General features: G+C 40.5%; 101 protein-coding genes, 2 tRNA genes, 1 pseudogene and 1 riboswitch. Of the genes and pseudogenes, 89 read left to right on the forward strand and 15 right to left on the reverse strand.

Annotation, left to right across the window (positions count from 1 at the left end):
- Positions 1-11: 11 nt before the first annotated feature.
- From CDZ94_RS00840 to CDZ94_RS00880, 9 genes are all read left to right on the forward strand, one after another.
- Positions 12-641: a hypothetical protein gene (locus CDZ94_RS00840; RefSeq protein ID WP_096434658.1), complete on the forward strand. Its 630-nt coding sequence runs from the start codon at positions 12-14 to the stop codon at positions 639-641.
- A gap of 85 nt (positions 642-726) precedes the next feature.
- Positions 727-876 (forward strand): 50S ribosomal protein L33, encoded by a 150-nt coding sequence (gene rpmG, locus CDZ94_RS00845; protein WP_096434659.1) that lies wholly within the window; start codon positions 727-729, stop codon positions 874-876.
- A gap of 245 nt (positions 877-1,121) precedes the next feature.
- On the forward strand, positions 1,122-1,697 hold the full coding sequence (locus CDZ94_RS00850) for a 5-formyltetrahydrofolate cyclo-ligase (protein ID WP_096434660.1): 576 nt from the start codon (positions 1,122-1,124) through the stop codon (positions 1,695-1,697).
- On the forward strand, positions 1,694-2,485 hold the full coding sequence (locus CDZ94_RS00855) for a DUF92 domain-containing protein (RefSeq protein WP_096434661.1): 792 nt from the start codon (positions 1,694-1,696) through the stop codon (positions 2,483-2,485). The genes CDZ94_RS00850 and CDZ94_RS00855 overlap by 4 nt, the downstream gene beginning before the upstream one ends.
- Before the next feature lie 22 nt (positions 2,486-2,507).
- Positions 2,508-3,530 (forward strand): ThiF family adenylyltransferase, encoded by a 1,023-nt coding sequence (locus CDZ94_RS00860; protein ID WP_096434662.1) that lies wholly within the window; start codon positions 2,508-2,510, stop codon positions 3,528-3,530.
- A 196-nt stretch (positions 3,531-3,726) separates the two neighbouring features.
- Positions 3,727-3,906, forward strand: a complete 180-nt coding sequence (locus CDZ94_RS00865) for a hypothetical protein (RefSeq protein ID WP_096434663.1) — start codon at positions 3,727-3,729, stop codon at positions 3,904-3,906.
- A gap of 564 nt (positions 3,907-4,470) precedes the next feature.
- Positions 4,471-5,220 carry an HAD family hydrolase gene (locus CDZ94_RS00870; protein WP_096434664.1) on the forward strand — a complete coding sequence of 250 codons (750 nt, stop codon included), beginning with the start codon at positions 4,471-4,473 and terminating at the stop codon, positions 5,218-5,220.
- On the forward strand, positions 5,221-6,774 hold the full coding sequence (locus CDZ94_RS00875) for a rhomboid family intramembrane serine protease (RefSeq protein WP_096434665.1): 1,554 nt from the start codon (positions 5,221-5,223) through the stop codon (positions 6,772-6,774).
- Positions 6,775-6,965: 191 nt separating this feature from the next.
- Positions 6,966-8,423, forward strand: coding sequence for a spore germination protein (locus CDZ94_RS00880; RefSeq protein ID WP_096434666.1), 1,458 nt, complete (start codon positions 6,966-6,968; stop codon positions 8,421-8,423).
- Positions 8,424-8,491: 68 nt separating this feature from the next.
- Here the strand turns inward: CDZ94_RS00880 and CDZ94_RS00885 are convergent, their stop codons facing one another.
- Positions 8,492-8,884: a YueI family protein gene (locus CDZ94_RS00885; protein WP_157812010.1), complete on the reverse strand. Its 393-nt coding sequence runs from the start codon at positions 8,882-8,884 to the stop codon at positions 8,492-8,494.
- Between the two features lie 326 nt (positions 8,885-9,210).
- Here CDZ94_RS00885 and CDZ94_RS00890 point away from each other — a divergent pair, with 326 nt between their 5' ends.
- The 8 genes from CDZ94_RS00890 (at position 9,211) to CDZ94_RS00925 (ending at position 15,834) form a co-directional block, all read left to right on the forward strand.
- Positions 9,211-9,723 (forward strand): hypothetical protein, encoded by a 513-nt coding sequence (locus tag CDZ94_RS00890; RefSeq protein ID WP_096434668.1) that lies wholly within the window; start codon positions 9,211-9,213, stop codon positions 9,721-9,723.
- 33 nt (positions 9,724-9,756) lie between these two features.
- Positions 9,757-9,954: a YqgQ family protein gene (locus CDZ94_RS00895; protein WP_096434669.1), complete on the forward strand. Its 198-nt coding sequence runs from the start codon at positions 9,757-9,759 to the stop codon at positions 9,952-9,954.
- A gap of 138 nt (positions 9,955-10,092) precedes the next feature.
- Entirely contained in the window at positions 10,093-11,067 is a 975-nt protein-coding gene (locus CDZ94_RS00900; protein ID WP_096434670.1) for an ROK family glucokinase, read from the forward strand.
- Positions 11,068-11,343: 276 nt separating this feature from the next.
- Positions 11,344-12,432: a YqgU-like beta propeller domain-containing protein gene (locus CDZ94_RS00905; protein ID WP_157911685.1), complete on the forward strand. Its 1,089-nt coding sequence runs from the start codon at positions 11,344-11,346 to the stop codon at positions 12,430-12,432.
- A gap of 149 nt (positions 12,433-12,581) precedes the next feature.
- On the forward strand, positions 12,582-13,277 hold the full coding sequence (locus CDZ94_RS00910; protein ID WP_096434672.1) for an ABC transporter ATP-binding protein: 696 nt from the start codon (positions 12,582-12,584) through the stop codon (positions 13,275-13,277).
- A 4-nt stretch (positions 13,278-13,281) separates the two neighbouring features.
- Positions 13,282-14,055, forward strand: coding sequence for an ABC transporter permease (locus CDZ94_RS00915; protein WP_096434673.1), 774 nt, complete (start codon positions 13,282-13,284; stop codon positions 14,053-14,055).
- A gap of 105 nt (positions 14,056-14,160) precedes the next feature.
- Positions 14,161-14,754, forward strand: coding sequence for a hypothetical protein (locus CDZ94_RS00920; protein ID WP_096434674.1), 594 nt, complete (start codon positions 14,161-14,163; stop codon positions 14,752-14,754).
- A gap of 3 nt (positions 14,755-14,757) precedes the next feature.
- Positions 14,758-15,834, forward strand: a complete 1,077-nt coding sequence (locus CDZ94_RS00925; protein ID WP_096434675.1) for an MTH1187 family thiamine-binding protein — start codon at positions 14,758-14,760, stop codon at positions 15,832-15,834.
- Between the two features lie 188 nt (positions 15,835-16,022).
- On the opposite strand, the gene CDZ94_RS00930 is transcribed toward CDZ94_RS00925, so the two are convergent.
- Positions 16,023-16,208: a DUF2759 domain-containing protein gene (locus tag CDZ94_RS00930; protein ID WP_096434676.1), complete on the reverse strand. Its 186-nt coding sequence runs from the start codon at positions 16,206-16,208 to the stop codon at positions 16,023-16,025.
- A 274-nt stretch (positions 16,209-16,482) separates the two neighbouring features.
- On the opposite strand from CDZ94_RS00930, the gene CDZ94_RS00935 reads away from it, so the two are divergent.
- Together CDZ94_RS00935 and CDZ94_RS00940 are read left to right on the forward strand one after the other, a co-directional pair.
- Entirely contained in the window at positions 16,483-17,115 is a 633-nt protein-coding gene (locus tag CDZ94_RS00935; RefSeq protein WP_096434677.1) for an MBL fold metallo-hydrolase, read from the forward strand.
- Between the two features lie 252 nt (positions 17,116-17,367).
- Positions 17,368-18,519, forward strand: coding sequence for a class I SAM-dependent methyltransferase (locus CDZ94_RS00940; protein ID WP_096434678.1), 1,152 nt, complete (start codon positions 17,368-17,370; stop codon positions 18,517-18,519).
- A gap of 59 nt (positions 18,520-18,578) precedes the next feature.
- On the opposite strand, the gene CDZ94_RS00945 is transcribed toward CDZ94_RS00940, so the two are convergent.
- Complete coding sequence (locus tag CDZ94_RS00945) at positions 18,579-18,824, reverse strand: DUF2626 domain-containing protein (RefSeq protein WP_096434679.1); 246 nt, start codon at positions 18,822-18,824, stop codon at positions 18,579-18,581.
- 488 nt (positions 18,825-19,312) lie between these two features.
- Here CDZ94_RS00945 and CDZ94_RS00950 point away from each other — a divergent pair, with 488 nt between their 5' ends.
- The gene (locus CDZ94_RS00950) at positions 19,313-19,756 is read left to right on the forward strand and encodes a YtxH domain-containing protein (RefSeq protein ID WP_096434680.1); all 444 of its coding nucleotides are present in this window, start codon (positions 19,313-19,315) and stop codon (positions 19,754-19,756) included.
- A gap of 156 nt (positions 19,757-19,912) precedes the next feature.
- On the opposite strand, the gene CDZ94_RS00955 is transcribed toward CDZ94_RS00950, so the two are convergent.
- Positions 19,913-19,987 (reverse strand) — tRNA-Gln (locus tag CDZ94_RS00955).
- Positions 19,988-20,200: 213 nt separating this feature from the next.
- Between CDZ94_RS00955 and comGA the strand changes: the two genes are divergently transcribed.
- The 9 genes from comGA (at position 20,201) to CDZ94_RS01000 (ending at position 25,310) form a co-directional block, all read left to right on the forward strand.
- Positions 20,201-21,244, forward strand: a complete 1,044-nt coding sequence (comGA, locus tag CDZ94_RS00960; protein WP_096434681.1) for a competence type IV pilus ATPase ComGA — start codon at positions 20,201-20,203, stop codon at positions 21,242-21,244.
- The gene (gene comGB / locus CDZ94_RS00965; protein WP_096434682.1) at positions 21,237-22,274 is read left to right on the forward strand and encodes a competence type IV pilus assembly protein ComGB; all 1,038 of its coding nucleotides are present in this window, start codon (positions 21,237-21,239) and stop codon (positions 22,272-22,274) included. Before comGA ends, comGB begins: the two co-directional genes overlap by 8 nt.
- A 373-nt stretch (positions 22,275-22,647) precedes the next feature.
- Positions 22,648-22,956, forward strand: coding sequence for a competence type IV pilus major pilin ComGC (gene comGC / locus CDZ94_RS00970; protein WP_198520849.1), 309 nt, complete (start codon positions 22,648-22,650; stop codon positions 22,954-22,956).
- Positions 22,946-23,401, forward strand: coding sequence for a competence type IV pilus minor pilin ComGD (gene comGD / locus CDZ94_RS00975; protein ID WP_096434683.1), 456 nt, complete (start codon positions 22,946-22,948; stop codon positions 23,399-23,401). Before comGC ends, comGD begins: the two co-directional genes overlap by 11 nt.
- 13 nt (positions 23,402-23,414) lie before the next feature.
- Entirely contained in the window at positions 23,415-23,714 is a 300-nt protein-coding gene (locus tag CDZ94_RS00980; protein ID WP_096434684.1) for a hypothetical protein, read from the forward strand.
- A complete protein-coding gene (locus tag CDZ94_RS00985; RefSeq protein WP_096440487.1) occupies positions 23,683-24,168 on the forward strand; it encodes a ComGF family competence protein in 486 nt (161 codons plus the stop codon). Before CDZ94_RS00980 ends, CDZ94_RS00985 begins: the two co-directional genes overlap by 32 nt.
- Entirely contained in the window at positions 24,158-24,550 is a 393-nt protein-coding gene (gene comGG, locus CDZ94_RS00990; RefSeq protein ID WP_096434685.1) for a competence type IV pilus minor pilin ComGG, read from the forward strand. Before CDZ94_RS00985 ends, comGG begins: the two co-directional genes overlap by 11 nt.
- The gene (locus CDZ94_RS00995; RefSeq protein WP_096434686.1) at positions 24,547-25,059 is read left to right on the forward strand and encodes a shikimate kinase; all 513 of its coding nucleotides are present in this window, start codon (positions 24,547-24,549) and stop codon (positions 25,057-25,059) included. The genes comGG and CDZ94_RS00995 overlap by 4 nt, the downstream gene beginning before the upstream one ends.
- Before the next feature lie 53 nt (positions 25,060-25,112).
- Complete coding sequence (locus tag CDZ94_RS01000; protein ID WP_096434687.1) at positions 25,113-25,310, forward strand: YqzE family protein; 198 nt, start codon at positions 25,113-25,115, stop codon at positions 25,308-25,310.
- A gap of 182 nt (positions 25,311-25,492) precedes the next feature.
- Here the strand turns inward: CDZ94_RS01000 and CDZ94_RS01005 are convergent, their stop codons facing one another.
- The gene (locus tag CDZ94_RS01005) at positions 25,493-26,305 is read right to left on the reverse strand and encodes a YqhG family protein (RefSeq protein ID WP_096434688.1); all 813 of its coding nucleotides are present in this window, start codon (positions 26,303-26,305) and stop codon (positions 25,493-25,495) included.
- Positions 26,292-27,959 (reverse strand): DEAD/DEAH box helicase, encoded by a 1,668-nt coding sequence (locus tag CDZ94_RS01010; RefSeq protein ID WP_096434689.1) that lies wholly within the window; start codon positions 27,957-27,959, stop codon positions 26,292-26,294. Before CDZ94_RS01010 ends, CDZ94_RS01005 begins: the two co-directional genes overlap by 14 nt.
- A 314-nt stretch (positions 27,960-28,273) precedes the next feature.
- A riboswitch (glycine riboswitch) is annotated at positions 28,274-28,372 on the forward strand.
- Positions 28,373-28,614: 242 nt separating this feature from the next.
- Here CDZ94_RS01010 and gcvT point away from each other — a divergent pair.
- The 3 genes from gcvT to gcvPB are packed head-to-tail and all read left to right on the forward strand — an operon-like array spanning position 28,615 to position 32,550.
- Positions 28,615-29,712, forward strand: coding sequence for a glycine cleavage system aminomethyltransferase GcvT (gene gcvT, locus CDZ94_RS01015; protein ID WP_157812008.1), 1,098 nt, complete (start codon positions 28,615-28,617; stop codon positions 29,710-29,712).
- A 31-nt stretch (positions 29,713-29,743) separates the two neighbouring features.
- The gene (gene gcvPA / locus CDZ94_RS01020) at positions 29,744-31,093 is read left to right on the forward strand and encodes an aminomethyl-transferring glycine dehydrogenase subunit GcvPA (protein ID WP_096434691.1); all 1,350 of its coding nucleotides are present in this window, start codon (positions 29,744-29,746) and stop codon (positions 31,091-31,093) included.
- On the forward strand, positions 31,090-32,550 hold the full coding sequence (gene gcvPB / locus CDZ94_RS01025; protein WP_096434692.1) for an aminomethyl-transferring glycine dehydrogenase subunit GcvPB: 1,461 nt from the start codon (positions 31,090-31,092) through the stop codon (positions 32,548-32,550). The genes gcvPA and gcvPB overlap by 4 nt, the downstream gene beginning before the upstream one ends.
- Positions 32,551-32,698: 148 nt before the next feature.
- Here gcvPB and CDZ94_RS21620 read toward each other — a convergent pair.
- The 3 genes and pseudogenes from CDZ94_RS21620 to CDZ94_RS01035 form a co-directional block, all read right to left on the reverse strand.
- Positions 32,699-33,340, reverse strand: a pseudogene (locus CDZ94_RS21620) (ISL3 family transposase).
- Positions 33,337-33,837 carry a helix-turn-helix domain-containing protein gene (locus tag CDZ94_RS21625; RefSeq protein WP_245415693.1) on the reverse strand — a complete coding sequence of 167 codons (501 nt, stop codon included), beginning with the start codon at positions 33,835-33,837 and terminating at the stop codon, positions 33,337-33,339. The pseudogene CDZ94_RS21620 and the gene CDZ94_RS21625 overlap by 4 nt, the downstream one beginning before the upstream one ends.
- 228 nt (positions 33,838-34,065) lie before the next feature.
- A complete protein-coding gene (locus CDZ94_RS01035; RefSeq protein ID WP_096434693.1) occupies positions 34,066-34,440 on the reverse strand; it encodes a rhodanese-like domain-containing protein in 375 nt (124 codons plus the stop codon).
- 182 nt (positions 34,441-34,622) lie between these two features.
- Here CDZ94_RS01035 and CDZ94_RS01040 point away from each other — a divergent pair, with 182 nt between their 5' ends.
- The 4 genes from CDZ94_RS01040 to CDZ94_RS01055 all read left to right on the forward strand — a co-directional run bounded on the left by CDZ94_RS01040 (position 34,623) and on the right by CDZ94_RS01055 (position 40,559).
- Positions 34,623-35,456 carry a lipoate--protein ligase family protein gene (locus CDZ94_RS01040; RefSeq protein ID WP_096434694.1) on the forward strand — a complete coding sequence of 278 codons (834 nt, stop codon included), beginning with the start codon at positions 34,623-34,625 and terminating at the stop codon, positions 35,454-35,456.
- 880 nt (positions 35,457-36,336) lie between these two features.
- Positions 36,337-38,901, forward strand: coding sequence for a vitamin B12-dependent ribonucleotide reductase (locus CDZ94_RS01045; protein WP_198520848.1), 2,565 nt, complete (start codon positions 36,337-36,339; stop codon positions 38,899-38,901).
- A 213-nt stretch (positions 38,902-39,114) separates the two neighbouring features.
- Positions 39,115-39,546, forward strand: a complete 432-nt coding sequence (gene mntR, locus CDZ94_RS01050) for a transcriptional regulator MntR (RefSeq protein WP_096434695.1) — start codon at positions 39,115-39,117, stop codon at positions 39,544-39,546.
- 122 nt (positions 39,547-39,668) lie between these two features.
- Positions 39,669-40,559, forward strand: a complete 891-nt coding sequence (locus CDZ94_RS01055) for a patatin-like phospholipase family protein (protein WP_096434696.1) — start codon at positions 39,669-39,671, stop codon at positions 40,557-40,559.
- A 1-nt stretch (position 40,560) separates the two neighbouring features.
- Here the strand turns inward: CDZ94_RS01055 and CDZ94_RS01060 are convergent, their stop codons facing one another.
- From CDZ94_RS01060 to CDZ94_RS01070, 3 genes are all read right to left on the reverse strand, one after another.
- Complete coding sequence (locus CDZ94_RS01060; RefSeq protein WP_096434697.1) at positions 40,561-41,355, reverse strand: hypothetical protein; 795 nt, start codon at positions 41,353-41,355, stop codon at positions 40,561-40,563.
- 135 nt (positions 41,356-41,490) lie between these two features.
- Complete coding sequence (locus CDZ94_RS01065; protein WP_157911686.1) at positions 41,491-41,889, reverse strand: SA1362 family protein; 399 nt, start codon at positions 41,887-41,889, stop codon at positions 41,491-41,493.
- 148 nt (positions 41,890-42,037) lie between these two features.
- A complete protein-coding gene (locus CDZ94_RS01070) occupies positions 42,038-42,988 on the reverse strand; it encodes a DUF1385 domain-containing protein (RefSeq protein ID WP_096434699.1) in 951 nt (316 codons plus the stop codon).
- A gap of 344 nt (positions 42,989-43,332) precedes the next feature.
- Between CDZ94_RS01070 and CDZ94_RS01075 the strand changes: the two genes are divergently transcribed.
- The 32 genes from CDZ94_RS01075 (at position 43,333) to CDZ94_RS01230 (ending at position 71,208) form a co-directional block, all read left to right on the forward strand.
- Positions 43,333-43,842, forward strand: coding sequence for a YqhR family membrane protein (locus tag CDZ94_RS01075; protein ID WP_096434700.1), 510 nt, complete (start codon positions 43,333-43,335; stop codon positions 43,840-43,842).
- Between the two features lie 97 nt (positions 43,843-43,939).
- Positions 43,940-44,377, forward strand: coding sequence for a type II 3-dehydroquinate dehydratase (gene aroQ, locus CDZ94_RS01080; RefSeq protein ID WP_096434701.1), 438 nt, complete (start codon positions 43,940-43,942; stop codon positions 44,375-44,377).
- Positions 44,370-45,437, forward strand: coding sequence for a M24 family metallopeptidase (locus CDZ94_RS01085; protein WP_096434702.1), 1,068 nt, complete (start codon positions 44,370-44,372; stop codon positions 45,435-45,437). The genes aroQ and CDZ94_RS01085 overlap by 8 nt, the downstream gene beginning before the upstream one ends.
- A gap of 29 nt (positions 45,438-45,466) precedes the next feature.
- Positions 45,467-46,024 (forward strand): elongation factor P, encoded by a 558-nt coding sequence (gene efp, locus CDZ94_RS01090; protein WP_096434703.1) that lies wholly within the window; start codon positions 45,467-45,469, stop codon positions 46,022-46,024.
- A gap of 218 nt (positions 46,025-46,242) precedes the next feature.
- Positions 46,243-46,524 carry a YqhV family protein gene (locus tag CDZ94_RS01095; protein ID WP_096434704.1) on the forward strand — a complete coding sequence of 94 codons (282 nt, stop codon included), beginning with the start codon at positions 46,243-46,245 and terminating at the stop codon, positions 46,522-46,524.
- Positions 46,525-46,620: 96 nt separating this feature from the next.
- Positions 46,621-47,568, forward strand: coding sequence for a stage III sporulation protein AA (gene spoIIIAA, locus CDZ94_RS01100; RefSeq protein WP_096434705.1), 948 nt, complete (start codon positions 46,621-46,623; stop codon positions 47,566-47,568).
- Positions 47,565-48,077, forward strand: a complete 513-nt coding sequence (spoIIIAB, locus tag CDZ94_RS01105) for a stage III sporulation protein SpoIIIAB (protein WP_096434706.1) — start codon at positions 47,565-47,567, stop codon at positions 48,075-48,077. The genes spoIIIAA and spoIIIAB overlap by 4 nt, the downstream gene beginning before the upstream one ends.
- A 26-nt stretch (positions 48,078-48,103) precedes the next feature.
- Entirely contained in the window at positions 48,104-48,310 is a 207-nt protein-coding gene (spoIIIAC, locus tag CDZ94_RS01110; protein WP_096434707.1) for a stage III sporulation protein AC, read from the forward strand.
- Positions 48,311-48,322: 12 nt separating this feature from the next.
- Positions 48,323-48,715: a stage III sporulation protein AD gene (spoIIIAD, locus tag CDZ94_RS01115; RefSeq protein WP_096440492.1), complete on the forward strand. Its 393-nt coding sequence runs from the start codon at positions 48,323-48,325 to the stop codon at positions 48,713-48,715.
- 15 nt (positions 48,716-48,730) lie between these two features.
- Positions 48,731-49,948: a stage III sporulation protein AE gene (gene spoIIIAE, locus CDZ94_RS01120; protein ID WP_096434708.1), complete on the forward strand. Its 1,218-nt coding sequence runs from the start codon at positions 48,731-48,733 to the stop codon at positions 49,946-49,948.
- A 19-nt stretch (positions 49,949-49,967) separates the two neighbouring features.
- Positions 49,968-50,627 carry a stage III sporulation protein AF gene (gene spoIIIAF / locus CDZ94_RS01125; protein ID WP_096434709.1) on the forward strand — a complete coding sequence of 220 codons (660 nt, stop codon included), beginning with the start codon at positions 49,968-49,970 and terminating at the stop codon, positions 50,625-50,627.
- Positions 50,624-51,292 carry a stage III sporulation protein AG gene (gene spoIIIAG, locus CDZ94_RS01130; protein WP_096434710.1) on the forward strand — a complete coding sequence of 223 codons (669 nt, stop codon included), beginning with the start codon at positions 50,624-50,626 and terminating at the stop codon, positions 51,290-51,292. The genes spoIIIAF and spoIIIAG overlap by 4 nt, the downstream gene beginning before the upstream one ends.
- Positions 51,293-51,910 (forward strand): SpoIIIAH-like family protein, encoded by a 618-nt coding sequence (locus tag CDZ94_RS01135; protein WP_096434711.1) that lies wholly within the window; start codon positions 51,293-51,295, stop codon positions 51,908-51,910.
- Between the two features lie 179 nt (positions 51,911-52,089).
- Positions 52,090-52,410: a hypothetical protein gene (locus tag CDZ94_RS01140; protein WP_096434712.1), complete on the forward strand. Its 321-nt coding sequence runs from the start codon at positions 52,090-52,092 to the stop codon at positions 52,408-52,410.
- 276 nt (positions 52,411-52,686) lie between these two features.
- The gene (gene accB, locus CDZ94_RS01145; RefSeq protein ID WP_096434713.1) at positions 52,687-53,208 is read left to right on the forward strand and encodes an acetyl-CoA carboxylase biotin carboxyl carrier protein; all 522 of its coding nucleotides are present in this window, start codon (positions 52,687-52,689) and stop codon (positions 53,206-53,208) included.
- 12 nt (positions 53,209-53,220) lie between these two features.
- Positions 53,221-54,585 carry an acetyl-CoA carboxylase biotin carboxylase subunit gene (gene accC, locus CDZ94_RS01150; RefSeq protein WP_096434714.1) on the forward strand — a complete coding sequence of 455 codons (1,365 nt, stop codon included), beginning with the start codon at positions 53,221-53,223 and terminating at the stop codon, positions 54,583-54,585.
- A 20-nt stretch (positions 54,586-54,605) separates the two neighbouring features.
- Positions 54,606-55,016 (forward strand): Asp23/Gls24 family envelope stress response protein, encoded by a 411-nt coding sequence (locus CDZ94_RS01155; protein ID WP_157812006.1) that lies wholly within the window; start codon positions 54,606-54,608, stop codon positions 55,014-55,016.
- Between the two features lie 286 nt (positions 55,017-55,302).
- On the forward strand, positions 55,303-55,698 hold the full coding sequence (nusB, locus tag CDZ94_RS01160) for a transcription antitermination factor NusB (protein ID WP_096434716.1): 396 nt from the start codon (positions 55,303-55,305) through the stop codon (positions 55,696-55,698).
- Between the two features lie 152 nt (positions 55,699-55,850).
- On the forward strand, positions 55,851-56,702 hold the full coding sequence (gene folD / locus CDZ94_RS01165) for a bifunctional methylenetetrahydrofolate dehydrogenase/methenyltetrahydrofolate cyclohydrolase FolD (protein WP_096434717.1): 852 nt from the start codon (positions 55,851-55,853) through the stop codon (positions 56,700-56,702).
- A gap of 12 nt (positions 56,703-56,714) precedes the next feature.
- Positions 56,715-58,091 (forward strand): exodeoxyribonuclease VII large subunit, encoded by a 1,377-nt coding sequence (gene xseA, locus CDZ94_RS01170; RefSeq protein ID WP_096434718.1) that lies wholly within the window; start codon positions 56,715-56,717, stop codon positions 58,089-58,091.
- Positions 58,084-58,326 (forward strand): exodeoxyribonuclease VII small subunit, encoded by a 243-nt coding sequence (xseB, locus tag CDZ94_RS01175; protein ID WP_096434719.1) that lies wholly within the window; start codon positions 58,084-58,086, stop codon positions 58,324-58,326. The genes xseA and xseB overlap by 8 nt, the downstream gene beginning before the upstream one ends.
- On the forward strand, positions 58,323-59,210 hold the full coding sequence (locus tag CDZ94_RS01180; RefSeq protein WP_096434720.1) for a polyprenyl synthetase family protein: 888 nt from the start codon (positions 58,323-58,325) through the stop codon (positions 59,208-59,210). Before xseB ends, CDZ94_RS01180 begins: the two co-directional genes overlap by 4 nt.
- A 755-nt stretch (positions 59,211-59,965) precedes the next feature.
- The gene (locus tag CDZ94_RS01185) at positions 59,966-60,577 is read left to right on the forward strand and encodes a hypothetical protein (RefSeq protein WP_096434721.1); all 612 of its coding nucleotides are present in this window, start codon (positions 59,966-59,968) and stop codon (positions 60,575-60,577) included.
- Between the two features lie 9 nt (positions 60,578-60,586).
- On the forward strand, positions 60,587-62,476 hold the full coding sequence (gene dxs, locus CDZ94_RS01190) for a 1-deoxy-D-xylulose-5-phosphate synthase (RefSeq protein WP_096434722.1): 1,890 nt from the start codon (positions 60,587-60,589) through the stop codon (positions 62,474-62,476).
- 15 nt (positions 62,477-62,491) lie between these two features.
- On the forward strand, positions 62,492-63,322 hold the full coding sequence (locus CDZ94_RS01195; RefSeq protein ID WP_096434723.1) for a TlyA family RNA methyltransferase: 831 nt from the start codon (positions 62,492-62,494) through the stop codon (positions 63,320-63,322).
- Between the two features lie 168 nt (positions 63,323-63,490).
- On the forward strand, positions 63,491-63,940 hold the full coding sequence (gene ahrC / locus CDZ94_RS01200) for a transcriptional regulator AhrC/ArgR (RefSeq protein WP_096434724.1): 450 nt from the start codon (positions 63,491-63,493) through the stop codon (positions 63,938-63,940).
- A 58-nt stretch (positions 63,941-63,998) separates the two neighbouring features.
- Positions 63,999-65,699, forward strand: coding sequence for a DNA repair protein RecN (gene recN, locus CDZ94_RS01205; protein ID WP_096434725.1), 1,701 nt, complete (start codon positions 63,999-64,001; stop codon positions 65,697-65,699).
- Positions 65,700-66,043: 344 nt separating this feature from the next.
- Positions 66,044-67,333, forward strand: a complete 1,290-nt coding sequence (spoIVB, locus tag CDZ94_RS01210; RefSeq protein WP_096434726.1) for a SpoIVB peptidase — start codon at positions 66,044-66,046, stop codon at positions 67,331-67,333.
- Between the two features lie 352 nt (positions 67,334-67,685).
- Positions 67,686-68,480, forward strand: a complete 795-nt coding sequence (spo0A, locus tag CDZ94_RS01215; RefSeq protein WP_096434727.1) for a sporulation transcription factor Spo0A — start codon at positions 67,686-67,688, stop codon at positions 68,478-68,480.
- A 177-nt stretch (positions 68,481-68,657) separates the two neighbouring features.
- Complete coding sequence (steA, locus tag CDZ94_RS01220; RefSeq protein ID WP_096434728.1) at positions 68,658-69,752, forward strand: putative cytokinetic ring protein SteA; 1,095 nt, start codon at positions 68,658-68,660, stop codon at positions 69,750-69,752.
- Complete coding sequence (locus tag CDZ94_RS01225; RefSeq protein ID WP_096434729.1) at positions 69,749-70,432, forward strand: glycosyltransferase family 2 protein; 684 nt, start codon at positions 69,749-69,751, stop codon at positions 70,430-70,432. Before steA ends, CDZ94_RS01225 begins: the two co-directional genes overlap by 4 nt.
- Positions 70,433-70,485: 53 nt before the next feature.
- Positions 70,486-71,208, forward strand: coding sequence for a hypothetical protein (locus CDZ94_RS01230; RefSeq protein WP_157812005.1), 723 nt, complete (start codon positions 70,486-70,488; stop codon positions 71,206-71,208).
- A 121-nt stretch (positions 71,209-71,329) separates the two neighbouring features.
- On the opposite strand, the gene CDZ94_RS01235 is transcribed toward CDZ94_RS01230, so the two are convergent.
- Positions 71,330-71,587 carry a DUF2627 domain-containing protein gene (locus tag CDZ94_RS01235; protein WP_096434731.1) on the reverse strand — a complete coding sequence of 86 codons (258 nt, stop codon included), beginning with the start codon at positions 71,585-71,587 and terminating at the stop codon, positions 71,330-71,332.
- Positions 71,588-71,833: 246 nt separating this feature from the next.
- On the opposite strand from CDZ94_RS01235, the gene CDZ94_RS01240 reads away from it, so the two are divergent.
- From CDZ94_RS01240 to CDZ94_RS01310, 15 genes are all read left to right on the forward strand, one after another.
- Positions 71,834-73,918 (forward strand): sigma-54 interaction domain-containing protein, encoded by a 2,085-nt coding sequence (locus CDZ94_RS01240; RefSeq protein ID WP_096440494.1) that lies wholly within the window; start codon positions 71,834-71,836, stop codon positions 73,916-73,918.
- Between the two features lie 168 nt (positions 73,919-74,086).
- Positions 74,087-74,989, forward strand: a complete 903-nt coding sequence (locus CDZ94_RS01245) for a bifunctional enoyl-CoA hydratase/phosphate acetyltransferase (protein WP_096434732.1) — start codon at positions 74,087-74,089, stop codon at positions 74,987-74,989.
- Positions 74,990-75,067: 78 nt separating this feature from the next.
- A complete protein-coding gene (bcd, locus tag CDZ94_RS01250) occupies positions 75,068-76,168 on the forward strand; it encodes a branched-chain amino acid dehydrogenase (RefSeq protein ID WP_096434733.1) in 1,101 nt (366 codons plus the stop codon).
- Positions 76,169-76,203: 35 nt separating this feature from the next.
- Complete coding sequence (buk, locus tag CDZ94_RS01255) at positions 76,204-77,334, forward strand: butyrate kinase (RefSeq protein WP_425352553.1); 1,131 nt, start codon at positions 76,204-76,206, stop codon at positions 77,332-77,334.
- A 12-nt stretch (positions 77,335-77,346) separates the two neighbouring features.
- Positions 77,347-78,774, forward strand: a complete 1,428-nt coding sequence (gene lpdA / locus CDZ94_RS01260; protein WP_096434735.1) for a dihydrolipoyl dehydrogenase — start codon at positions 77,347-77,349, stop codon at positions 78,772-78,774.
- 40 nt (positions 78,775-78,814) lie between these two features.
- On the forward strand, positions 78,815-79,810 hold the full coding sequence (locus tag CDZ94_RS01265; RefSeq protein WP_096434736.1) for a thiamine pyrophosphate-dependent dehydrogenase E1 component subunit alpha: 996 nt from the start codon (positions 78,815-78,817) through the stop codon (positions 79,808-79,810).
- Positions 79,811-79,814: 4 nt separating this feature from the next.
- The gene (locus CDZ94_RS01270; RefSeq protein WP_096434737.1) at positions 79,815-80,798 is read left to right on the forward strand and encodes an alpha-ketoacid dehydrogenase subunit beta; all 984 of its coding nucleotides are present in this window, start codon (positions 79,815-79,817) and stop codon (positions 80,796-80,798) included.
- 23 nt (positions 80,799-80,821) lie between these two features.
- On the forward strand, positions 80,822-82,147 hold the full coding sequence (locus CDZ94_RS01275; protein WP_280951812.1) for a dihydrolipoamide acetyltransferase family protein: 1,326 nt from the start codon (positions 80,822-80,824) through the stop codon (positions 82,145-82,147).
- 304 nt (positions 82,148-82,451) lie between these two features.
- The gene (locus CDZ94_RS01280) at positions 82,452-82,919 is read left to right on the forward strand and encodes a hypothetical protein (protein ID WP_096434738.1); all 468 of its coding nucleotides are present in this window, start codon (positions 82,452-82,454) and stop codon (positions 82,917-82,919) included.
- 341 nt (positions 82,920-83,260) lie between these two features.
- Positions 83,261-84,334: a metal ABC transporter solute-binding protein, Zn/Mn family gene (locus CDZ94_RS01285; protein ID WP_232735772.1), complete on the forward strand. Its 1,074-nt coding sequence runs from the start codon at positions 83,261-83,263 to the stop codon at positions 84,332-84,334.
- A 99-nt stretch (positions 84,335-84,433) separates the two neighbouring features.
- Positions 84,434-84,862 (forward strand): BrxA/BrxB family bacilliredoxin, encoded by a 429-nt coding sequence (locus tag CDZ94_RS01290; RefSeq protein ID WP_096434739.1) that lies wholly within the window; start codon positions 84,434-84,436, stop codon positions 84,860-84,862.
- An 88-nt stretch (positions 84,863-84,950) separates the two neighbouring features.
- On the forward strand, positions 84,951-85,298 hold the full coding sequence (locus CDZ94_RS01295; protein WP_096434740.1) for a hypothetical protein: 348 nt from the start codon (positions 84,951-84,953) through the stop codon (positions 85,296-85,298).
- 129 nt (positions 85,299-85,427) lie between these two features.
- Positions 85,428-85,502: transfer RNA gene (locus CDZ94_RS01300), tRNA-Arg, on the forward strand.
- A 181-nt stretch (positions 85,503-85,683) separates the two neighbouring features.
- Positions 85,684-86,652, forward strand: a complete 969-nt coding sequence (locus CDZ94_RS01305; protein ID WP_096434741.1) for an aromatic acid exporter family protein — start codon at positions 85,684-85,686, stop codon at positions 86,650-86,652.
- A gap of 52 nt (positions 86,653-86,704) precedes the next feature.
- On the forward strand, positions 86,705-87,214 hold the full coding sequence (locus CDZ94_RS01310) for a L,D-transpeptidase (protein WP_232735771.1): 510 nt from the start codon (positions 86,705-86,707) through the stop codon (positions 87,212-87,214).
- A 107-nt stretch (positions 87,215-87,321) separates the two neighbouring features.
- Here CDZ94_RS01310 and prli42 read toward each other — a convergent pair whose 3' ends face one another.
- The gene (prli42, locus tag CDZ94_RS21105; RefSeq protein WP_157812004.1) at positions 87,322-87,411 is read right to left on the reverse strand and encodes a stressosome-associated protein Prli42; all 90 of its coding nucleotides are present in this window, start codon (positions 87,409-87,411) and stop codon (positions 87,322-87,324) included.
- Positions 87,412-87,958: 547 nt separating this feature from the next.
- Between prli42 and CDZ94_RS01315 the strand changes: the two genes are divergently transcribed.
- From CDZ94_RS01315 to CDZ94_RS01335, 5 genes are all read left to right on the forward strand, one after another.
- Positions 87,959-89,605 carry an acyl-CoA mutase large subunit family protein gene (locus tag CDZ94_RS01315; RefSeq protein ID WP_096434742.1) on the forward strand — a complete coding sequence of 549 codons (1,647 nt, stop codon included), beginning with the start codon at positions 87,959-87,961 and terminating at the stop codon, positions 89,603-89,605.
- Positions 89,606-89,623: 18 nt separating this feature from the next.
- Positions 89,624-90,472, forward strand: coding sequence for a methylmalonyl-CoA epimerase (gene mce, locus CDZ94_RS01320; protein WP_096434743.1), 849 nt, complete (start codon positions 89,624-89,626; stop codon positions 90,470-90,472).
- A complete protein-coding gene (locus tag CDZ94_RS01325; RefSeq protein WP_096434744.1) occupies positions 90,472-92,022 on the forward strand; it encodes an acyl-CoA carboxylase subunit beta in 1,551 nt (516 codons plus the stop codon). The genes mce and CDZ94_RS01325 overlap by 1 nt, the downstream gene beginning before the upstream one ends.
- Before the next feature lie 107 nt (positions 92,023-92,129).
- Positions 92,130-93,245 (forward strand): M20/M25/M40 family metallo-hydrolase, encoded by a 1,116-nt coding sequence (locus CDZ94_RS01330; RefSeq protein ID WP_096434745.1) that lies wholly within the window; start codon positions 92,130-92,132, stop codon positions 93,243-93,245.
- Between the two features lie 199 nt (positions 93,246-93,444).
- A complete protein-coding gene (locus tag CDZ94_RS01335) occupies positions 93,445-93,918 on the forward strand; it encodes a MarR family transcriptional regulator (RefSeq protein ID WP_096434746.1) in 474 nt (157 codons plus the stop codon).
- A 303-nt stretch (positions 93,919-94,221) separates the two neighbouring features.
- Here the strand turns inward: CDZ94_RS01335 and CDZ94_RS01340 are convergent, their stop codons facing one another.
- The gene (locus CDZ94_RS01340; RefSeq protein ID WP_096434747.1) at positions 94,222-94,422 is read right to left on the reverse strand and encodes a hypothetical protein; all 201 of its coding nucleotides are present in this window, start codon (positions 94,420-94,422) and stop codon (positions 94,222-94,224) included.
- A gap of 195 nt (positions 94,423-94,617) precedes the next feature.
- Between CDZ94_RS01340 and CDZ94_RS01345 the strand changes: the two genes are divergently transcribed.
- Positions 94,618-95,898, forward strand: a complete 1,281-nt coding sequence (locus tag CDZ94_RS01345; RefSeq protein WP_096434748.1) for a DNA polymerase IV — start codon at positions 94,618-94,620, stop codon at positions 95,896-95,898.
- Positions 95,899-96,129: the final 231 nt, after the last annotated feature.

The raw sequence follows: 96,129 nt of genomic DNA on the forward strand, positions 1-96,129 counted from the left end.
AGGGAGAAGCAGTGACTCTAAAACAAACAGCGGAACGAATTTCATCTTGGAAAAAGCGAAGTGGTCTATCAGTGGGAGAACAAAATCAAGCCATTATTTACGACGATTCTTCCCATACACCGCTCCGATATAAAGAAGGTCAAACTGCAAATGTTCAATGGAAATGGGTTCATTTACCAATGAAAAGTCAGGATCGAACCATTAATAAATTACTGATCTACAATGATTCAACTGAGGAGCTGAAGGTAAATTTTAAAATCCAATATGAAATGATTGAGAGGGGAGTTGAAATTGTTTATTATTCACCAAGTCAGGAATCCCTTATTGTGCATGATAAAAACTGCTATTCATTATTTGGCGGGCTTACAAGTCAAGGTTCCTCATGTTCCTATTCAACGACACTTGCTGCTGAAAGAAATGGTGGTGAAGATATAGAGCTCCATCATATGCAACCAATTGTCCAATTTAGCCACGGATGGAGCCTTAAGTACCAGATCAGTCTTACACCAGGTCAATCAGGATATTTTTATGAATGGGAAATGAAAAATGGAGATTTGCTTTGGTTAGAAGATGCTCATGCTCAATATCACTCTTTACTAGGGTCCTATCAAGCATCAGATCCACATATTGTACGCGATTGAAAGTACTTTAACACTTGATTGTCTCTCTCGTTTTTGCTATATTTTAAAAGTATGAGTAAAGATTAGAGGTTTGGAGGGAGATATCATGCGCGTACAAGTAACTTTAGCTTGCACTGAAACTGGTGACAGAAACTACATTACGACTAAAAATAAACGTAATAATCCAGATCGTATCGAAATGAAGAAATACAGCCCACGCCTTAAGCGTCACACTTTGCACAAAGAGACGAAGTAATGTGGGAAAAAGCGACTTATTTAAAGGTCGCTTTTTTTAATAAGGTAAGAGACTATAAAATGACAGCTTTTTGAAGTCAAACGCTAGTGGAGGACAAATTCATTTTTCCGTAACACCATTTGACTTGAAAAAATGCTCAAAAAGCAACAAACATTAAACAGCCTTAATAAAAGACTGCTATGCGGTTTTTCTTATACATATTTCACTAGGGGACTGACCCCATCTTTACCTTAGGAGGCGATGGTATGGGACAGAAGGAGCGAAAAGGGGAATTGCGAGCGAATGTAAAGGAACGCTTGAATGCAGTCGAGCAAGAGGTTCTTACATTAAATGTAGGGAAAATCCATGAGCACTTTTTTGCCTTGAAGGAATGGCAAAAAGCTAAAACGATTGGCGTGACCATTTCTGTTGGTCGAGAAGTCGATACGTACGCGATTTTAAAGAAAGGATTTGAAATGGGGAAAGTGATGGCTGCACCAAAATGTGATCCACAAACACGTACACTTTCTTTTTATGAAATTGCTTCTCTTAGTGACCTTGAAGACAGCTTTTATGGTTTAAAGGAGCCTGACCCAAATAAATGTCGGCTACTTAAAGATGACGAACTTGACTTCCTTCTCGTACCGGGACTCCTTTTTAACGCAAAAGGGTACAGGATCGGTTATGGCGGAGGATATTATGATCGTTTTCTTAACAAAAACCGCACGATAGATACGTGCTCTCTCTGTCACCCTTTACAATTATCGCAAGAACTCCCGATCGAATCTCATGATTATCCGGTCGATATCATTATTACATCTGAAGGGATCTTTCGGACGTGAGTGTGTTCTCCATCCTAGGGATATTGTTCTTAGCTGCAGGTGCCTATAAAAAACGAGCATTAACGCTACCGGGCGCTTTTGCAGCGATAGGAGTAGCACTCGTGATCGTTTTAGGTACAGGAATGTTTGGTCTGTTAATTCTTGCTGTTTTCTTTTTATCTTCGTCCATTCTCGGTAAGCTATTCGATAAGCGATTTCCCGATAATGAAGTCGAGGAAAAAGGAAACCACCGTGACCATAAACAGGTGCTTGCAAATGGAGGCTGGCCAGCACTAGCAGCCTTTATTTATACATTGACAGGAAACCCAATATGGCTCGTTGCTTTTTTGAGTGGGTTTGCTGCGGCAACGAGTGATACATGGGCCTCCGAGTTTGGAAGACTAAGTAAAGGAGTTCCTGTTGACATCCTTCGTTTTCAGCGTGTTACGAGAGGACAGTCAGGTGCTGTCACACCTGTTGGTACATTGGGTGCAATATTAGGGAGTTTGACTATTATTTTGGCGGCAATGCTTTTTATACCTTTCTCTCCAGAGGTTTTCTCGTACGAGCTGCTAGTCGCTGTTGGTGTCCTAGGTTTTACGGGACAGCTTATTGATACGATAGCCGGAGGGACCGTTCAGCCCCTCTATGAATGTCCTCTTTGCGGGAGGAAAACGGAGAAAAGACGTCATTGTTCAACTCCGACTGTTTGTGTAAGAGGAATTTCCTGGCTGGATAATGATGCTGTAAATCATTTGTGTACCGGTTCAGCGGTAGTCCTAACATGGATGTTATTGACGTTTATATAACTTGGCTTTGGAAGGTGATATTATGAGAGATGATTGGAATCGATACTCAAGACAGGTGTTATTTGAACCTGTCGGTGAAAAAGGTCAAGAGCTCCTTTCAGAAAAGAAAGTGTTTATCGTTGGCATGGGGGCGTTAGGCACTGTGCTAGCAAACCATTTCGTTCGAGCGGGTGTTGGTCATGTAGCTTTTGCAGATCGGGATTATGTAGAAAAAAGTAACCTGCAACGACAAATGTTGTTTGATGAAGCCGATGTAGAATCGATGCTGCCTAAAGCTGCCGCGGCGGAAACGAAGCTTAAAAGGTTTAATTCTTCTATTGTGATTACAGGTCATGTGACCGATGTCACCGCGGAAAATGCAGAGGAACTCGTAATGGGGGCAGATGTCGTCGTTGATGGTACCGACAATTTTGAAACCCGCTTTCTCATAAATGATGTCTGTTTTAAACACGGGATCCCATTCGTGTATGGCGGTGCCGTCAGTTCCAGAGGTATGCAAGCTACGTTTTTACCTGAAAAAGATTCCCCTTGTCTTCGCTGTGTTGTTTCTCCTGGGGCGAGTACTGGACAAACGTGTGATACCGTTGGGGTTCTTTCTCCGGTTGTAGATTTAGTGGCGAGTTATCAAGCGATGGAAGCAATCAAAATATTAACCGGGAACATAGATGAAATTAGAGAAACGCTCGCGTCGTTTGATTTATGGAAAAACGAACAGTTTAATATGAAACTCCGAAAAAAATCGGAATGCCCTACCTGTGGTGAAAAAGTATTTCCGAGCTTGTCTGCTCAAGCGTCGAAAGAACGAATTTCTACTCTTTGTGGAAGAGATACGGTGCAAATTCAATCGGATCAGTCATTTGATTTACATAACTGGGCGAAACGGCTTGAACCAGTGGGTGAAGTAAAGAAGACTCCTTTTCTTGTTCGGGTTACGATTGAGGATGGAGAGCGCCTTGTATTATTCCCGGACGGCCGAACCCTTATTCAAGGTACTGAAGATGTGACACGAGCGAAAAGCTTGTTTGCCAAGTATATTGGTATGTGATTGTGTATAATTTTTCTTCCCTTGAGGCGAGCTGCGTGATGCACTGAAAAATATTTGATAAAATTGTAGAAAGCTAAAATTTATCTCTTGCTTAAAAACCTTAGTGTAGCAGTGTGTGGGAATTTCTCCCTCTCTCACTTTTTAAGGATAAGTTATTGGAACAAACCCATCCTAATAAGCAGAAGGGGGGATGGGCGTGGATAACCGACCGTGGGTCATGATCGCCGCTATTGTTGGCGCATTTTTTCTTTTTCGTACACGCTACAGACTGCTGAACGCATTCTTAAAACGGCCATGGTTACGCCGATTGGCTGTCACATCAGTTTTGAGAATTCCTGCTGTGCGTGACCGGATGATGTCTCAAGTTTTGAGATGAACACAGTATTAAGAGCACAACCTTAGAGGAGCCGATTGAAAAAATAATGGGTCTTCTATAAAGCTTGTTTTTGTATAGTTTGTTGTTTATTGAGCATGCTTGCCAAACGCTCAATAAACAAATAGCAACACCTTTTATTAAAGAGCCTCTATAGTAGAAAATGGAAAAGATCCTACTCGCCCGCTATGAAACCCATAGCGGGTTTCTAAATGATACAGTATATGGAGGCTACTGAATAAGTAGCATAGGCCTGGGTGGCAAGAGGGTATATTCTTTCTCATGGAGAGAATCTGCAAGGAAATAACTCTGCTTTTTCCAAAAACCTTGCGCCTGATTTTGAGATGCACATGGGAATAGCTACGGGAGGCTGAAGCGTTGCCTGCGGAAAGCGAAGCCATGGAAGCGGCACCCTTTGTATTTGAGTTCTTAGAGTTATTCAGCAATCCCAATATGCACCTGCTTCGATGGTGTTCAAGGACCCTCTGTTAAAAGTATCTCCTTCAAGTCTGATCTATCGTCAGCAGCGAGTATCCTTTGCTATAATAACGTAAGGGGGAACAATAAATGAAATGGAATAGTATTTGTTTTGACTTAGATAATACCTTGTTCAGTCACGAACAAGCTTTCAAACGAGCGATAAGCGAGTGCTATAACTCTTTATTGGCTACGATTAATAAAGGGACAAATGTTTCGGGTAGTTCCTTTGAGACATTTTTTCCGATTTTTAAAAGGAATAGTGACCGTTATTGGGCGCTTTATGAAAATAAGAATGTTACTGCTCAACATTATCGGCGACTTCGATTTATGGAGACGATAAAAGAAATGGATCTCCCTTTTACTGAAAAAGAAGCGGATTGGTTTCATGAAAAGTACTATAATATCGTTGATGAATACAGCGTTCCATATGACGGTTTGCACGAGCTATTGCAGTATCTTTCTAAGATAGGCGTAACTCTTGGGATTATTACAAACGGAACAATTGATACTCAATATAATAAGCTTCGAAAACTCGGTATTACTCAATGGATACCTGAATCAAACATGATTGTAAGTGAAGAAGCAGGAATTGCAAAACCTGATCCGGAAATATTTATTTTAGCAGAAAAAACATTCTCACTGACTTCTCCAAAATTATTTGTAGGGGATTCATGGAAACATGACGTAGCAGGTGCCAGTGGAGCTGGTTGGGATAGTCTGTTTTTAAATACGAGAGGAGAAAATAGAGGAGCTGAACATCAACCGGTGGCAGTGTGCGAAACATTTTCAGAAGCATCCCAAACGATACGGGAACAGTTAAAAGAGGGGGGAATGTGAATGAATGCTGGCACCCAAGAGTTGAGGTTTTGGGAAGTTCTTTACCACCTCGTAACTAAAGAAGGGATGCGGGTTGTCCATTTGCCTAAAAGTGGGCGAGAGGCCTGGCTCGAAGATGACCGTAAGGAACCGTACCAGATCATTCGTTTTGTAAATAAAGATCTCGATTGGAGTAATGAACTTAGAAAAGAGATCAGAGATACCGAACAGCGTGCTAAACAAGTACGTAAGCGACTAGGATTACGTCAGGCGAACGTTGTCAATTTAATACTTACCATGTATCCGCCAGTTGACTCATGGGAATCGTTAGTCGACCAGCCTTTGCCTCTAACAGCCGGTGGAAAACAGCAAATGAGAACGATTTTATTAACAGAAGAAAATTTGTCAAGGGTGATGTTTCCATTAGCGACTGAATGGGGTCTTAATGAGAGTCCCCGTTTTCTTCCATTAGAAACTGTCGGTGATGAAGGTGAGTGGATCAGGACGCTCAAAGGACAAGTAATGAAAGCTTCAGATAAGCGCACAGAGCGAGAGCGGAATGTGTTTTTATACGGAAAGCCTATCTTTACTTTTATTTTGCTGACAGCTATTTTAGGTTTGTTTGCCCTTATTGAAGTCGCAGGATCTTCAACTGATGTGAGAACACTTATTGAATTTGGAGCAAAATTTAATCCCCTCATTCATGAAGGTGAATGGTGGCGCTTCTTTTCTGCGATGTTTCTTCATATTGGTTTTTTGCACTTGTTTATGAATTCATTAGCACTGTTTTATCTTGGAGGTGCTGTTGAGCGAATTTATGGCACAAGTCGATTTATATTGATCTATTTTATTGCCGGACTTGTCGGATCGGTTGCTAGTTTTGCGTTTAATGAGCAAGTATCAGCAGGAGCCAGTGGCGCTATTTTCGGCTGTTTTGGTGCCTTGCTTTATTTTGGTGTCAAGCATAAGCGGCTTTTCTTCCGGACGATGGGAATGAATGTCATTGTAATTCTTATTATCAATTTAGGTTTAGGATTTCTTGTACCAATGATCGATAACGGTGCCCATATTGGTGGTCTTGTCGGTGGTTTTTTTGCCTCAGCGATTGTGAGCTTACCTAATACGCCATTTCGGTCGCTGAGGCGTTTGCTTGCATTTATGATAACTACAGTAGGTATTGCTGCACTTCTCATATATGGATATGGTAAACCGCAAGATGGAAGTGGTTATTTAGCTTACGTTCAAATCGGTCAAGAATATTTTCAAGAAGAGGAATATGATGAAGCACAACGTTATTTAACGATGGCTGTTGAAGGTGGAGCAGAAATGAAAGAAGCATATTTTTTACTTGGAAATACCCATGCATTAATGGAAGAGTATGACGTAGCAGAAAAGAATTTTCTCTCTGCAATTGAACTTGATTCACAATTTGCTCCAGCTTACTATAATCTTGCACTTGTTTATTTACGTACGGATCGGCTCAGTCTAGCAGAAGAATCGATCGATCAAGCAATTGAACTTGAGCCTAATGATGATCAATATTTGGAATTGAAAAATGAGATTGTTAATCGTTAATTGAAAGTGCAGGGCACCTGGTTGGGATCAGGTGCCTTTTGTATAGGCTATTTTTCATAAGTTTGTGCTTTTTGAGCCGTATGTTTTTTCCTCTTTTTGTGTAAGAAACAATAATCGAAGACTTTCTCCTAAGTTTTTGCATTGAATGGTGTTCAATAGCTAAAAATGTAAGTATTAGAGGAGTGGGTCTGATGAACAATCCAAGAAAACAACCGATTTCTACAAACTTAAAAAAGAATGTTGAGTATCTGAAAAAGGAATTGGATATAGATAAAAGTTTTGACCTCATATACTTAGAACTTGAGTATGATGGGATTGACATGGCTTTATTTACGGTGGACGCCTTTGCTAAAGATGATGCGATTACTCAAATTCAGCGAGAGTTGAATCATATAGATGGTGCAGATCATAGCAACATTATGAAGCACTTGATGAAATCCAGGATCCCATATATTGAATTAGAAACGGTCGATGATTTGGAAGAAGCGCTCATTCAAATTTTATCGGGACCTTCGATTTTGCTTGTGGATGGTCAGTCTGAAGCAATTGTGGTAGATACACGTGAATATGAAATTCGTGGACCTGAAGAACCAGATACAGAGCAGGTGATCCGCGGTTCAAAAGACGGATTTGTTGAGACTCTTGTATTTAACGCCGGACTTATACGACGGAGAGTCCGTGATCGCAATCTACGAAATGAATATATGCGCATCGGCAGAAGGTCGATCACGGACGTCTGTATCACTTATGTGGCTGATATTGCAGACAAAAAACTCATCAAGTACATTAAAGATTCGTTAGAACAAATCGATACTGACGGTCTACCGATGGGAGATAAATCAATTGAAGAGTTTTTATTCGGTCAGCATCGTAATCCGTACCCTGTTGTCAGGTATACAGAACGACCGGATGTGGCTGCTTCTCACATACTCGAGGGTCACGTATTGATCATGGTTGATAGTTCACCAAGTGTCATCATTTCTCCAACGACGTTTTGGCATCACTTGCAGCATGCAGAAGAGTACCGTCAAAAACCTATGGTTGGAAGTGCCTTACGATTAGTCCGCTTTGCAGCAGTTTGGATAAGTGTATTTTTATTACCTTTATGGTTTTTGTTTGCACAAAACCCTGACTTGCTTCCGGAAAACCTCTCATACATCGGTATGGATGAACCGGGAGAAGTACCGCTTATCGCCCAGTTTATCCTTGCAGAAGTTGGGATTGAAATGCTGAGGATGGCTGCGATTCATACACCCGCTGCCTTAGCTACAGCTCTTGGGCTTGTTGCTGCGATCTTAATCGGGGAAGTGGCGATTGAAGTAGGATTATTTTCAAATGAAGTCGTTCTTTATCTCGCAATAGCTGCTGTTGGCTCGTTTGCAACTCCGAGCTATGAGTTAAGTTTAGCCAATCGGCTGATGAGAATTGGCTTACTCATCTTGGCTGCTCTTTTTTACGTCCCCGGTTATATGATAGGAACTGTGTTGCTTATTTTACTGATCACTTCAATGAAGGCTTTTGATACGCCATATTTTTGGCCATTTATGCCGTTTAATGGTCGAGGGTTGCGTGATGTATTTATCAGAGCTCCTATGCCCCTTAAAAACCGCCGTCCAAGAGCAATCCATCCGATTGACCCGGACAGGTAAGATATTAATAAAGCTGACAGCAGAGAATGAGCTCTCTTCTGTCAGCTTTTTTATGTTTTCTATGATCATTATGTTTTCATATCGCGATCGTACAGGTCATCTACAATAAAAATATCCTCTTGGTCGACTGCTCGTTCTGAGGCAAGGACGAGACCTAGGGGTGACTCTTTACCATCGTTTATGATCGTAAACGGAACGCCATGTTTATTCGCCTCTTGTACATAGTTTGAATATGCAGGGTAGTTTAAAGCGCCGTTTATGTACATTCGAACATCGCTATTCTTCTTTATCATCGACGTGGCTTGATCATACATACCATGCTCCCGAACTTGCCGGTTCGTTATTGCAAGATAAACACGTTCTCGTAAAGTGGACAAAAATAGCTTACGTTCTTCTGGTCGGATTTCAGGTGAACCATAAATCCCTTGTTTAAGAACTTCTTTTAATTTTTCCTCTGACATATGATTTCCCCATTTCATTTCAGGAGTTTGTTCAGTGTTTCTCAATTTCTTACACTTTAGTATAGCAAGTGATCTCCTTTACATACAAGAAAGGTCATGAATGATCTATTATTTACTGTGAAAAAGCCAGGGTATAATGGTTGTCGCGGCGCACTGCATACTACATTTCTAACAATGATAGAAACTAAATATACGACACGTTTGCTATTCCAATTATGGGAGTGCCCCGTTGTAAATATTTCGGTCGCCTCACACGCACTTTATATAAAATTCTTGTCCTGAACCTCTTATGACATTCATAGGAATGGGAGTGAGGGGGTTGTGCAATGTTTGATTTATTAATGGTTATGTTTTTCATTTTAATAGCTGGTATAGCGGTTGGCGCGTTAATTACGACAAAGCTTGTTTTTGCTTGGAATGTTATTTTTACGATTACTGGATTGCTATTTTTCTTTTTTGTCTGGGTAGGAATGCTCCTCGGAGGGTGGGTGTTTGGCTGGTTCCCAGCGCCGGTTTTAAAAGGAACAATTTCTTTTCTTGCAATCATTTTAGCTGTATTATTTTTTCGTATCTATCACCCTTCGTACGGATTTATCCCGACTCAAGGTGTGACTCATTGGGGAGCATTGGCGGTATTCTTTTTCTTTATTGGACTTGAAATGGGGACAATGGAAATTTCAGCTTGGTCCATCCTATTGTTTGTACCTGCATTTGCAGCAGGAATAATGGTTAGCGCCTGGGTGACATGGAAACTAAAGAGTACGATGGCATTCCGTTTCCTTGTACAATATGTCCCAATCCTTCTCTTTGTCTTTATTGCCGTGTTAAAACTGGTATAATAAAACGGTGATGATGAAAGATGGGTGACCAGTATGAAAACTTATTTCGAGATTCAGCAATTAGTTAAACGGTTCGGGACTGTTATCTATACAGGTGATCGTTTTCAAGATGTTGAGATGATGGAAGAAGAAGTAAAAGAGCTTTATCAAATGGGAATGATTGAAAAGGGTGTCTACCTTCAGGCTAAAACAGTTTTATTAAATGAAAAGAATAAAGCTAAAACGAACTAATTTTTTAACACGCATTTATAGATAAGAATGATTGAAAAAATGTTACAATTGTATCAGATAGGTGTTCGAAAAGAGAAAATCAAATCTTTGATACCACCCCAATGTAAAAAAGAAGTTAAAGTAAATGAGGTCGATAACATGGCGAAAGCAACATGGCTAGCAGGAGTAGATGTCGGGGGAACGACGATCAAGCTTGCTATTTTTACCGAAGAAGGTGATTTCGTAAAAAAATGGGAAGTGCCTACTGACACACGAGATTCCGGACATAATATTCCAAAGGATATTGCTCAAACCCTTCATGAAACACTCCAGTTGATGGATGCTGATTTTTCCTTTTTGAAAGGGATTGGCGTAGGAGCTCCAGGCTTTATTGAAGTGGAAACGGGGTTTATTTATCATGCCGTCAACATCGGTTGGAAAAACTATCCGCTAAAAGAACGATTAGAAAAAGAAACCAGTGTTCCAGTCTTTGCAGATAATGACGCGAACTTGGCTGCAGCCGGCGAAATGTGGAAAGGCGCTGGGAACGGGGCTCAAAACATGCTTTGTGTAACCTTAGGTACAGGAGTTGGCGGTGGCATTATTTCCGAAGGGCTCGTCGTTCACGGTGCGTATGGCATGGCAGGGGAAATTGGTCACATTACTTCAGTGCCTGAAGGTGGCACCCCTTGTAACTGCGGTAAGACAGGGTGTTTAGAAACGGTAAGCTCTGCTACGGGAATTGTGAGATTGGCAATGGAAAAAATTCAAACACAAAAGGAAGGCGCGCTCTATTCGCTTTTCAATGAAAAAGGAACACTCACCTCTAAAGATGTTTTTGATGCTGCTCAACAACATGACACGATTGCATTAGATGTTGTCCATGAGGCGATGTACCAATTAGGACTAGCGATCGGGAATTTGGCGAACAGCTTAAATCCAAATGTGATTGTCATCGGTGGAGGCGTATCAAGAGCTGGAGAATATCTCTTAAAGGCACTCCATCCACATTTTAATCGTTTTGCATTACCGAAGATCGCTGAGGAAACGACACTTCGCATTGCTAATTTAGGAAATGACGCTGGTGTGATTGGAGCGGCTTGGCTCGTAAAACAAAATAGCATGAGGAGATAGACGAGTTGATTAAGAAACAGTGTTAGCTTCAGTGGCATGTTTTAAGTCTCAAGGATGGTATTCCTTGAGACGAGGTTGTGAAGGTAGCTTTGCTTATAGTTTATCTTTTTAAAAAAGGATTGAAGTGAAAAACGCTTCAATCTTTTTCTAATGCTAGTTAACGAGGATGAAATTTCTACTCATCTCGGTGCGAAAAGATAAAGAATATCATTGGTTACGAGGGAGGAGGAATGCGACCTGATCTTAAAAACGAAAGTTACCTTACTATGTGTGTTCATGCTTTTATTATTGGTAACGGCGTGTTCTAATCATGACTCTTTATTACAAATGTCTGCACCTGAACGGCAAACCGCATTAAAAAAGCTTCCTCCGATAGAACAGGCACATGCTATTTACACTTTGGATGTAGACGAATACCGCTTTGTAGAGGTAAATGGTTGGTTTGATGACGAGGAGATCCTTTATTTAACGGATGAAAATGGCCGATCCAATTTATATCGTCATCACTTGTTTAGTGGAGAACAAACCTTATTTTACTCAACAGAGGAGCCGATCCTTGATGTTGTACCGAGTACGAATAATAAATACTTTGCTCTCAAAATATCACCAATCTATTCAGAAGCAAATCTTCTAATTTTGGATCAAAATGGTGATGTATTAATGGAGTGGATAGATGACGGGGTGGGTTTTGAACTATTCTGGAACCCTTACGAGGAATCTGATTTTTTAATTGGAGCTATAGATCAGGAGTACTCAAGTACTGTTCATCACTTAAATGTAGAGTCAGATTCACGTCAAGAATACGACTTGCTTCCTTCCTATCTACAATGGTTATCAGCAGATCGTATTGCTTATTTATATTGGGAAGACTACTCATTTGGGATTGATGCCCCAGTCTATGTTCAACACCTAGACGATGATGTTGAAGTTGCTGATGTATTAGAACAAGAGGTATTAACGTTTTTCGGCTTAGCAGAGGGGAAGTACATAACATTAAGAGAGAAAAGTTCGGACCCTGATTATACCGAGTATAAAATAAATGACATAGATCGTTCAGGTCATGAATTCAGTTGGGATGTCCCAGTTTTACAAACATACTCACAAGACTGGTGGGTCCCGTATTTTGATCACCAGGAAGATCAGTTCGTTTACTTCCATCCCCAATCACCGGGGGATGTTTATGACTATGACGACTACTTTATGTTACGAAGTGTAAATGTAGATTCGGGGGAACAAACTGAGCTTGAGGAATTTGAAAGGCAAAAGCCGGTTCAGCTTTCTCCAGGGGGGGATTGGATCCTCGTAGGTGATCGTATGGAAATGCTTATCCATGCAAAAAGAGGCTCACGAATTCCGTTGATGTAACCTAGCTGTTAATAGAAGGTGAGTAAAGGTGATTTAGCTTCATCGCCATGCGCTTTTCTTGGAAGAAGAACTTTGATCTTTCTCTCATTGGCTCAACAATCTTGAACAAGGTATACTATAGACGAATCATAAAAGTTGGGTGATCATTTATGAAAAACCTTATCGAAATGACAAGTGTAACCACGAACATTTTAAAAAACATATCGCTTCAGGTAGAAAAGGGGGAAGTTATTACCCTCATCGGAGCTTCGGGTGCAGGAAAAAGTAGTTTACTCATGTTGTTAAACCGCTTGAACGATCCCTCAGAAGGGACGATTCACTATCGGGGAAAAGACGTAAAGGCCTATAATATTACTGCTCTAAGGAAGTCGATTGGGATGGTATTTCAATCATCGTCCCTTTTTGACGGTACAGTAAAAGATAATTTAAAATATGGGCCCCATTTGTTTGGTGAATGGGAAGAAGGCATGGGTGAAAGGCTGCTTGAAAATGTCCAGCTGCCAGTTTCTTATTTAACAAAGGATGTAGAAGAACTATCTGGTGGTGAAAAGCAGAGAGTAGCTTTCGCTCGTACATTAGCCAACCGGCCGGACATCCTCCTGCTAGATGAAGTTACAAGTGCTCTTGACTTAAAAAATGTGGAATTAATTGAGGAATTTTTATTAAATTTGGTTCCTTCGCGTGTTCACGCTGTGTTAATGGTTACTCATGATGTAAGTCAGGCAAAGAGATTAGGTGATCGTACAATCTTTATGGACGAGGGAAGAATAGTGGAGCAGGGGAAAACCTCAGACATGTTTGAAAACCCTCAAACAGAAATGCTGAAGTACTTTTTAAAGGAGTGACAATATGGCGCCGGAAATTTCAAACACATCGATGTTACTTCTCATCTTTTTTGTGCTCATTCCTGTTTCATTATCTTACATATATGCTTTAGGGTTAAGTAAATCTATTGCCTGGTCTTCGTTCCGGGGAGTCGTCCAGTTATTTTTAATTGGCTATGTATTAACTTACTTATTCTCGCTGCCACCTATGATCGGAATCAGTTTTATGCTCATCGTAATGATAACAGTCGCTACTTTCCATGCGAGTAAAAAAGGGGTGGGAATTCCATTTGCTCGTCCTGTGATTTTTGGGGTTATCATCGGCATTGAATTCCTTGTCCTTGCAATGTGGTTAGGGTTTGATATGATTAGTTTCCAACCTGATCAGGTCATTCCAATGAGCGGTATGGTAATAGGAAATAGTATGGTTGCGATTGGACTTGCTTTAGAAAGGATGAAAAGCGAGTTTAAGGAAGCGAAAGGAAAGCTTGTTGCTGCTCTTGCTTTAGGTGCTAGACCAAGGCAGGCGTCGACGATTCTTATACGGAAAATCGTAAAGGCCGCGATGATTCCAAACGTAGATGGATTAAAGACTGTCGGACTCGTTCAGCTTCCGGGAATGATGACCGGACTTATTTTGGGCGGAGTCGCTCCAGTCGAAGCAATACGTTATCAGATTGTCATTTCCTTAAGTATTTTTGCTTCTGTTTCGCTTGCAGCGATGTTTGTGACCGTTATTTTTTATCGCTTTTTCTTTAATAAAGAAATGCAGCTCGTTGCCATCGATAATGAGAATTAAATAAGGTTGTTCGTAATAGTAAAATAGCAACATCCTTTTATAAAAGAGCCTAATATAAGAAAAATTTCGCGAAATGTAGAGATCTTGAAAAAAAGGAGAGGGATTATGGGACATAATAAATTAGTCATCGGGTTGCCATTAGTAGTGATGATTGGATTATTTGCTTTTGGTTATTTTTCAATTTTGCAAGCAGATGAAGTACCTAATGAACAGCTCGATGAACGTACAGATTTATATTTGACATTAAACGAAGAAGAAAACCACGGTACAGTAGGCTGGGATTGGGAAACGATGCCTAGTGATGGTTTAGTGGGAGACGACTACATTGAAGTGATTTTGTACGATGACGATGGTGAAGTAATAAAGGCAGATGTCCAACAGATTGAACTTCAACTGTTACAAGGAGCTGACTCGATATACACTAGTGAGGAGTATGCAGAAAGTGAAGATGGGATACTGCTTTCTTTTCCTAATGCGAGTGAAGACAATCTAACGTATGGAAACCGCGGAATGATTCAGTTTTCCTACTCCACAGATGATCACCCAGTGACTCATGGAGAAGTCCGGTATTTGCATACATGGACTGAACACGGAGGAATAGACAATTTATCTCTATCGCAAGATCGCATTTCCTTTTCTTCAACAGATCCTGATTATTGGGTGATTCTTCGTTCGGCTGTAATGGAAGGAAGAGAATAACAGATGGTCCGGGGCCTTTCTTTCCAAAAAGGCATCATTTTTATGGGGAAAAAATATGTGTCCTGTTCTTATGAGCAAGGAGGGAAAATAAGAACCTGGGTAAAGCCAATAACGCCGGGGTCTATGCTTCAGATCGGAAAAATTGTGTATTCGTCTATGCCTGTTTGGTTCCACACTGTTCTAGTAGCTGTGATACTCTTAACAGTGTTTCCAGATCTGTATGAGTGGTGGACTGGGACGATACTGCTTTGGGGTGGATTGCCGATTACATCTGTACTAGTTTTTGCAGCAGGAACACATTTCTGGTTCCCGCGGGAGTTGAAGAAATATCATGGAGCTGAGCATAAAGTCTTTAGTTATCGTGGAAAAGTAAGTACCATCAACCAACGTCATATTGGCGATGCAAAAATTACGAACCGACATTGCTCCACCAACGCAATCGTTCTTTATTTTTTTACTTTTTTTATGATGCTAGTCGTTATGCTAGTAATAGGTTCAACCTTCGATGTAGCTTTTGATACTGCGGCATTGACAGCTATTTTTACGATGCCGCTAACAACGTACATGTTAAATCGAACAAAAGAAACATCTATCCATCGATTTTTCATCCGAATATCCTACGCATTACAGCTTTATGTGACGACAGCTAAACCAAACGACAAACATTTGAAGACCGCAATTCGATCCTACCGCAGACTGGCGTTTAAAGAGTTCCCGCACAAGGTAAAGGGAAAACAAAAGCATAAAACAAAGTCAAAGGAGCGATCGAACATGGTAATTGCTGACGTATCTATTATCCCTGTGGGGAAAGCTACGACAAGTGAGTCTGAACAAATTGCAAAAATTCAGGACACCCTTCAACAATATGAAGGAAAAATTTCATTTGAAGTTCATGCGATGAGTACGGTAATTGAGGCAGAGCTTTCGGTCTTATTTGAAGTCTTGCAAAAGATTCATGAAGCCCCTTTTGAAGACGGAATCCAACGCGTAGCAACAAATATTCGAATTGATGATAGACGTGATAAGTCCGATTCAATGAAAGAAAAAGAGGATCGAGTCAAGGGAGAAACAAATCACTAAGAAAAACGATACAAAAGCAACAAGCTTTATGGAAATAGCGTTAGCCTTCTTCGCATGTTTTAAAGTCTCAAGGATGCTTTTACCTGAGACGAGCGCTGTGAAGTTAGCTGTCCGCTGATATTTTCTGAGCTTATAAAAAAGAGAGTGCCTTTATGTTATGAAAGGCACTCTCTTTTTGAATGAAGCGACTACATCATCGCTCCACCGCCGCCGCGTACGATGTACGCGAAGATTGTCATCACTGAAAACCAACCGAAAACTGCTACAGTAACGGCTGCAAAACCGACAGCGAAGAAATTTTTGTTTTTCAACTCACGGAATAGACCGATGGCGGATAAAATGGTGACCAACAAGAAGATGATACCAAGTGCCATGCTTTCGCCTCCTTACGTATGTAAAATCATGCTTCTTCTCAAACGTAGAAACTTATATAAGTTCATGTTCAAAAGAAGGATAACAAAGCTAACAAAAAGGTTCGACAGCTATTATTCCAAACTTTTGAACAACCTCTATAAGTATAGCATAACCTAATTGCATATTTATTTTACTCGTTTTTCAACTTTTTGTCGAGTCCTGCTCTTCATAATTGGAAAAACGTTTTCATCGTAGTACAATAAAAATACATAAAAAACGAGGAGGGAGTATGAATTGAAATTTATACGAATGCCATTAGGTCCCTTACAAACAAATGGGTACCTGGTACATAACGAAAAAGATGCTGTTTTTATTGACCCAGGTGCTGAAGGTGAGAAAGTTATCACGGCCATTGAAGAAGCAGGGGTAACACTGCAAGCCGTCATCCTCACTCACGCTCACTTTGATCACATTGGTGGCGTTGAGAGGTTAGTACAGCATTTTGATGTTCCGTTGTATGTTCACAAGGAGGAAGCAGAGTGGTTGAAAGAGCCTGCGAAAAATGGTTCCAGTTTATTTCCTGGCATCGAACCAATTAGTGTAACATGGACTCCGAAGCTACTTTCAGGAGAAGGGGAATGGAAAGTGGGACCGTTTTCGTTTCAAATGTTTGAAACACCAGGGCACTCGCCAGGTAGTATTTCCTTTTATATGTCTGATGAAAATATTATTTTTTCAGGAGACATTCTTTTTCAAGGAGGGATAGGAAGGACTGACCTTCCGGGTGGCAGTATGGACACACTTCTCAGTACTATTCATTCAAAACTCCTAACCCTTCCTGATGAAACCACTGTAGCCAATGGACATGGCCCAACGACGACAATCGGGGAAGAAAAAGAAATGAACCCGTTTTTAAATGGGTTTTAATTAGGTGAAATCACTCGCTTCAGGGCGGGTGTTTTTTTGAGTTGGAGTTTGTTGCTTTTTGAGCGTTTTTTCAAAGCTGTCACGCTATGCGTGACAGGGCAAGCATGCGCTTGCCTAACGCTCAAAAACAAAAAGCAACAATCGTTTAGAAACGAGCCCTTGAGTTAAAAATTCGCTGTACTAAAGAGAAAAGTGTCGAAAGAGGGGATTCGTTTCTAATCCTAGAATGTGTTGGATAAAAGGAGGGATCTTTTGAAAAAGTTTTGGGTAGATCTCATAAAATCTCAGCCTGACGAGGCTTTAGCCTATCATGATTTTATCGAACACGCTTTATATCACCCAAAAGTGGGTTATTATATGAACCCGAACATTAAACTAGGAATCAAAGGGGATTTTTATACGAGTAATCACGTTCACCCGGTTTTTGCCTGGACATTTGCCCGTTTTTTTTCTGATGTTATCGAAAAGGAGGAATTGCAGCCAACAATTTTAGAGTGGGGAGCAGGAGAAGGGCGTTTTTGTTTGAATGTGTTAAATTATTTTCGCGAAAAAATGCCGGATGTATATGAGAAACTGTCTTACTTAATTGTAGAAGCGAGCGAGTATCATCGAAAGCAACTGTATAAAATTGTGGAAGAACATCAGGATAAAGTAGCCGTGTATGCAAGTTTTGATGAATTGAAAAAAGCAGACTATTATGGTGAAGGAGTTGTTTTTTCAAATGAACTTGTGGATGCTTTTCCAGTCCATGTTGTGGAAAAGAACGCAGATGGAAATCTTGATGAAGTATTTGTGACATTAAAAGAAGGTCACCTCGCAGAAACGAAGATGACTTGTGAGAACAAAGAGCTTTTGGGTTGGGCCGAACAATACGGTCCGAGAGTACCAATTGGGCACCGTACCGAAATTTGTTTACAAATGAAGAAATGGATTTCTGACATTTCTGAGTGGTTAAAGCGTGGGGTAGTCGTTACGGTTGATTATGGTTATTCAAATGAGGAAAAAAGCAGTCCTGCATTAAAAGATGGTTCCCTTCGAGGGTATAAGGAGCACAAAATGATAAAGAACCCTCTATTATACCCAGGAGAGATGGACCTCACTGCTCATGTTCAATGGGATGCGTTTAGGAAGTTGGCCGAAGAAAATGGTTTGGAGATCCTTATTCATGATACACAAACGCAATTCTTATTAAAGTCTGGTCTCTTTTCATTTTTACAAACCTCTATAGAATATTCAAATCCTTTTTCAACTCAGATGAAGCAAAACCGAGCAATCCAGTCTCTTGTTTATCCGGGTGGAATAAGCCAAGCGTTTCAAGTGAACGTTTGTACAAAGAAGTTAACAAAAAGGGAGCGGTATCGTTATTACACGGAAGATCCTTATGCAGTAAAAGAAAACCCATAATTACGGAAAAAGACCTCGAGCTAAGAAGCCCGGGTCTTTGTGGGTTAGCGTAGTATGGATTAATGTCCGCCAACTCCTGGTACCATGATGAAAGTGGTGTAGTAAGTAAACCCAACGAAAAATAACGTTAAGTATGCGCCGAAGATGTAAATGTATGTACGCTCAGTCAGTTTCAGGTAGCTTAACGCTAAGAAAACGCCTGTTTGACCAAAGAACAACATCGCCATCTCGTGCATCTCACCAACCAAAAAGAGAACGGCCATTATTCCGGTCCAAAAACTAATTACTCGGAACATGCGATCCATGATGCATCCCTCCTTTTATGTAGGTAAGCAATTTTGATAGTGATAGTATGCATAATTCAATACACTTTATTATAGAACGTATTTGTCCTTTTGTAAATTAAAACTCTGTCGAATCATTTTAGGTTTATGAAAAGGGCACCTGAAAATGAAAGCTTTATTATACGTTTCCCAATTGGGCTTCTATTTATAAGGCTGTTTTCGTAAAACTGTTGCTTTTTGAGCATTTTTTATAACTATATCGCTTTGAATAACAGGGCAAGCACCTGCTTGATATAAGGCTCTTTTTCTGTTACTTTAGGTATCTTAAACGGTCAAAAAACGACCTTTTGATACACTTTAGTGGCGAATAAAGGAGAATATCTTTTATAAAAGATAAATAAAGAAGGGAGGATTTTTGTTTACAAAAGAAGAAATTAAGGTAAAGAAATAATATATAAATTTTTTGAGCTATGTAATACAATTACAAATAGTCTTGGGAGGGTAATAATATGAGTAAAATGGATACGAAAGATTTTATTATTGGAGCCGTAGTAGGTGGAATTGTTGGAGCTTCAGCAGCGATGCTAGTCGCACCAAAGTCAGGTAAAGAGTTGCGTGCAGACATTAATGACAAAGCAACGACTGCAAAGGACAAAACAGTAGAGTTCACAAACGTTGCTAAAGAAAAAGGAAACGAGTATTCTCAAATCGCAAAAGAAAAGTCCGGTGAATGGAGTGAAGTGGCCAAAGAACAATGGAATCGGGTCGCTGACAAAACGTCTCGCTTAACTGATAAAGCAAATTCATTGAGTGATGAAATGACATCAGATGTAAAAAACATGATGGAGGAAGAAAAAGAAGAAGGACAAAAGCTTGCTAACCAAGTCATAAAAGAAATTGAAGAAACACGAGATAAACTAAAAGATGACGTTACGGAACTTAATAGTAAATAAACCCTCTAAATAGGAGGTATAAGCGAAGTTATCGTTCACGTCTCTTTTTTTCGCATTATATTCTAAAAAGAGTTCATGAAATTACCCTTAACTAGAAGAGAGTGTCCTAAAAGGATTGTTTTCACCTTTGGGGACACTCTCTTCATCATTTATGTATGGTTGGGATGGCAGGATTTGAACCTGCGAATCACGGAGTCAAAGTCCGTTGCCTTACCCCTTGGCTACACCCCAAAGTGAGCACAATAATAGGGTGGCTATAAACAAAAAAAATATACAAAATAATTCACGAAAAAAGAAGGAATTTCTGATTTTATGTTGAATTAACTTACAAAAGTGGCTTGTTTGATAAGCAGGCGAAAGCAAGCCAAGATACGACAACTATGTCTAGAGGACTTTTTGAACAACCTCTAAAGTTATTTAATTTCATAAAGGTGGGTGATGCCCATGGATGTTGAACAACATGCAAAACGAGTGTTGAATGATGCTGCTCAAAACCGGGCTTCTGATATTCACATTTTACCCCAGCGCTCGAAAGGCGTTATTCGTTATCGCATTGACGGGGAGCTGGTAGATGCCAAAGTGACATCTACAGCGATGCTGCAAAAACTGATTGCGCATTTGAAGTTTTTATCCGGAATGGATATTGGTGAACGTAGAAGACCCCAAAACAGTTCACTAGAAATTATGATCCAAAATCAACCCTACGCCCTTCGTCTTTCCACATTTCCGATGACTTACTCCGAAACTCTTGTTATCCGCCTGCTTCATCAAGGAAAAATCCCTTCGATATTTGAACTTGCCTTATTTAAATCACAAGCTCGAAAAATGGTCCAACTCTCTTATGCTTCTTATGGGCTTATTCTAATTTGCGGCCCAACTGGCTCCGGTAAGACAACCACATTATATTCTCTTATGAACGAAAGCCTCCAAACAGAAAAACGAAACATAATCTCTCTTGAAGATCCTGTTGAACAACAACACGATGAATTTCTGCAAATGGAAGTGAATGAAAAGGCAGGTGTGACCTATGCAAATGGCTTGAAGAATGTTCTTCGTCACGATCCTGATGTGATCATGATTGGGGAAATTCGTGATGAAGAAACGGCTCAAATGGCTGTTCGAGCTGCTATGACAGGTCACCTTGTGTTATCCACGTTGCATTCATCAACACCGACAATGGCGATTAGAAGGCTGGCTGAGTTCGGGCTTTCATCGTCAGACATTCAGGAGACGCTTTTAGCTGTGAGTTCACAATCATTATTAAAGCTGGCTTGTCCGTTGTGTGGAAAGGAGTGTAATTACCTTTGTTATCGTCAACGGAGAAGAGCCGCCATTTTTGATATCCTAACCGGGCCTGCGTTAACAACGTATATGACAGAGAAAAAATCACCAAATTCGATGCAATCTCAGCTAATGAAAAAAGCATTTGCCTTAGGTTATTTATCTGATTGTGAAAAGGAGAGGTGGGTGAGACGTACGTATGTTTAGTATCAAAGGAAATAAGCCTTTTAAAAGTCATTATGACAAGGGGGATTGGTTACAGCAATTGGAGGCTCTCGTGAATGAAGGGTACCCATTAAAAGAATCGCTCCATATTTTAGCTCAGTACTATAAAGGGAAATCCCGAGAGATGATTCTTGACCTTAATGAAGCCTTACTCCAGGGAGAAGGCTTCGCTGAGCAATTAGGACGGTATGGGTTCTCGAAGGAAGTTACCAATTATTTATCAATTATGGAAAAACACGGTGACTTGCAAAAGGGCTTGCAGACGACGGCTGCATTGTGTTTTACGAAGCACGACCTTATAGAAAAAGGAAGAAAATTATTGCAATACCCATTAATCATGCTGAGTTCTCTTATCCTCCTCGTTACAATTGTCTTACGCTCGATTGTTCCTCAATTTGAAGATTTTTTCTTCCAACTAGATCAAGAGCTTCCTGTGATGACAAAAGTATTGTTCGCCTCTCTTTCAATTATTGACTTGCCTTTCTTAGTTGTAATAGCAATTGTAGTGAGCATCGTGTTTTGGAAAATGAAATCTTTGCCTTCGTATAAGCGGATAAAAATCATGATGAAAGTTCCAATTCTCAATAGCTATGGACGAAGGATTCTTACCTATTTGTTTGTATCGCAGCTTGCACCAATGCTGGAGAATGGTATGTCTTTAAACAAGGCACTAAAGATGATGGCAGCTGATAGTCAGTTTCCCTTTTATCAATACGAAGCAGAAACAATCAGGAGTGATATCCAACGAGGTCTTCCTTTTTCGGAAGTAGTAGGAGAACGGTCTTGGTATGAGCCACAGCTAGTAACGGTTATAGCATTGGCAGAAGCAAAAGGAAAAGTGGGGGAGGAACTAATGAGGTATGGTATGTTTTTATTTCATCGTCTTACGCATCAGCTTCAGCAACTCGTTCAACGACTTCAGCCAGTCTTGTATATCGTTGTTGGAGGATTTGTTTTACTTTTGTTTATGTCTCTTATGCTTCCTGTATTTCAAATGACTGACACTTGGTAAAGTTCAAAACCGCCCTGTAGTGAAAGAGACCAACAGTTTTTCCGTGACTTAGTTGTATACTTTATGACCTCTTTTTAAGGAGGTGCATCAAATTGATATTGAATCCACCGTAAAAAATTGATCTTTTCTTCAGTTAATTCCCTTTGAAGTTAAGAACGAAAATCTTCAACAAGCCTTTCATAGAATTCGTGTTCGTGTGAACCTCTCAAGATCAGCCCCCCCCCCTTAAATTCCCATTATAAAACATTGTGATCTACTAATGAGAAAGCAAGAAACAAACATATTTCAAAAACACCAATATTTATAGGAGGTGATTACTAAACATCTTGCTTTTAGGTATTGGGTTAAATCGAGGTAAAAAAAGGAGGAAAAAATGAAAGGATTTTTGAAGGAAGAGAAGGGGTTTACCTTAATTGAAATGGTTATTGTGTTAATGATTATCAGTGTTCTTCTCTTGATAGCTGTTCCTAGTTTGACTAAAAACACAGAGGTCGCAAACAAAAAAGGCTGCGAAGCAACGGTAGAAATGGTTCAAGCTCAGGTGGCGTCTTATGAAGTAAGCACCTCAGAAAAGCTCACTGATTTAGCAACGCTAGAATCTGAAGGGTATGTAGATCGGATTAAGTGTCCTGATAATCGGAGCTTAACATTAACCGACGGGGTAGTCGGAGTTGAAGATTGACCTGTTTCATGCATATACAGAAAAAGGCTATACACTTATAGAAATACTCGTAGTAGTAAGTCTTTTGTCAATTCTATTACTTATCGCTGTTCCCCAACTAAAGCAGGAAAATGTTTTTGAGGAAGTAGAAGGTTTTTTTACCACTTTAGAAAAAGATCTATACAATGCGCAAATGAAAGCTATTACAGACGGAGCAGCAGTGTTTTTTATTTTTGATCCCATAGACCACTCCTATACGATCCGCCAAGGGTTGACGACGATAGAGAAACGTCAATTTCCAATAGGTCTAGAGCTTAGAGGGACATCGCTGGGGTATAGCAATCTTCGCTTCTTAGCTTCAGGAAATATTAGGCAGTCTGGCACTTTCACATTTCTTTATGAAGAGCATTTATTCAGGCTTGTGTTTGTGTTTATGAGGGGACGTTTTTATATTGAGGGATTGTAGAGGGTTTACTTTGATGGAAGTACTCATTAGTCTTGTCACATTGTCGGTCCTAGGAGCAACGATGTTACCTGCTTATTCCTACTTAAAACATGAACGAATGGCATTAGTTCAAGAACAGTATGTAAACGAAAAGCTGTATGACCTCATTCAGCAACATCGCTATGACAAAGATGCTTCTAAAATATCTTCTTTAGAACGTGAAGGTAGGGAGTATATTGTTGATTGGATTCAAAATGAAGACAATATTTGGGAGGTGTGTATCACATGGACGGTATTAAAAAATGAACAGCGAACACGATGTTTACACGAATAAACGTAAAGAACAAGGTTTTACCCTTCTTGAAGTTCTCACTACTCTCGTACTCCTGTTTTTGATTTCCTCGCTTCTCCTATCAATCTTCCCATTGCTGCATCAGAACGAAAATAACCGTTCATACCATGAAGAAACAGCTCTATTTTTCATCCAGTTACAATTAAAAATACGTAATAGTGATATGTTTTGGATTGATAGCGGAGGAAGACGACTTGTTCTTCTGGTAAAAGAAGGTAGTGACGAGCAAATGGAGTCATTTATCCTTCATAACCAGCGTGTTGTAAGACAAGTCGAAGGAGCCGGATATGATGTGTATTTAGAAGGAGTCAACGATATTTATTTTACTGAAGTTAACCGAGGGGTTGAAGTGGTTATAGAAAATACACAAAATAAACAGTATACTAAAAGGCTTAACCACATGAATTCTAAGGCTGGTGAAGAACATGAACAATGAACATGGATTTGTTTTGTTGATGACAGTCTTAATTATGTTTTTGTTGAGTGGCTTGATTCTTCATCAAAGTAAGTTGCTCGTTACCGAGCGGGAATTCACGAATAATTACCGAGAATGGGTGATAATGGACACACTTCTTCAAAGAGGGAGAGAGGAAGTTGCCACATTGATTCTTCAGGATCATGATGGTACGTTGTTGATAAGTGAAAATGTCACAGAAAATGGCACAATTCAATATGACATTGTCCCATTGGAGAACGACCAAGCACATGTTACTTTAAAAGTAAAAACTAGCGGAGGAAATGATCGCATGGGGACATTTACGATTGATTTAAAAACAGGCGTTGTGTCTGATTGGAGAGAGGGAAAGGTGGTTTCGTGACAACAATTAACACAAATTATAATGTTTATTTAGTAGGGTTTATGGGAGCGGGTAAAACGACGATTGGCCAGTCTCTTGCTCATAAACTAGGTCTTGATTTTATTGACTTAGACTCACGTATCGAAGAAAATTTAAACCTTACGATTCCTGGCATTTTTGAAACATACGGGGAAAAGGGATTTCGGGATTTAGAAACGGAAGCCTTGCGCTATTCCAGTGAGCGTAAGGCAGTTATTTCTACAGGCGGGGGTATTGTTGAGAAGGAAATAAATATGGGCATCATGAAAGGAAATGGCAGGATTATTTTTTTAGACGCTCCATTTAAAGTGTTGTACGAGCGAATTAAAATGGATCCGAACCGCCCCCTTGTCAAAGGAAAAAGGGAAGAACTTGAGGAAAGGTTTTTAAAAAGGCGTAAGCGATATGAACAAGCTAATTACATCATAGATACGGATGAATGTTCACCAAAAGAAGTGGTAGATGAAATTGTATTTTTCCTCAATGAATAACGAACGTGTATAACGGATAGACTGTTGAGGATCAAGTGAAGCAGGTGATTCCAATGAAAACAAATGACTACGTAAAGTTTGTAACGCAACAATTTGTCGAATATGTTGATCAGCCTAAAGGTGAACGACAAAAAATGCGCCAAAAAAAAAAGGAAGCAAGACCGCCCATGTTGCATCGTTGGTTCGGGCTCATTCCTTTTTCATGCTTCCTAATTTACAAAAATAATAAACAAAAGTTCGTGAAACGGTAACTTGTTCACATGAAGGTATCTCATAAAGTTAAACATTGAGATACCTTCTTTTTGTCGTTTAGTAAGCAAATAAAAGGGAGGAAAAGACCTTTTATGGATAAAAGATCAACAGCTACCTTCATGCCACTCGTCTCAAGGGAAAAGAATCATCGAAAAACATGCGGCGGAAGCTAACGCTGTTTTTACTTTGATAAAGTTAGTGGGTGGTGGTGCAGGTAAAATAGCCCCCCGTTTATTACTGATATTCGGATTTTAGGTTCATATTGTCTTTGAATCGCTGATTTTTCTATTGCATAGCTTTCAGGTTTTTCGTCATTTCCGCCATAAAATGTTTCCAACAAAGCGATGTCTTTCTCCATTTTTGTTTTTGCCTCTTCAGCCCAGCCATGTTCTTCTAGCATGACTTCACTTTTAATATGGTCTTGTATACGAGCGATTCCTCGTTCGGGCTTTATTAACGGAGAAACGGTAAAACAATAGTCTGGAATTTTCAATTCCAAAGGAAATTTGGTTACACATTCAGTAAAGGATTGAATCATTTCCCCGTTAATTAAGCTAAGACCTATTGATAAAAATCGATCTTTTTTCTTCTCTGCCTCGTACGATATTTTTAAATTCATATTTAGCCAAGGGCGAAGGGGAAGAGACTGAGTGTGGTTTGTCTTCTGATCGATCTTTTCATACATTTTTACGTGAGATCCAAGCTCTTTAGCAAAGTTGAAAACTTGATGAAGGCGGGGAGAGCCAAAATGGACACGTTCCCCTTTCAGGTCAGCGGGTGCTTTTGATTCATCGGTAATTAAGGTTAACTTCATTGGGTTAGGGACACCGCCGATTTTTTCTAAGTACTGCCAGTAAAAAGGGCGGTTCATTAACCCTTTATCCATGTCAACAGAGAGCTGGATATGAAGGTGACCGGCGCTTTCTTCCAAGATAGGGCTGTCATTTTCGGTAAAAAACTTCTTAAGATAATGATGAACGTCAGTCTGCAACACGGGCCTCATCCTCTCGCTTGGAATCAATGTAAGCAGTCAAGTTATCGAGCTTTACTTTGACTTCACCTTCTGTTTCTGAGTGACTCAAGATATTGGTGATGTGTGATTCTAACTCCTCTTCTTTCATCTTTTCCAAGATGTCGTCAAGCTTCCCGATCACTTCTTCAAACAAACCAATTTTTTGATAGAGTGTTCTCATAATATGGTCTTCAACTGTATTTTGGACAGCAAAGTTGTAAATGTGGACGTCTTGTTCCTGACCAAGACGGTGGATACGACCAATTCGCTGTTCAATACGCATAGGATTCCAAGGAAGGTCATAATTGATCATGTGGTGGCAAAATTGCAAGTTGATCCCTTCACCGCCAGCCTCTGTGGCAATTAAAACTTGTGCGTGATCTTTAAACAGTTGTTTCATCCAATCTTTTTTACTTCGTTTAAATCCTCCCCGAAAAGGGACAGCTTTAATTCCGTGTTGAGCAAAATACCATTGTAAATAGAGTTGAGTCGCCCTATATTCAGTGAAGATGATAACCTTATCATCAATGGATTGTACAAGTTTTAAAGCCTTCTCTGCCTTGGCGTGACGAGTTACTCCTTCAACCATTTTCATGACACTTTGGAGTTCTTCTTTTAAAGCAGGGGCTAACTCTTCTTGTTCGAGAAGTCCTTTTAGAGTCATGAAAACTGCTTCCCGGCTAGAACAGCACTCCCGTTGCAGGGTGAGGACAGTAAATGGAAATAAACTCCATTCGTGTTGACTGCTCCATTGATTTTTTAAGCGTGTCACCGCTTCGTAAAGTTGTTTTTCTTCTTCGGAAAAATCAACCTCGACAGTGTTCACCAATCGTTTTGGCCAGTCCATCTCTGAATCTGTTCTTCGGTTTCTAATCATTACCTTTTGAACAAGGTGCCTAAGTTCCTCATGCTCATCCGCATTTTTGAATTCTTTTGAAAATCTGTCTTCGTTGCCAAGATGACCTGGCTTTAAAATAGAAATTAAATGAAATACTTCGCTTAAGCGATTTTGTACGGGAGTTGCTGTTAAGAGCAGACAAAACTTCTTCTTTAAATTTCGGACAAACTGATAGTTTTTTGTGTTTTTGTTCTTTAGTTTATGGGCTTCATCGATAATGATCATGTCATAGTCTTGTTCATAAATCGTTTTTCGGTGTGGTTCTCGTTTTGCTGTATCGATCGAGCTTACGATCACATCACACCGATCCCACACATAATGTTTACGTTGTTCAACAGCAGGAATAAAAAATTTTTCGTTTAATTCTTGGCACCATTGGGATACAAGAGATGCAGGTACGAGAATCAAAACTTTTTTTACTAAACCTCGAATCATATATTCTTTTAAAATAAGACCTGCTTCGATTGTTTTTCCAAGTCCAACTTCATCGGCTAAAATAGCTTTCCCGTTCATGTCTTTCAGCACTCGTTCGGCAGCTTCCATTTGGTGAGGAAATATGGTTAAGTGCGGTAAATGCCGCGGGGACTGGAGGCCGTCAAAGTCATCGATAATTAGTTCTTTTTCAGCTTCTAATGTCATCGCAAACATATCCCATTTTGACCAGGGACCATTCTCCTTAACGCGTTCAACAAAAGAATTTGTCCACGTAGAATCAAAAACAATTTGAGGTGTATGCATTCGTTTAGCTCCTTTCACTGCTTGATAAATGAAAAAATGGTTCTTTTATTTGAAATTATCAAACGATGTTATTGCCATTTAAAATAAGAAAATGGTACGATAGAATTGCATGAGCACGTGATTTGTTTCTTTTATAGGTGCTTGTTCAAAACGGAGCATAAAAAGAGACGAATAGGCCGAGCGATACTTAGTAGAAGCTCCTTTAGTACGATGACAGCTATTTTTAGTGGATTTTTTGAACATCCTCTTATACTATGTCCTAAATTTAGCTATAGTATGAACCGAAGCCCTTTATTGTTAACTACATAACGCGAATGAAAGCAAGGGGAGAGATCGTTTTAGAAAAACGACGCCGAAGGAGCAAGCAGCCTTACCTCTGTGAATCTCTCAGGCAAACAGACTCTTGCTAGACGCAACTCTGGAAAGTGCTTGCACATGCTTTGTGCGGGTCACCCATGGGGACACTTTCGTTACGAAAGGAAACTCTCAGGTACATCAGACAGGGACCTCAGGATAAAGGGGGTTTTCTGTCTTTTTTTGTAGAAAGAAAATGGGTCTAATAAGTCAAATACTCTTTTTATGAAAAAGAGGCAGGAAAGAAAGCGGTTTTTTTAACCACTGCAAGCGTTTACAAAAAAATCGGAGGTGCATAGCATTGGGTAGTAAAACACCATTGTATGACGTGTACAAGGATCAGGCAAAGACGATTGATTTTGGCGGGTGGGATTTACCTGTTCAATTTTCAAGCATCAAAGAAGAACATGAAACGGTAAGAAAGAAAGCTGGTTTGTTTGATGTATCCCACATGGGTGAAATTGAAGTTAAGGGAAATGGCGCACTAAAGTATCTTCAAAGTGTTCTTACGAATAACGTGGAAAAAATAAAAGTTAACGGCTGCCAATATACAGCGATGTGCTATGAAAACGGTGGTACAATTGATGACCTCGTTTACTACAAGCGTGGTGAAGGTGACTACTTGCTCGTTGTCAATGCATCGAATGTGGAAAAGGACTACGATTGGTTAGCTTCTCATGCGGAAAAATATGATGAAGTAGAGATTGTGAATGTTTCTAACGACTTTGCTCAAATTGCGATTCAAGGACCTTTAGCTGAAAAAATTCTTCAAAAAGAAACAGCTACGGATCTATCGGAAATTACCTTTTTCAAATTCCGCGATGGCGTTGATATTGGTGGGATGAAAGCTCTCGTGTCAAGAACCGGTTACACTGGAGAAGACGGTTTCGAAATTTACTGCAGTCCGGAAGATGCAGCTAAACTTTGGAATTTGTTACTGAAAGTAGGCGAGGAAGAAGGCATTCAACCATGTGGACTTGGTTCTCGTGATACTCTTCGCTTTGAAGCACGTCTTGCTCTTTACGGACAAGAATTAACAAAAGACATTACTCCACTTGAAGCAGGGATTGGTTTTGCGGTAAAAACAGACAAGGAAGCTGATTTTATTGGCAAGAAAGTTCTTAAACAGCAAAAAGAAGAAGGCGTTTCTCGTAAACTCATAGGGATAGAGATGATTGACAAAGGGATCCCTCGTACTGATTATGAAGTATTTAAAGATGGGGAGAAAATTGGCTTTGTAACAACGGGTACTCAGTCACCGACGCTCAAAAAAAATGTTGGCCTTGCAATTATTGATAAAGAATATACCGGTTTAGATACAGAAGTAGAAGTACAGGTAAGAAAGCGCCGCCTTAAAGCAAAAGTGGTTGCAACACCATTTTACAAGCGGTCCAACTAGAAGAAAATCAATGGGAAGGGGAGAATAACCAATGAGTGAGACTTTTCGTTATTTACCAATGACTGAAAAAGATCAGCAGGAAATGATGGAAGCTGTAGGAATTAATTCGGTTGAAGAACTGTTTAGTGATATTCCTAAAGAGGTTCGTTATAAAGGAAATTTGAAAATAGAAGAGGCTCTTGATGAGACGTCTCTTGTAAAAGAAATGCAACGTTTGGCTAATCGTAATATCAACATGAAGGATTACACGTCTTTTTTAGGCGCAGGTGTTTATGAACATTACATTCCTTCCATTGTGAACCATGTAATTTCTCGGTCTGAATTTTACACTGCTTACACACCTTATCAGCCGGAGATTTCACAAGGAGAGCTGCAAGCCATCTTTGAATTCCAAACGATGATTGCCGAACTTACAGGCATGGACTTGGCAAATTCTTCAATGTATGACGGTCCGACTGCTCTTGCTGAAGCAGGAATGATGAGTGCTGGACATACAAAAAAGAAGACTATCCTCGTTTCTGAAACAGTCCACCCAGAGGCCCGCGAAGTCCTCGTATCTAATGCTAAGGGACAAGGAATCGACGTAGTTGAAGTGCGTGAAAAGAATGGTGTTACTGATATTGGCCACTTAAAAGAACTTTATAATATAGAAGTCGCTTCTGTGATCGTTCAGTACCCTAACTTTTTAGGGAACGTGGAAGACCTTAAAGCGATTGAAGAAATCGCTCACCAGGAAAAAGCATTGTTTGTCGTTTCTTCAAATCCAGTAAGCCTAGGCGTTCTTGAATCACCAGGAGCATTTGGAGCTGACGTCGTTATCGGAGATGCTCAACCATTTGGTATTCCAACTCAGTTGGGCGGACCTCACTGCGGTTATTTTGCTACTACGAAAAAATTAATGCGTAAAGTGCCAGGACGTTTAGTTGGTCAAACAACAGATGATAAAGGGCAGCGTGGATTTGTATTAACACTGCAGGCTAGAGAACAGCACATCCGGCGAGATAAAGCAACGAGTAACATTTGCTCTAATCAGGCATTAAACGCTTTGGGTGCTTCTGTTGCGATGACGGCACTAGGTAAAAGCGGCGTGAAGGAAATGGCGCGTCAAAACATCCAAAAAGCACACTATGCAAAAGAAAAGCTTGTGGAGGCTGGTGTAGAAGTTATTAACGGTACACCGTTCTTTAACGAATTTGCGGTGAAGCTTCCTAAGCCCGTAAGTGAAGTGAACGATGAACTATTAAATGAAGGGGTGATTGGCGGCTTTGACCTTGCCCGTCATTATCCTCAAAAAGAGAACCAAATGCTTCTTGCATTCACAGAACTTCGAACAAAAGAAGAAATTGATCATTTAGCAACGGTATTGGGGGGAGTAAAATGAGCAGTGAGAACCAAGCGTTAATTTTTGAACTAAGTCAAGAAGGCAGAGTCGGTTACAGCTTACCGGAACTAGATGTACCGGAAAAAGATCTTGATGACATGCTCCCAGCATCCTTTCAAAGGAGAAAAGATGCTGAGCTTCCTGAAGTATCTGAGCTGCAAATTATGCGGCACTATACAGCATTATCAAAGCGTAATCACGGGGTAGACTCCGGTTTTTACCCGCTCGGTTCGTGTACGATGAAATACAACCCGAAAATTAATGAAGATGTAGCACGTTTTCCTGGCTTTGCTCACATTCACCCATACCAGGAGCCTAGTACGATCCAAGGTGCACTTGAGTTAATGTACAAGCTCCAAACGACATTAGAAGAGATCACAGGTATGGATCAAGTAACGCTTCAACCGGCAGCAGGTGCTCACGGTGAGTGGACAGGTCTTATGATGATCCGTGCCTACCATGAAGCAAATGGTGATTATCAGCGAACGAAAGTAATTGTTCCTGACTCCGCCCATGGGACAAACCCGGCTTCTGCAACTGTAGCAGGTTTTGATGCTGTGACAGTTCGTTCGAATGAGCGAGGTATTGTCGACCTCGATCACCTGCGTGAAGTCGTTGGAGAAGATACTGCAGCATTAATGCTTACTAACCCGAACACTCTTGGACTATTTGAAGAGGAAATTGTCGAGATGGCTTCGATCATCCATGAAGCTGGAGGGAAATTGTATTACGATGGGGCCAACTCCAATGCGATTTTAGGCATTACGCGTCCAGGAGATATGGGCTTTGATGTTGTTCACTTGAACTTGCATAAAACATTTACAACACCTCACGGGGGTGGCGGACCTGGTTCAGGACCTGTAGGAGTGAAAAAAGATCTTGTACCATATTTACCGTCGCCACTCGTAGTAAAAGACGGAGAAGAATACCGCTTAGAATATGACGTTCCTGCATCGATCGGAAGGGTAAAACCATATTACGGAAACTTCGGTATCAATGTTCGAGCCTATACGTATATCCGTACAATGGGGCCTGTTGGATTACGGAAAGTATCTGAGTTTGCTGTGTTAAACGCAAACTACATGTTCAGAAAGCTTGAACCATATTTCGATGCTCCTTATCAGCAGCACTGCAAGCATGAGTTTGTGTTATCCGGTCGCCGTCAGAAGAAGCTTGGCGTACGTACACTTGACATGGCAAAGCGTCTGCTTGACTTTGGCTACCACCCACCAACGATTTACTTCCCAATTAATGTGGAGGAGTGCTTGATGGTTGAGCCAACGGAAACAGAGTCGAAAGAAACGTTAGACGAATTTATTGACGCGATGATTCAAATAGCGAAGGAAGCAGAGGAAAACCCTGAAGTTGTTCAAGAAGCACCGCACACTACAGTGATCGGTCGAATGGACGAAACAACTGCAGCAAGAAAACCCGTACTTCGTTATACAAAAGAGTAGATATTGATTTGGAAATGGCCTTGCCCTAGTTGGGCGAGGTCTTCCTTTGGTTTCAGAGAGATTTTTCCGGTCTTTCTCTGTTATCCAGGCGGGTTAACCCGCCTGGATTTTTAGCGCTTGTCGCCACATGATCTTCTTTCGTAAGCGTTCAAAGCTTTTTTATTCCATAAGACATTCGCTTAATGACTTTTGTCGTATTATTGACGCCTTCGATGTAGCCATTATTAAAGGGATACATAAAGGACTGAAGGAGTTCTTGCTTCCATCAGGTAAAGGTCTTTGTTACTTTCTGAAATAGCGATATTTGCGCGTCGTTCACAAGGGAGATCCACGCCTCTAGTCCTTCTCTAGCGGTATCAGAATCAGCGTTCTTAAACCAATCATCTAAAGCATTCTTAAGCTCATATGCTTTTCTCAATTCGTCGTGATCTTCCAATACTTCCTCCACTCGCTTTTTCCCTTTATCATTCAGCTTCTTCGGTGATTTCCAAAGCAATTCTTTACTTCGCTTCATCTGAATTCGCTTATCTTTCCACAGATCGTGCTGGACTTGACGTCGAACCTCATCAAAGGCCCAATAGGCTTGTCTCATAAAGTGAAAACGATCCGCTATGATGAGGGGATTACCCAACGCACGCCGTATCGCCTCTTTAAATGCTTTGGATAAATCCATGACGACAATCTCAACGTTCCCATAATCACACCCACGGAAGTACTTCTCAATGGTTTCCTCGCGGCGATCGGGTAAGACATCAATGATTTCACGGTTCTCCACGTCCACAATCTTCATTTGAAATTCTCACCACCGGCATCACCTTTGAATTCATCCAACGCAATCGCTCGAGGAAGAACCTTTCTTACGCTGATTTCTTGCTGTTCAAACAAACGAAGACAGCGATTTGAACTGATCCCTTTGATTCTAGCGACACTTTGGAAGCTCATCTCTGTACACAAGCCTAGGATTTCCTGTTCTAACATCGTCGTTTGTCGTTGATACCGATCTAAAAACGATAGCTTCTCAAAAAACGTATGACGACACGCTAAACAACGATAACGTCGCTTCTTCACACACAAGTCCACATGCTTTCCAGCTATACAATCTCCTTGAACTTTCTGTTCTCTATAACCATGAATCCGTTTCGTTTTCGTCTGACAAGCTGGACAAGTTTGTTTACGTACCGCTGTGTGGAGCTCAAACCAAAAGCCATTCCCATCCTCTCCACTATCGAAAACATGGATATGGCGGTCTTTAATCCCTAATAAGTTTGTGATAAAATGAGACTGCATCTGTATTCTCTCCTTTGAGCTTTTGTCTGGTAGCTAAAGCGTAACAAAGAAAGAGGATCAGGTGCTTTTTTTGTGCTCAATCCTCACGTCCCGACCCGATAGGGAACACCACAACATTCAGTATAGAGCCGTTTTTTACCTGTCATCAAAAAAAGGTGGAACCGCGTTTCGGTTCCACCTTTTTAACGATTTAAGAAATTATAAAAAATCTACGTTTCGAAAGCAATCTTATTTTTTTATCTTTCCTGTCCATTTGCGAAATCCGCCTTTAAGCTGAGCAATGTCTTCAACGCCGCGCTTCTTACGGAGAACTTTTGCCGCTTGGGCACAGCGGGCTCCTGATTGACAGTAAAGATAAACAGGTTTGTCCGTGCGAATTTCTGCTTGACGCTGTCGAAGTTGCGATAATGGAATGTTTCTTGCGCCTAATATATGTCCGGTTTTAAATTCTTTTTCTTCACGGATATCCACAAGTTGTGCTTTTCGATAATCTTTTTTAAACTCTTCTGTTTCAAGTGTTTTAAGATACTTCGGTTTTACTAGTCTTGATACAACGAAAAAGGCAAGAATAACCGTTACAATAGCTAAAATCCATGGTGCCATGGTGCAATGTCCACTCCTTTTTTACTGCAATGTTTTCTCCATCAATAATGATATATGGAAATCGCGCAAACTGCAATGTTTAACATCACATAAAAGTAAGATGTTTTGTCTTCACTAGAGAAATTCGATATGATAGTAAAGGAAAATAAATCGAATTTGAGCTAAAGTGAGGGACAGCAAGTATGACAGAAACTTGGGGTTATATTGATTCGGGGAAGAGCAATCCCTATTATAATATGGCATTAGATGAAAAGTTAATGGAATGGCACCGCGAAGGGAAAACTCCACCCATCGTCCGCTTTTATGGATGGGAACCTGCTACTCTATCAGTTGGTTATTTTCAAAAAGTTGAAAAAGATATTGATTTAGAAGCCGTAAAGCGTCACGGTTTAGGTTTTGTGCGTAGACCAACAGGAGGTAGAGCAGTTCTTCATGAAGATGAACTTACATATAGCGTGATCGTAAGTGAAGATCATCCGCAAATGCCTGATAGTGTAACTGAAGCGTATCGGGTCATCTCCCAAGGTTTACTCGAAGGATTCATTGATCTTGGTCTTGATGCTAGTTTTTCCGTGCCGCGGTCAGAAGAAGAACGTAATAACTTGAAAAATCCCCGGTCAGCGGTTTGTTTTGATGCATCGTCTTGGTATGAGCTTGTCGTTGAAGGAAGAAAGATAGCAGGAAGCGCACAAACTCGCCAAAAAGGTGTAGTTTTACAACATGGTTCAATTATTTTGTCCCTGGATGAAGATAAATTATTCGACGTCTTTAACTATCCAAGTGAGCGAGTGCGCGAGAGAATGCAGCGAAGCTTTAAGAATAAAGCAGTAGCTATAGAAGAATTACTAGGAGAAAAAATTGATGTAGAGCAGGCAAAAGAAGCGTTTCGAACTGGATTTGAAAAAGGGTTGGGGATTGATTTAATACCTTATATCCTATCTGAAGAAGAAGGAAAAGAAATCGAAAAACTAATGGAAGAAAAATATAGTACCGACGCTTGGAACTTTAAAAGTTAGCGAGACCTCATTTGGAAGTAAATCTCTATTGGTGAGATGAAAAAGGCATGTTACTTTTTGTGACATGATCTTTTTTTCTGTACAACATTTATAAAAGAGTTTTCTATCATGACAGATGTATTTCTTTAAAATAAAAACTATGGTAAGATTTTTTTCTATTCATTGAATGAATATCATAATTCTAAGCTTATGCAGCTCAAGGGTTCTAAGACATGAAAAAAGGAGTACCTCCTAAAATGTTAAATTTTGTAAGTGACCAAACAAACTAAATGAAATGGGAGGAAGCCGTCTGTTAAGCCGCCTACGTAGTTAAACGGAATCTACGAAACTCCTGCGGAAAAATGGACCAGACAAAGACCCCGCAGGGCGCTTTTCCCGAGGAGACTTGACGGTTCGTCCACGGAAAGCGAGCAGATGCAGTCCAATGGAGCTGCAAAAAGATACGCTTTTTACAATAATTAATAATCAAAATGGTGTGCTTGTTTAAACAAATGAATTATAAAAGTGATTCCATTGAAAAAAGTTTTGTCGAAAGTTCGCTGTAGTCCTGAAAAACGGCGATGGGTTGAAGAACAGTTAAGAATGCAATCTATGAAAAATGTCAAAATAGCTGATTATTATTTAAAAACGCCTAGTTATCTTTATCATTCTGGATAATCTGCTTGTTTTCAAAGTTGACAAATCAATATTCTTTCGCCACCGACCCAATATATAGTACTATTTACTTTAAGTTTAACACTATATGTTGTTGGGTAAAGAAAACTATGGTAAGCTAAAACAAACATAGAAACACCAGAGATTACCATTCTTTGCTTGTCGAAGTCATAGCAAAGATAATGATCTTTGACAACAAGATATTTAATAGTAAGCAAAGGAGAGAATGCATGTGACAACGTTTATGTCTGCGAAGTCTATTGATGTGGAGGAACTTAACCGCGATATTGCAGAGTTCCCGCAGGTGTTTCCAATTACTCCGGAAATGAATAAAAAACAAAGCGGAGTATCGAGATTGGTAATGCTAGACCGCTATACGTTTAAAGACACTGAAAAGAAAACGCTAAAAGAAGGCGACTTTGTCGTTCTTACCGTCAAAGCCGACCCGAAATTTCCAGCAAGAGGTTACGGTTTCATAATTAAAATTGACTGGGACCAAGGACAAGCTAAAATTGCCGTAGACGAAGAATTTCACGGAGTTCTTGACGATTCCGAGGAAAAAGAAACCGGAGTAGTAACGCGTTCTCTCGATACGATTGATAAGCCACTGGAAATCTATTACGAGCAAATCGCCAAACGAAATGCTAGAGGATTAGCCGAAGTTGAAGCTACCCCTGAAAAACAAGCAGAGAGCTTTGAAAAATTCTATCATGAACTCGTGAACATGAACTTTGTTCCTGCAGGTCGTGTATTATACGGTGCAGGAGCAGAAACCGATGTCACGTATTTTAATTGTTATGTAATGCCATTTGTAGCAGACTCTCGTGAAGGGATCTCTGAACACCGTAAGCAGGTGATGGAAATTATGAGCCGCGGCGGTGGTGTTGGAACGAACGGCTCGACGCTTCGTCCGCGAAATACATTGGCCAGAGGCGTTAACGGAAAATCATCCGGTTCTGTTTCTTGGCTTGATGATATTGCAAAATTAACGCATTTAGTTGAGCAGGGCGGTTCCCGCAGAGGTGCTCAAATGATCATGCTCGCCGATTGGCATCCTGATATTTTAGAATTTATTATTTCAAAAATGCAGAACCCGAGAATTCTTCGTTATTTACTTGAAAATACTAAAGACGATCAGATTCGCTCGCTTGTTAAAGACAAGTTGAATTTTACGCCGCTCACTGAACTTGAAGAAGCGATGTATCAAAGTATCGTCAATTATAAAGCAATTGAAGGTCATGGCGGATTTGAACCAAAGGTCATTGCTGAAGCGGAAGAAAAACTTCGCACTGGCGGGACGTATACTGTTAACAACCCTGAGTTTTTAACAGGCGCAAATATTTCTGTTTGCTTAACGAATGAGTTTATGGCTGCAGTTGAAAATGATGAAGAGTATGCGCTTCGTTTCCCAGATGTGGAGAACTATTCTTCAGATGAGATGGAAGCCTATAACCGTGAATGGCACGAATACGGTGATGTTCGTGACTGGGAGTCGCTCGGATTTGGAATCCGAACGTACCGTGGTATTAAAGCGAGGGAGCTTTGGAATTTAATTAATGTTTGTGCAACGTACTCTGCTGAGCCGGGGATTTTCTTTATCGACAATGCGAATGAGAAAACAAATGCTGGTGCCTACGGCCAGAAAGTCGTTGCAACGAATCCGTGTGGTGAACAACCTCTCGCACCTTACTCTGTCTGTAATTTAGCAGCTGTCAACTTAGCGGAGATGGCTGACAAGGAGACGAGGACGGTAAACTTTGAAAAACTTAAACAAACGGTAGCCACGGGTGTTCGGATGCAAGACAACGTCATTGACGCAACACCTTACTTTTTAGAAGAAAACACTAAGCAAGCGAAAGGTGAACGACGCGTTGGACTTGGTGTGATGGGTCTTCATGACTTGCTTATTCATACTGAAACAGTTTACGGATCAGAAGAAGGGAATAAGCTCGTAGATGAGATCTTTGAAGTGATCGCGACGACAGCATATCGAACGAGCATTGACTTGGCAAAAGAAAAAGGAAGTTTTCCTTTCTTAGTCGGTGGATCTGAAGCTGAAGCGAATCACCTTCGAGAAAAGTTTACACAGACTGGTTATATGCAAGGGATGCCAGAAGATATTCGTAAAGGTGTACGGAAGTATGGAATTCGTAACTCACACCTATTGACTGTTGCACCTACGGGTAGCACAGGGACAATGGTAGGAGTTTCAACTGGACTTGAACCATATTTTTCTTTTTCCTATTTCCGCAGCGGTCGACTTGGTAAATTTATTGAGGTGAAAGCAGAAATCTTACAAGAATACTTAAATGCAAATCCAGATATTGATACAGACTTACCGAAATGGTTTGTCTCCAGCATGGAGCTATCACCTGAAGCTCATGCCGATGTTCAGTGTATCATCCAGCGTTGGGTTGACAGTTCACTCAGTAAAACAGTAAATGCACCGAGGGGCTATACAGTCGAGCAAGTTAAAGGTGTGTATGAACGCTTGTACAATGGTGGAGCAAAAGGTGGTACTGTATACGTTGACGGTAGCCGCGATTCTCAAGTACTCACATTAAAAGCAGAAGAAAATGATATGAACGACACAATTGGTGATACTAAAACAACAGAACCAAAAAGCAAGGTCGTTCTTGTAGATACAATAAGTGAAATTCGTTCTACCTCTGTTAACTATGGAAATGAGGTGGGCGACAAATGTCCAGTGTGCCGAAAGGGGACAGTTGAAGACATCGGAGGCTGTAATACGTGTACGAATTGTAATGCCCAACTAAAATGCGGGTTGTAGCACCATAGGGAATGGTCAAAACGAGGCCATTCTCTTTTTCTTGGTTTATCAAGGATGTCCAAATAGGTTCGTTTGCTGGATAACCCTCTTCCTTGTAAGGTAGTGTGATGTTATGATTTATAGTATACTTATTATTAGAAAATGATTGTTTTTCCAAGTAAAGGATCGCAGACACAGCGATTTTTTCAAGCGGGGAAGTTTGGAGGGGACATTATGCCAACACCGAGTATGGAAGACTACTTGGAACGAATTTACATACTAATTGAAGATAAAGGATACGCCAGAGTCTCGGATATCGCTGAATCGTTAGAGGTACACCCTTCCTCTGTCACAAAGATGGTCCAAAAACTCGATAAAAAAGAGTATTTAGTTTATGAGAAGTATCGTGGGCTCGTTTTAACACCGAAAGGGAAAAAGATTGGAAAGCGTCTCGTATACCGCCATGACCTGCTGGAAGAGTTCATGAGAATTATTGGTGTTGATGGAGAAACGATTTATCAAGATGTAGAAGGGATTGAACATCATCTTAGCTGGGATGCGATTGACCGCATCGGTGACTTGGTCCAGTTTTTTGAAGAAGATCCTAAGCGTGTAAATGAGTTACGGCTAGTACAAAAAAAGAGTGATGAAATGGAGCAATCATGACAAGTCTGTTATGGTTGCTTTTTGCTTTTTTCCGATAGACTCACAGGAAATGGACCATCAATCAAAAATCGAGCATTTTTTTGCAAGTTGACCGTTACAATGAAATAAAGGAGGAGAGGCCTGTGAAAGTGGATGGTGTGTTTGCTGGAGGCGGGGTAAAGGCACTGGCGTTCGTAGGAGCACTCAATATTACGGAAAAACGGGGTATCAAGTTTGAGCGTGTCGCTGGAACGAGTGCGGGGGCTATTGCCGCTGCCTTCATAAAAGCAGGTTATACAAGCGAGGAAATTTTTGAGTTGTTTGAGGAGATGGATTTGAGGCAACTACTGGACCCTCGGCGCTCGATTTTTCCATTTCCATTTTTGCGCTGGTTAACGATGTACCGGAAAATAGGGTTGTTTAAAGGGAATGAATTTGAACAGTGGTTAGTGAGTGTCTTAAAACGTAAAGGGGTCTCTACTTTTCAAGATTTACCGGAAGGATCATTAAAAATGGTGGCCTCTGATATTACAAATGGCAGGTTTTTAGTTCTTCCTGACGACCTCCCACGTTATGGGCGGATTCCAGAGAAATTTTCGGTTGCTAAAGCAATACGAATGAGCTGTAGTATTCCATTCTTTTTTGAGCCTGTAAAAATCTATGACGGTACCGGGAAACCATCCTACATTGTTGATGGAGGTGTACTTAGTAATTTTCCGATGTGGATTTTTAAAAAGCGAAACCAAAAACGACTTAAAAGACCGGTTCTTGGGTTCCGTCTGAGCCCTTCCCTAGAAAATCTTCAGCCCAGGAAAATAAAAAATGCGATGCAATTTACGTATGCCATGGTAGAAACGATGCGGACAGCACACGATCAACGCTACATCGCAAAAGACATTGCAAAAGATATTGTGTTTATTCCTGTTCATGATGTCAAAACAACTGACTTTGCTTTAAGTGACGAACAAAAAGAAGCACTCATTACCTTGGGAGAGGAGAGTACTTCCGAGTTTATGAAAACATGGTCCAATTAATTTAGTTGGAATCGATTAATGTACCTTTACCTTCTTGCGAGTATATGTTGAACATTACAAGGAGCAGAGGAACAATGAGTGTGATCCATAATCCAATAGCAATTCCATTCCCAAAGAGAGGAAGGGGAGCAAAAACTTTAAGAAGGGCTATGCCTGAAAGGCCGATTAATGCAGCGATCAAGCGTCTGGAGAGTGATGATGGAATGTTCATTCGAACTTTGATAAATTCGCATGAAACACCGGTACCTGCTCCCAAGAGATAACCAGCATGAAGTAAATAAGAGGTGTTTGGATATATGATGGCAGCCAAAAAGATTGGAAGTACGATTGAAAAAAGCATTAAATATCGATCTGGCATAGACTCTATCCAATCGAAGCTTCGGTAAAAACCGTATACAATGAACCCTCCAATGACAATGGCACTAACAATAGAGAAAACAGGCGTATTAGTAAACAGTAAGAAGGTAAGTGAAAAAGCAAATATAGGCGCTAATGTGGCAATGAGTTCCAATCGGCTGCGGGCTAATGGAATGAAAAAAGCAAAAAATGTCATTACAGCCTGAATAGGTGGGTGTGTCAGAGGTACCAAGTTGTCTCCGATATAAACGACAGGTAAAAATAAGCGAATAATGTGGGCGATAATAACGGAGAACGAGAGAAGAAAAAGCAATTGGAAGCCAATAGTCTTATTTATCGCCCAAAAAGTCAGACCAATTAAGACGAGGAAAACCATATTTAATTGTGTTAATGGTATCGAGTCAACCGTAAAGCTATACACTGATTCACTTAGGATCATATTGTTCCTCTCCTCAAAAAAAGGTGTAAAAAAGCTTCATAAAAGTCAGTTTCTCAAAAAGGAGGGCCAAAAGAGCCGAGAAGATCGAGGACCGCAAGCTGCGAAGAGATTATCTTAAGAAAAAGAACCAAGCCATCAAAATAATGCTCGGTTCTTTTTCTTACTCTTATTCTTCTTTCCCTCAATTACTCGAAGTTGAACGTCCGAATGTCGTTTAATTAGAGGACGGCTGTTCTTTCTTTTAGCTTGCTTCGCTTTTTTCTGATTTTTTGTTGAGAAAACATTTTTTTTCTGTCCTGCACTCGCCTTACGTGCGCTCGCTCCCTGACGTTGATATTGTTGGCCATAGCCAGAATTCATCATCCTAGGCATGATAAAGTTTTTAAAAAGTAGATAAAGTAAAGTGGCGACCCCTACCATCACTAGGATTCGTACAAAAAAGCCGCCAGGATCAGAAAATAAATTTACTCCAATACCAAGGAAAGCCAATGCGAATATAACGAGTAATAATGGATGAAAGGATTGGCGAAGCATAAATCCACCTCCACATGTTAATTGATTTTCTAAAAGAGTGGGAAATTTAGCGGTAAGAAAGATTCGTTTTTTCTTACCATCAAAGAATTCGAACAAAAATATCCTCTATTTAAATGGCTATTATCTTAAACTTTGTTGATTGTTATTATCATACGATGCGATCTGCTAATTTATCCTCTGTAAAAGCTTCGTCACGTCTTCTCATTTCTTCAAAAGAAGCAATAGCGACTTCAACTTGGCCATTTTTAGGCTCTTTTGTCGTTAAAAGCTGGAGCCATAAACCAGGGTAGCCGAGCCATTTTAATGATGGTTTGTTTCGTACTTTGTTTGTTAATTGTAATACTTCATATGAAGCACCCAAAACTACAGGGATTAAAGCTATTCGGTACGTAAGTCTTTCCCACAATGGTTCTGATGGGACTGCTAAATAGATAAAAACACCAACGATCACTGTAAATAAAATAAAGCTACTACCACATCGGTAATGTAGACGGGACTGTGCTTGGACATTTTCCACTGTGAGTGACTTATTGTTTTCGTATGCATTGATGACCTTGTGTTCTGCCCCGTGGTACTGAAAGACCCGTTTTATCATAGGTGTCAAGCTAATCAAATAAATGTAGGTTAACAAGAAAACAAGTTTGATAAAGCCTTCAATTAAGTTCTGAGCTAAGTGTCCTGGAAAAAGAGGGCGGAATAACTCAGCTAGTGTAGCAGGTAGGGCGGTAAATACTAACTTACCGAAAATAAACGATAAGACTCCGACAGCTGCGACTCCCAAGACCATTGTCATTTTTGAAGATTGTTCAACTGTTTCAATTTGATCGTCATCACTGGGGTCAACATCATATCGCTCAGTAGAAAAGTTAAGGTGTTTTGTTCCGTTCGCACTAGCTTCAATGATCGCAACAACCCCCCGAAGAAATGGGATCTTTTTAAGCTTTTCCAATGTGGGCCGCTTTTTTTTCTCAACTTCAAAAAAATCAAGATTATCATCTTTTCGGCGAATGGCTGTTACAGTAGTATGCTTTCCGCCGAACATAACTCCTTCCATGACGGCTTGTCCGCCATATGCAGGTTGACTTGTTTGTTTATTCATTGGTGTTCACCAGCCTATCTATTTCTTTTTCAATTTTAGGGTGTTTAAAAGTCCGGGAACCATAGCCAGCCGCAAAGACCTTCTTCTAAGATCCGCCACGTCCTGTGGTGAACGCAGAAGTCACCTCTTCCTGAGGAAGCTCGTTGCATCGCTACTCCAGTCCTCACAGAACCGCTATACATTCTATTCTACATGATAACCTAAAATACCTCCAACAAGTACATGATAAATCCTTTATACTATTCCCTCTTGGAATCAAATTAACACGGCTCGAATTATTGAAAAGACTAATAATATTTAAATACGTAAAACATAAAGAAGTGGACATAACTAAAAAAGAGGTGATGACGTTGAAAGAAGCAGAAAAGGAACAATCAAAATCGGAGCAATCAATGTCTTTTAGCAGTTCTGTAGCTGCAACTGGATTTTTTGGTGGCCTCTTTTGGAGTTTTATTGGGTATTTGACGTTTGTTTTTAATTTTTCCCGCATTGGTCCTGCCCTCGTGTTAATGCCCTGGGCTCTTCCGGATTGGAAAAATGGTTGGTTAGGCCAGGTTGTTGGTATTCTGGCGATCGGTGTTTTATCAATCGGGATAGCATTTCTTTACCGCTTGATTTTTGTGAAGATAAATAAGCTTTGGCCAGGAGTTGTTTTTGGTTTTTTATTATGGACATTAGTGTTTGGATTGTTTAATCCGATGTTTCCAGGGTTAAAGCCTTTACAACAAATGGATATTAATACAAAGGTGACGACGCTTTGTTTATACATACTATATGGAGCGTTTATTGGTTATTCTGTTTCTTATGAATACCATGAGCGGACCACACACGAAGGTGAATCTATTCAAAGATGAAAACGTATGGTAGAATGTTCCGTGGAGCATTCTATTTTTCTTGTCTCCAAGAAGAATCCTGTGAGTCACCTGGATGTAAGAGGATGTGAGAAAATCCATGAAGATTCTCGTTTTAAATGGACCTAATTTAAATCAACTCGGCAAGCGAGAGCCAACGGTTTATGGTTCCGGCATACTTAAACAGTTAGAAAACGAGCTTATTGAATACGGAAATGAATATCAAATTTCCATTACAACAGAGCAGTCTAACTATGAAGGCCAGCTAATTGATTGGTTGCACGAATCAGAAACGAAGTTTGACGCTATTGTCATGAATCCCGGGGCATTTACACATTACAGCATTGCAATTCGGGACGCAATTGCTTCGATATCATTGCCGGTTATAGAAGTCCATATTTCAAATGTTCATGCTAGAGAAAACTTTCGACAAGTTTCAGTTACAGCGCCCGTATGTGTAGGGCAAGTTAGTGGCTTTCATTTTGAAGGGTACAAAATGGCAATTGATTATTTTCGAAGGGGGAAACATCATGTCTAGAATTGAAAAACTTAGAGCAAAACTTTCAGAAGAGCAGGTAGATGGATTGTTGATTACAAGTGCAAGCAATCGTCGTTATATGACGAATTTTAGTGGTACAGCCGGGGTTGCACTTATTTCTGAGAAGGAAGCTAAGTTCATTACCGACTTTCGTTATGTGGAGCAGGCAAATGAGCAAGCCCATGGGTACCAAGTGGTCCAGCATACAGCTCCTATTCATGAGGAAGTAGCAAAACAGGCGAAAGCTATGGGCATTGAGAAACTAGGCTTTGAAAAAGATCATGTTACATATGGTACATATGATACATTTAAGAACACGATTGATGGAGAACTCGTTCCGGTGAGTGGATTAATAGAACAATTACGGATGATAAAAGATGAAGGTGAACTACAAACGATTCGTGAAGCCGTAGATAATGCAGATGCCGCTTTTTCTCACATACAAAGCTTTATCCGACCAGGTGTTAAAGAGATTGACGTTTCTAATGAACTGGAGTTCTTTATGCGAAAGCGCGGGGCTGTTTCATCTTCATTTGATATTATTGTGGCATCAGGCGTTCGTTCAGCGCTTCCTCATGGAGTGGCAAGTGACAAGGTTATTGAACGTGGGGAACTAGTTACGCTGGATTTTGGTGCATATTATAAGGGGTATTGTTCAGATATTACACGTACAGTGGCTGTTGGAGAGCCGTCAGAAGAGCTAAAGAAAATTTACAGCACTGTCCTTGAAGCACAGAAAAAAGGAATGGACGGGATCAAAGCTGGTATTACTGGAAAACAAGCTGATGCTTTAACTCGAGATTATATTAAAGAACAAGGCTACGGTGAGTATTTTGGCCATTCAACAGGGCATGGAATGGGGTTAGAAGTTCATGAAGGCCCGGGACTTTCCTTTAAATCTGACACGGTGCTAGAGCCTGGCATGGTAGTAACGGTAGAGCCTGGTATTTATATTGCAGGTGTCGGCGGTACACGTATTGAAGATGATACGATTGTAACAGCTGATGGCAACGAGTGTTTATCAAAGTCCACGAAAGAACTGATTATTTTAGGGGAATAAATTCCCTAAACATACAGGAGGGTTATACGATGATTTCAGTAAACGATTTTAAAACCGGATTAACAATCGAAGTAGATGGTGGGATCTGGCAAGTTATGGATTTCCAACATGTAAAGCCAGGTAAAGGAGCAGCTTTTGTTCGCTCCAAACTTCGTAACCTTCGAAATGGTAATGTACAAGAGAGAACTTTCCGTGCAGGGGAAAAGGTAAGCAAAGCTCATATGGAAAACCGCAAAATGCAGTATTTGTATGCGAGCGGAGATACCCATACATTTATGGACAACCAGTCCTACGAGCAATTGGAACTTCCAACTGAGCAAATTAAAGATCAATTAAATTACTTAAAAGAGAACATGGAAGTTCAAGTGTTAACTTACCATAGTGAAACAATCGGTGTTGATGTGCCGTTAAGCGTGGAGCTAGAGGTAACGGAAACAGAGCCAGGAATTAAAGGAGATACGGCTTCAGGCGGAACGAAACCAGCCACACTTGAAACTGGTTTGACAGTTCAAGTGCCATTTTTCATCAACCAGGGTGATGTGTTAATCATCGACACGCGTAAAGGTGAATACGTTTCAAGAGCATAGTTTGCCAAATACCATATTAACCGTTCATTTATTAAATGAGCGGTTTTTTTGCGTAAAAAATCATCGTATGAGGACGGATCAGCATTTTTAAATCCTTATTAACCTCTCCCTGCTACACGCGACCATTCCACATGTATTTAAGTTCTTCAACACCTTAAGTTCTCAATTGAAGACAAGCTACATACCCATTAACAAGGATATTGCAATGGGGTGTAGTGATGAAAAATTGGATTGCAGGATTGGAAACAGCTGTCATAATCATGGTTTGTTTACGAATATTCTCAGGCTTGGCTGAGCTTACTATTGCTGGGCTCATATTGAAATTTAATAGTGTTGAAAAAGCACTGATTCTTAACGCGTTTCTCGCTATTATTGGACCCACTATACTCATACTTTCGATTGCTATTGGTGTATATGCTTTAGCTGATGAGTTATCACTACGGAAAATTATCCTCATTTTTGCAGGTGTGTTTCTTATTTTATACGGTGTGAAAAGTTAAGTTGAATCGTCATATTCATGCTCTTATTGCATAAATTTTTTATAGAACAAGCATTTATAGTACAACCTCTATTCCAATGAATCGTGAGGTGAAGTCGTGGAACAAATTTTTAAAGTATTGCCGACGTCAATCCGCCAGCATCTGGCCGCCGTTCCAGAAAACATACGGTCAAAAATTGAAGAAGTCAGGGTTCGGATTGGACGTCCGTTAGAGGTCATTACTACTGATCAATCATATCTACTTCCATATCATGAGAAGCGACCTTATCTCGTGACAGAGGAAGATGGAGCGTTTGTTCTTAGTTATTTAAGTCAGCATTCCGTATATCGGCTTGAAGAGGAGCTGAAGCGTGGATATATTACGATTTCCGGGGGCCATCGAGTTGGACTTGCTGGTCGAGTGGTAACGGAGCGAGGTTATGTAAAAGGCATTCGTGATATTGGCTCGTTTAATATTCGAGTTGCTAGACAGTCAAAAGGTGCAGGCATTCCTTATTTATCTGATATCACCCGTAATCAACAGTGGATGCACACACTCATAGTCGGACCACCGAAAACCGGAAAAACAACATTGTTAAGAGATTTAGCGCGTATTGCTAGTGAAGGTGATGTCTCATTCGGAATAAAACCAAAAACCGTTGGCATTGTTGATGAACGCTCTGAACTTGCTGGTTGTGTTATGGGAGTACCACAACACGATTTTGGTACCAAAGTAGATATTCTTGACAGGTGTCCGAAAGCAGAAGGGATGATGATGCTCATACGATCAATGAGTCCTGAGATTATTATTGTAGATGAAATTGGCCGTGCTGAAGATACAGAGGCAATTATGGAGGCTATTCACGCAGGTGTTACTGTGATTGCTACAGTTCATGGCGCGGATTTACAAGACGTGAGGAGCCGGCCGACCCTACGTACACTATTCGAACAAAAAGCCTTTCAAAAAATCATTGAATTAAATCGAAACTCCAGAAAGCAACTCACACCTATAAACGTTAAGAATACAAATCAAACTCAACGTGAACTGAAGGTGAGGGTTAAATGAAGATCTTTGGCATTTTAGTCATCATTATCGCGACTACAGCTATAGGTTGGGAATGGGCAAGAAGGTTGCGCTTGAGAACGAAGCAACTTAAGGATGTCCGAGTAGGACTTGAAGCACTCGAAACTGAAATGGTCTACGGATTAACTCCTCTTTCTGAAGCGTGTGAGCGAGTATCACGACAAGTAAGGAACCCAGTAGGACAGTTGTTTCATCGTTTTGCTCAAGATCTTCAACAAGAGGAAATGCTTGCGTCAGAAGTTTGGCAGCAGACGCTCATCAAAATGAAGAATACGATCGAATTTAAGCAAGGAGAGTGGGATGTTTTACACCAGTTCGGGCAAACGTTAGGACAGCAGGATTTGGAGAATCAGAGGAAGCACCTTCGTCTGGCACTTACTTATCTCGAGCAACAGGAAGCTGACGCCCGTGAACATCAGCGTAAACATGAATCGATGTATAAAAGCTTAGGGTTTTTATGTGGGATCTTAATCGCACTCATCATGCTCTAATCGTGCGAAGAGAGAGGGGATTAACGATGAGTTATGATATTAGCTTAATTTTTCAGATTGCCGGTGTCGGTATTGTTGTAGCCATGATGCACACGGTCTTAAAACAAATGGGCAAAGAGGAAATTGCCCAATGGGTGACATTGATCGCTTTTGTGGTGGTTTTATATATGGTCGCTTCTGTGATTGATGATCTCTTCCAGACGATCCGCAGTGTGTTCCTCTTCCAAGGTTAGGGGGTGGTTGCCATTGAAATTATTCAAATCGTTGGACTCGGTTTAATAGCTACGTTTTTAGCTCTCGTTGTTAAAGAGCAAAAGCCGATGTTCGCATTCCTGCTTACTGTTTTTGTTGGTGTACTCATTTTTATATTCTTAGTAGATAAAATTGCAGAGATCATTGGAATGCTTGAAGAGTTAGCAGGAAATGCAAACATTAATATGGTTTATGTTCAAACGATTTTAAAAATAATCGGGATCGCCTATATTGCAGAATTCGGTGCCCAAATTGCAAAAGACGCAGGTCAGGGCGCCATGGCTTCAAAAATTGAACTCGCCGGCAAGGTGTTGATCATGGTGATGGCAATTCCCATTATATCGGTAATTATCGAGACAGTGCTTGGGTTATTGCCCCAAGCATAAAGGAGGTGGAAATGGGTGAGGGTAAAATGCAACGTTTTCATCAAAATAATCTTAGTATCCATCTTTACCCTCACCTTTCTGCCTGATTTGGTTGCTGCAGAAGAGGGGCAGATAGAAGAAGAACAAATAGAAGAAGTGGTCGACCAGGAACAGTTTGTGGAAAATCAGCTCGAACAGCTTGGAATTGATGATATACGAGAGTTTTGGGACGGGATTAATGAAGACTACGGAGGATTTTTACCCGAAAGTCATAAAGGCTCCCTACTCGAATTTTTACAATCAGACAAGCCCTTTTCTCTCAAAGAGTGGCTTTGGGGATTTATTAAGTTTTTATTTCATGAAGTGATAGCAAATGGGAAATTACTAGGGACGCTGATTTTACTAGCGATATTCAGTATGATTTTAGCCCAGCTTCAGCAAGCCTTTGAAAAACATTCAATTAGCAAAGTGGCCTATGCCATAACCTACATGGTTCTTCTTATCATCGCTTTAAATAGCTTTCATATTACCATTCAATTTACACAGCAAACAATTGAAGCTATGTCGAATTTCATGGTTGCCTTGTTACCCCTTCTTCTCGTTCTCATGGCAAGTATGGGGAGTGTAACGTCCGTGGCTTTGTTTCATCCGATGATTCTATTTCTTGTCCATACGAGCGGGCTGTTTGTACAATATTTTGTTCTCCCGCTATTATTTTTATCAGCTCTGTTAAGTATAGTAAGTACGATGACAGAACATTACAAAGTGACGAAGCTGGCAAATTTTTTACGAAATATTGCCGTTGGGGGTCTTGGTCTTTTCTTGACCGTGTTTTTAGGTGTTATTTCTGTACAGGGAGCAACAGCAGCAGTAGCTGATGGGATTGCTATTCGTACAGCCAAATTTGTCACTGGAAATTTTGTCCCAGTTGTAGGTCGGATGTTTACAGACGCTGCTGATACGGTCATGGGAGCTTCTGTTCTTGTCAAAAATACAGTAGGTGTAGCAGGGCTTGCAGTCCTCCTGCTAATCTGCGTTTTCCCTGCTTTAAAAGTTTTATCGTTAGCCCTTATCTACTCATTTGCTTCAGCTGTCCTCCAGCCCTTAGGGGGGGGGCCGATTATTGAATCATTATCAATAATCGGTAAATCCGTCATTTATGTCTTTGCAGCTTTATCAGCTGTTTGTTTAATGTTTTTCTTAGCGATTACGATCATAATCATTTCAGGCAATCTTTCCTTAATGATGCGCTGACACGAAAAGGGGGCAGACAATGGGGTTTGTAATCGAGTGGGTCACAAATATTATCATGCTGATTCTTTTTGCAGCCATCTTGGAATTGCTTCTGCCAAATTCCAGTTTACAAAGGTATGTAAAGCTTGTTGTAGGCCTCATGGTTTTAATGGTCATGATTCAACCGATTTTATCCGTTTTTAAAACAGATCCTGAAGATTGGTTGACCTCTGTATCTGACTGGGTGGATGGAGATTATTCACAAGAAGAAACTTTACTAGATCAAAAGAAAATGGATATAGAAGAAGGACAGCTTGCATATACTTCTGAACAAGTGGCTGTCCAATTAAAAAGAGAGGTTGCTCCTGAGCTGGAGGAGTATTACGAAATGGTGCCCGCAGCTATAGAGATTGAAATGGCTTCCTATGAGGAAAGCGAACATATTCTTGAAGGGCTCAAATCTGTCAATGTTCACCTTCAACCTGCAAGTGAAGGAGACGAAGACGAGGAGGAGTCAAATGAGATTGTACCGGTTCAGTCAGTAGTCATTAATACAGAATATGAAAAGGATGAAGGTGAAGATTTACCTGAACAAACATTGGACTTCAATAAGGAAGACATTCAGGACTTTTTATCTGCGCAATGGCAAATTCCTAAAGATAAAATACAGCTTTATATGAAGGGGGGAGAAGACCAATGACAGATAAAAAAAACGATAAACAATCATGGATTGATCAATATAAAGAGGTCGGCAAATGGAAAAAGGTCAATGTAAAGTATTTATTTCTGCTTCTTTTCCTTGGAATTGCATTTATGCTAGTCGGCAATATTTTTACATCTGGTGATGACCATAATTCCTTGCAGGTTTCAAATATGGAAGTAGAGGAGGAGAAAGAGAGCGAGTCTGCAGAGCCCGTCTTTAAATCATCGAGATCAGACGGTCCGCTAACGATGGGTGAGTACGAGGAACTCTATGAATCTCAGCTAAAAAAGTCGTTAGAACAAATGATAGGTGTATCCGATGTTACCGTAATCGTCAATTTGGCTGAAACAGAAAGACAAATATATCAAACAAATGTGAATACAAAAGAGCAACATACAGACGAGACTGATCGCGAAGGGGGAAAACGAAAAGTCGAAGATGTAACCAAGGATGAGGAAGTAGTCATTATCCGTAGTGGAGACAAAGAGGAGCCATTGCTTCAAAACGTAGAAAAGCCTAGTGTGCGAGGGGTTTTAGTTGTTGCAAAGGGGGTGGATAACATTCAAGTGAAAACATCGGTTGTCGAAGCGGTCAGCCGAGTACTGGATGTACCATCTCACCGGGTATCGGTGATGCCCAAAAAACCTGAGGGGGAATCGTAAATGGTATTAAAACGTCAAACAGTCTGGTTACTTACTATGTTAAGTTTGATTATTGTACTGTCGGTTTATTACATCAATATCAATAACCAGGATTTTGCAAGCTTGCCGGAGGATCTAGAAGATGGTGAGGAAGTGTCATCTGTTGAAACGGAAGAAGACGACGAAGTTGATTTAGAGGAGCAGCTTCAAAATGATGAAAATGTGACTTTTATTGAAATTGAGAATGCGGAAGACATGATGGCTGAAAGTTCCGAGTTTGGAAATATTAATACTGATGAAATGTTTGATACAATTCGCCTGCAACGTCAAGACGCTCGGGGGAAAATACGTGAGGACTATGCAGAAGTTGTAGCTTCAGCCGATGCCTCAGCGGATGTCCAAAGCGAGGCATACGACGGAATGGAATCTTTACACACGATGGCTCAAAAAGAAGAAATGCTTGAAACATTAATTAAAGCAAAAGGGTATGAAGATGCCCTTGTCATTACAGAAGAAGACCAAGTTCGCGTTTATGTAAAAGCGGAAGAACTATCAAAAGAGGAAGCTGTCCAGATTAATAATATGGCCTTTGAAGAATTGGGCGTCACAAACATTCGGGTAGGCTATCAATCTAATTAAATTGATACAGTATGGAAGCAGAGAGACTAGCCTCTGCTTCCATTTTAGTGTGAACATCTTCTTTTAGTATTTAATGATGAATTTCTTTTCTGTAAGTGGTATAATTACGACTTGGAAATGCTAACATGATGAAGAAGCGGTTAATACATACTTGATTGAAAAAAAAGGGAGAGATCCAAATGGAATGGTCTGACTTAACAGAAGGCGCCAAAGCCGTCCTTGAGCAAACAAGAAATATTAAAAATGATAAAATCCAAATCGTGGAGTTTGATGTTGGTTTTACTCAAGATAGTGAAACAGCTGGAAATATGGATCCAATTTCTATTCAAGAAGAAGATTACCAAAGCTTGAAGCAGTTTACACAAGACAATGAATATGGCGAGAAGTATCACATGGCTCGTAATAAAAATACTGTGAAAATTATTCTTTTGGAAAAAGGGAAGATTCCCGATAATCTGTCTGAAATTCCTGTATTCCGGGAGTATAAGGTGGAACAATAACCTTCTTCAACTCGAAGAAGGTTTTTCTCACCCTTCCAAAAAAAGTGTTAAATAGGCTTGCTTTTAAATATTGATTTTCGTGACAACGCTTACAATAACTCGTGCTTTTCTTTACATTTAATAAGAAAACACTTTCCAATTACGTGAAAGTAATGTAGCATAAATTTAGGACTTGCTCATAAGACATGACACGAAAACATGGAATTTTCTAACTTAATTATTTATTCTATTTTTTATCTAACGACAAGATATGATTGAAACAAGGAGTGTAATGACATGTTAAAGATTCAGGAAATTCGCGAATTAATTAAACTTATCGATCAATCTAGTATTAATGAATTTAAGTATGAACAAAATGGTGAAAAAGTTACGATGCGTAAACAAGTAAAAAGCGAAGCAACACAAACGGTCGTGAGAGAAGTGCCTCAATCAGTTCCTCAGGCCCAACAAGTTCCGCAAAAAGACCCTGTTCAAACGGTTAGTCAAACCGAAGTTCAGGCTACCCAATCTAATGAGCAAGTTAAATCGAGTGATCAAACAGAAACGAATAGAGAGGGCTTACATACGATAACATCACCAATGGTAGGAACATTCTATGAAGCGCCTTCACCTGATTCTTCTGCTTACGTGAATGAAGGCGACAAAGTGAAGGTTGACAGTGTTGTATGTATTGTTGAAGCGATGAAGCTGATGAACGAGATAGAAGCTGAAGTGAAAGGTGAAATTGTGGAAGTTCTCGTTGAAAATGGTCAGCTGGTCGAATATGGTCAAGAACTCTTCTTGGTTAAGCCTGAGTAAGGGATGGATAACATGATAAGAAAAGTATTAGTTGCAAACAGAGGAGAAATTGCTGTACGGATTATTCGTGCGTGTAAGGAGTTAGGTGTTGAAACGGTAGCTGTATTTTCTGAAGCAGATCGGGATGCGCTTCACGTACGAATGGCTGACGAAGCCTATTGTATTGGACCCACTTCGTCCACAGATAGTTATTTAAACTTCACAAACATAATGAGTGTAGCTACATTAACAGAAGTGGACGGTATTCACCCAGGTTACGGGTTCTTAGCCGAGAATGCGGACTTTGCTGAGATTTGTTCTGCTTGTAATATCACTTTTATAGGACCTAGTCCTGAAGCCATTAGTCAAATGGGCACAAAAGATGTAGCGCGCAAAACAATGAAAAAAGCCGGTGTCCCCGTTGTTCCAGGTTCACAGGGGATTATTGAAAACATCGAAGAAGGTGTTCGCGTAGCAGAAGGGATTGGCTATCCAGTCATTATTAAAGCTACTGCCGGCGGGGGCGGAAAGGGCATTCGAGTTGCAAAAGATGAACAAGAACTGCGTAAAGGGATTTCTGTGACTCAAAAAGAAGCCCAAGCAAATTTTGGGAACCCGGGCGTTTATCTTGAGAAGTATATTGAAAATTTCCGTCACGTTGAAATTCAAGTCTTAGCTGATACCCATGGAAACGTCATTCACCTTGGTGAGCGTGACTGTTCAATCCAGCGCCGTCTTCAAAAGCTTGTTGAAGAAACACCGTCTCCTGCAATTACAAAGGAAAAGCGAGCTGAAATGGGTGAAGCTGCAGTAAGAGCTGCTGAAGCGGTAGATTACGTTGGCGCTGGAACTGTTGAATTCATTTTCGACCATCAAACCGGTGACTTTTATTTTATGGAAATGAATACACGAATTCAGGTGGAACATCCCGTGACAGAAATGGTCACTGGGATCGACTTAATAAAAGAGCAAATTTTAGTTGCGTCAGGTGTGGAGCTCTCTTATACTCAAGAGGAAGTCACTTTTAAAGGGTGGTCTATTGAGTGCCGGATCAACGCAGAAAACCCTGACAAAAATTTCATGCCTTCTCCAGGTAAAATTGATGTGTATTTACCACCAGGAGGGTTTGGTGTAAGAGTTGATAGTGCAGCATTCCCTGGTTATACGATTAGTCCTTTCTATGATTCCATGATTGCAAAAGTCATTACCTATGGGGAGACAAGGGAAGAAGCGGTCTCCCGTATGAAAAGGGCACTTAGTGAGTTTGTAATCGAAGGCATTGATACAACGATACCGTTCCATTTAAGACTCATGAGTCATGAAGTGTTTATGAGTGGTGATTTTAACACGAAGTTTTTGGAACAATATCCGTTAAAGCCAGAAAGTGATGAAGGATAAGGGCAAGGAGGACGAAGATCATGAAAGATAACCACCTGATTGATATGTCAGAGGATAATTTGGATTTAGGTAAGGTTGAAATTTCTCCTGAAGTAATTGAAGTTATTGCAGGCCTTGCAGCTTCAGAAATTGACGGTGTTGCTACGATGCGCGGTAACTTTGCTTCAGGTGTAGCGGAGCGTCTAGGGCGTAAAGCGAGCCACGGAAAAGGGGTTAAAGTAGATCTTCAAGAGGACGGAATTACGGTTGAAGTATACGTAACCACCAATTATGGTGCTTCCATTCCTGATGTCTGTAAAAAAGTCCAGGAGAACATTTATCAAACATTGAAAAGTATGACTGCCATTGAACTTTCGGGCGTTAATGTACACGTTGTAGGTGTTCAACTTGAGGTAGAAAAAAAAGAGGAACCAGTGAATAAAGAACAATAATAGTTTGAGTTCAAAAGGAGCAGAAATGAGCCGAGTAAGTCGAGGCGTCCCGCAATTTTTGAACATCTTCTAATAAATTCAACATAAGAAAAACCAAAGAGGCGACGCCTTCTTTGGTTTTTTCACGTAAAGATAAGGGTGTAGAGAGTAAAAAAAAGAGGAATCCTTTTAGAAGTGAAGGAGCTAATTTTTCCTTAGTGTGTAATGACACACTCAGATATGCTATATTTGAAAAGAGCATGTTAGCAAAAGAAAACGGCACGAAATAATAAAGGAGACGTAACAAATGAATCGAAGAATTGCACGGATTAAAGCAGTCCAATCGTTATATCAAGTAGATATGACAGACGTAGATAGAGATGAAGCAATCATGGCTGTATTAGAAGATGGGGAGGAAATGTCGTCTTTCCTAAAGGTTTTAGTCCACGGAACGCTCGATCACTTAATGGAGATCGATGCATATGTAGAAAAGGCGATGGACCATTGGTCGCTCAGTCGAATTGCCAATGTAAACCGGGCGATTCTAAGAATGGCCGTTTATGAGATGAAGTGGGAGAAAGAAATCCCGGTTAATGTCAGCCTAAATGAGGCCATTGATTTAGCTAAAGGTTTTAGTGGAGAGGAGGAATCTGGCCGCTTTGTGAACGGAGTTCTTTCAAATGTAGCAAAAGAGTTTGAGTAGGGAGAATAGCTATAGTTTTTTTAAAAGGTTTTTATCATATGGCTGTTGATTTACGACGAAAGCACCTTGTTGGACGCTCAAAATAAACAAAGCCTACGTAAAGAGTCCTATGAGATAAGCCATTAAAAACACATTACAGGGGGAGATACTATATGTTTGCTGAACTTATTTCTGGTAAGGAACTTGCGCAACGAAAGCGTATTGAGATGAAGGAAGAAACTAAGCTTTTAAAACAAGATGGGATTACGCCAGGGTTAGCGGTGATTTTGGTAGGGGAAGACCCTGCATCTCAATCATATGTCAAAGGTAAGCAAAGAGCATGTGAAGAAGTAGGGATTCATTCGGAGTTGGATAAACTTCCTGTTGATACAACGGAAGAAGAACTTTTACACAAGGTTACAGCTTTAAACGAAGCCGAACATATTCACGGGATTTTAGTTCAACTACCTCTACCGGATCATATTTCTGAAAAAGCTGTAATTGATGCGATTTTACCTGAAAAGGATGTAGATGGCTTTCATCCGATTAACATCGGCAGAATGATGGTCGGGCAAGAAAGCTTCCTCCCTTGCACACCTTTTGGTATTGTAGAAATGATCAAATCGAAAAGGATACCTATTGAAGGAAAGCACGTTGTAATAATTGGCAGAAGTAATATTGTTGGTAAACCTGTCGGGCAACTACTCTTAAATGAACATGCCACAGTGACTTATTGTCATTCAAGAACGAAAAACATGAAAGAGATAACGAAACAAGCTGATATTTTAATTGTGGCGGTCGGACGTGAAGAAATGGTTGGTGAGGAGTTTATTAAGCCTGGTGCTGTTGTCATTGATGTAGGTGTCAACCGAAATAGTGAAGGAAAATTAGTCGGTGACGTGAAATTTGATGAAGCAAAAAAAGTAGCATCTTATCTCACGCCTGTACCAGGTGGCGTCGGTCCGATGACAATTACGATGCTTTTACATAATACGGTTGAGTCAGCTAAAAGAAGAGAGAAATAAGGGGATTTTAACATGGAGCGTGACTTCTTATCAGTGTCTGGGCTTACTAGGCATATAAAACGCGTGATCGACGATGAACCCTTTTTACAAAATGTATGGATTCGAGCGGAAATTTCAAACTTTAAGAAGCATAGCCGTGGACACATGTATTTTACACTTAAAGATGATCATTCCCGCATTCAGTCTGTCATGTTCGCAGGGAATAACCGGTACTTGAAGTTTTTACCTGAAAACGGAATGAACGTTCTTGTCCGTGGTGATGTAAGTGTATATGAGCCTTACGGACAGTACCAATTTTACGCAAAGGAAATGCAGCCTGATGGCATCGGTAATTTGTATTTAGCATATGAAGAATTGAAAAAGAAACTGAGTGCGAGAGGTTATTTTGAAGAAGAGCGTAAAAAAACAATACCCGTTGTTCCAGTTTCTATTGCCGTTATTACATCGAGAACTGGTGCGGCTGTTAGAGACATTCTTACTACAATTAAACGCCGTTTCCCTTTTGTTCGAATTACTTTGTTGCCCGTTCTCGTACAAGGACCACACGCAGCACCATCGATTGCTAGGGCGATTCAGCAGGCAGGAGAAGCCGGGGGCTTTGATGTGATGATTATTGGACGAGGTGGTGGCTCTATTGAAGAGCTTTGGGCATTCAATGAAGAAGAAGTTGCCGAAGCAATTTTTCGAAGTTCTGTTCCTATTATTTCTGCAGTTGGTCACGAAACAGATATCACGATTAGTGATTTTGTAGCTGATTTGCGTGCGCCAACCCCTACTGCAGCTGCAGAACTTGCGGTACCTGATCACCGTGAATTAAGAGAACGGGTCACTCAGTTAAAGTTAAGGCTTACTCGCTATACAACAGAACGAATTCAAGCTACAAAAGACCGCCTGGATCGTATTAATCAATCGTATGCATTCCGCTATCCAGGAAAGTTAGTAGAACAAAAGGAACAAGAGCTTGATCGACTCATAGAGTTGCTGCAAAAAGAGACGAAGCGGCTTCTTATTCGAAAAAAGGAAACTTTTCAATATACGAACAAAGCATTACAACAATTTCATCCTAAAAACAGAGTTGCTGAGGAAAAGCAGACTTTTGAAGCAACAAAAGATCGCTTTTCAAAAGCGATGCTTTCTTATCAAAAAGAAAAACAACAAGCTTTCCAAACCCTTCTTTATAAACTGGATGTGCTAAGCCCTCTTAGAATGATGGAGAGGGGATATAGCCTTGCCTATAAAGGTGAGAATGAATTAATTAAACATGCTGATCAAGTTGACAAAGGAGAATCACTTCATATTCAACTACAAGATGGACGGCTATATTGTGAAGTGACAGGCCAAGACGATACTGGTATTGAAAAAGTTGAAAGAGGTGACCGGGATGAGTGAAGAAAAAGAACCGCAAACATTTGAAGGCGCAATGGAGCAATTAGAAGGGGTTGTAGATAAACTCGAAGAAGGGGATGTCCCTTTGGAAGAAGCCATCCAAATGTTTCAACAAGGAATGGCTCTTTCAAAATACTGTCATGAACGTCTGCAAAAAGTAGAGAAACAAATGGATCAGATTTTAAATGAAGATGGAGAAACCGAACATTTAGACATTGAGGAGGAAACTGGAGAGTGAATGAAACGGCATTGGATCTGTTTTTAACGGAGCAAATCACAGAAATTGAACGTCGTCTCCCTCTCCATCTCAATTCTATTAAAGCCCCTCGTGTATTAAAAGATGCCATGAATTATTCCCTTCAAGCAGGGGGGAAGCGCCTCCGTCCTGCTTTATTATTAGCTACTTTAAAGGGATATGGAGTAAGTTTGGAAAGAGGTTACGATACGGCTTGTGCAGTAGAAATGATTCATACTTATTCATTAATTCACGATGATTTACCCCCAATGGATAACGATGATATGCGCAGAGGTAAACCGACCAATCACAACGTATTCGGAGAAGCAATGGCGATCTTAGCAGGAGATGCTTTGCTTACATACAGTTTCGAAGTGATCAGTAACAGTCGTCATTTAACCGATGTTGACAAGGCGATGCTAGTTTTACTTCTTTCAAAGTCAGCGGGACCGAGTGGAATGGTAGGAGGTCAGGTTGCTGATATGGAAGGAGAGAATCGGAGTCTCTCAATCGAAGAGCTAGAATATATCCACGATCATAAAACAGGAGAATTGCTTTCTTTCTCCATTGAAGCTGGTTCTTTAATAGCCGGAGCTGGAAAAGAAGATCAAGCGATGCTCCGTGCGTTTGCAAGAGATTTAGGCTTGGCCTTTCAAATTAAGGATGATATCCTGGATATTGAAGGCGATAATGAGAAAATCGGCAAGCCGCTTGGCAGTGATAAAGAGAATGAAAAAAGTACCTATCCTAAATTACTTGGTTTGGCAGGTGCGAAAGATAAACTGGATTGGCATATCAACAGAGCAAAAGCATATTTATATAAAACAGAAAAAGATCACTTTCTTCTTCATGAGCTGACCGATTACATCGCTAAACGGACATATTAACGAAATGAGATCATTACCAACATAGGAAAACCTTGTTTTTCTTGCTAAGGGTTGCTCATTGTCTTTGAAAATCGTATCATGGTATACTATAGATGACCGGGTGATGCAGTATTCTAGTCGGTCCTCCATTTTCGAAAGCGGGCCTAAAAATCCGCTAAAGGGCACATCGATGAAGTTCCTAGCTTTGGCTTGAGGCGCCCAGCCTTGGGTCAATGCTGGGAGTAAAGGCTGTAGGGCGATCCACAATGGCATGTGGGCGAGGACCCTGCAGCCGCGGAGGCCTTCCGTTGTGGTTTCCCTACCCGGGGAATACTATGGCGAAGGGTATGAACCTGCTTTGCAAGTTTCGGGAACTTGTGAGCAGCGTAGCCTGCCTTGAGTGGACTGCGAGGGGATTATGGATACTAGGATTGTATACTGGTATCATCATATGAAAGCGCGTCTGCAAAAGAGGATAGAAAATGAGAAAGGACTGCCGAGGAAAACTCCTAGACTGTTCCACTGGACATTTGAAGAGGATTATAGTGCGTACTAAGTGGTAATCCAGTCTGGCGTATGGTGACAACGCCAAGGCGGGTTTAAAGGGAAACCGCCATGGCGGCGACGCCAAGGTATCCGTTTGGGAAAACCTACTGGACCTAAGGCGCAGTTTTTACTCTTTAAGTGACCACTCGGATACATAATTGTTTGAAAATGAAGGATCATAAGAATCTTGACTTCTCTTACTCTACTTGGATAGGATCGATGATGTATACATGAAGGAATCTGTTAGACAATCATTACATTGGAGCTGGATTATTGCCGTTATCACCTTGGTGCTAGCGGCTATTTTTGCGATTATATCGACCTCGGTTTTAAGTGGGGTTGTGTGGGGAGTCGGAATGATTATTGTCTTTATCATCGTCCTCCTTGGGGTATTTTTTGATACAATCGGTGTTGCTGCAACAGCCGCAAACGAAAAACCTTTCCACGCCATGGCTGCAGAAAAATTGCCGGGAGCTAAACAAGCTGTACAAATTACTCGAAATGCAGACAAGTTTGCAAACTTTTGTAATGATGTGATCGGAGATATTGCAGGAATCATTAGTGGTACAGCCTCTGCATATGTCGTGCTTCAGTTGTCTATTCAACTTGGTCATGGTGATGGTTCAACCATGCAATTCATTATTTCTGTTATTTTTACTAGTATTGTGGCAGCCTTAACAGTAGGTGGAAAATCTGTAGGAAAAACCCTAGCGATTGAATATTCCACACCAATCATCTATCATGTGGGTAGATTATTTTATTTTTTAGAGGTAAAATTGAAAATAACAATTTTTAATGGCAATAAACAGAAAAAGGGCAAGAAGAAAAACAAACGAAAGTGAGGGTTTTTCTTGGATTTAGTAAAAATTAAAGACCCTGAATTCCTAAAAGATTATAGTAATGATGAGCTTGAAAAATTTGCTCAGACCATCCGTAATTTTCTCATTGAGAACTTATCAGTTACAGGAGGACACTTAGGTCCCAACCTAGGTGTAGTAGAGCTGACCTTAACGCTTCATCAGCTGTTTGAAAGCCCTAAGGATAAGTTTTTGTGGGATGTCGGACATCAGGCGTACGTTCATAAAATTTTGACTGGAAGAGCAGATCAGTTTGACACATTGAGGCAGTATAAAGGGCTGTGTGGATTCCCGAAACGCTCGGAAAGCAAGCATGATGTTTGGGAAACAGGTCATAGTTCCACGTCTTTATCTGCAGCAATGGGAATGGCTGTTGCAAGAGATTTAAAGAAGACAGATGAAAATATCGTAGCGGTCATTGGTGACGGGGCATTAACCGGCGGAATGGCACTAGAAGCATTAAACCATATCGGGCATGAGCAAACAGACCTCATTGTCGTATTAAATGATAATGAAATGTCAATAGCCCCGAACGTGGGTGCTCTGCACAGTGTTTTAGGCAGAATGCGAACAGCGGGTAAGTATCAAAAAGCAAAAGAAGAGCTTGAAATGTTAATTAAGCGAATCCCTGCATTTGGTGGACGTTTGGCTGCCACGGCTGAACGAGTGAAAGATAGTTTGAAATACTTACTTGTGTCCGGTATGTTTTTTGAAGAAATGGGCTTTACCTATTTAGGTCCAGTAGACGGTCATGATCTTGAAGATCTTCAAGAAAACATGAAATATGCAAAAAAAACTAAAGGACCTGTACTCGTTCATGTTATTACGAAAAAAGGAAAAGGTTATGAGCCAGCAGAACTTGATGCTAAAGGTACTTGGCATGGTTTGGGACCCTATAAAATTGAATCTGGGGAAGTGGTGAAGAAGCCGGGACCTCCAGGATACAGTGCTGTGTTTGCTAACACACTTAAAAAAATCGCCAAACAAGATGAACGTGTAGTGGCCATTACAGCAGCAATGCCGGGTGGAACAAAACTCGATGAATTTGCGAAGGATTTTCCTGACCGAATGTTTGATGTTGGGATTGCAGAACAGCATGCAACTACGATGAGTGCTGGACTAGCCACTCAAGGGTTAAAGCCGGTTTTTGCTGTCTATTCCACTTTCTTGCAACGTGGATATGATCAGTTGGTTCATGACGTGTGCCGTCAAAACCTTAATGTTTTCTTTGCTATTGATCGTGCAGGTCTTGTAGGTGCTGACGGAGAAACTCACCAAGGTGTTTTTGATATTTCATACTTACGTCACTTACCAAATATGAAAATTCTTATGGCAAAAGATGAAAATGAACTACAGCACCTTGTCTATACTGCTGTTTCTCATGATGATGGTCCAATTGCAATCCGTTACCCACGAGGAAATGGATATGGAGTAAAAATGGATGAAGATTTCAAACAACTGCCGATTGGGAAGTGGGAAACACTAAAAAATGGACAAGATTTAACGATTCTAACATTTGGGACGATGATTCCGGTTGCTATGGATGCCGCTGAAAGGCTCGAATCTGAAGGAATTAATGTAGAAGTTATTAATGCGAGGTCGATTAAGCCTTTAGATGAAGGCATGCTGCGTGAATTGGCGATGAAAAACCGTCCTATATTAACACTTGAAGAACACGCTTTACTAGGTGGGTTCGGAAGCGCTGTCATTGAGCACTTCCATGAACAACAATTCCATTCCGTGACAGTTGAAAGAATGGGTATTCCTGATTATTATATTGAACACGGCAGTGTACCTGAATTGTGGGAAGAGATTGGCCTGACTTCGGCAAATGTGGCCGACCGTGTCATTGAGATCCTTCCAAGAAAGAAACAAAGAGCTTAGTATCGGAGAGAACAAATGAACAAGGAAAAGAAGGAACGTCTGGATATTCTACTGGTAGACAAAGGCTTAATAGAAACGAGAGAAAAGGCAAAGCGAACGATCATGGCTGGTCTGGTTCTGGTGGATGGAGAACGGATCGATAAACCTGGTACGAAAGTAAAATCCGCATGTGAAATTGAGTTAAAAGGTCAGTCCCTTCCTTATGTAAGTCGGGGAGGATTAAAGCTTGAAGGCGCCATTAAGTCCTTTAATCTCGATCTCGATACTAAAGTTGTTATTGATATCGGCTCCTCCACAGGAGGCTTTACAGATTGCGCCCTACAAAATGGTGCCCGGAAAGTTTATGCCGTCGATGTAGGATATAATCAGTTAGCCTGGAAGCTTAGGCAGGACGAGCGTGTAGTTGTAATGGAACGGACGAATTTTCGCTACGCTAAACCTGAAGACTTTACTGAAGGGTTACCTGAATTTGCTACGATTGATGTATCCTTCATTTCCCTCCGCTTAATTTTACCGCCTCTTAAAGCGATTTTAGCAAAAGGCGGAGAAGTCTCTGCACTGGTGAAGCCCCAGTTTGAGGCTGGCCGTGAAGAAGTTGGTAAGAAGGGGATTATTCGTGACGCAGGTGTTCATGAAAAAGTCATTCAAGATATGGTTCACTTTACTGAGTCATTAGGATTTTTAGTGCACAGCGTCATCCCATCGCCCATTCGAGGAGGAGAAGGAAACATTGAATTTTTGATGCACCTTCAGTCACTCGAAACAGAGGAAGCTTCATCTTCCCTTTTTAATAAAGATATAAAAGGAATTGTAGAAGAAGCCCATCAGCTAAGAAAAAAGGAATAATGGTTAATTGGAGGCATCTCATTTGTTGTCTCCTTTTTGTTCGTGTATAGATGAAAGATGTTTGTAACCTTGGTTAAATTCATATAAGATACATATAGATGAGTTTTTATAACTATTGAATTTAAAGTATATTTATGAACACTGATGTGAAATGACGGAGGAGTAAGTATGAATAAAGGGCAGCGCCATATTAAAATACGAGAAATTATTACGAATAATGAAGTTGAAACACAAGACGATCTCGTTGCATATCTGCGTAGTGCGGGATTTAATGTGACTCAGGCTACTGTAAGCAGGGATATTAAAGAATTGCATCTCGTGAAGGTGCCGATGATGGACGGCCGATACAAGTATAGCCTTCCAGCAGACCAGCGTTTTAATCCGTTGCAAAAACTTAAAAGAGCGTTAATGGACAGTTTTGTTTCCGTCGATTATTCAAGTAACATGATTGTAATGAAAACGTTACCGGGAAATGCAAATGCTGTTGGGGCTCTTATAGATAACCTGGATTGGAATGAAGTATTAGGAACGATTTGCGGGGATGATACAATTTTAATTATATGCCGGCAAGAGGGCGATACAGAGCCTGTCAGTGACCGGTTTTTAGAAATGCTATAAAGATTTTGCACACGCACTATAAGGTGTAAACTTTGGTTTATAAAGGACGTGTTTGCCTTTGTTAGTAGATTTATCAATTCGAAATTTTGCGATTATTGATCACGTAAATGTTCCTTTTGAAGAAGGGTTAACAGTTCTAACTGGAGAGACAGGAGCGGGGAAGTCGATTATTATCGATGCAATTGGCCTGTTAATTGGTGGGAGAGGATCAGTTGAATTTGTCCGACATGGTAGTAAGCGGGCTGAGATAGAAGGATTATTCTCCGTCGAAGCGAGTCATGATATTTATCCATTATTAAACGATTTAGGTATAGAACCTACTGAAGATGACACAGTCGTAATACGCCGAGAAATAACAAGCCAAGGAAAAAGTATTTGCCGGATCAATGGTAAATTGGTTACGCTTGCAAGCTTACGGCAAGTTGGCCAATTACTTGTCGACATTCACGGTCAACACGAACATCAGCAGTTGCTTCAAGTAGACAAGCATTTGTTTTTGCTAGACCGTTATGCTGAACATGAAATTTATGAAGCAAAACAAGAGTACCGCGCGTTATTTGATCGTTATACAAAAACAAAAAAGAAGTTCTCACAACTGACTGAAAATGAGCAGCAAATGGCCCAAAGGCTCGATTTAATTCAATATCAATTAGAAGAAATTGAAAAGGCACAGCTTCAACCTGATGAGGACGTGTTTCTATCAGAAGAGAAACAAAGGTTAGGGAATAGTGAACAACTATACCAGCGAGTTCACGACAGTCATCAGGCTTTGTATGGAGAAAATAAAGGGCTAGAATGGATCATGGTTGCCCTAAATCAAATGGAAGAAGCTTCAGAGCTTGATGAAGGATTAAAAAAAATTCATGAAAACATCACCAACTGTTACTACTTATTAGAGGAAACAGCTTTTTCATTAAGGGATTATGTGGAAAGTATCGAATTTAATCCGGAAAGGTTAAATGATATCGAAGCCAGGCTTAGCGAATTAAACACATTGAAGCGTAAGTATGGTGAAAATGTCAATGACGTCATGGAATATGCTTCTAAGATAGAAGAAGAGGTTGAAACCCTTGAAAACAAAGAGGAGCATTTACAAAAATGGGCTGAGGAGCTAGAGGCTATTCAAAAGGATTTATCTGTCGAGGCTAAACATGTCTCAAAACTTCGCAAGCAGGAAGCTTCGAAGCTAACGGATGAAATCCAGCGTCAACTTAAAGAACTTTACATGGAAAAAACAAAATTTGAAGTGACCTTTCATGACCGTCTAGAAAAAGTATTTACGAAAGATGGCTATGACCATGTTGAATTTATGGTCGCAACAAATCAAGGGGAGCCTTTAAAACCACTCGTCAAAGTAGCTTCGGGTGGAGAAATTTCAAGAATTATTTTAGCATTAAAAACGATTCTTGCCGGACATGAAGGTGTAACCTCACTAATATTTGATGAAGTTGACACTGGTGTAAGCGGCAGGGTAGCCCAAGCGATTGCTCAAAAAATTCATCACATCTCCGCTGGTTCACAAGTGTTATGTATTACTCATCTTCCTCAAGTTGCAGCGATGGCAGATACTCATTTGTTCATTGCAAAAGGGGAAAAAGAAGGTCGAGTGACGACAGAGGTAACGCCACTTACCGAGCGACAAAAAGTTGAGGAAGTGGGACGGATGATTTCTGGAGTTGAGATGACGGACTTAACTAGAAAGCATGCTGAAGAGCTTCTCGTCCAGGCTGAAGAAATGAAGAGTACGAATATCTCATAAAAATTCTTATATGACGATGTTCAAAAAGCTGCTAAAAATTAGCTGTCGTAAAATATGGTCTCCTGTTAAACACCGCCTCGATACACTTCTCTTTTTATGCTCCTTATTGAATACGCACAATATGTTAAACTTTAAACGAGTTAATCAAAGCTAACCACAAAAATGGTTAGCTTTTTATTTTAGCATTTTACACAGATATTGGAGAGAACATCAAAAACCCCTATATAACGGCATTTCATAGGTGGTTTTCTATATCTTCCTGTTATAAATGATCTTTTTCAAGGCTACATTATAGATACAGCCATGATGCAGGTGCAGGTCGGGAGCGAGGAGAGTGAAAATGATTGAAAAAAGGATTAGTAAAAAAAGCCGTTGGGGCGATTCTCCTTGTGTTGCTGTTCAGCGCTGCATTTTATCCTCCAATTCAACAATATGTTGACACACCGGCAGATATCTTATTCTTTCAAGGACAAGACTTTGCAGTGCCGGCTTCACTAAGTGTATTGGAGTCGGATGAGACAGATGAAACAGTTCGTGTCTTCTCTCAAGAAGACCAAACAACAATAGCAGGTGTGAAGCCCGGTAACACAAAAGTACAGTTGGGGGTGGCCGGTTTTCCATTAAAAACGATGGATGTTACAGTCTTGCCTGAGAAAAAAATTATCCCAGGTGGTCAATCCATTGGGGTAAGGGTTCACACGGAAGGCGTATTAGTTGTCGGTCATCACTTAATCGATACAGAAGAGGGAACTGATTCGCCTGGAGAAAATGCTGGAATAGAAGTTGGAGATATGATCACAAAGATGGACGGTATAGAGATTAAAGATATGAGCGATATTTCGTCCATTGTCCAAAATGCAGGGGAAAACAAAACGCCAATTAAGCTTGAGGTAAAACGAGGAGAAAAAACGTTGAATCGAGAACTATCACCTAAGCAGGCAAAAGGTGAACAGTCATACCGACTCGGGTTGTATATTCGAGATTCAGCAGCTGGAGTAGGTACATTAACGTTTTATGATCCAGATACAAAAAAATATGGTGCACTAGGCCATGTCATTTCAGATATGGACACGAAGCAGCCGATTCATGTTAATGATGGTGAGATTCTTACCTCTCGAGTCACTTCAATTGATAAAGGACTAAATGGTGAACCGGGAGAAAAGCTTGCTCGTTTTTCCAATGACCGAAAAATCCTTGGTGACATTAAAAAAAATAGTTCGTTTGGCATTTTTGGCAAATTAAATGCCTCGATCGAGAATGGAAAATGGGATGAGCCGATGGAAATTGGGTTGTCTCATCAAGTGAAAGAAGGACCAGCAGAAATTTTAACTGTTGTGGAAGGGGAAGAGGTCAAAAAGTTTGATATTGAAATCGTCAGTAGTACAGTTCAGAAATTTCCTGCAACAAAAGGGATGGTTATTAAAGTAACTGATCCAGAATTGTTAGACGCTACCGGTGGGATTGTTCAGGGAATGAGTGGGAGCCCGATTATCCAAGACAACCGAGTCGTCGGAGCTATAACTCATGTATTTGTGAATGACCCGACTTCCGGATATGCCTGTCACATTGAATGGATGCTTGAGGAGGCAGGAGTAGACATTTATAATGATTCAAAACAAGCAGAGGCGAGCTGATCGACAGCCGCCTTTTTTGTAATTTAATAAAGGCTGTTTTCGTAAAGGGTTATAAACGGATAAATTTCTAAATTCACCTTACACAAAAATGATTTTGAAGTATTCTCGCCTAATAAAGGTAAGCGATTTTTATTGTGAAGAAGGTATGGTACAATCAATATGAAGAATTTTCGACAATCGTTTGGTGGAATATCACCTTAAGGATCGAATGAGGTCGAAAATAAGAGTAATCGCTTAAAAACGTAAGAAAAACTAAGTTTTTTTAGAAAATCTCCCATATTGAAAAGGATATAGAATCTGTTTGTCGAACTAGTAACGGTATGAAGAGAATAGTGTATAGGGAGGAAATCACGTGCAAAAAGTAAAAGTTTGTGTTGCTGACGATAATCGAGAATTGGTTATGTTACTAGAGGAATATATTGATTCGCAGGAAGATATGGAAGTTGTCGGAAAGGCTTATAATGGTCAGGAATGTTTGGATCTTGTTGAAGAGGAAGAACCTGATGTCCTAATTTTAGATATTATAATGCCTCATCTAGACGGTCTGGCTGTTCTCGATAAAATGAATGAACTAAAGTTAAACAAGAGACCTAATATCATTATGTTAACTGCCTTCGGTCAGGAAGATGTCACGAAAAAAGCGGTAGAACTAGGGGCTTCATACTATATTTTAAAACCATTTGACATGGATACATTAATTAATAAAGTCCGTGATGTCAGTGGAAACGGACAGAGCTATGTGAAAAAATCATCAGGTCAATCTCAGTCATCGATGAAAAAAGAGAACAAGCCGATGAATCTGGACGCGAGTATCACAAGTATCATTCATGAAATTGGTGTTCCGGCTCACATTAAAGGGTATATGTATCTCAGAGAAGCAATTACAATGGTTTATAATGACATTGAATTGTTGGGGTCCATTACAAAGGTTCTTTATCCAGACATCGCTAAAAAATATAATACTACAGCGAGCCGAGTAGAAAGAGCGATCCGTCACGCAATCGAAGTCGCTTGGAGCCGTGGCAACATTGATTCGATCTCGAAAATGTTCGGTTACACAGTGAGCGTGTCAAAAGCGAAGCCGACAAATAGTGAGTTTATTGCAATGGTTGCCGATAAATTAAGGATTGAACATAAAGTGAGTTAATTCGTTCTTTTAGTAAGAGGGTGTAGCGAAAGGTAAAAACCAACCTTTCGCTACACCCTTCTTTTGTGTGAAAATCGCTTATTTTTAAAGAAAAGAAATAAAGCTTGAATGGATTTGGTTGAATCGTCTCTCTTTCGTCCATACTATACATAATCAAAAGTACAGGGGGACACAACCATGAGTGGACCTGTCATTTTAGGTAAAGGTTATTACGGAGAAAAAACGAAAGATTTGGTAAAAGAATTACCAAATCGTGCAATTGCGCTAATTTGTCACCGGGATATTGATCGAGTAGCAGCAGAGTCCTTAATTAATAAAGGGGTCAAAGCTGTAATAAACAAAGCACCATCTATGTCGGGTGCTTTTTATCATGAAGGTGTGAAAGTTCTTCTAGAACATCATATTCCTGTTTATGACCTTATAAATGAGGCTGATTTGAACCAACAATTCCAAGGTTGGGATTTTGATGTCATGATTAAAGGGGAAGATCTTTTAGTCAAATGTAATGATGTTTGGGAAAGTAGAGGACATGTATTCAAGTGGGATGCGGCAAAACTCATGAGAAAGATGAATGAGAGTCAGGAGCGAATGATGAGTGTTTTCCATACATTTATGGAAAACAGCCTTAGTTATGCACGTGAAGAATTACCTGTTTTTTTTCGTAGTATCGAACAATTAAAACCTGTGACGAGTTTGGAAGACAAGCTCGTTTTTGTGGTGGCGAGAGGACCGGGATATGAGAAAGATCTTAAATATTGGTGGGATGTTCTCCGCTTACCAAATTCGCAAATCCTCGCTGTTGATGGTGCGGTGGAAGGGATTTTGGCGGTTGGGTTAAAGCCTGATTATATAATCGGAGATATGGACTCACTACCGAAAAAAGTGTATGGAATGAATTGTGAATTTATTGCTCACGCTTATTTGTCCGGGATAAGCCCAGGGTATGAAAACTTGCAGCAATATGGCGTGAACTCTGAAATGAGGCAGTTTCCTGGAGTGAGCGAAGATTTAGCTCTAGCCCTTGCATATAAATCAGGTGCTGAACACATTTTTACGATCGGTTGTCGAACCGGCTTTTTAGAGTTGATGGAAAAAAACAGACCTGGTATGGGATCGACAATTTTAATCCGCATTTTTGCTGGAGATAAACTTAGTGATTTGAAAGCAGGGAATAAACTCTCACCAGCCTCCTTGTTTGCCTTCAATAAAAGAATGCGACATCGTTTAATCGAGGAAGAAAACTGGGGAACTCATGGAAGGAGTGAAGGATGATGAGGGTTGATGTGATCATCCCTGCTTATAATGAAGAAGAAAATATTGAACTAACTTTACAAACTTTACGGCACCAGTCTTGGCTTGAACGGATTTATGTCATCGATGACGGAAGTATTGACCAAACGGCAAAAGTAGCGAGTAAATATGCTGATGAAGTTTTTCGCTTTCATTTGAATCAAGGAAAAGCTGCAGCTGCAATTACTGGATTAAGACAAGCGCGTGGTGAATACGTAATGCTTCTTGATGCGGATTTACGATCGACGGCAAAAGAAGCAAGTAAGCTGCTCTCCCCCCTTCTGAAAAAAGAAGCAGATGTCACAATTGCTGAATTTCCTATTACTTTAAATGGAAAAGGCCTTGGTTTTATGAAGAGAAGAGCACAGCAAGTCCTTTTCCGACAATTTTATGTAAAGCTTTTTAGTCCATTATCTGGTCAGAGAGCCTTTCACCGGAAATGGGTTAACTATCTTTCAGAAGACGTTAGAGATAGTCGCTTCGGTTTTGAAATGGCATGTAATTTCGACTTTTTAAGCCGTGGGGCTGTTATTAAAGAAGTTCCTACTTTTATGGAGCACCATGCTTATGGAAAAACGATTCACGGCTTTTTACACCGATCGAAACAATGGTATGAAATGGAGCGTTTTTTATGGCAGCGTACCTCTGGAAACCTTTATTAATTGCAATATTATACACTGTTACATCACATTTTTTTCATAAATGGCGGTGGACGGTGAAAAATTTCAATAATAAATCCGTGCCGTATAACTTTGGAGTGGTTCTTTTTTTCTGGATTACCCTTGACTATGTTCGCCCAACTGCAATTGAGCTTCAAGCGGTTGATTATTGGTTTTTGTTGAGCATTTGGTTAATTGGGTGGATGGATGACCAATTCGGTACTTCATTTCCTAAAGGAATAACAGGACATTTCCGTTATTGCTTCAATGAAAGAAAAATGACCACTGGTTTCATAAAAGCTTTTGGTGGAGTGATTCTTTCCTTTCTATATTTACTTCTTCTATTAAAAAGTGGGGAAATTTCATTTTCTGAAGCGACTATACTTTCCTCATTGTTAATTTTACTTCCCCATGTACTTAATTTACTTGATACTAGACCGCTGCGCGTAATGAAGGTGGGAGCGCTTATTTATTTCGTTATCCTCTTTCAGTTACAGGGTGGTTTGCTTGTCGTTCCGGGTTTACTGATTTTATTTCTTTTGTGGTTTAAAGAAGAAGTCAGAGAGCGAACGATGCTAGGAGATAATGGTGCTATGGTATTCGGGGCATATTTAGCCGTACTAGCTCGATATCTTGATGGAAATAGTATCGTCATTACCTTAGTAACCATTTGTGTTTTGTTAACAATCCTTGCAGAAAAATACTCAATCAGTCGAATTGTCGCAAAAACAAAGCTCCTTAGAGCAATTGATCTCTTTGGACAAAGAAAAGAAACCTAGAGGCAATAAGCGAAGAAGATGCAAAACTAAAAGCCCGCTATGAGCGTTTTCATAACGGGAGAGCAGCAAGTGAGGCCATTGCTTATTTATGGTTAAGCTTTGAAAGTTTTCAAGTTTTTCGTCATACCTGTTTCTTCTCTTTTAGTTGAAAACGAGGAGCAACTTTTTTGTTTTTCCGGTCTCGGTGTAAAATAAACCCCCCGATAAACCATACCCCTAAGATTAGAGCTAATAAGCCGATAAAAAATTGGAGTAGTAAAGACGGATAGGGAATATTTAAGATTTGGAACACTGTGTCGCGCATAAGTTTAATTCCGTAACCGGCAATAAAACCGGGAATAAGGAGGACGAGGAGTGCTAAAAATCGTTGAAGTGTCATAAGCAAATTCCTTTCTATGAATTCTCTTCTATTTTATCTGAATAAAAGAATGTCTGCAAATCCTAATTAGTATGCCCTCTGTAAACGTACTAGGCTCATTTAGTAAAGATTTGTTTATTAAAGCAAGCCCGAATAAACGCTCAAAAAGCAACAAACTTTACGAAAACAGCTATGTACTATGAAAAATCTTGCATACACGATACAATAAAGGTAACATCGAGAATTAACAGGGGGGAGAGAAGAGTGATGGTCAAAAAAATTCTTCTAATTGGAGGCGGAACAGGAGGAGCGGCATTATTTGATGTCCTTCACCGAACCGCTCATACACAAGTGGAAGGGGTTGTAGATTTAAACATAAAGAGCCCTGGTTGTTTAAAAGCAAAGCGCGCTCATATTCCTGTTTTTACACAGTGGCAGAAAGCGTTAAGTCAGCTCAGTGGCATTGACACAGTCATTGAAGTAACGGGTGATCCGGCTTTATATGAAAATTTGCGAAATGAATTGTCGGCAAAACCGATTACGCTCATACCTAGTTCAGTCGCATCCATTCTTTTTTACTTGATCGAAGAAAAAGAAGAACTTTTGAATGAGAAAACAAAGCACTTCTCTAAATTAGAGTTGATACTAAACTCAACTCATGATGGAATGATTGCAATTGATGATGAGGAAAGAATCACGCTGATTAATAAGCGTGCTGAAGAAATAGCAGGATTAAAAAAAGAAGACACCATTGGAAAGGCAATTCATAGTGTGCTTCCTTCTAGTAAATTACCACGTATTTTAAAAACAGGGAGGGTTGAAAGAAATCAACGCCAAGCGATTTACCAAGGGAGGGCGATTATTACCACTCGCTTACCGATGAAGGTGGGAAACCACACAATCGGGGCTCTTGCTGTGTTCAAAGATATTACTGAAATCGAGCAAATGGCTGAGGAAGTAACAAACTTAAAGAGTGTTCAAACGATGCTAGAAGCTATTATCCATTCGTCTGATGATGCGATCAGTGTAGTCGATGAAGAAGGAAAGGGGTTAATTATTAACCCTGCCTATACGAGACTTACAGGTCTTACGCCGGAGGAAGTACTTAATAAACCCGCGACAACAGACATTTCTGAAGGAGAGAGTATGCACCTTCAAGTGATAAAAACGCGTAAACCTGTACGCGGAACGAGACTTAAAGTGGGTCCTAAGCGAAAAGATGTCATTGTAAACGTAGCACCAGTTATTGTAGATGGAACGTTAAAAGGGAGTATTGGCATCATTCATGATGTATCGGAATTAGAAACGTTAAATACAGAATTAGAACGAGCTAAACAGATCATCAGAACATTAGAAGCGAAATATACGTTTGAAGATATTATTGGCGATTCCGAGGAATTTAACATTGCAATAGAACAGGCGAAAATGGCTGCTACAACCCCTGCTACTATTTTACTTCGAGGTGAATCGGGTACGGGTAAGGAATTGTTTGCCCATGCTATACATAATGGAAGCGATCGCAAATATAACAAGTTTGTAAGAGTCAACTGTGCTGCCATATCTGAAAGTTTGCTTGAAAGTGAACTTTTCGGGTATGAAGAGGGCGCATTTTCTGGTGCTAAACGTGGAGGGAAAAAAGGATTATTTGAAGAAGCGCACGGAGGGACTATTTTTCTAGATGAAATCGGAGAATTAAAGAGCGAAACACAAGCTAAACTCCTTCGGGTATTGCAAGAAAAAGAAGTGGTTCGGGTGGGAAGTACGAAGACGATTGACATTGATGTACGAGTGGTCGCGGCAACGAATGTGAACCTCGAGCAAAAAATGAATGAAAAAGAATTTCGGAGTGACTTGTACTACCGTCTCAATCGAATGCCTATTCAAATCCCACCATTACGTGCAAGAAAAGAGGATATACCAAATATTTGCCAGCATTTATTAACAAAGTTGAATCAAGATTATGGGAGAAACGTCGAAGGTTTGACTGAAAGTGGACTTAACCATTTAATGAATTATAATTGGCCAGGTAACGTCAGGGAGTTAGAAAATATATTAGGGAGAGCAATGATTCATATGCATTATTCACAAATATTGATTGATACTACCCATTTGCCTCCATTAGCAATGGAAAAATCGAGCACTTCTAAACAGGCGGAGGAAAAGTTAGGTGAAGAAAGTATAGGAAGCCTTCAGGAGCAAATGGAAGAAAAGGAAAAAGAAATTATTAAACGGACATTAAAAGCTTTTAGTAATAATAAAACGAAAACGGCAGAAGCCTTACAGTTATCAATACGTAATTTATATTACAAAATGGACAAGCTAAATCTAAAGGTAATAAAGGACAGTGAATAATATTGCTTGCAAAATATTGCGTACAATGCAATATTTTGCACTTTGTGCTTGGTTGCTTTTGATATGAAATTCTTTATCTGAAAGCGTTTTCCGTTTTTGGTGAAGTTGGCATCATTTTTGCATTAATATTAACGTGGAAGATCGGCATCATGAAAGGTAGGGTGAAATATGACGTTTGAAGACCTATTGCAACGGATTAAGGCGAACAATAGCAATAAGAAAAAAATAGCCATTGCCCATGCAATTGACGAGAGTCTCTTCTTAGCAGCTAAAAGAGCATTAGAAGCAGAGGTTGCCTCATTTGTTTTTGTTGGGCCAAAAGAGACGATGGTGAAATTGGCGGAAGCAGCAAACATCGCCAATAATGATGGTGTGACTTTTGTTGATTCGAGTAATGAAAAAGAGTCAGCCTCCAGCGCAACTTCACTAGTCAATAATGGTGAAGCTGATGTTTTGATGAAAGGTATGGTGGGGACATCAACTTTATTAAAGGCTGTTTTAAATAAAGAGAATGGATTGAGAAGTGGGAAGGTACTTTCTCACGTAGCAGCATTTGATCTACCAGAGCGAGATTCTTTATTATTACTCACGGATGCAGCAATGAACATTGCTCCTGATTTAAAAGAGAAGCTTGACATCGCTTCAAATGCCGTTGATGTAGCTCATCGCATCGGTATGGAGCAACCAAAAGTAGCTGCATTGGCAGCAGTAGAAACGGTTAACCCAGCAATGCAAGCGACGCTAGATGCTGCTGCACTTACGCAAATGAATCAACGAGGTCAACTTAAAGGATGCATTATGGATGGCCCTTTAGCGTTTGATATTTCGGTATCACCCGAAGCTGCGGCTCAGAAAAAAATAAATTCGGAAGTTGCAGGTCAAGCAGATCTTTTACTCGTCCCTTCAATTGAAACGGGAAATGCCATTTATAAGTCACTCACGATTTTTGGAAAAGCGAATGTGGGTGGCATCATTGCAGGAGCGAAAGCCCCGATTGTCCTGACAAGTAGAGCTGACTCAATTGAAAGTAAATTATTTTCTATGACGTTGGCTGTAGGTGCTGCACTTTAGGACTTTGTGATAGATCCAAAGCAAAAATGTGATGGGCAACCACGATAAATGCCCGTAAATTAGAGGAGGAATAATTAGATGGAAATCTTTAAGTACATGGAAAGTTATGACTATGAACAAGTGGTAGTATGTCAAGATCAACAATCGGGCTTAAAAGCGATCATCGCTATTCATGACACAACTCTTGGACCTGCTTTAGGTGGTACACGGATGTGGACATACGATAACGAATCAGCAGCATTTGAAGATGCGTTGCGATTGTCAAAAGGAATGACGTACAAAAATGCAGCGGCAGGGTTAAACCTTGGTGGAGGTAAGACAGTTATTATTGGCGATCCGCGCAAAGATAAAAATGAAGCAATGTTTCGTGCATTTGGTCGATATATCCAAGGGCTAAATGGTCGTTACATCACAGCTGAGGATGTAGGCACAACCGTTGACGATATGGATTTAGTCTATCAAGAGACAGATTATGTAACTGGTATTTCTCCTGCATTCGGTTCTTCTGGCAACCCTTCCCCGGTAACAGCTTATGGTGTTTATGTCGGGATGAAGGCAGCAGCAAAAGAAGCGTTTGGATCAGATTCATTACAAGGTAAGCGTGTTGCTGTTCAAGGGATTGGAAATGTTGCATTCAACCTTTGCCGTCACCTGCATAAAGAAGGTGCGAAGCTAATTGTAACGGACATTAATGAAGATGCCGTAGCGAAAGCTGTGACAGAATTCGGTGCAGAAGCGGTCAATATTGATGATATCTATAGTGTCGATTGTGATATCTATGCCCCATGTGCACTAGGTGCTACGATCAATGATGAAACGTTATCACAATTAAACGCAAAGGTCATTGCTGGTGCGGCGAATAACCAATTAAAAGAAACAAGACATGGTGAAGCTTTAGAAGAAAAAGGCATGATTTATGCTCCAGATTACGTGATTAACTCCGGCGGGGTAATCAATGTAGCAGATGAATTAAACGGGTATAACCGTGACCGAGCAATGAAAAAAGTAGAGACGATTTACGATAACATCTCGAAGATTTTTGAGATTGCCAAACGCGATAATATTCCATCTTACGTAGCTGCTGATCGAATGGCTGAAGAACGTATTGAAACGATGCGTCGTTCTCGTAAGCAGTTCTTGCAAAATGACATGAATATTATGAGTCGAGGAAAAAGGTAAGGATAACCGTATAATAACGGTAACCTTGATACATGATGGAGGTAAACGAAGTGGAACATAAAGAACATCGTATTTTAGCTATCAACCCAGGATCAACATCAACGAAAATTGGTATTTTTGACAATGAACGCTCGATTCTAGAAGAAACAATCCGTCATGATCGAGATACATTGTCAGACTATGATTCCATTATCGACCAGTACCCATTTCGAAAGCAGATGATTCTTGAAACATTAGATAATCAAGGAATCAACCTTTCTAAATTGTCTGCTGTCGTCGGCAGAGGGGGGCTTCTTCGTCCAATCGAAGGCGGCACTTATGAAGTGAATGAATTAATGCTTCAAGATTTGAGAGACGGATATTCAGGTCAACATGCTTCAAACCTTGGAGGAATTGTGGCCAATGAAATCGCAAAGCAACTTAACATTCCTTCATATATTGTTGACCCTGTAGTTGTTGATGAAATGCATGAACTAGCTAAAATTTCAGGATTTGCAGATTTTGAACGTAAAAGTATCTTTCACGCTCTTAATCAAAAAGCGGTAGCAAGAAGAGTAGCCAAAGATAAAGGGCGAGCTTATGAAGATTTGCGTCTGATTGTCGTTCATATGGGTGGTGGGATTACCGTTGGTGCCCATGAGAATGGCCGAGTCATTGACGTAAATAATGGTTTGCACGGGGAGGGCCCATTTTCTCCTGAACGTGCGGGATCAGTCCCTGCTGGAGACTTAGTCGCAATGTGTTTTAGTGGAGATTACTATTCAGATGAGATAATGAAAAAAATTGTAGGCCAAGGGGGCCTCGTTGGCCATCTCGGAACGAATGATGCTGTTGAAGTTGAAAAACGGATTGCATCAGGTGATGAGAAAGCGGAAAAGGTTTACAACGCAATGGCTTACCAGATTGCCAAGGAGGTGGCTGCTTCTGCTGCTGTTTTACGTGGTGAAATAGACGCCATTGTACTCACTGGTGGACTTGCGTATGGAAAAGACTTTGTCCATAAGATTATCGAACGGGTACATTGGATTGCTAACGTGGTCGTAAAACCTGGTGAAAATGAGCTACAAGCTCTTGCAGAAGGAGCACTGCGAGTATTAAGAGAAGAAGAAACGCCGAAAGTATACGCAGAAGATCAAGTGAAATCATCTGTAGAATTTAGCAATTAAAGGGAGGTCCACATGTCTCAAGAATATGATTTGGTTGTTTTAGGCGCCGGAACTGGTGGTTATGTGGCGGCGATCCGAGCTGCCCAACTGGGACTTAAGGTTGCCATAGTAGAGAAGGAAAAAGTAGGAGGAACTTGCTTACACAAAGGGTGTATTCCAAGTAAAGCACTTTTAAGAAGTGCGGAAGTTTATCAAACCGTTAAGAAAAGTGGTGATTTTGGCGTTGAAACCAATAAACCGACGCTTGATTTCAGTCAAGTTCAAAAGCGTAAAGACGGTATTGTAGATCAGCTATATAAAGGTGTTCAACACTTAATGAAAAAAGGAAAAATAGATGTATACGAAGGGCATGGAAGAATTTTGGGCCCGTCTATTTTCTCACCTTCACCGGGTACGATTTCTGTCGAAAATACAAAAGGAACCGAAAATGAAATGCTCGTTCCTAAAAATGTGTTAATTGCAACAGGGAGTCACCCACGGTCATTACCAGGACTTACTTTAAATGAATCGACGATTCTATCTTCAGATGAAGCGCTCAAAATGGAAACCCTGCCATCATCGATCACAATTGTAGGTGGAGGAGTTATTGGTGTGGAATGGGCATCAATGCTCGCTGATTTTGGTGTTGATGTGACGATTTTAGAGTATGCCTCACACGTTCTTCCTTTAGAAGATGAAGACATCTCAAAAGAAATGAAAAGAGCGTTAAAGAAAAAGGGAATTACCATTGTAACCGACGCCCGTGTTATTAGCGATCAGGTGGAAGAAAAAGATGGACAAGTGACGGTTCCGTATGAGCACAAAGGGGAGACGAAATCAGTCTCAACTGAAAAAGTACTTGTTTCAGTCGGGCGAGCAGCTAATGTTGATGATATCGGTTTACAAAACACTGATATTCAAGTTGAGAAAGGGTTCATTTCAGTAAACGAGCATTATCAAACGAAAGAATCCCATATTTACGCAATCGGCGACGTTATTGGTGGCCTACAATTAGCTCACGTAGCCTCACACGAAGGTATTGCAGCAGTTGAACATATGACGGGAGATGATGATGCACAGGCCATTGATCCTGATAATGTCGCAAAATGTACTTACTCATCTCCAGAAGTAGCCAATGTAGGTCTAACAGAAAAAGCAGCGAAAGAGAAAGGGTATGAAGTAAAAACAGGTACTTTTTCTTTTAAAGCAATTGGTAAGGCGCTCGTATACGGAGACACAACTGGCTTTGTTAAGTTTGTATCAGATGCAAAAACAGACGATTTACTTGGAGTACACATGATTGGTCCCCACGTAACAGATATGATTTCTGAAGCAGCTCTGGCTCGAGTTTTAGATGCTGCTCATTGGGAAGTAGCAGAAACGATTCACCCGCACCCAAGTCTTTCAGAGGCAATTGGGGAAGCCGCTTTAGCAGTGGATGGCCGTCAAATCCATGGATAAATAAATAGAAATGGTTGAACGATTAGAAGGAGGGAATACGATGGCAGAACAGCGCCACGAACAATTAGGGTTATCTAACGATGATGTTTTGGAAATGTATGAACAAATGCTTCTCGCTCGTATGATTGACGAGCGCATGTGGCTATTAAACAGAGCGGGGAAAATCCCGTTTGTTATTTCCTGTCAAGGTCAAGAGGGGGCTCAAGTAGGAGCAGCCTTGGCTTTAGATCGGGACAAAGATTACGCATTACCTTATTACCGGGATATGGGAGTCGTCTTAGCCTTCGGTATGACTCCACAAGAATTGATGCTCTCCGGGTTTGCAAAAGCAGAGGATCCAAACTCAGGTGGTCGTCAGATGCCTGGTCACTTTGGACAAAAGAAAAACAATATTGTAACAGGGTCTTCTCCTGTAACAACGCAAGTCCCTCATGCAGTTGGCTTTGCCCTTGCTGCAAAAATGAAAAATGAAGAATTTGTCAGCTTTACAACGTTTGGAGAAGGCTCTTCAAACCAAGGAGACTTCCATGAAGGGATTAACTTTGCAAGTGTTCACGACTTGCCGGTTATTTTCATGTGCGAGAACAACAAATATGCGATTTCAGTACCATACGATAAGCAGTTAAATTGTGAAAAAGTATCAGACCGTGCGGTTGGTTACGGTATTCATGGCGAAACGGTTGACGGAAATGATCCACTTGCCGTTTATGAAGCGGTTAAAAATGCCCGTGAACGCGCAATCCGCGGCGAAGGCCCATCACTTATTGAAACAGTATCCTATCGCCTAACGCCTCATTCAAGTGACGATGATGATAGTGTTTACCGTGAGCGTGAAGAAGTCGAAGAAGCAAAAAAGCTGGATGCGATTTATACTTTTGCGGACTATTTACGCGAAGCAGGCGTGTTAACAGAAGAAAAAGAAGAAGCGCTTAGAGAAAAACTAAGAAAATTGATCGATGAAGCAACAGACTATGCTGAAAAAGCGCCTTATGCCGATGCAAAAACCGCTTACGATCATGTATACGGAGGGGAGTAATACGATGGCTGTCAAATCTTATATTGAAGCAATTACATTAGCCATGAAAGAAGAGATGGAGCGAGACGACAACGTATTCGTATTAGGAGAAGACGTAGGTAGACGTGGAGGGGTTTTCCGCGCCACAAACGGTTTGTATGAGCAATTTGGTGAGTATCGTGCTCTTGATACCCCCTTAGCCGAATCAGCTATCGCGGGTGTGGGAATTGGTGCTGCAATGTATGGCATGCGCCCAATTGCAGAAATGCAGTTTGCTGATTTTATAATGCCTGCTGTAAACCAAATCGTTTCTGAAGCGGCAAAGATTCGTTACCGTTCTAATAATGACTGGAACTGTCCGATTACAATTCGTGCCCCTTATGGTGGCGGCGTACATGGTGCACTTTACCATTCTCAGTCTGTAGAAGCACTGTTTGCAAATGTACCAGGCTTGAAAATTGTCATGCCTTCAACACCACACGATGCCAAAGGACTGTTAAAAGCAGCAATCCGTGATGATGATCCGGTTCTTTTCTTTGAGCATAAAAGAGCTTACCGTTTAATTAAAGGCGAAGTTCCTGAAGACGACTATACACTTCCAATCGGAAAAGCAGATGTGAAGCGTGAAGGAGAAGATATTACCGTCATTACATACGGTTTGTGCGTTCACTTTGCTATGCAAGCAGCTGAAAAACTTGAAAAAGATGGATATAGTGCTCATATCCTCGACCTACGTACGGTTTACCCGTTAGATCGTGAAGCGATTGTAGAAGCAGCGAAGAAAACAGGAAAAGTCCTTCTCTTAACGGAAGACAACAAAGAAGGAAGTATTATGAGTGAAGTGTCTGCCATTATTTCTGAAGAATGCTTGTTTGAACTGGATGCTCCAGTACGCCGCCTATGCGGGCCAGATGTTCCATCTATGCCTTATGCACCGCCAATGGAAAAAGAATTTATGGTTAACCCTGATAAAGTAGAAGCTGAGATGCGTGATTTAGCTGAATTTTAAAATATATAAGGAGGTGCCTGTCTGTGGCAACAAATATTACGATGCCCCAACTCGGGGAAAGTGTAACGGAAGGTACGATTACTAAATGGCTGGTCGGGCCAGGAGATCAAGTAAATAAATACGATCCTATTGCTGAAGTAATGACAGATAAAGTAAATGCGGAAGTTCCTTCTTCGTATACTGGAACGATTGCAGAGCTTATTGCTGATGAAGATGAAACGATCAGTGTTGGTGAAGTTATTTGTACAATGGACGTAGAGGGAGAAGAAGGTGATACGAAAGAAGAGACCTCTGCTTCACCTGCTTCTGAAGCTCCGGAAGAGGAATCTACTCAAAAAACTGGAGGGGAAGACACGTCAGAGAAGAAGCGTTATTCTCCTGCCGTATTAAGAATGGCGCAAGAGCATGATATCGATTTAAACCAAGTGAGTGGGTCTGGACGAGGTGGACGTATTACTCGAAAAGATTTACAAGGCTTAATAGACAGTGGATCTGTGCCAAAACAAGGCCAAGCACCAAAAGAGCCAGCACCGAGCAAGCAGTCAACACCTAAAGAAATGGTTGCTAAAGAAAGCGCTGAAAAAGCGAAGGAAGAGCCGGCTGTTAAAGCACCTCAACAACCGAGTGCTGCTCCAGTTGCTAATGGTCGCGTAGAAGAGATTCCAGTTTCAGGTGTACGTAAAGCGATCGCTCAAAATATGGTGAAATCAAAACACGAAGCACCTCACGCGTGGATGATGGTCGAAGTGGACGTGACAAACCTCGTTGGCTACCGCAACAAAGTGAAAAACAAATTTGCTGATCAAGAAGGTATGAAGCTTACATTTTTACCTTTCTTCGTAAAAGCTGTTGTTGATGGGTTGAAAAAGTATCCGCAAATCAATTCCAGCTGGCAAGGCGATAAGATCATTCGTCACAAAGATGTTCATATTTCCCTTGCAGTTGCAACAGAAGAATCTCTCTTCGTGCCGGTAATTAAGCATGCCGATGAGCAATCAGTGAAGGGCCTAGCAAGACAAATCGATGGCCTGGCGAGTAAAGTTCGGTCAAATCAGTTAAGCCAAGCAGATATGCAAGGCGGAACGTTTACTGTAAATAACACGGGATCATTCGGTTCGGTGTTGTCACAGCCGATCATCAATCACCCGCAAGCAGCAATTCTTTCTGTGGAATCGATCGTGAAGAAGCCGGTCGTATTAGACAACGACGCTATTGCTGTAAGACATATGGTGAATCTCTGTATGTCGCTGGACCACCGTGTATTAGATGGGTTAATCTGTGGTAAGTTTATGGCTGATGTGAAAGCAACATTAGAGAATATGAACGAAGATACGATCAGTCTTTACTAATTAAATTACAACAAAAACTGTCTCAATTATTTGAGGCAGTTTTTTATCGTTTAGGAATTTATATTTGCTTAGGTTGTGGATAACTTTTTAGTAATTGGAGTAACATTTAGCGCAAGCGACAAGCATTACTTCGTGAATAAGCTGCTGATTGTCTCGACGGATAGCAGCGAGGAGGACTGAAAAGAGTCCACCTGTAACTGATTTGAACGATAATTTTACTTATCAAAAAGCACCAAACTTTACGAATACAGCTTTCTTTTTTGGAAAAACTAGAAAAAGTAGCTGAAAAAGGAAGGTGTTTTTGTTGAAATACAGAAAACCAATCGTATTTTTTCTGACTTTAATCGTAGCCACGTCTCTTTTCCAACCCGTAATTAGCTTTGCGGAAGATCCAGCAGAGCATGAAAATGATCATAATAATACATACCACGAAATGTATTACCGTCATGAAGCATTGAGACCTCACTTTCATTTTTATTATGACTTACTCATTGATCGTTATCACCCTGAGTTAAAATCAGAATGGCGAGAAATCATAAGTGAAAGAGAAACGTTAATTAAGAAATTTAAAGAGTTGAAAAAAGAAGGGAAGCTACAGGATCCACCTGAAAAAGATCAACAATGGAAAGAAAAACATCAAGAGGTTCACGAGAAGTTTCTCGCAGCAGTAAAAGAAAGAAATGACCAAGAAATTAAGGAAGTTTTGCCAGAACTGCTCACTCTTCAAAAAGACGTGAACAAGTATTTAAAAGCGAGAATTAAATCAGAATAAAGTTAAAAAATTCCGAGAAAGAACTTCGAAAGCCGAGGTTCTTTCTTGTTTTTGGCTCATTTTTCAAAGTTTGTTGCACTCGGGAAAAGCGCCCTGCGGGGTCTCGGCTGGCCCGTTTTTCCGCAGGATTCTCACAGATTCCGGCCTACTACGCAGAAGATCTTTTTTCATATCTTTGAACCGTTGAACGGCCTGGGCTGAGAATTATGAAATTCATTCATTTAAGTAAAAGGGAAATAAATAACTAAATCCAAGTGGTTCCTGTTTACAAATCGTAATTGATCCGATATAATTCTTATTGGCTTAATAAAACGTAATCGTTACGAAAGGGGAACACAAAGTTGAATTGCATAAAACCAACATTATTTTATTCAACCCTTGTTTTGTCGGTATTTCTTGTCGCATGTGGTGAAGAGCAGGATGATACAGAACGAGATCAAACATACGGGGAAGAAGCGAATGAAGAATCAGCTGATCCACTTCATGTTTATACTACCCTCTTCCCTCTTGAGGATTTTGCAAATCGAATTGGAGGAGAACATGTAGAAGTAGAGAACATTATCCCTCCCGGAACAGATGCTCATACGTTTGAGCCTACAGCACAAAAGATGATCAGTGTGGCAGAAGGAGATTTGTTTGTTTATAACGGGGCAGGTTTCGAAGGCTTTGCTGATATGATTGATGATGTATTAGACGGTGAAAACGTAGAAATTCTTGAAGCAGTAAATGGCATTGATTTAATTGATTTTGACCATGAACATAGTCACGATCATAGTCATGAAGAGGATGAACATGGACACGATGAAGGTCACGATCATAGTCATGAAGAGGATGAACATGGACACGATGAAGGTCACGATCACGGTCATGAAGAGGATGAACACGATCACGGTGACAAAGATCCACACGTCTGGTTAGATCCAATCCGTGCAATTGATTTAGCTGAAAACATTAAAGAAGCTCTTGTTGAACTACGTCCTGAAGGTAAGGAGAATTTTGAAGAGAACTTTGAAGACCTGAAAGCTGAGCTTGAAATACTAGACGAAGAATTCCAAGAGATGGCAGACAATAAAGGGCAGGATACGATTATAGTCTCTCATGCTGGGTACGGTTACTGGGATGAACGCTACGGTATTCACCAAATCGGTATTGCGGGATTATCTCCAAGTAATGAGCCATCTATCCAACAAGTGCAGGAAGCGATTGAATTTGCAGAGGAAAATAACATTAACTACGTTATGTTTGAACAAAACATTCCAACAAAGGTAGCTGAAACCGTCCGTGAACAAATTGGTGCTGAAGATCTTTGGCTTCATAACCTTGAGGCATTGACAGAAGAGGATTCGGAGAAAGACGAAGATTATTTCAGTTTAATGAGACGAAATATTGATATGCTGCATTCAGCATTACAGTAAATAAGGTACCGATTTATCAAATCAATACATTTACTTGGTAAAATCACCAAAAAGAGTGTAAAATGAAGTGAAAGGCTATGATAAAGGAGTGTTAATTGAATGGATTTTCAACTTTTTATGAATGATGTCGTGCAAACTGCACGTAAAGACATGGTAGATGCAGGTTACCAAGAGCTAACTACACCTGAAGAGGTAGATGAAGTATTTGGTAAAGGTGGAACTTCACTCGTGCTTATAAACTCTGTATGTGGATGTGCTGGTGGGATTGCTCGTCCTTCTGCCCATTATATGAAGAACTATGAAGTGCAAGCGGATCATTATGTAACCGTCTTTGCCGGACAAGATCGCGAAGCAACTGGTCGTGCAAGAGAATATTTTGAAGGGTTTGAACCTTCTTCACCTTCATTTGCTCTTGTAAAAGATGGTAAAATCCAAACGATGCTTGAGCGTCATGAAATTGAAGGCCACGAACCGATTGAAGTTGTTCAAAAGCTTGAAAAAGCATTCGATACGTATTTCAAAGGTTAATGCAGTAGTAAAAGGAGGTGGAAGCCTCCTTTTATTTATGCTATAATCTTTCGCATACGTGTATTTGATAAGATAAGGAGTGTCTCTAGTGCAAGAGTTGTACAAGGAAATTCATACATATTTAAACATGGAAGAAGAAATTCCATTTGAAGATTTTGAACATTATTATAAGAAAGTGATTGCGATGTTTAATGATCAAGCTGATCAGTTTCAAGAAGAAGACGTATGGCGCGGCCTGTTCATTGCTGAAAATGTAATGTCTAATGCTGAAGGGCGAGCGAAAGAAGGTAAAGGATCCACTGCGAAAAAATATAAAAAGATGGGTCAGCGTCTTCAACTTTGGGCGCAGAATTTTGCGGGACGCCTTCGCCAAATGGGCTATACTGATGAACAGATGAATGAACGTTTTGAAAATATGTTTGAAGAAGAAGTGTAAGAGGATTGAAAAGCTCTCTTCAACAAGAGTATAGTACGTATTCAAAATGAAGTATAAAAAGTTCTTGATTTATGAAGCAAATATTGCTATACTCCAATAGTGCGAACGGAAATCCTTTCCGTTTTTGCTGCGCCTATGGTGAAATGGATATCACACGAGATTTCGGCTCTCGCGTTCTGGGTTCGAATCCTGGTGGGCGCGCCATTTAAATAATACATAACCTCCGTTTACGGAGGTTTTTTTTTACTTTAAGATAAGCGCAACTAAGGCTTTCGCCATTAAACGTTAGGCAAGGATCCGCCTTTCAAGTCTTTGCTCAGAAAAGGGTAAAAAGGGTGGCAGATTCTTATACTAAAGAAATGGACACTGAGGAGGAGGGGGTAACGTGTTTCGGATAGGGTACCGAACATTAAAAACGGCACTTGGTGCGGCACTTGCCATTGCCATTGCCCAATGGTTACAGCTAGACTTTTACGCTAGTGCGGGAATCATTACCGTTTTATGTATTCAAAAAACAAAAAAGAAGTCCTTCCTAATTTCCTGGGCACGTCTTCTTGCTTGTTTGATCGGGATTGTTTATGCGGGTGTCATGTTTGAAATCATTGCCTATCATCCAATTACTGTAGGTCTGCTTCTTCTTTTATTTATACCGACTACGTTAATCGTAAACGCTCAAGCGGGTATTGCTACGAGTACGGTTATTATATTACATATTTATATGTTAGAAGAGATTAATATGGGTATCGTCATGAATGAGTTTGCACTTATTACCATCGGAATTGGCTGTGCACTGTTAACGAATATTTACATGCCGAGTGTGGAAACAAAGCTTGGTAAAGATCAGGATGAATTGGAAAAACGAATCAGAACGATCTTTCATGAATTTGCGGTTTATGTAAAAAAGGGTGATAACAATTGGGATGGAAAAGAAATTACTGAAGCTTTCGACATTGTTCATCGAGCCAAAAGTACTGCTCTACAAAATCTTGAAAACCATGTACTTCGTTATGAAGATCAATATTATCATTATTTTAAAATGAGGGAAAAGCAATTCGATATTATTGAACGAATGATGCCGTTATTAACAGCTATTGATATTCGTGTGAAGCAAGGAGAAATGGTAGCGAACTTTCTGGAAGAGCTAAGTAAAGGCGTTCATCCGGATAATACAGCTCATCTATTTATTGCTCAATTAGAAGATCTAAAAGAGTCATTTAAAGAAATGGCATTGCCGAAGACGAGAGAGGAATTTGAAACCCGGTCGTCTATTTTACAATTAATCAAAGAATTGGAACAATATTTGATCATTAAACGTCAATTTAAACCTAAACGAGAATATTCCCTATTTCGATGAATAGTCTACTCTTCTCTGTATAATAGTAAGGAAAAGAACGGAGGCGAAATTTGTGGTCATACGGCTAATGTTTATGGTATTGCTCGTCGTTTCTCCGATATGGCCTTTAGGAGAGAATCCGGTGCCAGGAGATCCGTACCTGGTCATTAATAAAGATCGCCAAGAAATGGCTTTTCTTACAGAGGGGGAAGTGAAACAAGTATTTCCTGTAGCCATTGGAAAAGTAGGGGACGAAACACCAGAGGGTGAATTTACGATTCTCATAAAAGCGATCAACCCTTATTATCGTAAAGGGGATATCCCTGGCGGAGATGAAAATAATCCTCTTGGAAGCCGATGGATTGGCTTTGATGCTGAGAATACGAATGGTCGTATTTTTGGCATACATGGGACTAATAATCCTCATTCGATTGGTAATGCTGTAACAGCAGGATGTATCCGGATGCGAAATGAAGATGTGGAAGTTTTATTTGAGGAGATTCCTATAGGGATGAAAGTTTTAGTTGTGAATGAAAAAACATCTTTTGAAGATTTGGGAAGAATGCACGGGGCAATTGAATAAAAATGTGTCAAAAAGAGCGGAAGGGCAATATATTGCCCTTCCGCTTGTATTTGTAAATATCTAGTTCTAAGTTTAACTCCACTCGCTTTCGAGCTCCTAATTAACCATTACCACATTGAAGCTCCAGCCAAGGCAGTACCTAAAAACATAATTGCAATCATCATATAAATAATAGCTTTACGTGCTTTACGGGGCATATTCATAACCTCCTCATTACCTGTTCGTAATTCTTATTTTAATAAAAATAAGCCAAGAAGACAAGTAGAAGATAAGGCGGCTCAAGGGAAACCTGGAAAAAACCGTTATAAAGAGCGCAGTTCTTTAGAGCGTGTCATTGGCATTCTTTCAGCTAAATAGTGTAAGGTACCGAACAGAAAAACGGACCAGCCGAGACCCCGCGGAAAGCGTGGTGTATTTCCGAAGCGGTAGGTGATGTCGCAGTTTATTTCAGCTGCGAAGATTAAAAGCAACAATACATACGAAAAGAGCCATAATTAAAAGTGAAATATTAAACTTGGCTGATGCCTTCATAGTTCTGAGCAAAGGGGATAATCATTTTTTGAAGTAGTGTGCTTTTTTTAACAAATGAATTATGAAAGTGTAAAAATAGGCAATTTAGTAAATAAATTATCGGAAAAAGTCAAATTATCATTTTTAGAAGGAATTAATCTTGTCGAAATAGAAGTATAGTATGTTAGCGCTTTCTTATAAAACGAAAATGTCGTCAAGGGAGGTCGAACAACTATGAAAACAAGAGAATCTTCTTATTTTCAACAATGGCAGGAGGATACTCAAAAACAAATTGAAAAAAGGCCTGAGCGTAAAGAGTCTTTTCATACATTGTCTCAGATTCCGGTCGACCGGGTTTACTTACCGGATGAAATGGATGAACATTATCAGGATGAACTAGGTCTTCCAGGAGAATTCCCATATACGAGAGGAATCCGCCCTACGATGTACCGCGGCCGACATTGGACAATGAGGCAATATGCCGGCTTCGGTTCTGCAAAAGAAACGAATCGTAGGTTTAGGTATTTACTAGAACAAGGTCAGACAGGATTAAGTGTGGCATTTGATTTGCCAACACAGATCGGATATGACTCTGATGACGCAATGGCGTTAGGTGAAGTAGGAAAAGTTGGTGTTGCCATCGATTCGTTAGAAGATATGGAACAACTTTTTGAAGGAATCTCATTGGACAAAGTGAGTACGTCAATGACGATAAATGCACCTGCTTCCGTTTTGCTAGCGATGTATATGGTCGTCGCTGAAAAGCAAGGTGTAGCTCCAGGTCGTATACAAGGAACGATTCAAAATGACATTTTAAAAGAATACATTGCTCGTGGGACTTACATTTTTCCGCCAAAACCATCCATGCGGCTAATTACAGATATCTTTTCTTACTGCACAGAGTTTGCACCGAAATTTAATACGATTAGTATAAGCGGCTATCATATTCGCGAAGCCGGTTCGAACGCTGTGCAAGAGCTTGCATTTACACTAGCCAATGCAAAAGCATATGTAGAGGCTGCTCTTGATGCAGGGTTGGAGATTGATACATTTGCACCTCGCTTAGCCTTCTTTTTTAACGGTCATAATCACTTTTTTGAAGAAGCCGCAAAGTTTCGTGCTGCAAGACGGATGTGGGCAAGAATTATGAAAGAAACGTATGGAGCGAAAAACCCTAAAAGCTGGCAACTACGTTTTCATACTCAAGTTGCCGGATCTACACTAACAGCTCAACAACCAGATAATAATGTGGTTCGCGTAGCGTTACAGGCATTGGCAGCGGTGATGGGGGGAACACAGAGCCTTCACACCAATGCGAAAGATGAGGCATTGTCGTTACCTACGGAAGATTCGGCGAGAATTGCGTTACGCACGCAGCAGATCATTGCTAATGAAACCGGTGTCGCTGATACCGTTGATCCTCTTGGCGGATCCTATTATGTAGAATCGTTAACAGATGAAATGGAAACGAGAGCTCAAGCGTATTTAGATGAAATTGAGAAGCGTGGAGGAGCTGTGGCTGCTGTAGATCAGCAATATATGCAGCGGGAAATTCAACGAGCTGCTTATGACACGCAAAAGAAAATTGAAAACGAAGAAGAAATTGTGGTCGGAGTGAATCGTTATGAGCTTGATGAAGAGCCTGAACCCGATCTCATGGAAGTAGACGATACGTTTGTGAGCGAACAGCATCAGCGTCTTGAATCGCTGAGGAAAAATCGAGATGAACAAAAGGTGAAACGTGCTCTGGAAGAACTTGCCTATCAGGCGGAAGGTACAAGTAACCTTATGCCTTTCATTAAAGAGGCAGTACGAGAGTATGCTACTGTTGGTGAGATTTGCGGCAAGTTAAGAGACATATTTGGTGAATATCAGGGGTAGGTAGAGGAGGTCATTACTATGAAAGAAAAAATCCGTGTGCTTATTGCTAAACCAGGACTTGATGGACACGACCGTGGCGCATTGGTTATTGCTCAGGCGTTAAGAGATGCAGGTATGGAAGTCATTTATACCGGTTTAAGGCAATCACCTAAACAAATCGTTCGTGCAGCACTTCAAGAAGATGTCGATGCCATCGGTTTGTCGTGTTTGTCAGGCGCTCACAACGTTTTGTTTCCGGAAGTACTCCGGTTACTAACGGAAGAGGATGCGGAAGATGTTATCGTCTTTGGTGGAGGAGTGATTCCACATCAAGATGCCAAAGTATTAGAAGAGCAGGGAATTAAGAAAATATTTACGCCAGGGACGTCAACAAAAGCTGTAGCTGCTTATATTGACCAAGCTGTGAATGAGAAAAGAGGGTCTGAGAAAAAGCTGCTCTCTCCTCCGGGTGGAGTCGACCATATAGGGATAGCCGTTCATTCGATTGAAGATGCTTTACGTTTTTATGCTGATCACCTTCATTTAAAAGTAGAAGCTGAGACGGAAGTACCATCAGAGGGTGTAAAAGTAGCGTTTATCCCAGTAGGGAATACAAAGCTTGAATTACTCGAACCATTGACAAGAGATAGTCCGGTAGCGAAATTCCTTGAAAAAAAAGGGGAAGGGATTCATCACATCGCTTTTTCCACTCATTCATTAGAAGATAGAATTGAACAATTGAAGCGTGAAGGTGTACCTGTCCTAAATGAAGAACCAAAAGTAGGCGCTGGCGGTTATCCGATTGCTTTTTTGCATCCTAAAGCTGCAAATAATGTTCTCGTAGAATTGTGTGACCCGTCTAGAAAGGGAGAAGGTGTAAAATCGTAATGGACATGTTTGATAAAATTAATGAACTATATGATAAACGAAGGGCCATCGAGCTAGGCGGTGGCGATGAACGAATCGAAAAACAACATGAAAAAGGTAAATTGACCGCGCGTGAACGAATTAATTTACTAGTAGATGAAGGAACATTTGTTGAACTTAATCCGTTTATTGAGCACAGATGTCTTGACTTTGGCATGGAACAAGGGTCTGCGCCAGGAGAAGGGGTCGTTACTGGATACGGGAAAGTAGATGGACGGACGATTTTTCTGTTTGCTCAAGATTTCACCGTGTATGGTGGAGCCTTAGGTGAAATGCATGCAAAGAAAATTGCCCAGGCAATGGATTTAGCTGTAAAAAATAAGGCGCCATTCGTTGGGTTAAATGATTCGGGCGGTGCTCGAATTCAAGAAGGTGTGCTGTCTCTTGATGGATATGGACACGTTTTCTATCGAAATTCGATTTATTCAGGTGTTATTCCACAAATTTCTGTCATTATGGGGCCGTGTGCCGGTGGAGCTGTATATTCACCCGCAATCACAGATTTCGTATTTATGGTTGAAAATACGAGTCAGATGTTTATTACCGGACCTAAAGTCATCGAAACCGTCACTGGAGAGCAAATAAGTAGTGAAGAACTTGGCGGAGCTTCTGTTCACGGTGCGATCAGCGGCAATGCTCATTTTTCATGTTCTACAGAAGAAGCAGCCTTACAGGGAGTACGGGAGTTATTAAGCTATTTACCGCAGCATAATGAAGAATTTGCACCAATGAAAGAAATCACCAATGATCAACGTGATTTTCTGCATGATATTCCCGATGTTGTACCCATTGATCCTTCAAGACCTTACGATGTTCGGAAAGCACTAGAGATGGTAGTAGATGAAGGCTCCTTTATGGAAGTGCATGCTAAGTTTGCGAAAAATGCCGTTGTTGGATTTGCTCGAATTGATGGCCGTTCTGTTGGCCTAGTAGCAAATCAGCCAAAAGTGATGGCAGGTGGACTGGATATTGATTCTTCTGATAAAATTTCACGATTTATCAGGCTTTGTGACTGCTTTAATATCCCGCTGATTACTTTTGAAGATGTAACAGGATTCTTTCCAGGCGTTAAGCAGGAGCATGGCGGAATCATTCGTCACGGAGCTAAAATTCTATATGCCTACTCAGAGGCGACAGTACCAAAAATTACAGTAATCACGCGAAAAGCATACGGTGGAGCGTACGTGGCATTGAATAGTAAAGCGATCGGTGCTGATCTCGTTTTTGCTTGGCCGAATGCAGAAATAGCAGTAATGGGCCCCCATGGAGCCGCGAATATTATTTTTGCAAAAGAAATTCGCGAAAGTGAAAGCCCAGAAGAGACCCGTCAAGGTAAGATCGAAGAATATCGAGAAAAATTTGCGAATCCTTATGTTGCTGCAGCAAACGGGATGGTCGATGATGTGATCGATCCAAGAGAGACAAGAGTTAAGCTTATTCAAAGTCTCGACATGCTGCAGAAAAAGTCAGAAGAGCGTCCATATAAAAAACACGGAAATATTCCGTTATAGTTAGGGTTGCGAGGGTTCCTGGGTTTGAAAAAACTCTTACAGGGACAAAGGAAAGGGAGTTTGTTATACTAAGAGAGCAAAGAGACGATAGTATTGGAGGCAATGGAATGATCAATCAACAGCGGTTAGTCGATGAGTTTACGGAGCTTGTTAAGATCGATTCGGAAACAAAGTATGAAACAGAGATTGCAAAAGTATTAAAGGAAAAATTTGAAGCGTTAGGTGTACTCGTCAAAGAAGATGATACGACTTCTGTAACCGGGCACGGAGCGGGTAACTTAATTTGTACACTCGAAGGTCCAAAAGACGTAGATCCTATTTATTTTACCTCTCATATGGATACGGTTGTACCTGGAAAAGGTGTCAACCCGATAATGGAAGACGGATACATAAAGACAGATGGTTCTACCATACTCGGAGCTGATGATAAGGCGGGACTAGCTGCAATTTTAGAAGCGATTCGCGTCTTACAGGAAAACAATATTGAGCACGGAACGATTCAATTTATCATTACAGTGGGGGAAGAATCCGGTCTTGTAGGAGCAAAAGCATTAGATCCGGCTGATATTGTTGCCAAATATGGATTTGCTCTCGATAGTGACGGGAAAGTAGGAAATATTATCGTAGCTGCTCCGACACAAGCAAAAATAAAAGCTGCGGTTTACGGAAAAACGGCTCATGCAGGGGTAGCGCCGGAAAAAGGCGTTTCTGCGATTACCGTAGCCTCAAAGGCAATTGCCCGTATGCCTCTCGGTCGTATAGATGAAGAAACTACAGCAAATATCGGTCGTTTTGAAGGTGGAAGCCAGACGAACATTGTTTGTGATCGTGTTGATATTCTCGCTGAAGCTCGTTCATTAGTTGCACCAAAAATGGAAGAGCAAGTTGCCAAAATGAAATCAGCATTTGAAGAAGTAGCTGAAGAGATGGGCGGTCGTGCAGACGTAGAGATTGATGTTATGTACGCTGGCTTTAAGCACGAAGAAGGCGATGCCATTGTAGAGACAGCGAAAAAAGCAGTTCAAGCTGTCGGACGTGAACCGAAGCTTCTTCAAAGTGGAGGCGGAAGTGACGCGAACATTATTGCAGGACACGGTGTGCCGACGATCAACCTCGGCGTTGGTTATGAAGAAATTCATACGACAAATGAGCGAATGCCAATTAAAGAACTAAATAAAACAGCAGAACTGGTTGTAGCTTTAGTTAAAGAAGCAGCTAAATAAAACAGTAAAACCCTCTTTAAAAAGGACTACTTTTTAAGAGGGTTTTTTGTTTTGCTTTTAAAAAGTACAAGAACAACTAAGGATGACCATTTGTGAAAAAGTGTGACAAATTGTGGGTTTTAACACACAATTTGGCGAATTATGGTATTATAAAAGAATCTGATCTACTAAACTATACAAGTTAAGGAGTCGTGACCTCATGGAAGATTACCGCAATTATCACCTTCTAATGAATTATATAAGAGGCATTGCCAAAATACTTGAAGAAGAATGGCAGGCGAGCGCTCGAGATCGAGGCCTGACACTAGCTGAACAACACGTAATGTGGATTGTTTACTTAGAGGAACGAGCTTCTATTTCTACAATTGCAAAAGTGGGGCTGTGGGATCGCTCCACAGTTATGCAAGTAATTAAGCGTCTTCTGAATAAAGGTTTTGTAAAAGTACTCAAAGATGAAAGGGATCTCCGTGTCTCCTATGTGATGTTAACAGATGAAGGATTAGTAAAGCGCGGAGAAACACAAGAAGGAACCTTTCGATTATTCGATTTTATTGAATCCTATAAGAAAGATCATCCTTCTTTTATCGAAGATCTCGTCACTTTTCATCGTGAGGCCAACCAAGAATTTCATGGAAAAGAGTTCGTTGATTGGGTGGAAAGAACAGCAAAATAGAAAGTAAATGATATCACAACATTAGGACAAGTATTAAGAAACAAGTTCGCATAGATTGTTGTTTTATATTGATAAATCGAAGGAGCGAAAGGCGGCGACTCCAGCGGGAAAAGCAACAATGGATGTCGCACTTATGCTCCTGAGGTGAAAGCGTCTGCCTGTAGCGGATTTGAGTGATATTTTGATCAAAAAACAACAAACTTTACGAGAACAGCTTTAAGTATCAAGGTATATTTCCCTTGAACGGGCGGTGTGAAGGGAGCTGCCCCCATACAACTCTTTTCAAAAAGAGCCAGCGGTTACTTATTGAAGTAAACCATCCGGCTCCTCTACTTCACCAAATTCCATAGATTCTAATATCAACTCTTCCGAATACCCTATTCTATCAGAAAGCTGCTCTATAGAAGGAGAAGGCCACTCGTTTTGTGCATAGTATTTTAAGGCTTCGACAATTAAGGACAGAACCGAATTATAGATGGTCTGGTTTTGGACAATTTCCGTCATCAATTATGACCACCTTTCATTTTATTTCATTTATCATATCATACTCTTGCACTCCAAAAAGCTTGAGGAATCTATTAAATAGTAAAAAATAGTGCCTTTCCATAGGGGACTATTTTTTGGGTTTATGAATAAATTGACGAACAACATTTGATTATTTTCGCTGTTCTGTTCATGATAAAAGGAGGAGGGGGTACGATGGAAAGAAAAGAAAAAAAGCGAGGGCGAATTATTTTTCATGTTGACATGAACAGCTTCTATGCCTCTGTGGAAGCAGCATATGATCCTGATTTAAAAGGGAAGCCACTGGCGATTGCCGGCAATGTAGAAGAACGCAAAGGTATTGTCGTCACTGCGAGTTATGAGGCTAGAGCTATGGGTGTAAAGCCACCGATGCCTCTTTGGGAAGCAAAGAAAAATTGCCCACAACTCATCGTAAGAACACCGGACTTTGATAAATATCGTAAAGCTTCGACTCATATGTTTCAAATGCTTTATGAATATACCCCTCTTGTAGAGCCTGTTTCCATCGACGAAGGATATATGGATGTGACTTATTCTGACACACATTTTTCTCCTCTTGAAATGGCAAAGCATATCCAAAACCGGTTATTGAATGAATTGAGCCTGCCTTCAAGCATTGGTATAGCCCCTAACAAATTTTTAGCGAAAATGGCCAGTGATATGAAAAAGCCTATGGGAATTACCGTTTTACGTAAGCGGCAAGTAAGGGAGATTCTTTGGCCATTACCTGTTATTGAAATGCATGGTATTGGAGAAAAAACTGCAGAAAAACTAAAAAAATTAAATATACAGACGATAGGTCAGCTTGCTTTAACAGATCCAAATAAGCTCAAGTTAACATTGGGTATTTCCGGGTTGAAGCTTCATGAACGTGCACATGGAATTGATCAGCGTATCGTAGATCCGGATTCGGTAGGAGACTTCAAAAGTATAGGTAATTCAACAACGATGCCAGAGGACATAACCGATCCCGCAAAAATTAGAAAAATACTAATGAATCTAGCGGACTCGGTGGCACGAAGAATGAGAAAAAAAGGTGTCTACGCAGGAAATGTGCAGTTGACAATCCGCTACCACGACCGGAAAACAATCACTCGTAGTAAAAAATTACCTTATCCAGTCAGTTCTCACCAGGACTTGTATGAAGCTGCCTGGCGCCTCTGTGAACAGTATTGGTCACATGAACCGATTCGATTATTAGGAGTGACAGGGATGGATTTGGTTGAAAAAGGCCATGCCTACAAACAGTTAGATTTATTTTCATATGAAAAAGACATGAAAAATGACCAACTAACGACAACGGTAGATAAGATCAGAGATAAATTTGGTGAGAACATATTGTTAAAAGGAGCTCAACTTTCAGAGGACCGTAGTGACCTATTGCGGGATAAAAAACGACGAGGCACTAGTTTAGAAAAAGATTTTTTAGGTGATCATCTATTTGATGATGAGTAAGAACCATAAACTGGTTCTTTATTTTTTTGTCGTTTAGGAATTTATATTTGCTTAGGTTGTCGATAACTTTTTAGTAATTGGAGGCTGCTGAATAAGTAGAATACGCCTACATGGCAAGAGGATATGCTCTTTCTCATGGAGAGAATCTGCAAGGAAATAACTTTTCTTTTGCTAAAAGCCTTGGCTTGATTTTGAGAGAGCCAAGGGTGCTGCTGCAATGGCGGAGACTCC

Origin of the sequence: Alteribacter populi (assembly GCF_002352765.1) — a bacterium.
Lineage (GTDB): Bacteria > Bacillota > Bacilli > Bacillales > Salisediminibacteriaceae > Alteribacter > Alteribacter populi.

Excerpts from the sequence above, each read along its gene's own strand:
- CDZ94_RS00860 (WP_096434662.1), top strand. The coding sequence starts at position 2,508 with ATGAGAGATGATTGGAATCGATACTCAAGACAGGTGTTATTTGAACCT.
- CDZ94_RS01290 (WP_096434739.1), top strand. The coding sequence starts at position 84,434 with ATGGATTTTCAACTTTTTATGAATGATGTCGTGCAAACTGCACGTAAA.
- CDZ94_RS01315 (WP_096434742.1), top strand. The coding sequence starts at position 87,959 with ATGAAAACAAGAGAATCTTCTTATTTTCAACAATGGCAGGAGGATACT.
- CDZ94_RS01035 (WP_096434693.1), bottom strand. The coding sequence starts at position 34,440 with ATGGCACCATGGATTTTAGCTATTGTAACGGTTATTCTTGCCTTTTTC.
- CDZ94_RS01325 (WP_096434744.1), top strand. The coding sequence starts at position 90,472 with ATGGACATGTTTGATAAAATTAATGAACTATATGATAAACGAAGGGCC.
- CDZ94_RS00950 (WP_096434680.1), top strand. The coding sequence starts at position 19,313 with ATGAGTAAAATGGATACGAAAGATTTTATTATTGGAGCCGTAGTAGGT.
- CDZ94_RS00885 (WP_157812010.1), bottom strand. The coding sequence starts at position 8,884 with ATGTCAGAGGAAAAATTAAAAGAAGTTCTTAAACAAGGGATTTATGGT.
- CDZ94_RS00915 (WP_096434673.1), top strand. The coding sequence starts at position 13,282 with ATGGCGCCGGAAATTTCAAACACATCGATGTTACTTCTCATCTTTTTT.
- CDZ94_RS01270 (WP_096434737.1), top strand. The coding sequence starts at position 79,815 with ATGGCTGTCAAATCTTATATTGAAGCAATTACATTAGCCATGAAAGAA.
- CDZ94_RS00925 (WP_096434675.1), top strand. The coding sequence starts at position 14,758 with ATGGTCCGGGGCCTTTCTTTCCAAAAAGGCATCATTTTTATGGGGAAA.
- rpmG (WP_096434659.1), top strand. The coding sequence starts at position 727 with ATGCGCGTACAAGTAACTTTAGCTTGCACTGAAACTGGTGACAGAAAC.
- CDZ94_RS00985 (WP_096440487.1), top strand. The coding sequence starts at position 23,683 with ATGAACAGCGAACACGATGTTTACACGAATAAACGTAAAGAACAAGGT.
- CDZ94_RS01225 (WP_096434729.1), top strand. The coding sequence starts at position 69,749 with ATGATGAGGGTTGATGTGATCATCCCTGCTTATAATGAAGAAGAAAAT.
- CDZ94_RS00945 (WP_096434679.1), bottom strand. The coding sequence starts at position 18,824 with ATGGATCGCATGTTCCGAGTAATTAGTTTTTGGACCGGAATAATGGCC.
- mntR (WP_096434695.1), top strand. The coding sequence starts at position 39,115 with ATGCCAACACCGAGTATGGAAGACTACTTGGAACGAATTTACATACTA.
- CDZ94_RS00920 (WP_096434674.1), top strand. The coding sequence starts at position 14,161 with ATGGGACATAATAAATTAGTCATCGGGTTGCCATTAGTAGTGATGATT.
- CDZ94_RS01135 (WP_096434711.1), top strand. The coding sequence starts at position 51,293 with ATGGTATTAAAACGTCAAACAGTCTGGTTACTTACTATGTTAAGTTTG.
- comGG (WP_096434685.1), top strand. The coding sequence starts at position 24,158 with ATGAACAATGAACATGGATTTGTTTTGTTGATGACAGTCTTAATTATG.
- CDZ94_RS00930 (WP_096434676.1), bottom strand. The coding sequence starts at position 16,208 with ATGGCACTTGGTATCATCTTCTTGTTGGTCACCATTTTATCCGCCATC.
- CDZ94_RS01240 (WP_096440494.1), top strand. The coding sequence starts at position 71,834 with ATGGTCAAAAAAATTCTTCTAATTGGAGGCGGAACAGGAGGAGCGGCA.
- accB (WP_096434713.1), top strand. The coding sequence starts at position 52,687 with ATGTTAAAGATTCAGGAAATTCGCGAATTAATTAAACTTATCGATCAA.
- efp (WP_096434703.1), top strand. The coding sequence starts at position 45,467 with ATGATTTCAGTAAACGATTTTAAAACCGGATTAACAATCGAAGTAGAT.
- CDZ94_RS01060 (WP_096434697.1), bottom strand. The coding sequence starts at position 41,355 with ATGATCCTAAGTGAATCAGTGTATAGCTTTACGGTTGACTCGATACCA.
- CDZ94_RS01340 (WP_096434747.1), bottom strand. The coding sequence starts at position 94,422 with ATGACGGAAATTGTCCAAAACCAGACCATCTATAATTCGGTTCTGTCC.
- CDZ94_RS01265 (WP_096434736.1), top strand. The coding sequence starts at position 78,815 with ATGGCAGAACAGCGCCACGAACAATTAGGGTTATCTAACGATGATGTT.
- CDZ94_RS01045 (WP_198520848.1), top strand. The coding sequence starts at position 36,337 with ATGCATGTGACAACGTTTATGTCTGCGAAGTCTATTGATGTGGAGGAA.
- prli42 (WP_157812004.1), bottom strand. The coding sequence starts at position 87,411 with ATGCCCCGTAAAGCACGTAAAGCTATTATTTATATGATGATTGCAATT.
- nusB (WP_096434716.1), top strand. The coding sequence starts at position 55,303 with ATGAATCGAAGAATTGCACGGATTAAAGCAGTCCAATCGTTATATCAA.
- buk (WP_425352553.1), top strand. The coding sequence starts at position 76,204 with ATGGAGGTAAACGAAGTGGAACATAAAGAACATCGTATTTTAGCTATC.
- CDZ94_RS01070 (WP_096434699.1), bottom strand. The coding sequence starts at position 42,988 with ATGAATAAACAAACAAGTCAACCTGCATATGGCGGACAAGCCGTCATG.
- CDZ94_RS00890 (WP_096434668.1), top strand. The coding sequence starts at position 9,211 with ATGTTTGATTTATTAATGGTTATGTTTTTCATTTTAATAGCTGGTATA.
- CDZ94_RS01085 (WP_096434702.1), top strand. The coding sequence starts at position 44,370 with ATGTCTAGAATTGAAAAACTTAGAGCAAAACTTTCAGAAGAGCAGGTA.
- comGC (WP_198520849.1), top strand. The coding sequence starts at position 22,648 with ATGAAAGGATTTTTGAAGGAAGAGAAGGGGTTTACCTTAATTGAAATG.
- CDZ94_RS01040 (WP_096434694.1), top strand. The coding sequence starts at position 34,623 with ATGACAGAAACTTGGGGTTATATTGATTCGGGGAAGAGCAATCCCTAT.
- CDZ94_RS00850 (WP_096434660.1), top strand. The coding sequence starts at position 1,122 with ATGGGACAGAAGGAGCGAAAAGGGGAATTGCGAGCGAATGTAAAGGAA.
- spoIIIAF (WP_096434709.1), top strand. The coding sequence starts at position 49,968 with ATGGGGTTTGTAATCGAGTGGGTCACAAATATTATCATGCTGATTCTT.
- accC (WP_096434714.1), top strand. The coding sequence starts at position 53,221 with ATGATAAGAAAAGTATTAGTTGCAAACAGAGGAGAAATTGCTGTACGG.
- CDZ94_RS01010 (WP_096434689.1), bottom strand. The coding sequence starts at position 27,959 with ATGCATACACCTCAAATTGTTTTTGATTCTACGTGGACAAATTCTTTT.
- CDZ94_RS21625 (WP_245415693.1), bottom strand. The coding sequence starts at position 33,837 with ATGCAGTCTCATTTTATCACAAACTTATTAGGGATTAAAGACCGCCAT.
- CDZ94_RS00900 (WP_096434670.1), top strand. The coding sequence starts at position 10,093 with ATGGCGAAAGCAACATGGCTAGCAGGAGTAGATGTCGGGGGAACGACG.
- CDZ94_RS01095 (WP_096434704.1), top strand. The coding sequence starts at position 46,243 with ATGAAAAATTGGATTGCAGGATTGGAAACAGCTGTCATAATCATGGTT.
- aroQ (WP_096434701.1), top strand. The coding sequence starts at position 43,940 with ATGAAGATTCTCGTTTTAAATGGACCTAATTTAAATCAACTCGGCAAG.
- CDZ94_RS01335 (WP_096434746.1), top strand. The coding sequence starts at position 93,445 with ATGGAAGATTACCGCAATTATCACCTTCTAATGAATTATATAAGAGGC.
- CDZ94_RS00905 (WP_157911685.1), top strand. The coding sequence starts at position 11,344 with ATGCTTTTATTATTGGTAACGGCGTGTTCTAATCATGACTCTTTATTA.
- CDZ94_RS01140 (WP_096434712.1), top strand. The coding sequence starts at position 52,090 with ATGGAATGGTCTGACTTAACAGAAGGCGCCAAAGCCGTCCTTGAGCAA.
- comGB (WP_096434682.1), top strand. The coding sequence starts at position 21,237 with ATGTTTAGTATCAAAGGAAATAAGCCTTTTAAAAGTCATTATGACAAG.
- gcvPA (WP_096434691.1), top strand. The coding sequence starts at position 29,744 with ATGAGTGAGACTTTTCGTTATTTACCAATGACTGAAAAAGATCAGCAG.
- bcd (WP_096434733.1), top strand. The coding sequence starts at position 75,068 with ATGGAAATCTTTAAGTACATGGAAAGTTATGACTATGAACAAGTGGTA.
- steA (WP_096434728.1), top strand. The coding sequence starts at position 68,658 with ATGAGTGGACCTGTCATTTTAGGTAAAGGTTATTACGGAGAAAAAACG.
- CDZ94_RS01345 (WP_096434748.1), top strand. The coding sequence starts at position 94,618 with ATGGAAAGAAAAGAAAAAAAGCGAGGGCGAATTATTTTTCATGTTGAC.
- xseA (WP_096434718.1), top strand. The coding sequence starts at position 56,715 with ATGGAGCGTGACTTCTTATCAGTGTCTGGGCTTACTAGGCATATAAAA.
- CDZ94_RS00880 (WP_096434666.1), top strand. The coding sequence starts at position 6,966 with ATGAACAATCCAAGAAAACAACCGATTTCTACAAACTTAAAAAAGAAT.
- CDZ94_RS01330 (WP_096434745.1), top strand. The coding sequence starts at position 92,130 with ATGATCAATCAACAGCGGTTAGTCGATGAGTTTACGGAGCTTGTTAAG.
- CDZ94_RS01065 (WP_157911686.1), bottom strand. The coding sequence starts at position 41,889 with ATGCTTCGCCAATCCTTTCATCCATTATTACTCGTTATATTCGCATTG.
- CDZ94_RS01195 (WP_096434723.1), top strand. The coding sequence starts at position 62,492 with ATGAACAAGGAAAAGAAGGAACGTCTGGATATTCTACTGGTAGACAAA.
- spoIIIAB (WP_096434706.1), top strand. The coding sequence starts at position 47,565 with ATGAAGATCTTTGGCATTTTAGTCATCATTATCGCGACTACAGCTATA.
- CDZ94_RS01155 (WP_157812006.1), top strand. The coding sequence starts at position 54,606 with ATGAAAGATAACCACCTGATTGATATGTCAGAGGATAATTTGGATTTA.
- spoIIIAC (WP_096434707.1), top strand. The coding sequence starts at position 48,104 with ATGAGTTATGATATTAGCTTAATTTTTCAGATTGCCGGTGTCGGTATT.
- CDZ94_RS00980 (WP_096434684.1), top strand. The coding sequence starts at position 23,415 with ATGGAAGTACTCATTAGTCTTGTCACATTGTCGGTCCTAGGAGCAACG.
- CDZ94_RS01000 (WP_096434687.1), top strand. The coding sequence starts at position 25,113 with ATGAAAACAAATGACTACGTAAAGTTTGTAACGCAACAATTTGTCGAA.
- CDZ94_RS01075 (WP_096434700.1), top strand. The coding sequence starts at position 43,333 with ATGACGTTGAAAGAAGCAGAAAAGGAACAATCAAAATCGGAGCAATCA.
- gcvPB (WP_096434692.1), top strand. The coding sequence starts at position 31,090 with ATGAGCAGTGAGAACCAAGCGTTAATTTTTGAACTAAGTCAAGAAGGC.
- CDZ94_RS00910 (WP_096434672.1), top strand. The coding sequence starts at position 12,582 with ATGAAAAACCTTATCGAAATGACAAGTGTAACCACGAACATTTTAAAA.
- CDZ94_RS00895 (WP_096434669.1), top strand. The coding sequence starts at position 9,757 with ATGAAAACTTATTTCGAGATTCAGCAATTAGTTAAACGGTTCGGGACT.
- folD (WP_096434717.1), top strand. The coding sequence starts at position 55,851 with ATGTTTGCTGAACTTATTTCTGGTAAGGAACTTGCGCAACGAAAGCGT.
- mce (WP_096434743.1), top strand. The coding sequence starts at position 89,624 with ATGAAAGAAAAAATCCGTGTGCTTATTGCTAAACCAGGACTTGATGGA.
- CDZ94_RS01235 (WP_096434731.1), bottom strand. The coding sequence starts at position 71,587 with ATGACACTTCAACGATTTTTAGCACTCCTCGTCCTCCTTATTCCCGGT.
- CDZ94_RS01245 (WP_096434732.1), top strand. The coding sequence starts at position 74,087 with ATGACGTTTGAAGACCTATTGCAACGGATTAAGGCGAACAATAGCAAT.
- ahrC (WP_096434724.1), top strand. The coding sequence starts at position 63,491 with ATGAATAAAGGGCAGCGCCATATTAAAATACGAGAAATTATTACGAAT.
- lpdA (WP_096434735.1), top strand. The coding sequence starts at position 77,347 with ATGTCTCAAGAATATGATTTGGTTGTTTTAGGCGCCGGAACTGGTGGT.
- spoIIIAG (WP_096434710.1), top strand. The coding sequence starts at position 50,624 with ATGACAGATAAAAAAAACGATAAACAATCATGGATTGATCAATATAAA.
- xseB (WP_096434719.1), top strand. The coding sequence starts at position 58,084 with ATGAGTGAAGAAAAAGAACCGCAAACATTTGAAGGCGCAATGGAGCAA.
- CDZ94_RS00875 (WP_096434665.1), top strand. The coding sequence starts at position 5,221 with ATGAATGCTGGCACCCAAGAGTTGAGGTTTTGGGAAGTTCTTTACCAC.
- CDZ94_RS00870 (WP_096434664.1), top strand. The coding sequence starts at position 4,471 with ATGAAATGGAATAGTATTTGTTTTGACTTAGATAATACCTTGTTCAGT.
- comGA (WP_096434681.1), top strand. The coding sequence starts at position 20,201 with ATGGATGTTGAACAACATGCAAAACGAGTGTTGAATGATGCTGCTCAA.
- CDZ94_RS01185 (WP_096434721.1), top strand. The coding sequence starts at position 59,966 with ATGAAGGAATCTGTTAGACAATCATTACATTGGAGCTGGATTATTGCC.